Consider the following 91,154-nt stretch of genomic DNA (forward strand, 5'->3'; position numbering starts at 1 on the left):
CGATCGCCGTGCAGCAGATCATCAACGGGGTCACTCAGGTGATCCGGGGGAGCTGAGCCGTCGGCGGCTCGGCTCCCCCGGAAAGCTTGAGTGGCGGACAGGCCCGCGTGCGGGTTACGAGGCCGGGGTCTCGGCCGGGCGGATCCACAGGCGCTGCCCGATGGCGGCGGCCTGCTGAACGATCCGGTTGACGGAGGCGGCGTCCACGACGGTGCTGTCCACGGCGGTGCCGTCGACCTCGTCGAGTCGCATGATTTCGAAGCGCATGGCTTCTCCCTTCGTCTGGTCATCCTCCTGCGGAGAACTACTTCGTGTGACGTCTGGTGTATCCGGCGTCGTACGTAGTCAACGCGCTGCTTGTTACAAACATTCCCTACGCTAAAGAAATTTTTCGAACAACTAATTACCGACCGGTAAGCGACATGTCCGGGACCGGAGAGGGACCCACCGGGACCGGTTGTGTTCGCACTGTGACCACCGGGACAATGAAGGTGATGAACGACGACCTGGCCGCCCTCGGCGCCCGTATCGACCGCACGAACGAGCTGCTGGAACGCATGCTCGCCGAGGTGGCCAAGACGCCCTCGACCCATGCGATCTTCGTCGACGCGGGCTACCTGTACGCGGCCGTCGGCCGGCTGGTCGCCGGGACCGAGGACCGCCGCGCCTTCGACCTGGACGCCGAGGGCCTGATCGACGCCCTCATCGACAAGGCGCGGACCATCTTCGCGGACAGCCGGCTGCTGCGCGTCTACTGGTACGACGGCGCCCGGCGCCGCATCCACACCGCCGAGCAGCAGGTCATCGCCGAACTGCCCGACGTCAAGGTCCGCCTCGGCAACCTCAACGCCAACAACCAGCAGAAGGGCGTCGACTCGCTGATCCGGACCGACCTGGAGTCACTGGCGCGGCACCGCGCGATCAGCGACGCGGCCCTCCTCGGCGGCGACGAGGACCTGGTCTCGGCGGTCGAGGCGGCCCAGGGCTACGGCGCCCGCGTCCACCTCTGGGGCATCGAGGCGCCCGAAGGCCGCAACCAGGCCGAGCCGTTGCTCTGGGAGGTCGACAGCCAGCGCACCTTCGACCTGGAGTTCTTCAAGCCGTACGTCTCCCGGCGCACGGCCGCCGCGTTCGAGCCCGCCGGCGGAGCCCGCCCCAGCCGCGAGGACGTGCGCTTCGTCGGCGCCCAGATCGCGGCGCGATGGCTCGCCTCCCGGGGCCGCGAGGCGATGGTCGAACTGTTCCCGGGCCACCCCTACCTGCCCGGCTCCGTCGACCAGGACCTGCTGGTCGAGGCCGAGGAGCTGCTCCAGTACTCCCTGCGCGGCCAGGCGGATCTGCGGCGGTCGCTCAGGGACGGGTTCTGGGAGCATCTCCAGTCGCAGTACTAGGCGTTCGTCCTACCGCGCGGTGCCCGGGGCGTCGTCCCAGAAGCCGGCGAGCGCGCGGGCCGTCTCCAGCGGGCGGTCGGTGTTGGGGGAGTGCTCGGCGCCCTCGACGACCGTCCGACGCGCCTTGAGCCGCACCGCCATGTCGTCGAGCAGCGGCAGCGGCCAGGTGTCGTCCCGTGCGCCCGACAGCACGTGGAACGGCAGCGGTACGGCCGCCAGTTCGGCGACGCGGTCCGGCTCCTCACACAACTGGCGGCCGGTGGCGAGGAGTTGCGCGGGCTTGGTGCCCAGCCAGCGGCGCCGCAGGTCGTCCCGGTCGTCCAGGCCCGCGTCGAGCGTCGGCGTCTCCGTCTCCTCCGGCGGCTCCATCGCCTGGATCGTCTCCCACACCTCCGCCATGCTCAGCACCGCGAGCGCGTCCCGGAGCAGCTTCACGCGCTCCTGCTGGGGCGTCGAGATCTGCGCCGGGCCCGAGGCCATCAGGGTGAACGACAGGAAGGGTGTGTGGTCGAGCAGCACGGCCGCGCGCGCGATCTGACCGCCGAGGGAGTGCCCCAGCAGATGCACCGGGCCGCCGATCGCCTCCACCTGCGCGAGCACGTCCCGCGCCAACTCCTCCTGCGCGTAGGTGGACTCGTCCGTCGCCGGTCCGTCCGACTCGAACTGGCCCCGCCCGTCCACGGCGACGGTCCGGTATCCGCGCCGGGCGAGCGGCACGTGCAGCGGATTGAAGTCCTCCTTGCTGCCGGTGAACCCCGGCAGCAGCAGCGCGACGCCCTTCGGCTCGACACCGGCGGCCACGGGCGCGTCGACCACGGCGAATTCACCGCGCGCCGTTCGAAGGCGGTACGCGCGGGCGCCGGGGGGCGCGACGAAGGTGGGGGGCCTGCTCATGGGGAGAGGTTATCGGGAGGTGGCGGGGCCGGCTGATCGGGAGTGGACGGGTGAGGGGGTGGATGGTGGGGCGGGGTGAGGTGGGAGCGTGTGGCGGGGTGGGGGTGGGAGCGTGGGACCGGGGGCACGGGGTGGGGTGGTGGCGCGGGTGGGCGCCAAGTGCCTCCGGAAACGGCGATGGCCGGGTCCACTGTCGTGAACCCGGCCATCGGACCGGCACTTACGCTGCCGCACACGCGGGGTGCGGTCAGGCCTCCGGAGCCTCCACGGCCGCCGTGGCCTTACGGGTCCGGCGCGGCTTGGGCGTCGTCTCGACGCTCTCACCGGCCGCCTCGGCAGCGGACGCCGCGGTCTTGCGGGTCCGGCGCGGCTTGGCCTCCGGCTCCTCGGTGGCCTGTGCCGGAATCTCCGGAACAGCCGCCTCGGCAACGGCCTTACGGGTCCGTCGTGCCTTCGGAGCGGTGACCGCCTCGCCGTCGACCGCGTCCACGGCCGCGGTGGCCGTCTTCCGCGTCCGGCGCGGCTTGGCCTCGGCCTCGGGGGCTTCCGGCGCGGCTGCGGCGGTCTTGCGGGTCCGGCGCGGCTTGGCCTCGGTGGCCTCCGTGGTGTCCACGGCGGCTGCGGTCGCCTTCCGCGTACGGCGCGGCTTGGCTTCCGTGCCCTCGGCGGTGTCCACGGCGGCCTCGGCGGCAGCGGCCGTCTTCCGCGTCCGCCGCGGCTTGGCCTCGGCCTCCGTTTCGGTGGCCTCGGGTGCCGTGGCGGCGGTCTTGCGGGTCCGCCGCGGCTTGGCCTCGGTCGCTTCCGCGGTGTCCACGGCGGCCTCGGCGGCGGCAGTGGTCTTGCGGGTGCGGCGGGGCTTGGCCTCGGTCTCGGCCGCCTCGGGCTCGGCGGCGGCAGTGGTCTTCCGGGTGCGGCGGGGCTTGGCCTCGGCCTCGACCGTCTCCGGCTCGGCGACCGTGGCCTTGCGGGTCCGGCGGGGCTTGGTTTCCGTGGCCTCGGCGGTGTCCACGGCGGCCTCGGCGGCAGCCGCGGTCTTCCGGGTGCGGCGGGGCTTGGCCTCGGCCTCGACCGTCTCCGGCTCGGCAGCCGCTGCCTTGCGGGTCCGGCGCGGCTTCGCCTCGGTGGTCTCGCCCGTGTCGGGTGCCGTCTCCGCCGGGGCGGCGGTCTCGGCCGTGTCCAGCGCCGTCTCCGCCGGGGTGGCGGCCTCGGCCGTCTTGCGAGTGCGGCGGCGCGGCTTGGTCTCCGCGGCCGGGGTGGCCTCGGCGGCGGGCTCCGCCACCGGGGGCTCGGCCTGAGCCGGGGCCACGGCGGACTCGGTCACCGGGGCCTCGGTCACCGGGGCCTCGGTCGCGGCCGGCCGGCGGGTGCGGCGGTGGCGCGGCTTCTCCGGGGCGTCGAGAGCAGCGGGGCCCTCGGCCGTGGTCACCGTCTCGACGGCGGACTCGGGGGCCGTCGTCTGCGTGGCGGCGGCCGTCACCGGCTCCGCCGACGCTCCGCCGCGCGTACGGCGACGGCGGCGCGGGGTGCGGGTCGCGGCCGGCGTCTCCTCGGTACCGGAGGTCTCCGGGGCCGGCGCGGCAGGGGAGGCGTCCAGCGGGGTGCCACCGCGCGTGCGGCGACGGCGGCGCGGCGTACGGGCCGGACGCTCACGCTCGGCCGGGGCCGACTCGGCACGGCCACCGCGGCCACCACGGCCGCGACCGCCCCGTCCGCCGGTCTCGCCCAGGTCCTCCAGCTCCTCCGCGTCCAGCCCGGCGCGGGTCCGCGCGGAGCGGGGCAGGGTGCCCTTGGTGCCCTCGGGGATGCCGAGGTCGGAGAACAGGTGCGGGGAGCTCGAATACGTCTCCACCGGGTCGTTGAAGTCCAGCTCCAGCGCCTTGTTGATCAGCTGCCAGCGCGGGATGTCGTCCCAGTCGACGAACGTGATCGCCGTACCCTTGGCGCCCGCGCGGCCGGTGCGGCCGATGCGGTGCAGGTACGTCTTCTCGTCCTCGGGGGACTGGTAGTTGATGACGTGGGTCACGCCCTCGACGTCGATGCCGCGCGCGGCGACGTCGGTGCAGACGAGGACGTCGACCTTGCCGTTGCGGAAGGCCCGCAGGGCCTGCTCGCGGGCGCCCTGGCCGAGGTCGCCGTGGACCGCGCCGGAGGCGAACCCACGGCGCTGGAGCTGCTCGGCGATGTCGGCGGCGGTGCGCTTGGTACGGCAGAAGATCATCGCCAGCCCGCGGCCCTCGGCCTGAAGGATGCGGGCGGCCATCTCCGGCTTGTCCATGTTGTGCGCGCGGTAGACGAACTGCTTGATGTTCGCGACCGTGGCGCCCTCGTCGTCCGGCGCGGTGGCGCGGATGTGCGTGGGCCGGGACATGTAGCGGCGGGCGAGGCCGATGACCGCGCCCGGCATCGTGGCCGAGAACAGCATCGTCTGGCGCTTGGCCGGCAGCATGTTGACGATCTTCTCGACGTCGGGCAGGAAGCCCAGGTCGAGCATCTCGTCGGCCTCGTCGAGGACCAGGCACTTGACGTGCTTCAGGTCGAGCTTCTTCTGGCCCGCGAGGTCGAGCAGGCGGCCCGGGGTGCCGACGACCACGTCGACGCCCTTCTTCAGGGCTTCCACCTGGGGCTCGTAGGCCCGGCCGCCGTAGATCGCGACCACGCGCACGTTACGGACCTTGCCGGCCGTCAGCAGGTCGTTGGTGACCTGGGTGCACAGCTCACGCGTGGGGACGACGACGAGCGCCTGCGGGGCGTCCGTGAGGTCCTCGGGGGCGGCGCGTCCGGCCTCCACGTCGGCGGGGACGGTGACGCGCTCCAGGAGCGGAAGACCGAAGCCCAGCGTCTTGCCGGTGCCGGTCTTGGCCTGGCCGATGACATCCGTGCCGGAGAGGGCGACGGGGAGTGTCATCTCCTGGATGGGGAAGGGGGTGGTGATGCCGACGGCCTCCAGGGCCTCGGCGGTCTCGGGGAGGATTCCGAGTTCTCGAAACGTCGTAGTCAGGGTGCTGCCTCTTCTGTGTGCGCGGTGCGAGGCGAGCGAGCGGGGGTCATGTCTGACCGTGCCGGGGACGTCGGCTGCCGTACGGACGAACCACTCGGGCAAGCCGTATGACACGGGACCTCTGCCGACGCTCTAGCGCTCGTACCGCTGAGGGTTCCCTCCTGTCGTCGTACGATCACTGCCGTACGGCCTTGGAGGGCTGTCGGGTCGGAGCCGATCGGGCCACCGACCGGGCATCCTCATGCGTGCGGCCTGTCGTGACACGTCGAGCATCGTCGACGCACTCTGGCAGGCGCATTACCACCATACCCCGGAATCGCGCACATGCGACGGCCGATTCGGTCACGTAGTCGTGGTCACACTCGTTGACCAGGGCTTGAGCGGGGCGTGGAGCGGACTATTGTGCGCCTCATGACTAGCTCTGACAAGCCTGAGAACGCGTCCACCGAACCCGCCGAACCCACCGGTGTCGCCGCCCAGGACTGGGCGCAGGCGTCCGCCGACCCGCAGTACCGCGCGGCGGTCGTGGATCTGCTCGGCGCTCTCGCGTACGGGGAGCTGGCGGCGTTCGAGCGGCTCGCGGAGGACGCCAAGCTGGCGCCGACCCTCGCGGACAAGGCGGAGCTGGCGAAGATGGCCTCGGCCGAGTTCCACCACTTCGAACGGCTGCGGGACCGGCTGACGGAGATCGGCGAGGAGCCCACGGCCGCGATGGACCCGTTCGTCGCCGCGCTCGACGGCTTCCACCGGCAGACCGCACCCTCGGACTGGCTGGAGGGCCTGGTCAAGGCGTACGTCGGCGACTCGATCGCGAGCGACTTCTACCGTGAGGTCGCGGCCCGGCTCGACTCCGACACGCGGGAGCTGGTGCTCGCAGTCCTCGACGACACCGGGCACGCCGGGTTCGCGGTGGAGAAGGTGCGGGCCGCCATCGACGCCGACCCGCGCGTGGGCGGCCGGCTGGCGCTGTGGGCGCGGCGGCTGATGGGGGAGGCGCTGTCGCAGTCCCAGCGGGTGGTCGCCGACCGGGACGCGCTGTCCACGATGCTCGTGGGCGGGGTGGCCGACGGGTTCGACCTCGCCGAGGTCGGCAGGATGTTCTCGCGGATCACCGAGGCGCACACGAAGCGGATGGCCGCGCTGGGCCTGGCGGCGTAGCGCTTCGTCGGGGGCGGTTGCGGGGTGTTGCGCGGCTGCGGGTGCGTCGTGGTTGACCGCGCAGCTCCCCGCGCCCCTTGGGGGCGCGGCCCCTACGCCGTCGCTGATCGGCGGCGGAGGCGGCCCGCGGGGCGGAGGAGCAGGGACAGGGACGCGACCGAGATGACCGCGGCGCCCAGGAGGCTGAGCAGGGCCGTGCCGGGGCCCAGGGCGGTGTGGGTGACGAAGTCGCCGAAGAGGGCTCCGGCGATGCCCGTGCAGTACACCAGCGGGCGGGCCGGCAGCCGGTGGGCGAGGCGCTGGGCCGCCGCCCACGCGAGGATCAGACCGAGCACGGCGGAGCCGAGTGCTTCGAGGATCATGTCGGGGGTCCCTCCCACGGCCGGTCTGGCTCGACGGTCGTAGCCCGTCATACCCGTGACCTGCGGATTGCAATCCTGCCCTGTGAAGGACCTGTGCTCCATCCGTGCGCACGTCACGCGGAAGGGCCCGGCGGCACACGGCCGCCGGGCCCTTCTCACGACTGCGGCCTACAGCGTGCCGAAACCGACCTTGCGCACGGTCGGCTCGCCGATGTCCACGTACGCCAGACGGTCCGTCGGCACGAGGACCTTGCGGCCCTTCTCGTCCTGGAGGCTGAGCAGCCCCGTCTTGCCGGCCAGCGCCTCGGCCACCACGCGCTCGACCTCCTCGACGCTCTGACCGCTCTCCAGAACGATCTCGCGGGGCGCGTGCTGCACGCCGATCTTGACCTCCACGGCTATGTCCCTCCGACGGTCAGTGATGTGCGCGATCTTCCGCGCCCTACGCTGCACACATTAGCCCGGTGAGGGGGCGTACACGCTCCGGGCCCGAACGCCAGGAGCGAACACCGCGCGGGAACAAACGGCCGTCAGTGGTGCTCGCTGCCGTGCAGCGGGAAACCGGCGATGCCGCGCCAGGCCAGCGAGGTCAGCAGCTGCACCGCCTGGTCGCGCGGCACGCTGCGGTCGCTGTGCAGCCAGGAGCGGGCGACCACCTGGGCGAGCCCGCCGAGCCCGGAGGCGAGCAGCATCGACTCCGCGCGCGAGAGGCCGGTGTCCTCGGCGATGACGTCGCAGATCGCCTCGGCGCACTCGGTGGTGACCTTGTCCACGCGCTCGCGCACCGCGGGCTCGTTCGTCAGGTCCGACTCGAAGACCAGGCGGAAGGCACCGCCGTCGTCCTCCACGTAGGCGAAGTAGGCGTCCATCGTCGCCCGGACGCGCTGCTTGTTGTCGGTCGTCGACGCCAGCGCGCCGCGCACCGCCTGGATCAGCGACTCGCAGTGCTGGTCCAGCAGGGCGAGGTAGAGGTCGAGCTTGCCGGGGAAGTGCTGGTAGAGCACCGGCTTGCTCACGCCGGCCCGCTCGGCGATGTCGTCCATCGCCGCCGCGTGGTAGCCCTGCGCGACGAACACCTCCTGAGCGGCGCCCAGCAACTGGTTCCGCCGGGCTCGGCGCGGCAGCCGGGTGCCCCGTGGGCGCGCCGCCTCAGTTTGCTCGATGGCTGTCACGCCGCCTCCCAAAGTCGTCCACATGCGGTGTCGGCCGCGCGGCCATCGTACTTTTCGGTAACCGTGGTGTGCGCGGTGCGAGCGCAGAATTTCACGTACCGGACGGGTGGCGAAAGCCGTACGGCCCGCCGACCAGGGCCGGGCGGGGTCCGTGCGGTCCTGCGAGGTCAGGCGTGAGCGCCCCGCGTCGGCACGAAGGATCGCCCTCCGTCGGCGCGGTGGCGGCCGTCCGCGGCGCGGCTAGCGGTAGTCGTCCTCGTCGAGCGAGACCACGCGCGCCTGTTCCAGGAGATCGGCCTCGTTGCCCCGGTACGGGTCCACACTCGTCAGGGGGTCGTCGCGGTCCGGCGCGATGTCCGCGTGCTGCTCGGCGGCGTCCACCTCGGGCGCCTCGACGTCCCTCTCCGCTGCCGCGTCGGCCTCCAGGTCCTCGATGTCCTCGATCGCGTCGGGCTCGGTGGGGTCATAGGCCATGGTGGGCTCCCTTCCTACGAACGTCCCTGGAAGCGGCAGGGGCCACACGCGGGTGCCCTCTGTACGAGCCTAGGAGACGGCAGATCCGGACGCCATGCCGTCAGGCCCGTTCGGTGCCCGGTTCTCCGGATCCGCGCGGTTCAGTCTGTGACGGCGAACACACCAACCCTGGCGTGATCACCTCGTAACATTGCCGCATGTCTTCGACCGAGTCGCCCTCCGTGCCGGCCGCCAGTGTGCTCCCCAGGGTGGCGCCCGTCCAGGCCGGCGAGGGCGAGCGGCTGCGGTCCGTGGGCCTGCCCGGCGTCACCCTGACGGTCCGTTCCCGGCCCCCCGCGCGCGAGGACCTGCCGCCCGCGCTGTACGTCCACGGGCTCGGCGGCTCCTCGCAGAACTGGTCGGCGCTCATGGCCGAGCTGGACGGCGTCGTCGGCAGCGAGGCGCTCGACCTCCCGGGCTTCGGTGACTCCCCGCCCCCGGACGACGGCGACTACTCCGTCACCGGGCACGCGCGCGCGGTGATCCGCCACCTCGACGCGGCCGGCCGCGGCCCGGTCCACCTCTTCGGCAACTCGCTCGGCGGCGCGGTCGCCACGCGCGTCGCCGCCGTACGCCCCGACCTGGTCCGCACGCTCACGCTCGTCTCACCCGCCCTGCCCGAGCTGCGGGTGCAGCGCAGCGCGGTGCCGACCGCCCTGCTCGGCGTACCGGGCATCGCCACGCTCTTCACCCGGTTCACCAGGGAGTGGACGGCCGAGCAGCGCGTACGCGGCGTCATGGCGCTCTGCTACGGCGACCCGGGGCGGGTCTCGCCGGAGGCGTTCCGGTACGCCGTGGAGGAACTGGAGCGGCGGCAGCGGCTGCCGTACTTCTGGGACGCGATGACCCGCTCCGCGCGCGGGATCGTCAACGCCTACACGCTCGGCGGGCAGCACGGGCTGTGGCGCCAGGCCGAGCGGGTGCTGGCCCCCACGCTGCTGATCTACGGCGGCCGGGACCAGCTCGTCGGCTTCCGCATGGCCCGCAAGGCCGCCCGCGCCTTCCGTGACTCCCGGCTGCTGTCCCTGCCGGACGCCGGGCACGTGGCGATGATGGAGTACCCCGACGTGGTGGCGGGCGCGTTCCGGGAACTGCTGGCGCAGACGGCCGGCTCCGGCGAGGGCGCCCACGTGGCCGCCCCGGGCGCGAGGAGCTGAGGTCCGGGGTGGGACGCCATAGCCGCCGCGGACCGGCCCCGAAGGGCGATGCCGCGGACATAGCCGCACGGCGGGGGGAGCGGCGCGGCGCGCGCGCCGAGGACGGACGCGGTGCGCGCCCGGAGGGTGACCGGGGCGACAGGAGCGGCGCGGCCCGGCTGCCGGGAGGCGGCCCCGAGGGTGCGCCTCGTCCGTCCGACGGCACTCCGGCGCGCGGTGTGCCGAGGTTCGCGGACGGGACCCCGGCGCAGGGTGGGCCGAGGTTCGCGGACGGCACCCCGGCCCACGGTGTGCCGGGGTTTCCCGGTGGCGCGTCGGCGCAGGGTGCGCGGGGTGGGCATCCCGAGCAGCATGAAGCGGGCGGAGGCTGGGGGGAGTTCGCCGGGCGTCGGGCCGGCACCGGCGGGCCCGGTGTCGTGTTGCCCCGGCAGCGGCAGGCCGAGCCGGGTGCTCCGGGCCCGGGTGGGACGCGGCGCCGCCAAGGGCCCCGGCAGGAGTACCTGGAAGCCTTCGACGGCTCCGGGGACGGCCCACGGGACACCGGGAACGCCGGGGCCTCCGCGCCGGACGCAGGTGTCCCCGGGCAGCGCGGCGGGACCAAGAGGTGGGCGTTCACCGGCATCGCGGCGGCTGCCGTCACCACCGTGCTCGCGGTGGTCGTCGCCGGACAGGTGACCAAGGGGCGCGACGGCGCCGGCGCGCGGTCGGGGTCGGCCGCCGACCAGACCGGCCAGGCGCGTCTCCCGGGTGACGTCTCGGGCGCGCCGACGCCCTCCGTCGCACCGAGCGCGGTGACGCTCACGTACGACCAGAAGATGGGCAAGAAGTATCCGCTCGCCGCCACGTTGAAAGGCTCGGGGAAGTTCGACGCCGTGCCCGGGGTCGACAAGGCCCCCGGCGCCGGGCAGAAGTACCGGTACCGCGTCGACGTCGAGCAGGGGCTCGGCCTGGACGGCGCGCTGTTCGCCGAGGCCGTGCAGCAGACCCTGAACGACAAGCGCAGCTGGGCCCACGGCGGCGCCCGTACCTTCGAACGGGTGTCCTCCGGCAAGCCTGACTTCGTGATCACGCTGGCCAGCCCCGGCACCACGGCGACGTGGTGCGCCAAGTCCGGCCTGGACACCACGGAGGACAACGTTTCCTGCGACTCGGCCGCGACCGAACGCGTCATGATCAATGCGTACCGGTGGGCTCAAGGAAGCAAGACGTACGGTGACCGGATCCATGCGTACCGGCAAATGTTGATCAACCATGAGGTCGGTCACCGGCTCGGTCACGGACACGTCAGCTGCCAGAAGGACGGCGAGCTCGCGCCCGTCATGCAGCAGCAGACCAAGTTCCTGGACCACGACGGGATCCACTGTCGGCCCAACCCCTGGCCCTACCCCGCTAGTTGACAGGCGCCGCTTGCGTCACATTGACATCAGCCGCATGGTCGTCCATATTTCTGCCCATGTGGTCTAGTCATGCCGTCCGGAGCAGCGCCGCCATCGAGCTGGCGCTCATCGGCGTGACCGCGCTCTGCGTGGCCGACATCCACTGTCGCTGACGCCGCCTCCCCGGCGTTCGCGTCGCGACCCTTTTCTCCCTTCTGTCCGTGACCGCGTCACGGATTTTTTCGACGACCCGACGCCGGGGCCGACGTCTGTCCGCAGGTGTCTCACTCCTCGTCCACATGTCTCATCAGTCGAGAAACCCTCGACCAGCCCCGCCACGTCACCCCGAGAGGTCGTCATTCCGATGCGTCAACCGTCCGTCATAGCGCGCCGCGTGGCAGCGGCATCCGTCAGCCTGGTCGTGGCAGCGGGCGCCGCCGCCTGCGGCCCGGAGGACAACGATGCCAAGGGCTCCGGTGGCGACTCCACGCCCCACAAGGGCGGCACGCTCACGGTCCTGAACTCGCAGCCGCAGTCCGACTTCGACCCCGCGCGCCTGTACACCTCGGGGGGTGGAAACGTTCCCTCGCTGGTCTTCCGCACCCTCACCACGCGCAACCGCGAGAACGGCGCGGCCGGCACCAAGGTCGTCCCCGACCTCGCCACCGACACCGGGCGCCCCAACAAGGACGCGACCGTGTGGACGTACACCCTGAAGAAGGGCCTGAAGTACGAGGACGGCTCGCCGATCACGTCGGCCGACATCAAGTACGGCATCGAGCGCTCCTTCGCCCCCGAACTCTCCGGCGGCGCCCCCTACCTGCGGGACTGGCTGGTCGGCGCTGCCGACTACCAGGGGCCGTACAAGGACAAGAAGGGCCTGTCCGCGATCGAGACGCCGGACTCCCGGACGATCGTCTTCCACCTGAACAAGCCCGAGGGCGAGTTCCCGTACCTCGCCACCCAGACGCAGTTCACCCCGGTCCCCCGGAGCAAGGACACGGGCACCAAGTACGAGTCGCACCCGGTCTCGTCCGGCCCGTACAAGGTCGTCAAGAACGAGAACGACGGCGAGCACCTCGTCCTGGAGCGCAACACGCAGTGGTCGGCGGCGACCGACGAGGAGCGCAAGGCGTACCCGGACCGGATCGACGTGCGCTCCGGCCTGGACTCCTCGGTGATCAACCAGCGGCTGTCCGCGTCCCAGGGTGCGGACGCCGCCGCCGTCACCACGGACACCAACCTCGGCCCGGCCGAACTCGCCAAGGTGACCGGCGACAAGCAGCTGGCCGCGCGCGTGGGCACCGGCCACTTCGGCTACACGGACTACCTCGCCTTCAACCCGAAGGTGAAGCCGTTCGACAACCCCAAGGTGCGCCAGGCGGTGGCCTACGCCATCGACCGGTCCTCCGTGGTCAACGCGGCCGGCGGCAGCGCCCTCGCCGAGCCCGCCACCACCTTCCTGCCGAACCAGAAGTCCTTCGGCTACACGCCGTACGACCCGTTCCCGGCGGGCAAGTCCGGCAACCCGGCGAAGGCCAAGGAACTGCTGAAGCAGGCCGGCTACTCGGGCGGCCTCACCATCACGCTCACCCACTCCAACAGCAAGGACTTCGAGACCAGCCCGGAGATCGCCACCGCCGTCCAGGACGCGCTCAAGAAGGCGGGCATCGCGGTCAAGCTCCAGGGGCTGGAGGACAACGACTACCGGGACAAGATCCACAGCGTGAAGACCGAGCCCGGTCTCTTCCTCGCCCACTGGGGTGCCGACTGGCCCTCCGGCGGTCCCTTCCTCGCCCCCATCTTCGACGGCCGGCAGATCGTCAAGGATGGAGCGAACTTCAACACGGGCCAGCTCAACGACAAGTCGGTCAATGACGAGATTGACGCGATCAACAAGTTGACCGACCTTGACGCCGCCGCCCAGCGCTGGGGTGCGCTGGACAAGAAGATCGGCGACGAGGCCCTGGTCGTGCCGCTGTTCCACCCGGTCTACAAGCGCCTGTACGGCAAGGACGTCAAGAACATCGTCATCAGTGACTGGACCGGCGTCCTGGACATCTCCCAGGTCTCGGTGAAGTAGCGCCGTGAGCGAGGCACTTGCCGTCGTCGAGACCGCCGGGACGGGCACCCCCGTCCCGGCGGTCTCGGGGGCACGTCAGTTCTGGCGGCGGCTGCGGGCGCAGCGCGCCGCCCTGGTCGCCGCGGCAGTCGTCGCGCTGCTCGTCCTGGTCGCGCTCGCCGCGCCGCTGCTCACCGCGCTGGAGGGCCAGGACCCCACCACCTACCACCCGACCCTGATCGACTCCGCGCGCGGGGGCGTGCCCATCGGCTCCTTCGGTGGCGTCAGCGCCGACCACTGGCTGGGCGTCGAACCGCAGACCGGACGGGACATGTTCGCCCGGCTCGTCTACGGAGCCCGGGTGTCGCTGGGCGTGGCGCTGGCGGCGACGGTGGTCCAGATCGCCATCGGGGTCACGGTCGGCGTGGCCGCCGCGCTCGGCAACCGATGGGTTGATCAACTGTTGAGCCGGGCCACGGACATCATCGTCTCGATGCCCTTGATGATCATGTCGTTGGCACTGCTGGCCATCGTGCCCGCCAGCTTCCCCCGGCCGGTCCTGGTCACCCTGGTGATCGGCCTGATCGCCTGGGGCAGCATCGCGAAGATCGTGCGGGCCCAGACCCTCTCCCTGAAGGGCCTCGACTACGTCTCCGCCGCCCGGCTGAGCGGCTGGGGCACCTGGCGGATCGCGCGCCGCGAACTCCTGCCCGGCCTCGCCGCGCCCGTCATCACGTACGCCGCGCTGCTGGTGCCCGCGAACATCTCCGTCGAGGCGGCGCTGTCCTTCCTCGGCGTCGGCGTCAAGCCGCCCACCCCGTCCTGGGGCCAGATGCTGACCGCCGCGGACGTCTGGTACCAGGCGGCGCCCCAGTACCTGCTGCTGCCGGCCGGCGCCCTGTTCGTCACCGTTCTCGCCCTCACCGTCCTCGGCGACGGCGTGCGCACCGCCCTCGACCCGCGCGCCGCCTCCCGCCTGCGCGTCGGCACCGGCCGCAAGGACACCACCGGGACCGAGAACGCGACCGGGAAGACGCCCGAGAACGCGGCCGACGGCGCGGCCCGCGGGGCGGCCGGGAGCGCGAACGAGAAGGAGGCCTCCGCATGAGCGGCTTCGGTGGATTCCTGCTGCGCCGTGCCGTCGGCGCGGTCGTCACCCTGCTCGCCATCTCGGTGATCGTCTACGTCGTCTTCTACGTCACCCCCGGCAACGTCGCCCAGATCACCTGCGGCCCGCGCTGCTCTCCGGAACAGGTGCACCAGGTCGCCGAGCAGCTCAAGCTGGGCGACCCCCTCTACCTGCGCTACTGGCACTTCCTCCAGGGACTGTTCGTCGGCCAGGACTTCTCCACGGGCACCTCCGTCGAGCACTGCGCCGCGCCCTGCCTGGGGCAGTCGTACCAGACCGACCAGCAGGTCCTGGACATCATCCTGACGAAGCTGCCGGTCAGTGTGTCGCTGGTCCTCGGCGCCATGGTGCTGTGGCTCCTCCTCGGCATCGGCACCGGTGTGCTGTCCGCCTGGCGGCGCGGCCGGGTCTCCGAGCGCGTGCTGACCGCCGTCACCCTCGCGGGCACGGCCACGCCCGTCTTCGTCATCGGCCTCGTGCTGATGATCGTCGTCTGCGGGGAACTGCAACTGCTGCCCTTCCCGCAGTACGTGAACTTCTCGGACGACCCCGAGCAATGGGCGTGGAACCTCCTGCTGCCCTGGTTCTCGCTCGCCCTGATCGAGGCGGCGGCCTTCGCCCGCCTCACCCGCGCGGCCATGCTGGAGACCCTCGCCGAGGACCACATCCGCACCTTCCGCGCGTACGGCGTCGCGGAGCGCTCCGTCGTCGGCCGGCACGCCCTGCGCGGCGCCCTCGCGCCCGTGATCGCGCTGAACGCCAACAACGTGGGCTCCGCGGTCGGCGGCGCCGTCCTCACCGAGACCCTCTTCGGCCTCCCCGGCATCGGCCAGGAGCTGGTGCACGCGGTGAAGGTCGTCGACCTGCCGGTGGTCGTCGGCATGGTCCTGGTGACCGGCTTCTTCGTGGTCCTCGCCAACGCCGTCGCGGACGTCCTGTACGCGGTGGCCGACCGACGGGTGGTACTCGCATGAGCCTGGTGGAAGCGGCGGACACGAGCGTGGACGCGGCGGACGGCAGCCTGGTGGACGTGACGGACCTGACCGTCGAGTTCGGCGCCCTGCGCGCCGTCGACGGGCTCTCCTTCCGTCTGGCGAAGGGCGCCGCCCTGGCCCTGGTCGGCGAGTCCGGCTCCGGCAAGTCCACGGTCGCGGGCGCCCTGCTGGGCCTGCACCGGGGCACCGGAGCCCGGGTCGGCGGCTCGGTGCGGGTGGTCGGCACCGACGTACAGGCGGCCACCGACGAGGAACTGCGCCGGCTGCGCGGCGCCAAGGCCGCCATGGTCTTCCAGGACCCGCTGTCCTCGCTCGACCCGTACTACGCCATCGGCGACCAGATCGCCGAGGTCCACCGCGTCCACACGCGCGTGTCGCGTCGCGCCGCACGCGCGCGTGCCGTCGAGGTGCTGGAGCGGGTGGGGATCCCGGACGCGGCACGGCGGTCCCGGTCCCGGCCGCACGAGTTCAGCGGCGGCATGCGCCAGCGCGCCCTCATCGCCATGGCCCTCGCCTGCGAACCAGACCTGCTCATCGCCGACGAGCCGACCACCGCCCTCGACGTCACCGTCCAGGCACAGATCCTCGACCTGCTGCACGGGCTGCGCGAGGAGACCGGCATGGGCCTGCTGCTCGTGACCCACGACGTGGGTGTGGCCGCCGAGAGCGTGGACGACGTCCTCGTCATGCGGTACGGCCGGGCCGTCGAGCGCGGACAGATCGGCGCGATCCTCGCCGCACCCGCCGAGCCCTACACCCGGGAACTCCTCGACGCCGTCCCGCGCGTGGACGCCCGCCGCACCGGCTCCCCGGCCGGCGACGAGGTCGTGCTGGAGGCCACTGGCGTACGGCGCGAGTTCGGGCGCGGCAAGCGGGCGTTCGCTGCCGTGGACGACGTCTCGGTGACCGTCCGGCGCGGGGAGACCCTCGGCGTGGTCGGCGAGAGCGGCAGCGGCAAGACCACGCTCGGCCGCATGCTCGTCGGGCTGCTGGAGCCGACCGCCGGGGAGATCCGCTACGAAGGTCGCCCGCACACCGGAGTGAACCCGTCCGTCCAGATGGTCTTCCAGGACCCCGTCTCCTCCCTCAACCCGCGCCGCAGCGTGGGCGAGTCCATCGCCGACCCGCTCCGCGCGCGCGGCGAAGGGGACGAGGCACGCATCCGGAGGCGCGTGACCGGACTGCTGGAGCGCGTGGGGCTCGAAGGGGCGCACTACGACCGGTACCCGCACGAGTTCAGCGGCGGACAGCGCCAGCGGATCGGCATCGCGCGGGCGCTCGCCGCGGAGCCGCGCGCCATCGTCTGTGACGAGCCCGTCTCCGCGCTGGACGTCACCACGCAGGCGCAGGTGGTCGCCCTGCTCGGCGAACTCCAGCGGGAGCTCGGTCTCGCGCTGGTGTTCATCGCGCACGACCTCGCCGTCGTCCGCCAGGTCAGCGACCGGGTCGCGGTGATGCGGCGCGGCCGGCTCGTCGAGTACGGGCCCGCCGACGAGGTGTACGACAGCCCGCGCGAGCCGTACACCAAGCAGCTCCTGGCCGCCGTACCCGCGCTCGACCCGGAACTGGCGGCCCGGCGGCGCGCCGCCCGGCGCGAACCGGCAGCGGTGTAGCGCTGCGGCGTCACGTCCACGCTCGCGTGATCACTGTCTGATTCCTTAGCGCGACGGAACGCGACCCGCACGCGAAAGTTACGACCGTTCACCCCTTTTGGTGGTGCGGCGGACAACCGTCCGTCGCACCACCGCCTTGTCCCCTTACGTTCGTCCCGCTGCGAGCCGCCAGGACAACGGCGGCTCCCCAGACGGGAGATCGGGGGTGCACACGTGCGCATAGGACTGGTTACCGAGGGTGGCTATCCCTATGTGGGCGGTGACGCCAGGCTCTGGTGCGACCGGCTCGTGCACGGGCTCGACCAGCACGAGTTCGACGTCTACGCGCTCAGCCGCGGCCGGCACCAGGAGGCCGAGAGCTTGGTTCCGCTCCCACCGCAGGTCGGCCGGGTGCGTACAGCGCCGCTGTGGACGGCCGCGGACGACGGGGTCGTGTACGGGCGACGCGCCCGCCGGCGCTTCGCAGAGTGCTACGGGGAGCTGGTGGCGGCGGTGTCCGCGGGGGCCGGGACTGAGCACACAGGGAGCGCCCGGGCCGGGGTCGGATCCGCGCACGCGTCGGACATCCGGTCGCAGGACGCTCCCGCCGATCTGGCGGACCGTTTCGGCAGCGCCCTGTACGCGCTCGCCGAACTCGCCCGCGAGGAGGGCGGACTCGTCGGAGCCCTGCGTTCCGACGCGGCCGTGCGCACACTGGAAAGCGCCTGCCGTGCCCCTCGCGCGCTGCGCACGGCGCGCGAGGCGCGCGTCCCCGATCTGCTCACCGTCGCCGCGCACCTCGAACGCGCCCTGCGCCCCCTCTCCCTCGACTGGTACGGCGACGACGGTCTCGGCGGGGCCGACCTGTGCCACGCCACCTCGGGCGGCCCGGCCGCCCTCTGCGGCCTCCTCGCCCGGCACTTCTCCGGCGTACCGCTGCTGGTCACCGAATACGGCGTGCACCTCCGTTCGCACTACCTGACCCTCGGCCCCGACGCCGCCCCCCCCGCCGTACGCGCCCTCCTCGGCGCCTTCCACGGCCTCCTCGCCGCCGAGGTCTACCAGGGAGCCGAGATCCTCACCCCGGGCAACGCCCACGCCCGCCGCTGGCAGGAACGGTGCGGCGCCGACCGCACCCGGATCCGCACGGTGTACCCGGGCATGGCGGCCGACCGATTCACGGAGGTCGGCGAGTCCCCGGACCGTGCCGACCCGCGCACCCTGGTCTGGGTGGGGCGCGTGGACCCCGCCAAGGACCTGGTGTCGCTGCTGCACGCCTTCGCGGAGGTACGCAAGGAGGAGCCCGAGGCCCGTCTGCGGATCGTCGGCGCGCCCTCCGGTGCCGAGGGCGAGGCGTACCTGGGGCACTGCCGGGCGCTCGCCGCGCAACTGTTCCCGGACGAGGCGGAGGGCGCGCACGCCGTGGGCGACAACCCCGTCTCCTTCGAGGAGATCGGCGCCCCCGACGCCCCGACGCTGCCCGACGCGTACGCCGCCGGAGCGGTCGTCGTCCTCTCCAGCGTCGTGGAGGGCTTCCCGGTCAGCCTCGTCGAGGCGATGTTCTGCGGCCGGGCCACCGTGTCCACGGACGTGGGCGCGGTGGTGGAGGTCATCGGCGGCACGGGACTGGTCGTGCCCCCGCGCAACCCCAGGGCGTTCGCCGAGGCGTGCGTGGCGCTGCTGCGCGACCCCGAGCGCCGTGAGCGCCTCGGTGCCGCCGCGCGCGCCCGGGCGCTCGAACTGTTCACCGTCGAGCAGAACATCGCGGCATTTCACGGCATTTACCTGGAGATCGTTTCGCATTGCCCGGTCCGCCGGGTGATCCTGGACGACTCCGGTGAACCCCTGCCGTTCGCCGCCCCCGCCGAGTCCCACGTCCCCGGCCACTGGACCGGCCCCACACCCCGCGTCCTTCCCCGCTCCATCCCCACCTGGGCCACGGACACCCCGGTCCGAGCGACCCCGCTGGCGACGGAGGGCGCCCGATGAGCGAGCTGGATGCTCGTCCGACGGAGGGGCCGGTCTCCGGCCCGGCGGGTGAGCCGGGTGGTGCCGACTCAGTCAGTCACGGCGACACACCGGTCCGGACCGAGCCGACCGGAGCGGACCGGCCAGGGATGCCGAGCGGAGCCGATCCGTGGGACACGCGGTCGGGGGAGTTGTTGACGGGCGTGCCCGACGAGCGTTCCGCACAACCCGACGAGCGTTCCGTACAAGCCGTGGTGTCGTCGTGCGTCCCTGATGGGCAGCCCTTTGCATCACCGGCCACCTCCGCCGGGCAGCTCTCCGCGCAAGGCCCAGCCACTCCGCTCGCCCTGGGGGAGGGTGCCCGACCGCGGTGGGCCCCCGCGCCCCGCCGAGGGTCCGTCGACCCGGTGAAATCCCTGCTGTACCGGCACCGCGAACTGTGCGAGCGGGCCGTGGACCCGTTGGAGGTCGCCGCAGGGCTGGAGGCGCACGGGCTCACCGACCGCGCCGCCGCCCGCTTCCGGCACCGTGACGTCTTCTCGCTCGCCGAAGAGCTGTACGCGCGCGTGCCGCCCACCGCCGAGCCACGCCCGGAACCCGAGCCCGTGCCGGTGCCCCGCGTCCGCGCCGGCTGGGCCCTGCTCGCCCTCCTGCCCGGAGTGCTCGGAGCTGCCACGGTGACCGGACTGCGCCTCACCCAGGGACACCCCCGCCAGTCGGTGGCACTCGGCGGCCTCCTCGCCGTCGCCCTCGCCACGCGCGCGGCCCTGCGCAGCGGCCCGCTCGCCGGCCCGCCCGGCACGCGCGCGTGGGGCACCACGGTCGGCACGCGCGCGGGGACGCTCTGGCTGCTCGGGTACGCCCTCCTCGGCGACGGCCTCCTCCACTCCGTCCTGACGGGCGGCCCCGACACCCCGCCCACCATGGCCCCGGACGGCCCCTGGCCCACGGCCAACGCGCCCGTCCTGACCCTCGTGCTGGCCCTCGCCCCGGCGGCCTGGTCCGCCCACCTCCTCACCGCCGGCGCCCGCCGCGGGCTCGCCCGCAGCCGGGACCTGGAGGACTTCACGGCAGCCGCGAGACCCCTGCTGCTCGGCGTGCTCGCCGTGTTCCTGGGCGCCCTCGCCGCACTGCTCGCGCTCTGCGGCACCCTCCTGCACGCGCCCGCGGCCTACCCGCAGGCCCTCACCCTGGGCGCCCTGCTCCTGCTCGCCCGTCTGCTCACCGTGCACCGCCACCGGCACGCCCCCGCCCTCGCGCTGGGCGCCGCCGTGGCCACGGAGGCGGGGGCCCTGGCGCTGCCCCTGGCCGGCCGGCTGCCCGGCTGCGCCTTCCTGGCAGCCCCCGTGGAGACCCTCGTCGGCGCCTGGGGTGAGACCGCCGTACCGGCCCTCGCCTGTGGCACCGCGGCCCTCGCCCTGCTCTGGCACGCCGGCCGCACCCTCACCCAGGCATCGGCCCACGCGCCGACGGGAGCACCCGACTGAACCTTCCGCCACCGGCCCGACGCACCGCCGGAGGCAACCGCATCACCCCCCTGAAGGAGAACACCAGATGACCACCTCCCGACCCGGAGCGTCCGGCACCCCCGGAACCACCGGAGCGCCCGGCACAGCCGAAGGAGCCGTCGAGACGGCCGGTACCACCGGCGCGCACACCCCGGGAGCCGCCCGATGAGGGTCCTGCTGATCGGAGCCAACGGATTCATCGGCCGCTTCGTCGCCGACCGCCTGCTCGCCGACCCGGCCGTCCAGCTCACCGCGCTCGGCCGCGGCGACGACGCCGACGTCCGCTTCGACCTCGCCACCGGCAGCCCGGGCGCGCTCACCCGCTTCCTCGACGCGGTCCACCCCGGAGTCGTCATCAACTGCGCCGGCGCCACGCGCGGGGGCGCCCGCGACCTCACCCGGCACAACACGGTCGCCGTGGCCACCGTCTGCGAGGCCCTGCGCCGCAGCGGCTGCGGCGCCCGCCTCGTGCAGATCGGCTGCGGTTCCGAGTACGGCCCCAGCCAGGCCGGCTCCTCCACGGCAGAGGACGCCGTGCCGCGCCCCGGCGGCCCGTACGGCGTCAGCAAGCTCGCCGCGACCGAACTGGTCCTCGGCTCCGGCCTGGACGCCGTCGTGCTGCGGGTCTTCTCACCGGCCGGCCCCGGCACCCCGGCCGGCTCCCCGCTCGGCCGGCTCGCCGAGGCCATGCGCCGCGCCATGCAGTCCCACGACGGCGAACTCAAGCTCGGCGGCCTCGGCGTCCAGCGCGACTTCGTCGACGTCCGCGATGTGGCCCGGGCCGTGCACGCCGCCTCGCTCTCCGCCGCGCAGGGCGTGATCAACATCGGCTCCGGCCGCGCCGTCCGGCTCAGAGACGCCGCCGCCGTCCTCGCGCGCGTGGCCGGATACGGCGGCGCCCTCCACGAACTGGACGCCCCGCCCGGGCCGCTGCGCAGCGCCATCGGGCACCCCCGCGCCGACGCCGAGCACGCGGTCCCGGTGGCGTACCCGTACCCGGACGGCTGCGGCAGCTGGCAGCAGGCCGATGTGCGCACCGCCCGCGACCGGCTCGGCTGGCGGCCCCGGATCAACCTCGAAGAATCCCTGGCCGACATCTGGATGGAGGCGGCATGCCGCATCTGACCAGCACCGCGGCGGGCGCCACCAGCACGGGCGTCCGCACCGCCCTCGGTATACCCGGCTACGCCCACCCGCTCGTCGCCCCGGCCCAGTGGGCGGAGCTCGCCCGCCCCGGCACCCCGCTGGACTGGGTGGTCCTCGACGTCGCCGCCGGCCCCGGCACCCGCCCCGACCCACACTGCCTGGAAGCCGCGGGCCGGCTCCGCGCCGCCGGCGTCCGCGTCCTCGGTCACCTGGACCTCACCTATGGCGCCCGTGCCTTCGCCGACCTGCTTTCCGACGCCCACCGCCACCTCGACTGGTACGGCGTCGACGGCTTCCTGCTGGACCGCTGCCCCACCGAGCGCACCGCGCTCCCCGAGGTGCGCCGCGCGATCACCACGCTCCGCGCGATCAGTGACACCGCCCACATCGTCCTCGGCCACGGCCGCCACCCGCACCCCGGCTACGCCGAGAACGCCGACCAGCTGGTGACCTTCTCCGGCCCCTGGTCCGACTACCGCTGGTCGCAGGCGGCCGAGTGGACCGCCGACTACCCGCCCGACCGCTTCTGCCACTTCGTGCACGGCGTGCCCCGCGGTCACCTGGACGAGGCACTGCGGATCGCCCGCTGGCAGGGGGCGGGCACGATCTACTTCACGGACCGTACGGACAGGGACGGTCGCGTGGACCCCTGGGAGACCATGCCCGGCTACTGGGACGACATCGTCTCGCGGGTCGGAACAGGTGTCTCGGAATGAAGAAGGCCGTGGCAGTGTTACGAGGAGAACAACTGTAGTGATCGACCGACCAACGGAGTCCCCGTGTCGCTGCCACCCCTGGTCGAGCCAGCTCCTGAGCTCACCGTAGACGAGGTCCGCAGGTACTCCCGCCACCTGATCATCCCCGACGTGGGCATGGACGGGCAGAAGCGGCTGAAGAACGCCAAGGTGCTCTGTGTGGGCGCAGGCGGCCTGGGCTCGCCGGCGCTGATGTACCTGGCCGCCGCGGGCGTGGGCACCCTTGGCATCGTGGAGTTCGACGAGGTCGACGAGTCGAACCTGCAGCGCCAGATCATCCACAGCCAGTCCGACATCGGCCGTTCCAAGGCCGAGTCCGCGCGCGACAGCGTCAAGGGCATCAACCCGTACGTGAACGTGATCCTTCACGAGGAGCGGCTCGAAGCCGACAACGTGATGGATATCTTCAGCCAGTACGACCTGATCGTCGACGGCACCGACAACTTCGCGACCCGCTACCTGGTCAACGACGCGTGCGTGCTGCTCAACAAGCCGTACGTGTGGGGCTCGATCTACCGCTTCGACGGCCAGGCCTCGGTGTTCTGGTCCGAGCACGGCCCCTGCTACCGCTGCCTCTACCCGGAGCCCCCGCCCCCCGGCATGGTCCCCTCCTGCGCCGAGGGCGGCGTCCTGGGCGTGCTGTGCGCGTCCATCGGCTCCATCCAGGTCACCGAGGCGATCAAGGTCCTCACCGGCACCGGCGAGCCGCTGGTCGGCCGACTGATGATCTACGACGCCCTGGAGATGCAGTACCGCCAGGTCAAGGTCCGCAAGGACCCCGACTGCGCGGTCTGCGGCGAGAACCCGACGGTCACCGAGCTCATCGACTACGAGGCCTTCTGCGGCGTTGTCTCCGAGGAGGCCCAGGCGGCGGCGGCCGACTCCACGATCACTCCGAAGCAGCTCAAGGAGTGGATCGACGACGGCGAGAACATCGAGATCATCGACGTCCGCGAGCAGAACGAGTACGAGATCGTCTCCATCCCGGGCGCCAAGCTGATCCCCAAGAACGAGTTCCTCATGGGCACCGCCCTGGAGAGCCTCCCGCAGGACAAGAAGATCGTCCTGCACTGCAAGACGGGTGTCCGCAGTGCGGAAGTCCTCGCGGTGCTGAAGTCCGCGGGCTTCTCCGACGCGGTCCACGTCGGCGGCGGCGTCATCGGCTGGGTCAACCAGATCGAGCCGGAGAAGCCGGTCTACTGAGCCGGTGACCCGGTGTGCGTGGCGGGGGCTTCGGGTGCGTACGGCGCCCGAAGTCCCCGTTCGCGTCAGGAGCAGACCTTGCCGTCCTTCGGCACCGTTCCGTTCAGCAGGTAGGCGTCCACCGTCGAGTCGACGCAGTCGCTCCCATTGCCGTACGCCCCATGTCCCTCGCCCTTCCAGGTGAGTTCGACGCCCACGCCCCGGCCCAGTTCGTCGGCCATCCTGCGGGCGCCCTCGTACGGGGTGGCCGGGTCGCCGGTGTTGCCGACCAGCAGGACCGGCGCCGCGCCCGGTGCGCTGACCTCCGGGGTGTCGTACTGGCCCGGCACCGGCCAGTCGTGGCACCAGCCCGCCGTGTCCCAGCCGAGGAAGTCCCCGAACACCGGCGATATCCGCTGGAACTCCGCCAGTCGCCGCTTCGTCTCGGCGAGCGTGGGCCGCTGTTTGTCGTCCAGGCACGATATGACCCGCTGGGAGTGGGTCGTCGTGCCGTAGCGGCCCGAGGCGTCCCGGTCGTTGTACTCGTCGGCGAGCGCCAGAAGCCCCGAACCGTCGCCCCGCTGCGCCGACTTGAGGGCGTCGGTCAGGCGCGGCCACAGCGACTCGCTGTACAGCGGCAGGATGATCCCGGTGACCGCGAGCGTCTGGGTGAGCTTCCGGCCGGATGACGTCGGCAGCGGTTCGGCGTCGATCCGTGTCAGCAGGCCGGCCACTTTCCGGGAGCCCTGTTCGGGGTCCTGGCCGGTGGACTTCAGGTAGTCGTCCAGGGCCCGCTGGAAGCCGCGTGCCTGGTTCTCGGCGTGGCCCACCGTGTCCGCGGTCGGGTCGACCACCGCGTCGAGGACCAGTCTGCCCACCCGCTTCGGGAACAGGTGGGCGTAGACACCGCCGAGTTCGGTGCCGTAGGAGATGCCGAAGTAGTGCAGCTTGTCGTCGCCGAGGACCTGGCGCATCAGGTCCATGTCGCGGGCGGTGTCGGTGGTGGACACATGGGCCAGCAGCGGGCCGGCGGCCTTCTGGCAGCCCTTGCCGAAGTCGGTGGCGTCCTGGAGGTACGCCTTCTCCTCGGCCGGGGTGTCCGGTGTGGCGTCCACGGACTCGGCGGCCTGGATCTCCCGGTCGCCGCGGCAGCGGACACCCCCGCTCGCGCCGACGCCTCGGGGATCCCAGCTCACCAGGTCGTAGCGCTCGTGGAGGGACGAGACGGAGGCTTCGAAGTACGGCATCGTCGACACGCCCGAGCCGCCCGGGCCGCCGAAGTTGAACAGCAGCGAGCCGATGCGGTCACCCCCGGTCGCCCGCGCGCGGACGAGGGCGAGCCCGATCGTCCTGCCGTCCGGCCGGGACCAGTCCAGCGGCACCTTGAGCGTCGCGCACCGCCAGGCGTCGCCCGGTGGGGACGAGGTCCCGGTGGCCTCGCAGCGGTGCCAGTCGAGGCGCTGGGAGGCGAGGGAGGCCGGAAGGCCGGCCGGCGTCGACGCGGTCGTGGAGCGTGACGCCGACGGGGGAGCCGAGCCCGTTCCCTTGCCCTCGTCCCTGCTCCCGCCCCCGTCGGACGAGCCCCCGCATCCGGCCAGCAGCAGCCCCGCCGCCAGCGCGGCCGTCCACCGCAGGAATCGCATCATGCGCACCCCCCTGACAGGCCCGCCGCATCGTGCCGCGCCGGGCGTTCAGGCCATCGTAGGCGTCCCGGGCTCGGCCTGCGGGGACCTGTGGATAACCCTCTGACCTGCGGTTTCGCCTACTTTGAGGTGCTGCTGTTGTCGGGGGTCGGTCAGGCGCAGACCGTGTTGGCCTTCGGTGGCCTGCCGTCCAGCAGGTAGCCGTTCACCGCGTTCTGCACGCACTTGTTCTTGCTGTCGTACGCGCCGTGCCCCTGGCCCTTGTACGTCAGCTCGATGCCGACTCCCTTGCCGAGTGCCTTCACCATCTTCCGCGCGCCCTCGTACGGGGTGGCCGGGTCGCCGGTGTTGCCGACGACGAGGATGGGCGCCGCCCCCGGGGCGCTGACGTCGGGGTGGTCGGCCGCGCCCGGCACCGCCCAGTCCGTGCAGCTGACCATGCCCCAGGCCAGGAAGTCGCCGAACAGCGGGGAGGCGGCGCGGAACTCGGGCAGCTTCCGCTGGACGTAGTCCGCGGTGTACCGGGGCTTCTCGTCGGAGCAGTTGATGGCGGTGTTCGCCGCGGTGAGGTTGCTGTACTCGCCGTTCTCGTTGCGACCGTTCATCGAGTCGGAGAGCAGCATGAGGATCTTGCCGTCGCCGTCGTAGGCCTGCTCAAGGCCCTCGGTGAGGTACTCCCAGAAGTCCTTCGAGTACAGGGACTGCGCGATGCCGTTGGTGGCGGCGGTCTGCGTCAGCTGGCGCGGGAAGATGCCCGGGATCGGCTTCTTCTCCAGGTCGGCGAGGAGATGCGCGATGCGGTCCTTCACCTCCTGCTCGGTGCTGCCGATCGGGCACTCCTCGGCCTTCGAGGTGCAGTCCCTGGCGAAGTTGTCGAGCGCGAGCTGGAAGCCCCTGGCCTGTCCGAGAGCGCCCTCCTCCGGGGTCTGCGTGGGGTCCACGACCGCGTCCAGAACGGCCCGGCCGACGTGCTTCGGGAACAGGTGGGCGTAGACACCGCCGAGTTCGGTGCCGTAGGAGATGCCGAAGTAGTGCAGCTTGTCGTCGCCGAGGACCTGGCGCATCAGGTCCATGTCGCGGGCCGCGTCCGTGGTGCGCACATGCGGCAGGATCTTCTTGGAGTTCTTCTCACAGGCCGCGTTGAACTGCTTGGTGCGGTCCAGGAGCTGGACCTGCTCGGCGTGGTCGTCCGGGGTCGCGTCCTGCTGGAAGTACTCGTCCAGCTGGGCGTCGCTCTCGCACTCCACCGGTGCGCTGCGGCCGACTCCGCGCGGGTCGAAGCTGACCAGGTCGTAGCGGGTGCGCAGGGCCGCGTAGTCCGCGCCGAACGCGGGCAGCGTGGTCACACCGCTGCCGCCCGGGCCGCCGAAGTTGAACACGAGCGAGCCGATCCGCCTGCTCGCGGGCCCGCTGGCCTGGGCGCGGATCAGGGCGATGCCGATGGTGTCGCCCTTCGGCCTGCTCCAGTCCAGCGGCGCCTTCATGGTCGCGCACTGCCACTCCCCGCCGTTGGGCAGCGGCGAGGGAGGGCTGCCGCCGCCTTCCGCCTCGGAGGGGGCCGGGCAGGACTTCCAGTCCAGCTTCTGCGCCGTGAGATCCCCGTCCCTGCCGCCGTCGCCGCATCCGGCCAGTACAGCGGAGAGCAGCACAGCGGTGGTGGTCAGCGCGGCGGCGCGCAGCCGGAACGGGTTCGCCATACTCCCATCGTGGGGGCGCGCACGCCGGGGCGCGCGGGACGCGGGCCGTAAGAGGTACACACCGGCGAGGCCGGGACCGCACCGGGCAGGTCCGCTTACAGGGCTCCCTTGCGGCTGAGGTGGTTGAAGGCCAGCCAGCCCGGCAGCACCGGCAGCCACAAGGTCAGCAGCCGGAACAGCAGGACGGCCGGCGCGGCGACCTCCTTGGGCAGGCCCACGGCGATCAGGCCGACGGTGAGGGTCGCCTCGACCGCGCCCACACCGCCGGGGGTGGGCGCCGCGGAGCCGAGCGCGTTGCCGGCGAGGAAGACGACGGCGACGCTGGCGATGCTCAACGACACCGATCCGTCGCCGAAGGCCCGGATGGAGGCGTCCAGGCACATCACGAAGCAGGCGGTCAGCAGCAGCATGCCGCCGATGCCGGTGATGAGCTTCTGGGGCCGTTGCAGCACGTCGAGCATCCGCGGCACGACACCGGCGAACAGCGACCTCACGCGCGTGACGACGAATTTCCGCAGGAACGGCACCGAGGTGACCACGAGGACCAGGACGGCCACGGTCAGCAGACCCGCGATGACCGTGCGGGACGGCGACAGCGACGGTGTCTTCTCGGTGCCGGTCAGATAGCCGAAGGACAGCAGCATCAGGATGTGACAGCCGAGCCCGAACAGTTGCGAGGCGCCCACGCTCGCCACCGCCAGCCCCGGACGTACGCCGGCGCGCTGGAGGAAGCGCGTGTTGAGGGCCACACCGCCGACCGCGGCCGGCGCCACGATCTTCACGAACGACCCGGCGACCTGCGCCGCCACGGTCCGCGGGAACGGCACCCGCTCCGGTACGAAGCCCAGCAGGGCCATCGCGGCGGCGACGTAGCTCAGCGCGGAGAACAGCACCGCGGCGACCACCCAGCCCCACTGGGCCCGCGCGAACAGCGTGCCGAACTCGATGTGGGTGAGCTGCGTCAGCAGGTAGTACGCGCCGATCGCACCGGCGATGAAGCTGATCAGGGTGCGTGGCCGGACCCGCTCCAGGCGGGCCGGCTCCACGGGAGCCTGGGGCCTGATCCGCAGCACCTGGTGCCGGATCTGGGTGAGCAGATCCTCCTCGCGGGCCTCTTCGAGGGCTTCGTCGATGGCCCGCTTCTCCGCGCGCTGCTCGGCGCGGACCGCCTTCTTGTCGAGCTTTTCGAGCCCGGGAGGGGCCGTCTCGGACGCCTCCTCCGCACGGGCCAGCTTGGCCTGCCGGGAGGCTTCGAGCACCGCTTCCCGTTCGCGCTGGGCCCGCTCCCTGGCCAGTCGGCGCAGCGTCGCGCGCGTGGAGCGCGTCAGCGCGATCGGCTGGAGCATCGGCAGGCAGTCGGCGACCGCGTCCGGGCCGAGGACCTTGACTGCCGAGGTCACCGCCCGTTCGGCACCCACCCGTAGGCCGAGCGTGGTGACCAGCTGGGCGATGTCCATGCGCAGCAGCAGATCGCCGGCCGCGATCTCCCCACCGCGCAGTTCGGTGAGGATCACCCTGCCGGAACGATCCACCAGGATCGCGTCTCCGGCCAGCCTGCGGTGCGCGATGCGCCGGGACTGCAGGGCCCGCACCTGGTGCCAGGTGTTGCGCAGCAGTTCGTCGGTGATGTCCTCGTCGGCCAGCGAGTCCAGGGTGCGCCCGCCGGTGTGCTCGTAGACGAGCATGACCGCGTCCGGGCCGAGTTCGGAGGTGGCGATGAGCTTGGGCGCGTTGGCGCCCGCCGCGATCGCCGCGTACGCCAGCAGCGCCTCCTGCTCCAGTGCCTGGCGCAGCGACTGGAGGCTGGAGCGGGTCGCGAAGCCGCGCAGGGTGAGATTGCGCCAGGCGCGGTAGAAGAAGCCCTGGGCCTGCTGTTCCCGGTCGACGACCGTGACGTCCAGCGGCGGGCCGTCCTCCAGGGAGACGAAGTAGCGCCGGCCCCGGTCGCCGTTCTCCGTCTCCACCGCTTCCTCGCGGGCCGCGCCGACGGGATGGAAGCCGACGTGCCTCAGGCCCGCCATCAGCGTGTGGCCGGTCGGGCGGACATTGGGGGAGCCGACCGCGTACAGGGTGCCGTAGGCGATGGTCCAGCCGATCAGCACGGTCAGGATGATCGAGAAGGGGGTCGTGTAGCCGGTGACCAGCATCGAGAACGCGTCGAGCAGCAGCACGATCCACAGCACCGCGCGCCATCTGGGTCTGCGGGACATGCCGACGGCCGTCATGTAGGCGATCACGGGGGCCAGATAGCCGTGCACCGGGTCGGTCAGGGCGTGGATGTCGCCCGGGGAGGGCTGGGTGAGCGCCTCCTGGATCGAGTCCGGGGCGGCGCGGGCGACCCACAGGTCGGTGGCGAGCGTCACTCCGTGCGCCAGGACGGCCGCGAGGACGCCGTCGGCGATGCGCAGCCCGTCCCGTTTGATCAGCCGTTCGATCGCGAACGCGACCGGCACCAGCAGGATCGCGATGCTGGACGCCAGCCCCGCGATCTTGATCAGCAGGTCCGGGGCCTGCCCGGTGCCCTTGTTGATGTCCTGTTCGAGGCCCGAGGTGGTGCCGTGCGCGAACGCGGCGATCGCGAGGAGCACCACGATGCCGAGCAGGCCGACCAGGAGCCGCATCAGGTCGGAGGGGCGGTGCACGCGCGCGGGGAGCAGTGGTTCGTCGCGCTCCACCTGCTCGGCGTGGGGGTCGTCGCCGGAGCCCGGACGGTGGTCCGAGGGCGTGGTCCCGGGGACGTGCGCCGCCTCGGGGACGGGCGGCCCCCCGGCGGCGTCCGCTCCACCGTCGCCACGCGCGCGCGTGCCGTCGTCCCTGTGCTGACCAGCGTCTTCCTGGTGGTGCCGGCCGGTGTCTTCCTGCTGCGCGCCGGTGCCGCCGTCGTCCGCGCGGGCGGGGTCGGGGCGCGCGGAGGCGTCAGGGGTGCCCGCCGCTCCTTCGGGGTGCACGCCCTGCTCCTTCATGGTCTCTTCGTGGTCTCGTATCACCAGTCACCGCCCGCACGATGGTGGCATGCCCCACCGACACTCACGGGCATCAGGGTGCGGATGCGCGGGCGCACAGTCTGCCCCAAGGACCGCGCGGGGGCGAGAGGACCGTTCCCCACGGTCCCCGCCGGAACGTCGGTGGGGTGCGGCAGGATGGGGTGGATGAGCGAGCAGAGTCCTCCCGAAGACGCCCGCGCGGAGTACGCGGACGCGCTGCCGGGGTACGCGGACGCGCTGCCGGAGTACGCCGAGCGGGTCCTGGACGTCGCCGAGCGGATTCCGCCGGGCCGGGTCATGACCTATGGCGATGTCGCGGAGTGGCTGGAGGAGGGCGGGCCGCGCCAGGTCGGCCGGGTGATGGCCCTCTACGGCGGCACGGTCCCGTGGTGGCGTGTCGTACGTGCCGACGGCGTGCTGCTGCCCGGACACGAGCTGCGCGCGCTCGCCCACTACCGTACGGAGGGCACCCCGCTGAAGCAGGCGGGCAGCAGCACCGAGGGCCATCTGCCGCGGCTCGACATGCGTCGGGCCCGATGGGACGGCGGCGCGGGTGCGGAGGGTCACACCTGACAGCTTCCGCCATCGGATGTCGCCGCGGGGGGCCTGTGGCCCGTTCGAGGGACATGGGGGACGTCCGTGGCATGCCGTACGTTCGTGAGATGTGGGACACGCGTGACCCGAGCGCCGCGAGGGAAGAAGCGGAAGCTCTGCTTCCATCCGGAGCGGCGGCGTAGCGTCGGCAGCACGTGTCCCCCTCATCCCGCGGCCACCGCCTCGCGCGCGTGACCGCCTGCCCGCCAGCACGACCACCAGGACCGGCACATCACGTGAGCTCCTCTTCCTCCACCAGGCGCCCGCCGCACCCACCGGTGCGGCAGGGGAGCCGTGGCGCTTACCGATTGGTCCGTACCCCTCCGGCCGTCGTGGACCCCCCTCGTCTGGACGCGGCACAGCGTGCCGTGGTTGACCACCGGACCGGACCACTCCTCGTCCTTGCCGGTCCCGGCACCGGCAAGACCACCACGCTGGTCGAGTCCGTGGCCGCCCGGATCGCCCGGGGCGGCGACCCCGAGCGCATCCTGGTGCTCACGTTCAGCCGCAAGGCCGCCGTCGACCTGCGTGACCGCATGGCTCTGCGCATGGGCGCCGCCCGCGCCCCCAGGGCGACCACCTTCCATTCGTACTGCTACGCGCTGGTCCGCGCCCACCAGGACAGCGGCCGGTTCACCGAGCCGCTGCGCCTGCTCTCCGGCCCGGAGCAGGACGTCACCGTCCGGGAGCTGCTCGCCGGCCAGCCGGAGCTGGAGCGGCTCGGCCTGACCCACGTGCGCTGGCCGGACGAACTGCGCGCCTGCCTGACCACGCGTGGCTTCGCCGACGAGGTCCGAGCCGTCCTCGCCCGCAGCCGGGAGCTGGGCCTCGGCCCGGAGGCCCTGGACGCCTTCGCCCGCCGCATCGGCCGCCCCGACTGGCGGGCGGCGGCCGCGTTCCTCGCCGAGTACCTCGACACCCTCGACCTCCAGGGCGTGCTGGACTACGCGGAACTGGTCCACCGCGCGGTCCTGTTCGCCCGCCGCCCGGAGACCGCCGCAGGGCTGGCGGCCCAGTACGACGCCGTGTACGTCGACGAGTACCAGGACACCGACCCCGCCCAGGTCCGGCTGCTGCACGCCCTAGCGGGCGGGGGGCGCACCCTGGTCGCCTTCGGCGACCCCGACCAGTCGATCTACGCCTTCCGGGGTGCCGACGTGAACGGCATCCTCGACTTCCCGGCCGCCTTCCGGCGCGCGGACGGCCGTCCCGCCCCCGTCGCGGTGCTGCGGACCTCGCGCCGCTCGGGCGCCGCCCTGCTGGCCGCGACCCGCCTGATCACCCAGCGCATGCCACTGTCCCGGCTGCCCGCCGAGAAGGTCCGCGCCCACCGGGAGCCGGCCGCCGTACGGGACGGCGGCCGGGTCGAGGTCCACACGTACCCGACGCCCGGCGCGGAAGTGGACAACATCGCGGACGTCCTGCGCCGCGCGCACCTGGAGGACGGCGTCCCTTGGAGCGACATGGCCGTCCTGGTACGCGCGGGCTCTCGTCTCCCGACCCTCCGCCGGGCCCTCACCGCGGCCGGCGTCCCCCTGGACATCGACGGTGACGAACTGCCCCTGCGGCACGAGCCCGCGGTCGCACCCCTGCTCACGGCCCTCCGCGCGGTGGCCACGGCGGAGGCACGACACCGCGACGAGGAGTCGGCCGGGAGTCCGGAGAAGCGCGAACCGGCTGGTGAAGGAGCCGGCGGGGCAGGTACGGAAGCCGTCTCAGGGCGCACTGAAGCCGGTGCGGCAGCTAGGGAAGCCGTCGGAGAGCGCACTGAAGCCGGTGCGGCAGCTACGGAAGCCGTCGGAGAGCGCACCGAAGTGGGCGGGGAAGGCACGGAAGCCGCCGGGGTACGCACTCATGCCGTCGGAGAACGCACCGAAGCCGACGCGGCACGCACGGAAGCCGCCAGGGCAGGCACCGAATCCGGCGGGGAAGGCACCGATGCTGCCGGTGGACCCGGCCTTGCCGCTGAAGAAGGCGCCGAAGCCCCCGCGGAACCGGCTCCGGACGCCTCCTGGCTGGACACCGAGACCGCTCTCACCCTGCTCACCTCACCGCTCGCCGGCATGGACGCCGCCGACCTGCGCCGCCTCGGGCGTGCCCTGCGCGAGGAGGAACGGACCGCCGGGAATCCCCTGCCGCCCCCGTCCGACGAGCTCCTCGCGCGGGCACTCGCCGAACCGGAGCGCCTGGCCGTGCACGACCCGGCGTACGCGCGCGGGGCGCAGCGGCTCGGAGCGCTGCTCCGCAAGGCACGTGAGCGCCTCGCCGGCGGCGGTACGGCCGAGGAGGCACTGTGGGACCTGTGGCAGGGCACACCGTGGCCCGGGCGCCTGGAGCGGGCCGCCCGGCGCGGTGGCGCGGCCGGCCGGAACGCCGACCGGGACCTGGACGCCGTGTGCGCGCTGTTCGCCACGGCCGCGCGCGCGGAGGAGCGCTTCGGAGGCCGAGGCGCCCTGAACTTCCTGGAGCAGATCGAGGCCGAGGACATAGCCGCCGACACGCTCGCCCGCCGCGCGGTACGCCCGGACGCCGTCCGCGTGATGACCGCGCACCGCGCCAAGGGCCTGGAGTGGCGGCTGGTCGTCGTCGCCGGTGTCCAGGAGGGACTCTGGCCCGACCTGCGGCGCCGCGGCTCGCTGCTGGAGGCCGACCGCATCGGCCGCGACGGACTCGCCGAGCCGCTCACGCCGGGCGCGCTGCTCGCCGAGGAGCGCCGCCTGTTCTACGTCGCCGCCACGCGCGCGCGTGACTGCCTCGTCGTCACCGCGGTGAAGGCACCGGCCGACGACGGTGACCAGCCGTCCCGGTTCCTCACCGAACTGGGCGTTGAGCCGAGGGACGTCGCCGGGCGCCCGCGCCGGCCGCTGTCCGTCGCCGCGCTCGTCGCCGAACTGCGCGCGACCACGGTCGACCCGCGCGTGTCGGCCGCGCTGCGGGAGGCCGCCGCCCGCCGGCTGGCCCGGCTCGCCGCGCTCGCCGACGAGGACGGCCGCCCGCTGGCGCCGTCCGCGCACCCCTACCGCTGGTGGGGCATGTTCGATCCGACCGAGAGCAAGGTGCCGCTGCGCCACCGGGACCAGCCCGTGGTGCTCTCCGGCAGCGCCCTCGACCAGCTGGCCAACACCTGCGCGTTGCAGTGGTTCCTGGGCCGCGAGGTGAAGGCGGACGCCCCCGCCACCACCGCGCAGGGCTTCGGCAACGTCGTCCACGTCCTCGCCGACGAGGTCGCCTCCGGCCGCACCCCCGCCGACCTCGACGTCCTCATGGAACGCCTGGACTCCGTGTGGAACGCGCTGGCCTTCGACGCGCCGTGGAAGTCGCGGCAGGAGAAGGACAACGCGCGCGTGGCGCTCGAACGCTTCCTGAACTGGCACGTGCTGGCCCGGGCGGGCCGGACCCCGGTGGCGAGCGAGCACGACTTCGACGTCACCCTCGAAGCGGGCGACTACCAGGTCCGCGTCCGTGGCCAGATGGACCGCGTGGAGACGGACGCCGAGGGCCGTGCCTACGTGGTCGACTTCAAGACGGGCAAGCAGGCGCCCACCGCGGGCGAGGTGGAGCGCCACCCCCAGCTCGCCGTCTACCAGCTCGCCGTCCGCGAAGGCGCCGTCGACACGGCCTTCGACGGCGTACGCCCCGAGCCGGGCGGCGCGGAGCTGGTCCACCTCAGACAGGGCGCCGCCAAGCGGGACGGGGGCGACAGCCTGCCCAAGGTGCAGACCCAGGAGCCGTTGACGGGGGAGTGGGTCGGCGAGCTGCTGGCCACCGCCGCCGGAAAGGTCCTCGACGAGCGGTTCACGCCGAGCGCCGGCCAGCACTGCGCGCACTGCGCGTTCCGGGCGTCGTGCAGTGCGCGCCCGGAGGGGCGGCATGTGGTCGAGTGACGTGACCGCGACATGGGTGACGTACGGCACCACAAGGGCTGACCTGCGCTTCTTCCGCCCCGGCCGACCGACCCGGTCTCGCTTGTCAGTCCCCGCCGCTAGCCTCTTTCGACATGCCCGCCCGTATCACCGACCCCGAGCAGCTCAAGGAGCTCCTCGGCATCCCGTTCACCCCGGAGCAGACGGCCTGCATCATCGCGCCGCCCGCCCCGCAGGTGATCGTGGCCGGTGCCGGGTCGGGCAAGACCACCGTGATGGCGGCCCGCGTGGTCTGGCTGGTCGGCACCGGGCAGGTGGCTCCCGAACAGGTCCTCGGCCTGACCTTCACCAACAAGGCCGCCGGTGAGCTGGCCGAACGCGTCCGCAAGGCCCTGATCAAGGCCGGCGTCACCGACCCCGACGTCATCGACCCCGACAACCCCCCGGGCGAGCCGGTCATCTCGACGTACCACTCCTTCGCCGGCCGCCTGCTCACCGACCACGGTCTGCGGCTCGGCCTGGAGCCCAGCTCGCGCCTCCTGGCCGACGCCACCCGCTACCAGCTCGCCGCGCGCGTGCTGCGCGAGGCCCCGGGCCCGTACCCGGCACTGACCCGCTCGTTCGCCGATCTCGTCAGCGACCTGCTCGCGCTCGACTCCGAACTCGCCGAACACCTCGTCGACCCCGAGGAACTGCGCGCCTGGGACACGGGCCTGCTGCGCACCCTGGAAGGGGCCAAGCTCACCAACGCCGACCTGCGCAAGGTCCCCGAGACCGCCGCGGCCCGCCGGGAACTCGCCGAGCTCGTCCAGCGCTACCGGGCCGCCAAGCGCGCGCGGGACCTGCTCGACTTCGGCGACCAGATCGCCCTGTCGGCCCGCCTCGCCCGCATCCCCGAGGTGGGCCGCCTGCTGCGCGAGGAGTTCCGCGTGGTGCTCCTGGACGAGTACCAGGACACCTCCGTGGCCCAGCGCGTCCTGCTCGCCGGCCTCTTCGGCGGCGGCACCGGTCACCCGGTGACCGCCGTCGGCGACCCCTGCCAGGCCATCTACGGCTGGCGCGGCGCCTCCGTCGCCAACCTGGACGACTTCCCCGACCACTTCGCCCACGCCGACGGCAGGCCCGCCACCCGGCAGGCGCTCAGCGAGAACCGCCGCAGCGGCGGGCGCCTGCTCGACCTCGCCAACGGCCTCGCCGCCCCCCTGCGCGCTCTGCACGCGGGCGTGGAGGCCCTCCGTCCGGCCCCGGGCGCCGAGTACGACGGCACGGTCCGCTGCGCCCTGCTGCCCACCCACGCCGAGGAGATCGACTGGATCGCCGACTCCCTCGCCCACCTCGTGCGCACCGGCACCCCGCCCGGCGAGATCGCCGTACTGTGCCGGACCGCGACCGACTTCGCCGAGATCCAGGGGGCCCTCGTCGCCCGCGACGTCCCCGTCGAGGTCGTCGGCCTCTCCGGGCTGCTCCACCTGCCCGAGATCGCCGACCTCGTCGCCGTCTGCGAGGTCCTCCAGGACCCCGGAGCCAACGCCGCCCTGGTGCGCCTGCTGACCGGACCGCGCTGGCGCATCGGCCCCCGCGACCTCGCCCTGCTGGGCCGCCGCGCCCGGCTGCTGGTCGCCCACGCGCGCGTGGACGGCACCGACGACCCGGACCGCCGGCTCGCCCAGGCCGTGGAGGGCGTCGACCCGTTCGAGGTGATCTCGCTCGCGGACGCCCTGGACACCTTCCTGGAAGCGCCCATGGCGGAGGGTGACGACGACGGGCTGCCGTTCTCCCCGGACGCGCGCGTGCGCTTCGCCCGGCTCGCCGCCGAGCTGCGCGATCTGCGCCGCTCGCTGTCCGATCCGCTGATGGACGTCCTGCACCGCGTCCTCGCCGTCACCGGCCTGGAGGTGGAGCTGTCGGCGTCCCCGCACGCGCTCGCCGCCCGCCGCCGCGAGACCCTGTCCAACTTCCTGGACGTCGCCGCCTCCTTCGCCGCGAGCGACAGCGAGGCCACCCTGCTGGCCTTCCTCGGGTTCCTGCGCACCGCCGCCCAGTACGAGAAGGGCCTCGACAACGCCCTGCCCGGCGGCGAGAACACCGTCAAGGTGCTCACCGCGCACAAGTCCAAGGGCCTGGAGTGGGACGTCGTGGCCGTCCCCGGACTCGTGACCGGCACGTTCCCCAGCGCCCAGGGCCGCGAGAAGTGGACCGCGCAGGCCAAGGTGCTGCCGCACGCCCTGCGCGGTGACACCGACACCCTGCCCGACGTGCACTCCTGGGACTCGCGCGGCATGAAGGCCTTCCACGAGGCCATGAAGGAGCACCAGCACACCGAGGAGCTCCGCCTCGGCTACGTCACCTTCACCCGGCCGCGCTCACTCCTGCTCGGCTCCGGCCACTGGTGGGGGCCCAGCCAGAAGAAGCCGCGCGGTCCGTCGGACTTCCTCACGGCCCTGTACGACCACTGCGCCGCCGGGTACGGCGAGATCGAGGTGTGGGCGGACCCGCCCGCCGAGGACGAGGAGAACCCGGCCCTGCACGCGGCCACCGCCGACCAGGTGTGGCCGCTCCCGCTGGACGACGCCGCCCTGGCCCGCCGCCGCGCCGCCGCGGAGACCGTCTTCGCCCATCTGGACGCCCTCGCCGCCGGGCCTGCCGACGGGCGCCGGACGGCCCTGCACGACCCCGCCGGCGCGGAGGACCCGGACTGGCCCGCCCCACCGGACGACGAGCCGTACGGTGACGACCCGTACGACGAGGAGCCGTACGACGAGGAGCCGTACGCGGACCTGCCCCATGAAGAGGATCTTCCGCACGACGATCCGTTCGGCGGCGATCCCACGCACGCCGAGCCCCTCGACGACGACCCGTTCGACCAGGACGCCTGGAACGCCGAACGGCCCACGGTCCCGCACCAGGCGCCCGCCCCGCAGGACGGTCCCCGTGCCGCCGGACCGCGGCACGCCGCCGCCCTCACCCCGGAGGAAGCCCGCACCATCGCCTCCTGGGACCGTGACCTGGACGCGCTCACCGGAGAGCTGCTGCGCGCCCGGCAGACCGTCACCGAGGTCCCCCTGCCCACCACGCTCACCGCCACCCAGCTGTTGCGGCTCGCCGAGGACCCGGACGGGCTCGCGCAGGAACTCGCGCGCCCCATGCCGCGCCCCCCGCAACCGGCCGCACGCCGGGGCACTCGCTTCCACGCCTGGGTGGAAACCCGCTTCGAGGAGCTGACCCTGCCCCTGCTGGAACCGGACGAGCTGCCCGGCGGCGACGCCGAGATCGCCGACGAACGCGACCTGGAAGCCCTGAAAGACGCCTTCGAACGCACCGAGTACGCCCGGCGCACCCCGTACCGGGTCGAGGCCCCCTTCCAGCTCACCCTCGCCGGCCGTGTCGTCCGGGGCCGCATCGACGCCGTCTACCGGCACGGCGACGGCGACGGGGCGACGTACGAGATCGTCGACTGGAAGACCGGCCGCACCGGCACCGCCGACCCGCTCCAGCTCGCCGTGTACCGGCTGGCCTGGGCCGAGCAGCAGGGCATACCGCCCGAGTCCGTCACCGCCACGTTCCTGTACGTACGCAGCGGCGAGGTCGTACGCCCCGAGGACCTGCCGGACCGGGCCGCGCTGGAGCGGCTGCTCACGGGTGAGACGGAGGGCACACCGGAGGCAAGCTGAGTGTGACGAACCGCCCGCCGAGGATGCCGGCGCGGGCCTATAGGCTCGGGAGCATGAGCCAGACCCCGGACAGCGCTGTCCGCACGTACATCGAGCAGCACCGCGCCGCCTTCCTCGACGACCTCGCCGCATGGCTGCGCATCCCCTCCGTGTCGGCCCAGCCCGACCACGCTCCCGACGTACGGCACAGCGCGGACTGGCTCGCCGCGAAGCTGTTCGAGACCGGCTTCCCGACCGCCGAGGTCTGGCAGACCCCCGGTGCCCCCGCCGTCTTCGCCGAGTGGCCGTCCGGCGATCCCGAGGCACCCACGATCCTGGTCTACGGTCACCACGACGTACAGCCCGCCGCCCGCGAGGACGGCTGGGACAGCGACCCCTTCGAGCCGGTCGTCCGCGAGAACCGCCTCCACGCGCGCGGGGCGGCCGACGACAAGGGCCAGGTGTTCTTCCACACACTCGGTGTCCGCGCCCACCTCGCCGCGACCGGCCGCACCGCGCCCGCCGTCAACCTCAAGCTGCTGATCGAGGGCGAGGAGGAGTCCGGCTCCCCGCACTTCCGGGCCCTGGTGGAACAGCGCGCCGGGCGCCTCGCCGCCGACGCCGTGATCGTCTCCGACACCGGCATGTGGTCCGAGGACACCCCGACCGTGTGCACCGGCATGCGCGGTCTCGCCGAGTGCGAGATCCGGCTGTACGGCCCGGACCAGGACATCCACTCCGGCTCCTTCGGCGGCGCCGTGCCCAACCCGGCCACCGCCGCAGCCCGCCTGGTCGCCGCCCTCCACGACGAGCACGCGCACGTGGCGATCCCCGGCTTCTACGACGGCATCGTCGAGCTCACCGACCGCGAGCGCGAACTCTTCGCCGAGCTGCCCTTCGACGAGGAGCGCTGGCTGCGCACCGCCAAGTCCTCCGCCCTCCACGGCGAGGCCGGTTACTCGACCCTGGAGCGCATCTGGGCCCGCCCCACCGCCGAGGTCAACGGCATGGGCGGCGGCTACCAGGGCCCCGGCAGCAAGACGATCATCCCCGCCACGGCCATGGTGAAGCTGTCCTTCCGGCTGGTCGCCGGCCAGGACCCCGACCACATCGAGAAGGCCGTCCGCGCCTGGGCCGCCGAGCAGGTGCCCGCCGGGATCCGGTACGAGATCGACTTCGGCTCGGCCACGCGCCCGTGCCTGACCCCGCTCGACCACCCCGCGCTCCAGTCCGTGGCCCGCGCCATGGGCCGCGCCTTCCAGGAGCCGGTCCGCTTCACCCGGGAGGGAGGCTCCGGACCCGCCGCCGACCTCCAGGAAGTCCTCGGCGTCCCCGTGCTCTTCCTGGGCATCTCCGTCCCGTCCGACGGCTGGCACGCACCCAACGAGAAGGTCGAGCTGGACCTCCTCCTCAAGGGCGTCGAGACCAGCGCCTACCTGTGGGGTGACCTGGCCCGGAACTGGCGTACCGCATCCTGACCGGCCGGCGCCGTACGGCGGGACACCGTGCGCGGGGCACACTGGAGGGACCGCCCCGACCGTCCCGCCGCCCCGGCCGCACCCGGCCCGGTGCCCTCCCGCCCTACGTCCCGCCGAACCGCCCGCCGAAAGAACCGCCGCACTGGGGGAGTTGGAAGCACCCGTGACCATCTGGACCGACCACACAGCCGACCGACCCATCTCACTGACCGCCCCGAGCGGCATCGACCGCGCCGCCCACCACCGGCTGGACGAGGCCTGGCTCGCGGCGGCGTGGAGCCACCCCACGACCCGCTGTTTCGTGGTCTCCGGCGGCCAGGTGCTGATCGACGAGACCCCGGACGGCCGGACCGAACTCGTCATGACGCCGTCCTTCGAGGCCCCGCTCACCGAGGCGCACCGCTACTTCCTCGGCATCGACGAGGACGGTGTCAGCTACTTCGCGCTCCAGAAGGACGCGCTGCCCGGCCGCATCGACCAGTCCGCGCGCCCGGCGGGGCTGCGGGAGGCCGGCCTGCTGCTGTCGCCGCGGGACGTCGGGCTGATGGTGCACGCGGTCGGCCTGGAGAACTGGCAGCGCACCCATCGCTTCTGCTCCCGCTGCGGCGAGCGCACGGTCATCGCGGCGGCCGGCCACATCCGCCGCTGCCCGGCCTGCGGCGCCGAGCACTACCCGCGCACCGACCCCGCCGTGATCATGGCGGTGACCGATGAGGACGACCGCATCCTGCTCGGCCGCCAGGTCCACTGGCCCGAAGGCCGCTTCTCCACGCTCGCCGGGTTCGTGGAGCCCGGCGAGTCCATCGAGCAGGCGGTGCGCCGCGAGGTGTGCGAGGAGGTCGGCGTCACCGTCGGCCCGGTCGAGTACGTCGCCAGCCAGCCCTGGCCCTTCCCGTCCAGCCTGATGCTCGGCTTCATGGCCCGCGCCACCTCCACCGAGATCGACGTCGACGGGGACGAGATCCACGAGGCCCGCTGGTTCTCCCGCGAGGAACTGCGCGCGGCCTTCGAGGCCGGCGAGGTGCTGCCTCCCTACGGCATCTCCATCGCGGCCCGCCTGATCGAGATGTGGTACGGCAAGCCCCTGCCGACCCGCAGCTTCGTCTGAGACGGCGAACGGCGGCTCCCGAGCCGGTTCCGGACTCGGGAGCCGCCGTTCGGTGCGGCTCGCGCTTACGCGGCGAGCTTCTGCTTGACCTGGGCCAGCGACGGGTTCGTCAGCGTGGAGCCGTCCGCGAAGAGCACGGTCGGGACGGTCTGGTTTCCACCGTTCGCCTTCTCCACGAAGGCCGCGGAGTCGGGGTCCTGCTCGATGTTGATCTCGGTGTAGGCGATGCCCTCCCGGTCCATCTGGCTCTTCAGCCGCCGGCAGTAGCCGCACCAAGTCGTGCTGTACATCGTCACAGTGCCCTGCATGTCTCTCGCGCTCCTCAGGCAGCTCGGAAAATGTCGTCCAGGAAGAGAACGTAAGCGACCGGCCCGCCATTCCCGCGCGACCGGCCCGCCATTCCCGCGCGACGGGCCCGCTGGTCAACGGCGCCGGGCCCGCCAGCCAAGGGCGCCAGGGCCGCCAGCCCCGGACGGCCGGTCCGCGCCATTCCCGGACGGCCGGTCCACCATTCCGGCCGACCGGTGCGCCATTCCGGGCGATCGGCCCGCCGGTCCCGGCATGCGCTCCCGCCTGTGACGCCTGCCGCATTAGTACGACTGCGAGCCCCGGCCTGTGGACAACCGGCACAGCCGTCCCGGGCGACCTGGCAGCATGGCGGTGTGACAGCAGCAACGCATTCCACCCTTTTCCCGCAGGGCACCGGTGGCTCCCCCTACACGGCTCCGCCGAGCGGGGCCGACGCGGTGCTCGAAGGGCTCGACCCCGAGCAGCGCGAGGTGGCCACCTCCCTGCACGGTCCGGTGTGCGTGCTGGCCGGAGCGGGCACCGGCAAGACCCGGGCGATCACCCACCGCATCGCCTACGGGGTGCGCGCCGGCATCCTCCAGCCGTCCAGCGTGCTCGCCGTCACCTTCACCAACCGCGCCGCCGGAGAGATGCGCGGCCGGCTGCGCCAGCTCGGCGCCCAAGGTGTCCAGGCCCGCACCTTCCACTCCGCCGCCCTGCGCCAGCTCCAGTACTTCTGGCCCAAGGCGATCGGGGGGTCCATCCCCCGGCTCGTCGACCGCAAGATCCAGCTCGTCGCCGACGCGGCCGCCGCCCTCGGCACCCGGCTCGACCGCAACGAGCTGCGGGACGTGACCGCGGAGATCGAATGGTCCAAGGTCACCCAGACCGTTCCCGGCGACTACCCGTACGCGGCTGCGAAGGCCGGCCGGGAGGCCCCCCGCGACCCGGCCGAGATCGCCCACCTCTACGCCGCCTACGAGGACCTCAAGCGCGACCGCGCGGTCATCGACTTCGAGGACGTCCTGCTGCTCACCGTCGCCATCCTCCAGGACCGGCACGACATCGCCGACCAGGTCCGCGCCCAGTACCAGCACTTCGTCGTGGACGAATACCAGGACGTCAGCCCCCTCCAGCAGCGGCTGCTGGACCTGTGGCTCGGCGACCGCGACAACCTGTGCGTCGTCGGGGACGCCAGCCAGACCATCTACTCGTTCACGGGAGCAACACCCGACCACCTGCTCGACTTCCGCGCCCGCCACCCCGGCGCCACCGTCGTCAAACTGGTCCGCGACTACCGCTCCAGCCCCCAGATCGTCCACCTCGCCAACGGCCTGCTCGCCCAGGCCCGGGGCCGCGCCGCCGGCCACCGGCTGGAACTCGTCTCCCAGCGCCCCTCGGGGCCCGAGCCCGTCCACACCGAGTACACCGACGAGCCCGCCGAGGCCGAGGGCGCCGCCCGCCGCATCCGCGAACTGATCGACGCGGGCGTCCCGGCCGCCGAGATCGCCGTCCTGTTCCGCACCAATTCCCAGTCCGAGACCTACGAGCAGGCGCTCGCCGACGCCGGGGTGCCCTACCAGCTCCGCGGCGCCGAGCGCTTCTTCGACCGGCCCGAGGTCCGCAAGGCCGGCATCGCCCTGCGCGGCGCGGCCCGCTTCGGCGGCAACGACTCCCTCCTCGACGACGTCGTGGACCTGCCCTCCCAGGTGCGGGCCGTCCTCTCCGGCGAGGGCTGGACCAGCGAACCCCCGGCCGGCTCCGGCGCCGTCAGGGAGCGCTGGGAATCCCTGGCCGCCCTGGTCAACCTCGCCCACGACCTCGCCGCGGCCAGACCCGGAGTCACCCTCGGCGACTTCGTGGCCGAACTGGACGAACGGGCGAACGCCCAGCACGCCCCCACCGTCCAGGGCGTCACGCTGGCCTCCCTGCACGCCGCCAAGGGCCTGGAGTGGGACGTCGTCTTCCTGGTCGGCATCGCCGAGGGCATGCTGCCCATCACCTACGCCCGCACCGACGAGCAGATCGAGGAGGAACGCCGACTGCTCTACGTCGGCGTGACCCGCGCCCGGGAACGCCTCCATCTGTCCTGGGCCCTGTCCCGCTCACCCGGCGGGCGCCCCAACCGACGGCCGAGCCGCTTCCTCGACGGGCTGCGCCCCGGCACCACCCCCACCGTCGGCCGCACCGGCGCCGGCGCGGGCGCGGGCGTCGAACGCGGCACCCCGGCGAGCGCCGCCGTCACCCCCCGGCGCACCCAGCGCACCCCCGCCCGCTGCCGGGTCTGCGGTCGCACGCTCACCGACGCGGGCGAGATGAAGCTGATGCGCTGCGCGGACTGCCCCTCGGACATGGACGAAGGGCTCTACGAGCGGCTCCGGGAATGGCGGGCGGTACAGGCCGAGCGGAGCGGCCAGCCGGACTTCTGCGTCTTCACCGACCGGACGCTGATGGCCATCGCGGAGACATGCCCGGAGAGTCCCGCCGAACTCGCCCGCATCCCCGGTGTCCTCAATCGCAAGCTGCGCAGCTACGGAGCCGACGTTCTGGCCATATGCGCAGGTCAAGAACCTGGTGGAGACGACGGCAGCGACTGATGCCAACTCGTCGAAAAAATAGTTTGCGCATGCCCCGCGAATCCCCATAGGTTCTAGGCACGGAAGCAGCGGCCTTCTCCAAGGCGCGGGTTCCGTGATGTACTTGCATATCCGAACGGGACCGGTTCACCCCGGTCCCTTGAGACGCCGAGAGGAGGCGAGTCCAGTGATCAGCATCACCACCAGCACCACCGTCAGCACGGCCAAACTGACCGATCGCTCGACCGTCTCCACGTGCATGCTCGGCGCCTCGAACCAGGGCACCGGTCTGTCCGGCATCCGTGCCGTGCGTCCGGCGTCCTCCCCTGCCCTCGCGGTTCTTCCCATCCGTGAGCGCAATGAGCGACCGACCAAGGCACTGGAAGCGGTAGCGGCACAGGCGCACGCCTATGCCTTTGCGGCGGCCGGTGCCGGATTCCGGAAGCAGACGACGCAGCACCACCTGATGTGGGCCTTCCGTGGGCCAGAACCCTGGAGTGATCCAGCCTGATCGCCGATCAGGCCGGCGCCTTCAGGGCCGCGGAACCCCATCCGGGATCCGCGGCCCTTCTGTTTTCCCCGAACGGGGACGACGGAGCGAAGGGGCCTCGGGACAGGAAGAGAACCCGGTACCCAGCCGACACCCGGTCAACCGGCCGGACCGACCAGACGAGGAAGACCACCCGTGCAACTCGAAGCGCACGCCCCGTCCGTACCGCCTTCGCAAACCATGCCCCCGCCCGGCCTCACGGAGGACTCCACCTTGACCCCCCTCACCGCGCTCACCGCGCTCGACGACGCCATCGAGAACCTCGGCGTACCCGTCCCCTGCCGCTCCTACGACCCGGAGGTCTTCTTCGCCGAGTCGCCGGCGGACGTGGAGTACGCCAAGTCCCTCTGCCGCACCTGCCCGCTGATGGAGGCCTGCCTCACCGGCGCCAAGGAGCGGCGTGAGCCCTGGGGCGTCTGGGGTGGCGAGCTGTTCGTCCAGGGCGTCGTCGTCGCCCGGAAGCGGCCCCGTGGCCGCCCGCGGAAGAACCCGGTCACGGCATGAACACCGCAGGAACGATCGATCGCCCCCTCACGCACGACCCCAAGAAGCAGGCCCCGATGAAGCCGTCCACCAGCGAGCCCGCCGGCTCCGCGACCACAGACTTCACCACCACCGGCGCGACCGAAGCGCGCCAGAACAGGAACCGTGAGATGCAACTCATGCAAGAAGCCCTGGCTCGTGCGCATATGCACGAGCGACTCCATGACGCCGCGCGCGAACGCCGGGCCGTGCGCCTGGCGGTCGCCCAGCGGATGCAGCGGCGAGCCGAGCGCGCCTCGCTGCGCGCCCGCCGCGCGCTCGCCATGGCCGTCATGCAGTAAGGCACACACCTGAGCAGCGGTGGCCTCCCGGAGCAGGGAGGCGAAGCCTCCCCGCGGGGGCCGGTCCGGCCGAACGGACCGGCCCCCGCAGTGCGTTGCGCCCGCCGAACCGCCGGTCACGGGGTTATCGTCACCGGGTGACGAGTCTTCCCGGCGGAAGTGACCAGGGCGGCTCCACCGCGGAGCGCCGCCCGGTGTGCGCCCGCTGCGGCACCCCCGCCGACGGCCCCCAGCCGGCCACCTGGACCTGCTCCGTGGAGAACGGCGTCCGCCAGTACTTCTGCGACGCCTGCTCCCGGGAGAACCTCCGGGCGATCGAGGGACGGCTGGACTCGGCCTGGTGGTGAGATCCCTTCTCCGGGGGCCTCCCCCCGCCCCCTCCCCCCACCCCCCAAAGAACTCAGGGCACGCCGATCACGCCCCCTCCGCCGACTCCTCCTCGTCGGTGCCGGTGTCCTCGGGCGCGTCGGCGGCGAAGCCCGGGAGCCATTCCTCCAGTTCGTCGCGGAGGCGTACGTCGGCGCCCAGTTGGCACAGGACCCCGATCGTGCTGAGGGTCACCCGGTGTATCAGCAGGTAGGCCGGCGGCAGGTTGAGCTGCTTGCCGAGCTGGTAGGCGGGGGAGCGGGGGTCGGCGATGCGGGCGGCCTGGCTGCGCATCCAGGAGCGGGTGAAGGTGAACGCCTCCACGCGGGCCGGCTCGATGATCGGCAGCAGGTAGTCGAGGACCGCGTCCGGGTCCAGTTCGACGGTCTCCTTCACGAAGCCCTCGGCGCACAGCAGCTCGTAGACCGTCTCCGCCTCCCCGTCCAGTGTCATCCGCAACGAGATGCCGATCGGGGTCGGCAGGCCGCCGGGGAGCCGGTCGACGGTGCCGAAGTCCAGCACGCCCAGGCGCCAGTCGTCCGGACCGTCCGGGCCGCCGGGCAGCAGACGGAAGTTGCCCGGATGGGGGTCGGCGTGCAGCAGGCCGGTGCGGGCCGGGCCGGAGAAGAGGAAGCGGGCCAGGAGCTGGCCGGCCCGGTCGCGCTGCTCCTGGGTGCCGTCCGCGATGACCTCGGACAGCGGGATGCCGTCGATCCACTCGGTCACCAGCACCTGGTCGCACTGGTGCACCACCGCCGGGACGACCACGTCCGGGTCGTCCGCGAACTCCTCCGCGTGGACGCTCTGCGCCTGGGCCTCCAGCCCGTAGTCCAGTTCCTCCGAGACGCGGTCCCTCAGCTCGGCGATCAGCGGCTTGATGTCCATACCCGGGATGAGCGGACCCAACAGCCGGGCGAACCGGCTCAGTTGACCGAGGTCGGAGAGCAGTGCCTCACCCGCGCCCGGGTACTGCACCTTGACCGCGACCTCACGGCCGTCGTGCCACACCGCCCGGTGCACCTGGCCGATCGAGGCCGCGGCGGCCGGCTTGTCCTCGAACTCCTCGAAGAGGTCGCGCCAGTCCGGCCCGAGCCGTTCCTGGAGCACCGTGTGCACGGTGCGGGTCGGCATCGGCGGGGCGGCCTCCTGGAGCTTGGTCAGGGCCGCGCGGTAGGGGCCGGCGATCTCCTCCGGCAGCGCCGACTCGAAGACGGACAGCGCCTGCCCGAACTTCATCGCGCCGCCCTTGAGCTCGCCGAGCACCTTGAACAGTTGCTCCGCCGTGCGCTGTTGCAGCTCGCGGCCGACGATCTCCGCGGACTCGCCCACGATCCGCTTGCCCAGCCCCCAGGTCGCCCGGCCGGCGAAGCCGAGCGGGAGCGCGGCGAGCTTGGCGGTACGGGTGACCGCCTTCCGGGGAAGATCAGACATGCGCCCTCCAGGTCCCAGTCGGCCGTGCCGCGCCTGCTTCGCGTCGCCGCTTCGTCGACGGCCGTTGCACCGCCATTGTCGCGCGTGTCCCGCCATCGGTTGCCGAGTGCTCTCGTTTCTCTCTCCCGGCCGCCCCGCAGGCGCATTCCGGATGCGGCCGGACCGGCCGGGCCCGCCAGTCCAGACCGGGCAGGGACACCTCCCAGCGAGTACCGGCGGCGGACGGCGACCCCCCGTCGAGGAAGGCCAGGGCGTGCGCCGCGGCGAGACCGGCCACCGCCGTGGCCAGGGTCAGGTCGCAGGCGCCGACGCGGCGGGACCTTCCGGACCGCCACTGGGTGACCAGACGGGGCCAGGCCGGGTCCCGGTCCGTGCGTTCCCGGTCCAGGCAGCCGGCGCAGCCCGTCTCGCCGGGCAGGACGAGCGGGCCGACGACACCCGTGCCCTCCACGACCCCGGCGTAGAGATGAGGGGTGCCGGTGGTCATCAGCGGTTCGGCGGTGAACGGGTCCGGGGCGTGCACGGCGACATCGTCGCGGGGCGCGAAGATCACCAGGGAGAGGCCGGGCTCCTCGGCGCCGGAACCCGGGGCGTGGGCGTGGCGCGGTGGACGGTCCGGTGCGGCGCGGCGGACGGCGGACCGGGCCGCCGCGTCCCGGCGGTCGCCCAGCGACTCGGTGGCCAGCCCGCCCGGCGCCACGTCCCACGGCTCCACCCGGCCCACGTCGCACACGTCGACCTCGCCGACGCCGGCGCCCGACAGCACCGACGCGAGCAGGGCGCCGACCCGGCCCGCGCCGCGCACCCGGACGCGCAGCGCGCGCCGGGCCGCGAGCCGCGCCAGCGCGCCGCCCGGTTCGGGTGTGAGGAGGGACAGTGAGGCGAGGTCGGGGCGCAGCCGTTCGAGGACGGCCGTCTTCTCCCGCAGCGCGTCCGCGGCCGGTCCGCCGCCGCGCGTGTCGTCGAGGAGGCCCGCGCGGGCCAGCCGCTCCACCAGCGCGTCGACGTGGTCGGCCGGCACGTCCGCCCGGCGGCCCTCCTCGCGCAGCAGCGGCAGTCCGCGCGTGCCGTCGAGCAGGTCCAGGAAGCTGCCGGTCGCCGTGGCGACCGGACCCAGGGTCAGGGCGTGCGCCGGGGTCATCCCGAACTGCACGGTGTTGCGGTCGCGCCAGCCGCGCCGCAGCGCGGGTTTCACCACCGGATGCATGACAGGTCCCCCGTGTCCGTGAATGCGTGTCTGCGCCAGCATGCCCGTGTCGTGGTCCGGGCACCGGGAGTTATCCACAGGCTGGGGGTGTTCTTCGTATCAACGAGACGGGATGAAGTGGTGCAAAAGGGGTGAGTGGATCGGTCGTACGAATCAAACACATGGTGGGGGATCCGGAGTGAACCGTCCCCGGGCCGGGACTTTGCCCCCGTCCAGCGGGTAACGTCGGGGCGTGCCCGCCGACCCACTGCACCGTGCCGGTGAACCACAGCGCAGCACGACGAGCCAGCCGCCCCGCGGCTCCGGGGCGAGCGCGATCGAGGTCCGCAGGAGCGCCCGGCGCCGCCGGACGGTCTCCGCGTACCGCGAGGGCGACCGCACCGTCGTACTGATCCCCGCCCGGATGTCGAAGGCGGAGGAGCAGCGCTGGGTCACCCTCATGCTCGACAAGCTCGCCGCCCAGGAGAGCAAGCGGGTGCTGGGCGACGCCGCGCTGGCCGAGCGTGCCGAGCGGCTGTCCGCCCAGTACTTCGACGGCCGGGCCCGGCCCGCCTCCGTGCGCTGGGTCACCAACCAGAACACCCGCTGGGGTTCGTGCACCCCGGCCGAGGGCAGCATCAGGCTGTCGCACCGGTTGCAGGGGATGCCGGAGTACGTCGTCGACTACGTGCTCTGCCACGAGCTGGCGCATCTGCTCGTCCCGGGCCACGGTCCCGACTTCTGGCGGCTGCTGGATGCCTACCCGCGCACCGAGCGGGCCCGCGGCTACCTCGAAGGAGTGGTCGCCGCCGCCCGGCTGCCGCATGTGCCGGGCGCGCGCGATGAGCAGGAGACCTGAGCGGACTGCGGGTCTCCGGCGTCTTCCCGGGGTGACCGGGAGCCGTCCCGTGCGCCGAGCGCCTTCCGTGTGAGCGGCCGGGTGCGGTTGTGTACCGGGTCTGTACCGACCAGCACCCTCGGGGGTCGCTGTCGGTCTTTGCCGTTAGCCTGGCGCGACGCACTCACATTCGGGATGGGGGACGGTCGTAACGCATGGCCAGGGAATTCCAACGCGGCCACAAGGCCAGGATCAGTGACCTCACCGCGGGCACGGATCTGTACGTAGGCGTGCAGATCTCCGGCCCCGGACTGACCTTCGACATCAGCTGCTTCGGTCTGGACGCCGACGAGCGTCTCTCGGACGACCGGTACTTCGTCTTCTTCAACCAGCCGAAGTCCCCGGAGGAGTCCATCCAGCTGCTGGGCGCCCAGGCGGGCGACACGGAGTCGTTCCGGGTCACGCTCGACCGGATCCCCTCGCACATCCGCAAGCTGTCCTTCACGGCGACCATCGACGGCGCCGGACAGATGTCCCAGATCGCTCCCGGATACCTGCGCGTCGTGGCGGGCGGCGAGGAGGTCGCGCGGTACTCCTTCAGCGGCGCGGAGTTCTCCACCGAGCGGGCCGTGATGCTCGGTGACTTCTACTTCAAGGACGGGTGGCGGTTCGCCGCCGTCGGACAGGGCTTCGACGGCGGTCTGGAGGCGCTGCTGAGGAACTTCGGCGGCGAGGTGCTGGAGGAGGAGGCGCCCGCCGCCCCGCAGCAGCCCCAGTCCGGCGCGGCAGCACCCGGCTTCGCCCCGCCCGCCCAGACCACGCCCCCACCCGCGTTCGGCGCCCCGGCCCCCGCACCAGTCCCCGCACCAGCCCCGGCCCCCGCACCCGCTCCGGCGCCCGCCCCGCAGGGCTTCGCCCCGCCGCCCGGCCACACCCCGCCCCCGGCCCCGGCGCCCGGCCCGAACGTGCACGCCGCGCCGACGGTCGTCGCACCCCTCACCCCGCCCGGGGCCGGCACCGTCCCGCCGCCGGCCCCCGCACCCGCGCCCTACGGCCAGCCGCCGCAGCAGCCGTCGTACGGCGGCCGGCCCGGCGCGCCGACGCCTCCCGGATATGGTCAGCAGCCCGCCCCCTACGGCGGTCAGCCGACCGCGCCCATGCCCCCGGGCTACGGACAGGTCCCCGGCCATCAGCCCGCCGCGTACGGAGTGCCGCAGGGCGCGCCCCAGGGCGGTGTCGGGGTGACGGCCGCGCTCCAGGCGTTCAAGGAGACGCCGACCGGACAGCGCTGGACGCAGCAGAACAAGAAGCTGATCCGCGTCGACCTCGGCATCGGCGGCCAGCCCGTGCTGGCCAAGCAGGGCAGCATGGTGCTCTACCAGGGCAAGGTCGACTTCAGCTACAAGGGCGCCGGGCTCGCCGGGCGGATCGTCGGCAACGCCACCGGCCAGGAGATGCAGCTGATGCGCTGCACCGGCCAGGGCCAGGTGTTCCTCGCCGAGAACTCCACCCATCTGCACCCCGTCGAGCTCCAGGGCGACGCCATCTGCGTGTCCGCGGAGAACGTCCTCGCGTTCGACGAGAGCCTCCAGTACGAGGTCCGCCGCATCGAGGGCCACGGCATCCCCGGCGGCGCGCTGTTCACCATGCAGTTCCAGGGCACCGGCACGATCGTCGTCAAGACGCACGGCACCCCCGTGGTACTGCCGGTCACGCCGACCACCTTCGCCGACTGCAACGCCGTCGTCGCCTGGTCGGCCGCCTCCCAGGTCATCGTCTCCAGCCAGGTCCGCATGCGCCGCAACGCCTATCCGGGCGACACCGGGGAGAGCGTCAACCTCCAGTTCCGGGGCGCCCCCGGCAACTTCATCGTCGTCCAGCCCTACGAGGTCTAGAGGGAGCCCGTCATGAACCAGCCGCTCGCGGGCTTCGCCCCCGCACCCGTCACCGCCCGCATGGAGAACCACGGCAACCACATGCTGAAGGTCGCCCTCCAGACCGGGAACGACCTCCTCGCGCGCGTGGGGTCGATGGTCGCCTACGAAGGCTTCATCCAGTACGAGCCCAACCCGCCCGCCGTCCGCCAGATCGCCCGCGACTGGGTCACCGGCGAGGGCGCGCCGCTGATGAAGTGCTCCGGCGACGGCCTGCTCTACCTCGCCGACTACGGCGCCGACGTCGTCGTGATCAACCTCGACGGCGACGGCATCTCCGTCAACGCCACCAACCTGCTCGCCTTCGACGCGCACCTCACCTGGGGCGTGGAGCGCGTGAAGGGGCTCGCGAAGTTCGCCGGCCAGGGCCTGTGGAACACGAAGATCTCCGGGCAGGGCTGGGTCGCGCTGACCTCCCGGGGAAAGCCGATCGTCGTGGACTGCGGCGGCGGCGAGGACGAGACGTACGTCGACCCCGACGCGCTCGTCGCCTGGTCGCCGAACCTGAAGGTGAAGGGCAAGCGCAGCTTCAAGGCCCAGTCGCTGATCGGCCGGGGCAGCGGAGAGGCCTACCAGATGGCCTTCTCCGGCCAGGGCATCGTCGTCGTCCAGCCCAGCGAGGACAGCACCGACCGCCTCCGGGTCCGGGGCTGAGGGGGAGCCAGAACACCATGCAGAGCCCGCTTTTCGCGCACAACGACATCCAGACGCAGGAACGCTGGAGTTCGCAGAACGCGCAGATGCTCCGGGTCACCCTGGAGGGCCACGACGACCTGCTCGCCCGCAAGGGCACCATGGTCGCCTACCAGGGCCTGGTCGAGTTCGACGCCGAGTACCGCAGCAACGGCCAGGCACGCGCGCGTGCGCACACCGGCGAGGGCCTGGACCTGATGCGCTGTCACGGACAGGGCACCGTCTACCTCGCGAACCTCGCCCAGTACGTGCACATCATGGACGTCGAGCAGGACGGGCTGACCGTCGACAGCTCCTACGTCCTCGCCATGGACTCCTCGCTGCACCACGAGGTCATCGCCGTCGACAGCCTCTACGGCATCTCCGGCTCCGGGAAGTACCAGCTCAACATCACCGGGCGCGGCCGGGTCGCCCTCATGACCTCCGGGGCGCCGCTGCTGATGCAGGTCACGCCCGACCGGTACGTCAACTGCGACGCCGACGCGATCGTGGCCTGGTCCACCGGGCTGCGTGTGCAGATGCAGGCCCAGACGCACTCCTCCGGCGTGTGGCGCCGGCGCGGCAACACCGGTGAGGGCTGGGAGCTGAGCTTCATGGGCACCGGCTTCGCACTGGTGCAGCCCAGCGAGCTGCTGCCACCGCAGAACGCGGTGATCGGGCAGGGCCTCGCCGCCCAGTTCGGCATGGGGCAGCAGGGCGCGCGCGGACAGAACCAGGGGAACGTCTGGAGCTGAGCCGCGAGCGACGAGGGGTGACCGCCGGTGCGGCCACCCCTCGCAGGCTCAGAGCCGGGCGCGCGTGGCGTCCAGCAGGCGTACCACCGACGCGTCGGCCACGCCCGCCACCTCGTCGTAGGCGTACCAGCGCAGGTCGAGCGACTCGTCGCTGATCTCGTGCACCGCGCCGGGCGGGGCCAGGACCGCGTACTGGACGTCGAAGTGCCAGTGGCACGGCGGCGGGATCGGATGCCGGTCCAGCCGCACCGGGCCACCGGGAAGCAGCGTCAGCCCGGTGATTCCGGACTCCTCGGTCGCCTCCCGCAGGGCCGCCGCCTCAAGCGTGGGGTCGCCCGGCTCGCAGTGGCCGCCCATCTGGAGCCACATCCGCAGCTTCCGGTGCAGCGTGAGCAGCACCCGGCCGCGCTCGGGGTCGACCACCAGGGCGCTGGCCGTGAGATGACCCGCGTGGCAGGCCTTCCAGAGGCCGTCCGGGTGTGCCGCCAGATGGTCCAGGTAGGCCTGGCGCAGCTCTTCCTGGCCCTCGTACCCCTTCAGGACGAGGACCGCGTCGTCGTACAGGCTCACTCGGCGTCGTCGCCCTTGCCGTCGTCGCCCTTCTCGCCTTCGCCTTCCCTCTTGGTCAGGTCGGGCTTGCCCGCGGAGCCGCCCGCCGCCTCGCCGAGCATCCTGTCCAGCTCGGAGAAGTCCAGCTGCTCGCGGTGGACGAAGCCGTCCGGGTCGTCCAGGTCGGTCGCGGTCGGCAGCATGTCCGGGTGGGCCCACAGACCGTCCCGGCCGTCGACCCCGCGCGCGTCCGTGAGCGAGGCCCACAGACGGGAGGCGTCGCGCAGCCGGCGCGGACGCAGCTCCAGGCCGATCAGCGTGGCGAACGTCTGCTCCGCCGGGCCACCGGTCGCACGGCGGCGGCGCAGCGTCTCGCGCAGGGCGTCGGCGGACGACAGGCGCGGCTTCGCGGCGGCGTGGACCACCGCGTCCACCCAGCCCTCCACGAGGGCCAGAGCGGTCTCCAGACGGGCCAGGGCGGCCTTCTGCTCGGGCGTGTCCTCCGGCTGGAACATGCCCTGCTGGAGCGCGTCCTGCAACTGCTCGGGGTTCTGCGGATCGAACTGGCCGACCACGTCCTCCAGCTTGGCCGTGTCGACCTTGATGCCGCGCGCGTAGCCGTCGACCGCGCCGAACAGGTGCGAGCGCAGCCACGGCACGTGCGCGAACAGCCGCTGGTGCGCGGCCTCGCGCAGCGCCAGGTACAGCCGCACCTCCTCCTGCGGAACGCCCAGGTCCTTGCCGAACGCCTCCACGTTGGCCGGGAGCAGCGCGGCCTTGCCGGCCGGGCCCAGCGGCAGGCCGATGTCGGTCGAGCCGACGACCTCGCCCGCGAGCACGCCCACGGCCTGCCCGATCTGGGTGCCGAACATGGCGCCGCCCATCGAACGCATCATGCCGATCAGCGGGCCCGCCATGGCCTGCATCTCCTCCGGCAGCACGTCGCCCATGGCCGCGCCGACCCGCTCGGCGACCGGGTCGACCAGCTCCTGCCAGGCGGGCAGGGTCTCCTCGACCCACTCCGCGCGCGACCAGGCCACCGCCGAGCCGGAGCCCGACGGCAGGGACGTCGCGTCGTCCAGCCACAGGTCGGCGAGGCGGACCGCCTCCTCCACCGCCTTGCGCTCGGCGGGGCCGACGCTCGCGTCCTTCGTGCCGTCCGACGTGCCCTGGGCGACCGTCTGGCGGGCGATCTGCTTGGCCATGTCCCAGTTCACCGGGCCGCCCTCGTACGAGAGCATCTGGCCGAGCTGCTGGAACGCGGCGCCCAGGTCGGTGGGGTTCAGGGAACCGAACATGGCAGCGAGCGGGTTGTCGGCGCCGGGGCCGCCAAAGCCGCCGGCTCCGGGCAGGCCGCCGAAACCGAACGGATTGGCCGGTCCCTGCCCACCACCGCTCTGCTGGTCCTTCTTCTTGCCCTCGTCGCCGTCTTCCGGCTCCTCCGGCGGAAGGCCGAAACCGAATGGGGTGTCACTCACGGGATTCCTCGGCTGGTAAGGCCACCGGTTTCGCTCCGGCGGCGCGGCTGCCCGACAACACCACCCAGCGTAGACACCTCGACCCGATCGGGCCTCGGTGCTTCGCCCACGGAACGCCTGCGGCAGGATGGATGCACCTGGTACGTACGCGTCACTCGCGCCCGTACTGAAGACAACCGCTGGAGACGCCCGGTGAGTTCCCCAGATCCGCAGGTTCGCGCAGCGCGAAACCTCTCAACCTCTCCCGCCGTGCGCGGGCCCGTCGTCGCGGTGACCGGCGCCGCCACCGGGGTCGGCGCCCTGCTCACCGAGCGACTCGCCGCGTCGGACGAGATCAGACAGGTACTCGCCATCGACGAACGGCGCGGCGAGTGCGCCGAGGCGCAGTGGCACATCCTCGACGTCCGCGACCCCGCCATCGCGGACAAGCTGCGGGGCGCCGACGTCGTCGTCCACCTCGCGCTCGACCTCGACCTGGAGACCGATCCGGCGGCGCGCACCGCTTACAACGTCCGGGGGACCCAGACCGTCCTGACCGCCGCCGCGGCGGCCGGCGTGCACCGGGTGGTGCTGTGCACCTCCGCGATGGTCTACGGCGCGCTGCCCGACAACGAGCTGCCGCTGTCGGAGGACGCCGAGCTGCGCGCCACCGCCGAGGCGACCGGCGTCGGGGACCTGCTGGAGATCGAACGCCTGGCGCGGCGGGCCCCGCGCGCGCATCCCGGCCTGAACGTCACCGTGGTGCGGCCGGCCGTCCTGGTCGGCGGCACGGACACCGCGCTGACCAGGTACTTCGAGTCGCCGCGGCTGCTGGTCGTGGCCGGGTCGCGGCCCGCGTGGCAGTTCTGCCACGTCGAGGATCTGTGCAGCGCCCTGGAGTACGCCGTGCTGGAGAAGGTCGACGGGGAGCTGGCCGTCGGCTGCGACGGGTGGCTGGAGCAGGAGGAGGTCGAGGAGCTGAGCGGCATCCGGCGGATGGAGCTGCCCTCTGCGGTCGCCCTCGGCGCGGCGGCCCGGCTGCACCGGATCGGGCTCACCCCCTCCCCGGCGGGGGACCTCGCCTACACGATGTACCCCTGGGTGGTCAGCGGAAGCCGGCTGCACGATGCGGGGTGGCGGCCGAAGTGGACCAACGAGGAGGTGCTCGCCGAGCTGCTGGAGGAGGTGTCCGGCCGGCACACGGTGGCCGGGCGGCGGCTGGGGCGGAAGGACGCGACGGCCGCCGGTGCGGCGGGGGCGACGGTGGCCCTGCTGGGCGCGGCGGCTGTCGTACGGCGCGCCCGGAAGGCCCGGCGACGCGTCTGACGTGCGGGAGCGGCCGATACGGAGGCCGCGCTGTAGGAGCCTCCAAGCGTCCCCCGCGCGTGCCTGCGGAAACTCGTATTCCTCGTTGTCACACCCGTGGGGCACGATGGGGGCATGGCGCATACGAACGATCACCCCGGTGAGCAGGCGGCTCAGGACCCCATCAAGCTGATCGGCATCCGGGAGACCCCGCTCTCCGTGGACGAGGTGTTCCAGGCCGTCGGGGACGACGCGGCCGGGGGTGTCGCCCTGTTCGTGGGGACCGTGCGGAACCACGACGGGGGTGCCGACGTGGACGCGCTCGGGTACTCCTGTCACCCGAGTGCCGAGGCCGAGATGCGGCGGATCGCCGAGAAGGTCGTCGCGGACCACCCCGTGCGGGCGCTGGCCGCCGTCCACCGGGTGGGGGACCTCCGGGTCGGGGATCTGGCCGTCGTCGTCGCCGTGGCCTGCCCGCACCGCGCGGAGGCCTTCGACGCCTGCCGCAAGCTGATCGACGACCTCAAGCACGAGGTGCCCATATGGAAGCACCAGAAGTTCTCGGACGGCACGGAGGAGTGGGTCGGCGCCTGCTGACTGGGGCCGGCGCCTGCTGACTCGGGCCGGCGCCTGGTGACGGGGCCCGTGCCTGCTGGCTGGGGGCGACGCCTGCTGCCTCCCCCGACCGCGGCCCGCATCCTGGCGCGGGCGCCCGCTCTTCCCGCCGGAGGCCGCTGTTGCCGGCCGACCGCCTGCTGATCCGGCCGGAACTCCGATGGCCGCCTGTCGGTACCGGGCCGACGCCCGCACACCCCGCCCCCGTCCGCTGATCCGTCTGGTCTTCGGGGATCCCCCGAAGGCGTCACAGCGGGCACACGCTTCCCTCCGGTTGCGTAACCGGCACCCTAGCGTGAGCGTTGTCCGTGCAGACCGTTAATCTGCTGATCAGTCATTTGCGGACGCTCATGGCGTATGGGAGGTCGGCATGGGGGTGCTTGTCTGGCTGCTGATCCCGCTGGTGGCCGCGATCGGCGGTGGGCTGTGGGGGACGTGGGCCAATCGGACCCGCAAGACGCGGGGTGACGGCCCTGAGCTGGACGGATACGCCCGGTTCCGCGAGGCCATGGAGAAGTCCCACACGGGTGCACGCGGCGCCTGACGGGGGTGCCCTGACGGTGCGCTGACAGAGGCGTCCCGTACTGTCGTGGCATGCCACGCCGCACCGCGACGATGCTCGCCTCGACCCTGATGCTGATCGCGCTCCTGTGCGCGGGAGTCCTCATCCCCGTGCCGTACGCGGAGATGTCTCCCGGCCCGACCGTGAACACGCTCGGGGAGCACGATGGCGAGCCGGTGTTGCAGATCTCGGGGCACAAGACCTATCCGACGGACGGCCATCTGAACATGACCACCGTCCGGGTCACCAGCGCCGACTACCGGATGAACCTGGTGGAGGCCGTCTACGGCTGGCTCGCCCACGACAGCAAGATCGTCCCGCACGACACGCTGTACCCGGACGGCAAGACGGAGGAGCAGTCCACCCAGGAGAACGCCGAGGAGTTCAGTCAGTCCCAGGAAAGCGCCAAGGTCGCCGCCCTGAAGGAACTGGGCGTCCCGGTGAGGTCCTGGGTGATCGTCTCCACGGTCGTCAAGGGTTCCCCGGCCGAGGGCAGGCTGCACGCCGGTGACGTGATCAAGGCCGTCGACGGCACGGCGATCAAGCAGCCGTCCGACGTCGCCAAGCTGGTCACCAAGCACAAGCCGGGGCAGAAGGTCGTCTTCACCGTCGTGCCCGCCAAGGAGCAGGCCGCCGCCGAGAAGGCGAACACGGCGGCGACCAGGACGCAGGACGTCACGATCACGACGGCGACCTCCCACGACACCGGGGCCCAGCGGGCCGTCGTCGGCATCTCCGCCGGGACCGACCACACCTTCCCGTTCACCATCGACATCAAGCTCGCCGACGTCGGCGGTCCCAGCGCCGGCCTGATGTTCGCCCTCGGCATCTACGACAAGCTCACCCCGGGCAGCCTCACCGGCGGGAAGTTCGTCGCCGGCACCGGCACCATCGACGACAACGGCACGGTCGGCCCGATCGGCGGCGTCGAGATGAAGACCGTCGGCGCGCGCGACCGCGGCGCCCGGTACTTCCTGACCCCCGCCGACAACTGCGCGGCGGCTGCCAAGGACACCCCGGGCGGGCTCACCCTGGTCAGGGTCAAGACCATCGACGACGCGCTCGACGCGCTGAAGGACATCCGCAGCGGAGACACCGCCGCCCTGCCGACGTGCACGACCAAGGGCTGAACGGGCCAGCCCTGCCGAAGTGCACCACCAGGGCTGACTGGCCGTGACACGGCTGGGGGCGCCCCTGACCATCAGGGGCGCCCCCAGCGCCGTCCCCCCGCGGGAAGGGATCAGTCCGCGAACGTCGCCGCCAGGGCGTCCGCCAGGCCCGGCACCAGGTCGGGGCCGGTCAGGACCTCCGTCGAGGAGTCCTTCTCCCGCAGCCGCAGCGCCGACTCGCGGCTGCCGTCGCGCAGCACGGCCACCGTCATCCGGACCTCCTGGCGCTCGGGGTGCTCGGCCACCCACCTGGCCAGCCCGGCCTCGTCGAGACCGGAGGGGACCTGGGCCTCGGCGGACGGCGGCAGCATCAGGCGCTCCACCACGAGGGCGCAGCCGGTCACCGCGTCGGGCCACGCGATGGTGCCGAGGAACTCGTCGAGGGGCTTGCCGGACGGGAGCTCCTCCTGCTCGATCGGGGTGAGACCGACGGTCTCGGACTCGTCCTCCAGGCCGAGCTGGGCCGCGAGCGAAGGTTCCTGAGCCCGCAGCCGTGCGGTGTCTACGAGGGCGAAGAGGCGAGCGGGCTGGTCCCAGCCGAGGCCGGAGACGTACTCGTCGATCTCGAGTACGGCCCGGGTGAGCGGGCTCGCTGCCATGGGAGTGTTGGACATGGTCACAATCCTGCCTCGTTCCCGGCCGGAATCGGGAACCGAGTAAACCGTGAGTAAGTTGCATAGGTGTGGGCCCGCGATCACGGGGGGCCACGGCGGGCCCGCGAACCCGAGGGTCTGACGGATCGACAGCGAACTTCGAGGTGCGCACCTTGGCTTTCCAGATGCCGGACCGCGGCGGAGGCCCGACGGGGCCACGGATCAGAGCGGGCCGCCCGTCCCGGAGGGTGAGGGCCCTGCTCGTGACACTGGGCGTCCTCGCCGTGCTCGGCATGGCGTTCACCATGTTCGCGGGCTTCTGGACGGACTGGCTGTGGTACCGGTCGGTGCACTACTCGTCCGTGTTCACCACCACCCTGTCGACCAAGATCGGGCTCTTCTTCGTCTTCGGTCTGCTGATGGCGGTCGCGGTCGGTCTCAACATCTGGCTCGCGCACCGGCTGCGGCCCCCGCTCAGCGCCATGTCCATGGAGCAGCAGAGCCTCGACCGCTACCGCATGGCCATCGCGCCGTACAAGAAATGGCTGCTGCTCGCCGTCACCGCCCTGGTCGGGCTGATCGCGGGCGCCTCCGCGTCGAGCCAGTGGCGGACCTGGCTGATGTGGGTGAACGGCGTGCCCTTCCACCAGAAGGACCCGCAGTTCCACCTCGACGTCTCCTTCTACGCCTTCGACCTGCCCTGGTACCGCTTCCTGCTGGGCTTCGGCTTCGCCGCCGCCATCCTGTGCCTGATCGCCGCCGCGCTCACGCACTACCTGTACGGCGGGCTGCGCGTCACCAGCCCGGGCGCGCGCGCCACCGCCGCCGCGACCGGACACCTGTCGGTGCTGCTCGGCATCTTCGTCGCCCTCAAGGCGGTCGCCTACTGGCTCGACCGGTACGGCCTCGCGGTCAAGTCCAGCGACTTCAAGGCGACCGGCAACTGGACCGGCCTGCGCTACGTCGACGCCAACGCCTATCTGCCGGCCAAGACGATCCTGTTCTGCATCGCCGTCATCTGCGCGCTGCTGTTCTTCGCCACGCTGTGGCGGCGCACCTGGCAGCTGCCGGTCATCGGCTTCGGCCTGATGGTGCTGTCCGCGATCCTGATCGGCGGCCTGTACCCGGCCATCGTGCAGAAGTTCCAGGTCCAGCCGAACGAGCAGGCCAAGGAGGCGCCGTACGTCCAGAAGAACCTGAAGGCGACCCGCGAGGCGTACGGCATCGACCAGGCCAAGGTGACCGAGTACCCGGGCAAGTCCACGACTTCGGACAAGACCAGGCTGCGCGACCAGCTCGACGCCACGGCCAGCATCCGCATCATGGACCCGAACGTCGTCTCGCCGACGTTCCAGCAGCTCCAGCAGATCAAGGCCTACTACGGATTCCCGACCAACCTCGACGTCGACCGGTATCCCAAGGACGGCAAGGAGCAGGACACCGTCATCGGTCTGCGCGAACTGAACCTGGACGGCATCCCGAAGAACAACTGGATCAACGACCACTTCCGCTACACGCACGGCTTCGGAGTGGTGGCCGCCAAGGGCACCGAGGCCGACTCCGAGGGCCGGCCGGTCTTCACCGAGAAGAACCTGCCGTCCCAGGGCGACCTCGGGACGTACGAACAGCGGATCTACTACGGCGAGAAGACCACCACGTACTCGATCGTCGGAGGCCCCCAGAAGGAGGTCGACTACTCCGACAACGAGCGGGAGATGACCACCAGCTACCAGGGCAAGAGCGGGGTCAACCTCGACAACCCGGTCAACCGGGCCGCGTACGCGGTGGCGTTCAACGAGCCGCAGATCCTCTACTCGGGCGCGATCGGCAAGGGCTCCCGGATCCTGTACAACCGCACGCCCAAGGAGCGCGTGGAGGCGGTCGCCCCCTGGCTGACCATCGACGGCGACGCGTACCCGGCGGTCGTGAACGGCCGCATCCAGTGGATCGTCGACGCGTACACGACGTCGAACGGCTACCCGTACGCCTCCCGTACGACCCTCGGTGACACGACGGCCGACTCGCTGACCGCGACGAACAACTCGCGCGCGGTGGTGGCCCAGCAGAACCAGGTCAACTACATCCGCAACTCGGTGAAGGCGACCGTCGACGCGTACACCGGCGAGGTCAAGCTGTACCAGTGGGACACCCAGGACCCGGTGCTGAAGACCTGGATGAAGGCATTCCCCGACACGGTGGAGCCGCGCAGCGCGATCTCCCCGCAGCTGATGGACCACCTGCGCTATCCGCAGGACCTGTTCAAGGTGCAGCGCGAGCTGCTCACCCGCTACCACGTGACGGACGCGCAGACCTTCCTCACCGGCAGCGAGGTGTGGGAGGTCCCGGACGACCCGACGAACAACTCGGGCAGCGCGGTGCCGCCGTACTACCTGAGCATGAAGATGCCGGGCCAGAGCGCGCAGGCGTTCTCGCTGACGACGACGTTCACGCCCAACGGCCGGGACAACCTCAGCGCCTTCATGGCCGTCGACTCCGATCCGCGCACCAGCGACTACGGCAAGATCAGAGTCCTGAAGCTGCCGACGAACACGACCGTCGACGGCCCCAAGCAGGTCCAGAGCCAGTTCAACTCCGAATCGGCCATCGCCGAGACCATCAGCCTCCTCAGCCGCGGGCACTCGAAGGTCGAGTACGGCAATCTGCTGACCGTGCCGCTGGACGGGGGCCTGCTGTACGCGGAGCCCGTCTACGTCCGCGGTGGCTCGCTCAAGTACCCGTTGCTGAGGAAGGTTCTGGTCACCTACGAGGGCAGGACCGCCTTCAAGGACACCCTGGACGAGGCCCTCGACGAGGTGTTCGGGGTGAAGGGTTCGACCAGACCGCCGGAGACCGGCGGCACCACCCCGCCCAGCACCGGCAATCCGACGGTCAAGCAGGCGCTGGAAGACGCGCAGAAGGCGTTCGACGCCGGGCAGCAGGCGCTGAAGAACGGACCGGACTGGGACGCGTACGCCAAGGCGCAGAAGGACCTTCAGGACGCGCTGAAGCGGGCCGACGCGGCCCAGTCCAAGACGGACGGCACCGGCGGCAAGAACGGCGGCAAGAACGGCGCCGGGAACAGCGACAAGAGCGCCGGCGGGAACAGCGACGAGAACCAGAGTTGATCAAGACCCCCTCGCGCCGTGGTACGGTTGACACACAACGGCGCGGGGTGGAGCAGCTCGGTAGCTCGCTGGGCTCATAACCCAGAGGTCGCAGGTTCAAATCCTGTCCCCGCTACTGAAGTCGAAGGCCCGGATCCAAACGGATCCGGGCCTTCGTGGTGTGCGAACTCATGTACTGAGGGGAGGGACCGGCCGCGCCGCCGTGGGGAGTTGGGCGGTGTGTGTTTGACTTGTCTCTCTGTGGGCATGTCGACAAAACGCTCAAGTGACCTCACGGGCTGCGGTATACCGGGTGTACCCAGGTTGCAGGTGGTGCGACGATGGACGTTATGGGGGACAAGGCAACTCTGTTCGAGTCAGGGCGATTTGTGCAGCCTTACGACGCGGAGTCGGCCCGCGACGAGTTGGCGGACATGGGGGAAGCCGGCGAGGAGACGCGCCTCGCGCTCGCCGCGCAGAGCGGTGACGCCGAGGCGGCGAGCGTCCTCGGGGCCATGCTGCTGCGCCGCGGCGACCTCGACGGAGCCGAACCCCACCTGCGCGCGGCCACCGCGGCCGGTGACCGGGCCGCCGCCAACAACCTGGGCGTCCTGCTGCACCAGCGGGGCTACCCCGAGGAGGCGGCCGGCTGGTGGCGGATCGCCGCCGTCGCCGGTTCCGCCGCCGCCGCGCACGCGCTCGGCCGCCACCACCGGGAGCGCGGGGACGAGCCGGCCGCCGAGTACTGGCTGCGCCAGTCCGCCGAGCAGGGCCATGTCCTCGGCGCCTACGTGCTCGCCGACCTGCTGGAGCACCGCGGGGACGTCGGCGCCGAGCACTGGATGCGGGCCGCCGCCGAGCGCGGGCACCGCGAGGCCGCCTACCGGCTGGCGCGCGCGCTCGACCGCGCGGCCGGACACGGGGACGAGACCGGGGGGGACGACGGTGCCGCCGAGGCCGAGCAGTGGTACCGGCAGGCCGCCGCGCGCGGGCACCGGCGGGCCGCGCTTCAGCTCGGGGCGATCCTGGAGAAGCGGGGCGAGCTGAAGGAGGCCGGGCGCTGGTACCTGACCTCCGCCAAGGACGGCGAGCCGCGGGCCGCCTGCGCGCTCGGCTTCCTGCTGCGCGACGCCGGCGACAGCGAGAGCGCGGCCGTGTGGTGGCTGCGCGCCGCCCAGGACGGCGACGGCAACGCGGCCAACGCGCTGGGCGCGCTGCACGCCGAGCGCGGCGAGCCCCAGACCGCCGAGCGGTGGTACCGGGCCGCGCTGGACGCCGGTGACGACAACGGCGCCTACAACCTCGGGCTGCTCTGCGCCGAGCAGGGCCGCACCGCGCAGGCCGAGCAGTGGTACCGGCGGGCCGCGTACGCCGGGCACCGCGAGGCCGCGAACGCGCTGGCCATCCTGCTGCTCCAGAACGGCGACACGAGCGGGGCCGAGCCGTGGTTCTCCAAGGCCGCCGAGGTCGGAAGCGTGGACGCCGCGTTCAACCTCGGCATCCTCTACGCCGGGCGCGGCGAGGACGAGATGGCGCTGCGCTGGTACGAGCGGGCGGCGGCGGCCGGGCACGCCGAGGCCGCGCTCCAGGTCGGGATCGCCCGGCTGCGCGAGGGCGACGAGCAGGAGGCCGAACGGCATCTGCGCTGTGCGGCGGGCGGCGGCAGCGCGGAGGGCGCGTACCGGCTGGCCACCCTGCTCGACGCGCGCCGGCCGCCGGAGCCCGCGCACGAGCTGGGGGAGATCGTGCAGGAGAAGACCGAGTGCGAGGAGTGGTACGAGCGTGCCGCCTCGCAGGGGCACCGGCGGGCGCAGGTGCGGGTCGGCATGCTCGCGGCGGCGCGGGGCGATGTGGTGGAGGCGGCGCGGTGGTACCGGGCGGCGGCCGAGGCCGGGTCGCGCAACGGCGCCTTCAACCTGGGGCTGCTGCTCGCCCGCGAGGGGAGCGAGCCCGAGGCGGCGGTGTGGTGGGCCCGGGCCGCCGATGCCGGGCACGGGCGGGCGGCGCTGCGGCTGGCCCTCGTCTACGCGCGTCGCGGCGAGCTGGCCGAGGGGCAGCGGTGGGCCGACAGGGCGGTCGCGCTGGGGCCGGCGGAGGTGTCCGAGCGGGCGGGACGGCTGCGGGACGCGCTGCGGGAGGAGCTCTCGGCGTGACGCCGGACACCCCGGCCCCCACTGATTTGCTTCTCGACGCTTCCCTCACGTAGTGTCGTGTTCACCGACGCGGGGTGGAGCAGCTCGGTAGCTCGCTGGGCTCATAACCCAGAGGTCGCAGGTTCAAATCCTGTCCCCGCTACTGAAGGCCGAGGGCCGGAATCCAGAGATGGGTTCCGGCCCTCGGTGTTTTCGTGCATGTTGTCGTACACGGCAACGGTCATACGCGAAGAGCCCCGGCGGATGCCGGGGCTCCAGGGAAGCGGGTGTGTCCTACGCGCCCGCGCAGTTCGGGCACAGCCCCCGGTACGTCACCTCGACGTCCGACACCGTGAAGCCGAAGCGCTCGGTGTCGGGGAGGTCGGCGAGGGGGTTGCCGGTCGGGTGCACGTCGCGGATCGCGCCGCACCGGGCGCAGACCAGGTGATGGTGCGGCTGGTGCGCGTTCGGGTCGTACCGCTTGGCGCGCTTGTCCGTCGTGACTTCCAGCACCTCGCCGAGCGAGACCAGTTCGCCCAGTGTGTTGTAGACGGTCGCCCGGGAGATCTCGGGCAGCCGGGCGACAGCCCGTGCGTGGACCTCGTCGGCCGTCAGATGGACGTGCTCGCCGTTCAGGACCTCGGCCACCACGCGTCGCTGCGCGGTCATCCGCCATCCGCGTCCACGCAGCCGTTCCAGAAGGTCGCTCATGGCCACCAGCCTAGCAGGAGGAGCCCCCAGATCGGGAACAGGTGTGATTTTGGATCGCCAGTTGACTTAGACAATGTCCATTGTAGGATCGGGACCGGCTTTGGCCACAGGACAGGACTAGTCAGTGATGACGCAGGAGGCGTACGTGACGCAGGGACCGCTCACCACGGAGGCCGGTGCCCCGGTCGCCGACAACCAGAACAGCGAGACGGCGGGCGTCGGCGGGCCGGTCCTCGTCCAGGACCAGCTCCTGCTGGAGAAGCTGGCGCACTTCAACCGCGAGCGCATCCCGGAGCGCGTGGTGCACGCCCGTGGCGCCGGCGCGTACGGCACCTTCACCGTGACCGCCGATGTCACGCCGTACACCCGCGCCGCGTTCCTCTCCGAGGCCGGCAAGCAGACCGAGGTCTTCCTGCGCTTCTCGACCGTGGCCGGCAACCTCGGCGCCGCGGACGCCGTCCGCGACCCGCGCGGCTTCGCGCTGAAGTTCTACACCGAGGAGGGCAACTACGACCTCGTCGGCAACAACACCCCGGTCTTCTTCATCCGGGACGCGATCAAGTTCCCGGACTTCATCCACACCCAGAAGCGCGACCCGTACACCGGCTCCACGGAAGCCGACAACGTGTGGGACTTCTGGTCGCTCTCGCCGGAGTCGACCCACCAGGTGACCTGGCTGTTCGGCGACCGCGGCATCCCGGCGTCGTACCGGCACATGGACGGCTTCGGCTCGCACACCTACCAGTGGAACAACGCGGCCGGCGAGGTCTTCTGGGTCAAGTACCACTTCAAGACCGACCAGGGGATCAAGAACCTCACCGCCGAGGAGGCGGAGGTCCTCGCGGGCAAGGACCCCGACTCGCACCAGCGCGACCTGCGTGAGGCGATCGAGCGCGGGGAGTTCCCGAGCTGGACCGTGGGCGTGCAGATCATGCCGGCGGCGGACGCGGCGACGTACCGCTTCAACCCGTTCGACCTGACCAAGGTGTGGCCGCACGCGGACTACCCGGTCATCGAGATCGGCAAGCTGGAGCTGAACCGCAACCCGCAGAACGTCTTCGCCGAGGTCGAGCAGTCGATCTTCTCCCCGGCGCACTTCGTGCCCGGTATCGGCCCCTCGCCCGACAAGATGCTCCAGGGCCGGCTCTTCGCCTACGGCGACGCCCACCGCTACCGCGTCGGCATCAACGCCGACCACCTGCCGGTGAACCGCCCGCACGCCACCGAGGCGCGCACCCACTCCCGTGACGGCTTCCTCTACGACGGCCGGCACGGCGGTGCGAAGAACTACGAGCCGAACAGCTTCGGCGGGCCGCAGCAGACCGGCCGTCCGCTCTGGCAGCCGTTCGACGGCTTCACGGCCGGCACCGGCAGCCACCCGACCCCCGTGCACGCCGAGGACGACGACTTCGTGCAGGCGGGCAACCTCTACCGGCTGATGTCGGAGGCGGAGAAGGAGCGGCTGATCGCCAACCTCGCGGGCGCGATCTCGCAGGTCTCGCGCGAGGACATCGCCGAGCGGGCGATCGGCAACTTCGCGGGCGCCGACGCCGACTTCGGCAAGCGGCTCGAGGCGGCGGTGCAGGCGCTGCGCGGCTGAGCCGGCCGCCCTCGCGGCTGGGCGGGCCGGACCCCACGGTGCTCGGGGTCCGGCCCGCTTCGCATGTCACAGTGCGGGCGTGGGCTCGCGGGCCGGGAGCCAGCGGCGGACGATGTCGCGGACCGAGACGATCCCGGCCACATCGCCGTGGTCGAGGACGACGAGGTGCCGGAAGCCGCCGTGCGCCATGGCGCGGGCCGCCTCCTCCAGGGTCCAGGTGGGGGCGGCGAAGACGACGTCGGTGGTGGTGTGGGCGTGGGTGCGCTCCGCGTCCGGGTTCTGCCCGAGGCCGACGGAGTTGAGGATGTCGCGTTCGGTCAGGATGCCGATGCCGCCGGCGTCCGGGTCGAGGACCACGGCGGCGCCGACGCGGCGGGCGGACATCAGGGCGGCTGCCTGGCGCAGGGTGTGGGCGGGGCCGAGGGTGAGAATCACCGTGCTCATGGCGTCACGGACGAGCATGGACGGACCACCTCCTAGGAATCCCCGGGAACGTTCGGGGATTCACAAGTTCACAAGTGGGGGTGGGCTCAGGGTGCCAGGTAAAGGGAGGGTCAACAAGGGGGCGCGCGGCGCCAGTTGAGGGCGTAGCGGGAGTACTCCCGGTCCCCTCCCCGTTCCTCACGAGCGCGGGTTGAGGTACCCCAGCAGCTCGTCGTGGAGGAGGCCGTTGGACGCCGCCGCGTCGCCGCTGTGCGGACCCGGGCGGCCGTCGAGGCCGGTGAAGGTGCCGCCCGCCTCCGTCACGATGATCGCGTTGGCCGCCATGTCCCACAGCGACAGCTCCGGCTCGGCGCAGATGTCCACGGAGCCCTCGGCGACCATCATGTACGGCCAGAAGTCGCCGTACGCGCGCGTGCGCCACACCTGGCGGGACAGATCCAGGAAGCCGTCCAGGCGGTCGCGCTCCTCCCAGCCGGAGAGCGAGGAGTACGCGAAGGAGGCGTCCGCGAGCTCGCCGACGCGCGAGACGTGGATGCGGGTCGCGGAGGTGAGGTTGCGGCCGGTGAAGGCGCCGTGGCCCTTCGCGGCCCACCAGCGGCGGCCGAGCGCGGGGGCGGAGACCACGCCGACGACGGGCTGGTAGCCGCCCTCACCTGCCTCCATCAGGGAGATCAGGGTGGCCCAGACCGGGACGCCCCGCACGTAGTTCTTCGTCCCGTCGATCGGGTCGATCACCCAGCGGCGGGGGCCCGTGCCCTCGATGCCGTACTCCTCGCCGAGGACGGCGTCCCGCGGGCGGGCGCGCTGGAGCCGGCCGCGGATGAGTTCCTCCGCGGCCTTGTCCGCTTCGCTCACCGGGGTCATGTCCGGCTTCGTCTCCACCTTGAGGTCGAGGGCCTTGAAGCGGGCCGTGGTGGCGGCGTCGGCCGCGTCCGCGAGGACGTGGGCGAGGCGGAGGTCGTCGAGGTAGTCGGGCATGTGAGGAACGGTATCCGGCGGGGTCGGCACGCGGCCACCGGGGGCGGTGGGAGTGTCCCGGAGGGACGCGGCGCACCGCGCGACCGCCGGGGCGGGCCCGTGGCGGGAGAACGGCCGGACGCACCCCGTGCTCCCTCCCAAACCCTTGACAGTGCATACAAGCGCGTCAAATCTGGGCGCAGAGTCGGTGTGGTCCAGGGAGGCGAGGATGCCTGCTGCCCGGGAGTCGCTGTTGGACGCCGCGTACACGGCGCTCGCGCGCCGGCCGTGGTCCGCCGTGCGGATGGTCGACGTGGCCGCGTCGGCAGGGGTGTCCCGGCAGACCCTGTACAACGAGTTCGGCGGCAAGGACGGCCTCGCGCGGGCGCTGGTGCGGCGGGAGGCCGACGGTTACCTCGCCGGCGTGGAGCGGGCCCTGGCCGGCCCCACCGGGGCGCGGGACCGGCTCACCGCCACCGCCGAGTGGACGGCCACCGCCGCCCGGGACAACGTGCTGGTGCGGGCCATGCTCACGGGCTGCTGGACCGAGCGGCTGCCGAGCCCGCCGCTCACCGCCGTGCCCTCCACCAGCGCGGTACCGGCGCAGCGCCGGGCGGACGGGCCGCTGCCCGCGCCCCGCGACTTCGTGCGGATCGTCCGGGACCGCGCGGCGACCGCGCTGGCCGGTCCGGGCGCCGACCCGGCCGACACCGCGGAACTGCTCCGCTCCTGTGAGCTGGTCGTACGCCTCGCCCTGTCCTGCGTGGCGGCGCCGCCGGGGGAGGGCGGGATGGCGGAGCTGGTACGGGCGGTGCTGCCACGGCACCTGGTGTGAAGGCCGGCGCCTCCCGAGCCCGGTGGGCCGACGGCGCTCGGTGGGCCGACGACGCCCGGCGGGCCGACGACGCCCGGTGGACCGGCAGCGCGTGGTGGGCCGGGCCCGACAGCCCCTAGTGGGCCGAGCCCGAGAGCTGGAGTCCGATCACCCCGATGATGACCAGGCTGATCGACACGATCTTCAGGGTGGAGACCAGGTCGCCGAGGAAGACCATGCCGTAGATGGCGGTGCCCGCCGCGCCGATGCCGGTCCACACGGCGTAGGCGGGGCCGACGTCCAGCTTCCTCAGGGACAGGGTGAGCAGACCGAAGCTGCCCAGGGCGAACGACGCGAAGGCGATCGTCGGCCACAGGCGCGTGAACCCGTGCGAGAGCTTCAGGCACACGGCGAAGCCGGTCTCCAGTATCCCGGCCACTATGACCAGCAGCCACGCCATGTGCGGTCCTCCCGTTGATCCGGATCTCCGGCTCGGTGCGATTATGCACTTACCGGCCTCGCACCCCGGCAAACAACGCGAGGCTCAGTCGCCTTCCTTGCGCTCCCTGGTGGCCAGCAGCCGGCGCAGCGAGTACAGCCGTGCCGGGTCCGCGTGTCCCTCCGCCACCCACGCGTCCAGCGCGCAGTCCGGCTCGTCGTGGCTGCACGCGCGCGGGCAGCCCGCCGTACCGGGTTCGAGGTCGGGGAAGGCGTGGATCACCCGGGACGGGTCGACGTGCGCGAGTCCGAAGGAGCGGACCCCCGGGGTGTCGACGACCCAGCCTCCCCCGTCGGCCAGCGGCAGGGCGAGGGCGGAGGTGGTGGTGTGCCGGCCCCGGCCGGTCACCGCGTTGACGTGTCCCGTCAAACGCCGGCGCTCCTGCGGCACCAGCGCGTTGACCAGCGTCGTCTTGCCGACGCCCGAGTGACCCACGAACGCGGTGATCTTGCCGTCGAGGTGCTCGCGGACCCGGTCCGACGCGTCCCCGTTCTCCAGTTCCCCGCGGCTGGTGACGACGTACGGGATGTCGAGGGCGCCGTACAGCTCCAGCAGCTTGTCCGGCGGGGCCAGGTCCGACTTGGTCATCACCAGCAGCGGCTCCAGACCGCCGTCGAAGGCCGCGACGAGGCAGCGGTCGATCAGCCGGGGGCGGGGCTCGGGATCGGCCAGGGCCGTCACGATCGCCAGCTGGTCGGCGTTGGCGACGACCACCCGCTCGTACGGATCGTCGTCGTCGGCCGTGCGGCGCAGCACCGACGTCCGCTCCTCGATGCGGACGATCCGCGCGAGCGTGTCCTTCATGCCGGACAGGTCACCGACCAGGGCCACCCGGTCGCCCACCACGGCCGCCTTGCGGCCCAGCTCACGCGCCTTCATCGCCATTACGACCCGGTCCTCGACCAGGCAGGTCAGCCGTCCCCGGTCGACGGTGAGGACCATGCCCTCGGCCGCGTCCTCGTGCTTGGGCCGGATGTTCGTCCGCGGCCGGTTTCCCTTGCGGTTGGGACGGCTGCGGATGTCGTCCTCGTCGGTGTGCTTGCCGTAGCGGCGCATGGCGTACGTCCCTACTGCCCGAGCATCCCGGTCCACAGCTCGGGGAAGTCCGGCAGGGTCTTCGCCGTCGTCGCCACGTCCTCGATCCGCACGCCCGGCACGGCCAGGCCGATGATCGCACCGGCAGTCGCCATGCGGTGGTCCTCATAGGTGTGGAAGGTCCCGCCGTGCAGCGCGCGCGGGCGGATGTGCAGGCCGTCGGCCGTCTCCGTGACGTCACCACCCAGCTCGTTGATCTCCTTGGTGAGCGCGGCCAGCCGGTCCGTCTCGTGCAGCCGCAGATGGGCCACGCCCCGCAGGGTGGACGGCGAGTCGGCGAGCGCGGCCACCGCCGCGATGCCCGGGGTCAGCTCGCCCACGTCACCGAGGTCCACGTCGATGCCGTGGATCGCCCCCGAACCGGTGAACTCAAGGCCGTACTCGGTGAGTTCGCAGGAACCACCCATCTCGGTGAAGATCTCCCGCAGCCGGTCACCCGGCTGGGTGGTACGGGCCGGCCAGTCCGGGATCACCACCTTGCCGCCGGTGACCAGGGCCGCCGCCAGGAACGGCTGCGCGTTGGACAGATCCGGCTCGATCGTCAGGTCCCGCCCGAGCAGCGCGCCCGGCGTCACCCGCCACACGTTCGGCTCGCCGCCCGACTCCGGGGTGTCCACCTGGGCGCCGACCGCGCGCAGCATGTCCACCGTCATCCGGATGTGCGGCATCGAGGGCAGGCTGGCACCGGTGTGGCGGACCTCCACGCCCTGGTTGAAACGGGGGCCCGACAGCAGCAGCGCCGACACGAACTGCGAGGACGAGGAGGCGTCGATCGACACCGGGCCGCCGTCCAGGGCCCCGCCGCCCTGCACGGTCAGCGGCAGCGTGCCCCGGCCGTCGTCGTCGATCCGGGCGCCGAGCACCCGCAGGGCGTCGATCACGCCGTTCAGGGGACGCTCGTACGACCGCGGGTCACCGTCGAACCGGACAGGGCCGTCGGCCAGCGCGGCCACCGGCGGCAGGAACCGCATCACCGTGCCCGCGTTGCCGACGTCGACCGTGGCCGGGCCGGACAGGCCCGTGGGCAGCACCCGCCAGGCCTCGCCGGTGCCGTCCGGGCCCACCCCCTCCTCGATCTCCACGCCCATGGCTCTGAGGGCACCGGCCATCAGCAGGGTGTCCCGGGACCGCAGCGGGCGGCGCAGCCAGCCGGGCTCGGAGGCCAGGGCCGCGAGGACGAGGGCGCGGTTGGTGACCGACTTGGACCCCGGCACGTGGACCGTCGCGTCGACGGCTCCGCTCGCGTGCGGGGCGGGCCAGAGGGCGGTGGAGGAGGTGTTCGGGGCCATGGGGCCACTTTATAAGGAGGCCGCGCCGTCAACCCTCCAGCAGCCAGCGGCCCCCGCCGATCAGCGAGCACAGCGACACCGCGTGGAACAGGAACAGCCACAGGCCCGCCGGCACGTGCGTCAGCCGCGACAACTGGTCCGCGTCCGAGTCCCCCGCCCCCGACCGGGACCGCTTGGCCTGGAGCTCGAACGGCGGCCGTACCCCGCCGGACAGCAGGAACCACACCACCGCGTACGCGAACGCGGCCTGCACCTGCGGCCCCGCCAGCCAGGACACCAGCAGGAAGGCCCCGCCCGCGAGGACCACGGTCAGCACGCCGTACGCGTTGCGGATCATCACCAGCATCGCCACCAGCAGGGCCGTGGCCGCCCACAGCAGGAGGGTGATGCGCCCGGCGGCCAGCAGCGCGGCCCCGCCGAGGCCGAGCAGCGAGGGGGCCGTGTAGCCCGCGGCGGCCGTCAGGATCATGCCCAGCCCGTACGGCTTGCCCCGGCTCACGGTGAGCCCGCTGGTGTCCGAGTGCAGCCGGATCCCGGTGAGCTGCCGGCCGGTGACCAGCGCGACCAGACCGTGACCGCCCTCGTGCGCGATGGTGATCGCGTTGCGGGATATCCGCCACACCGGGTGCGGGACGACCACGGCGAGCGCGGCGGCCAGCGTGGCCAGCACCACCCACAGGTCGGGATCGGGCTGGGTGCCGGTGAGCCGGTCCCAGAGGTCGGGCAGCGCGGTGGCGGCGAGGCTGTCCATCGGTCGGAGTGGCTCCCTGTACTGGTACGGAATCTGGCAGTGTGGCACGTATGTGCGGACGGTATGCATCGAGTCGTAGGCCCGAGGATCTCGCGGGAGTCTTCGAAGTCGAGATGAGGGAGCCCGAGGAGAGCCTGGGGCCCGACTACAACGTGGCGCCGACCAAGGAGGTCTACGCCGTCCTGGACCGCCCCCTGAAAGACGCGGACTCCCCGCGCCCGGTTCGCCAGCTGCGCACGCTGAAGTGGGGCCTGGTCCCGTCCTGGGCCAAGACCCCGGAGGGCGGCGCCCGGATGATCAACGCCCGCGCGGAGACCGTCCACGAGAAGCCCGCCTACCGGCGCGCCTTCGCCACCCGCCGCTGCATCCTGCCGGCCGACGGCTACTACGAGTGGGTCACCGGCGCGCAGGAGCGCGACCTGGAGGTGGAGGGGAAGAAGAAGAGGCCGCGCAAGCAGCCGTACTTCGTGCTGCCCGCCGACGGCTCGGTGTTCGCGATAGCCGGCCTGTACGAGTTCTGGCGCGACCGGACCCTGCCCGACGACCACCCGCGGGCCTGGTGGGTCACCTGTTCGGTGATCACCACCGAGGCCGAGCAGACCCCGCTGGCCGTGGCCCCGGCCGAGGGCCCGCGCTCCCTCGCCGAGATCCACCCCCGGATGCCGCTGATGCTCACCCCGGACCGCTGGGACGCCTGGCTCGACCCCTCCCGCACCGACCCCGACGACCTGCGCGAGCTGCTCGCCCCGCCCCCGGCCGGCCTGATGCGCGCCTACCCGGTCTCCACCGCCGTCAGCAACGTCCGCAACAACGGCCCGGAGCTGCTGAAGGAGCTGGAGGGTCCGGAAGAGGGCACACTCTTCTGACGTGACGGATGTGACCGACATGACTGATGTGACCGATGTTACTTCCCAGACGGTCGGTACGGAGGCCGGGGACGCCCGGATCACCTGGCACACGGCGAAGAAGGAACGGCTGGTGCTGGCCGTGAGCCACGGCGCCGGCGGCGGCATCGAGGCACGCGACCTCCGGGCGCTCGCGGCCACGCTGCCCGCCGACGGCGTGACGGTCGCCCTCGTCGAGCAGCCCTGGCGGGTCGCCGGCAAGAAGGTCGCTCCCGCGCCGAAGACGCTGGACACCGGGTGGCGGGGCGTATGGCCCGCGCTCACCGGGCCGGGCCTGCCGGTGATCTCCGGGGGCCGCAGCGCCGGCGCCCGGGTCGCCTGCCGCACGGCGGCCGAGCTGGGCGCGCACGCCGTGCTCGCGCTGGGCTTCCCGCTGCACCCGCCGGGCAAGCCGGAGAAGTCCCGGGCGGACGAGCTGCTGGGGGCCGGGGTGCCCACGCTGGTCGTCCAGGGCGGCAACGACCCCTTCGGGAAGCCGGCGGAGTTCCCGGAGGGTGATTTCCGGCTCATCGAGGTGCCGTACGGCGATCACGGGTTCGCCGTTCCCCGGCGCGCGGAGCTCACCCAGGAGCGGGCGCTGGAGATCATCACCGGCGCGGTACGGGAGTGGACCGCGTCACTCGGGTGACCCGGGAATGTTGTGCGGTGGGCCGCTGTTGAGCGGGACGGAAGTGCCGACGGGTTCGGCACCGACGTCGAGGGAGAGGAAGTCCGCCGCATGGGTTCGACCATCTGCCCGGCTCGCAGCAGCCGCACTGACCTGGACTGGTCCGTGCTGCACGCGGCCAAGATCGCTCCTATTCGAGCGGCGGCAGGCACGGGTCGTGTTCTATCCTCCGAATCGAGTGGGATCGGTTTCGGTTCCACCCGGGATCTTGAGGAGGTGGGTCCGGTCACCGGTACCGACGCAGGGACCGACAACGGCCAGGCGGAGCTGCCCGAGGGCCAGGGCGTCAGCGCGGACGCGTCCGACGAGTCGACCGCGGAGCGCAGCGCGCGCTTCGAGCGGGACGCACTCGAATTCCTCGACCAGATGTACTCGGCCGCGCTGCGCATGACGCGCAACCCGGCCGACGCCGAGGACCTGGTGCAGGAGACGTACGCCAAGGCGTACGCGTCCTTCCACCAGTTCCGCGAGGGCACCAACCTCAAGGCGTGGCTGTACCGCATCCTCACGAACACCTTCATCAACTCCTACCGCAAGAAGCAGCGCGAGCCCCAGCGCTCCGCCGCGGAGGAGATCGAGGACTGGCAGCTCGCCCGTGCCGAGTCGCACATGTCGACGGGTCTGCGCTCCGCCGAGTCGCAGGCGCTCGACCACCTGCCCGACTCGGACGTGAAGGCCGCGCTCCAGGCGATCCCCGAGGAGTTCCGCATCGCCGTCTACCTCGCGGACGTCGAGGGGTTTGCCTACAAGGAGATCGCGGACATCATGGGGACACCCATCGGTACGGTGATGTCCCGGCTGCACCGGGGCCGCCGTCAGCTGCGCGGCATGCTGGAGGACTACGCCCGTGAGCGCGGGCTGGTCCCGGCCGGCGCCGGAGAGTCGAACGAAGCGAAAGGCTCGGGCTCATGAGCTGCGGAGAGCCGCACGAGACGGACTGCAGTGAGGTCCTGGACCACCTGTACGAGTTCCTCGACAGCGAGATGCCGGACGTCGACCGCGACAAGTTCCAGCACCACTTCGAGGAATGCTCGCCGTGCCTGGAGAAGTACGGCCTGGAGCAGGCCGTGAAGAAGCTGGTGAAGCGGTGCTGCGGGCATGACGACGTGCCCGCCGACCTGCGGGCCAAGGTCATGGGGCGGATCGACCTGATCCGCTCCGGGCAGACGGTCCCGGAGCACGATGTGACCAAGGCCCCGGCGGCACCGCAGGAGTCCTGACACGCCGGGGCATATCACCCGAACGTGCTAATCCTCAGGTCATAGGTCCCGCACCCCCGATCCCCGCCCTAGGCTCCGAGCCTCAAGGAGGCACGGTCGGGGAGGGGCGTGATGGACGCGGTACCGGCAAGGGCACGCGGCTATGTCGCCGTCGTCGCCCTGTCGGCCGTCCTCTGCCTGCTGCCCCTGCCGGCGACACACACTCCCTGGGGGGCGTCGGCCCTGCTCGCCGCGCTCTACGCGGCCTGCGAGCACGCCGTACGCCGCCGCTTCGGCGGCACCTTCCACCCCGTGCTGCTCGCCGGTGCGTTCCTGCTGCCTCCGGCCGCCGCCGCGCTCGTCCCGGTGCCCGCCGCGCTGCTCTCCCCGGTCGAGCACCGGCCCGTCCTGCTCCGGCGGGTGTGGCGGGCCGCGCAGCCCGCGCTCGCCGTGTGGGCCGCCGCCCGGACGCACTGCGCGCTCGGCGGCGAGGACGCCGTCGTCGGCTCCGACTTCCCCTCCGTGCTGCTGCCCGCGGGCGCGGCCGTCCTCGCCTTCTGCCTGGTGCTCACCGCGCTCGACGGCGGCCTGCGCGCGGCGGCCGGGCTGCTGCCGCTGCGGCGGGCCTGGCGCGAGCAACTGGCGCGCACGCCGGCCCCGGTCGCGGTGCACGGACTCGCCGGGCTGATGATGGCCGTCCTCTGGCGCAGCCCCTACGGCCCGGTCGCCGCGCTGCTCGTGCTGCTGCCGATGGGCGTCTCCTGGTGGGTCTTCGCCCTGTACCACCGCGAACGCGCCGCCCACCAGGCCACCATCCGCGCCCTGGTCCAGGCCGTCGACATCAAGGACGGCTACACCCGCGGCCACAGCGAACGTGTCGGACACGCCTCCGTGCTGATCGCCCGCGAACTCGGCATGGACGACGACCGCGTCGAGGTGCTGCGCTTCGCCGGCATCCTGCACGACGTCGGCAAACTGGGCGTGCCCACCCGGCTGCTGCGCAAGGAGGGCCCGCTCACCCCGCAGGAGCGGCGGATCATCGAGCTGCACCCCGAGTACGGCCACGAGATGGTCCGCGGGATCTCCTTCCTCGGCGAGGCCCGCGCGGCCATCCTCCACCACCACGAACGGCTCGACGGCAGCGGCTACCCGTACGGCCTGGCGGGCGGCCAGATCCCCGAGTGCGCCCGGATCGTCGCCGTCGCGGACGCCTTCGACGCCATGACCTCCACCCGCTGCTACAGCAGGGCCCGCCCGGTCGAGGCCGCCGTCGCCGAGCTGGAGCGCTGCGCCGGGGCGCACTTCGACCCCCGGATGGTCGGCGCGCTGGTCCGCGCCCTGCGCCGCTCCGGCTGGCATCCGGCGGTCACCGCCGACGAACCGGCGTACGGCACCCCGCCCGCCGAGCGGACCCCCAGCACCGGGGCGCCCCGATGACCGTCCTGCGGCTGATCCACGGCGCCGCCGCCCTCGTCGCGGCCGGCTCCCTCGCCGTCACCCTCTGGACCGGCCTGCACGACCGGGGCGTCGCGCTCGCCTTCGGCGTGCTCATAGCCGTCGGCGAACTCACCCGGTGGAGCGACGAGCAGGGACAGCGGCAGGCCGCGCCCCTCGGCGCCGCCGGGGCCCTGGCGTACGCCCTGCTGGGCGCCGACGCCGGACGGCCCGGCCAGCACGGAGCCGCCCAGGTCGTCACCGTCGTCCTCGTCGCCACCGTGCTCGGCGCCGTCCCGCACGTCTGGTCCGGCCGCAGCTCCACCGTCGACCACCTGACCCGCCGGACCCTCACCGTCGGCTTCGCCGCCGTCTGCTTCCAACCCCTCTACAGCCAGGGCGTCTTCGCCCACTGGGTCGGTCCCGCCTACGCCCTTCTGCTGCTCACCCTGCTCGCCCTCACCTCCCTGTGCGGGGCGGTTCTGGCCGCCGCGCTCGCCCACTGCCGCACCCGCTGGCCGTTCGGCCCGCTGCTGCGCGAGGAACTGCGCGGACTGCTGGGCATCGGCTCGGCCATCTGCGCGACCGGCGCCGTGATGGCACTCGCGGTCGCCGTCGTCGGCCTGTGGGCGCTGCCCGTGTTCTGCCCGCCCATGCTGCTCGTCCAGCTCTCCCTGCGCCGGTACGCGGCCGTCCGCGCCACCTACCGGCAGACCATCGCCTCCCTCGCCCGCGCCACCGAGATCGCCGGCTGCACCCCCGCCGGGCACGCCCACCGCGTCGCCGCGCTCAGCCTCGCCGTCGGCCGGGACCTCGGCCTGACCGGGCCCGGCCTGACCGTCCTGGAGTACGCGGCCCTGATGCACGACATCGGCCAGCTCAGCCTGGTCGACCCGGTCCCGGCCGGCGCCACCGCCGCTCTGCCCGCCGCGGAGCAGCGGCGCATCGCCCTGCTCGGCGGTGCCGTCGTCCGGCAGACCGGCGTGGACGCGGCCGTCGCCGTCGTCGTGGAACGGCAGGCCGACCCCTACCGGGAACAGCCGCTCGCCGCCCGGATCGTCCGGGCCGTGAACGCCTACGAGGAGAAGACCCGGGACGCCGGTCCCGAAGGCCCGCTGCGGGCACTGGAGGAGCTGCGGCTCGGCACCGCCGGGGACTACGCTCCCGAGGTCGTGGAGTCGCTCGCCCGGGTACTGGCCAGGCCACCCGGGGTGCGGGAGCGGGTGCCGGTGCGACGAACCGGGCTGTCTGACCCCGCGCCCGGCTGGGTAACCCATGGGTAATGAGCGCCTTTCCCGCGGCACGTGGTTGGATGCGAGGGAGAGGGTGTCCGGGGGCACAAGCCAGCCCACAGCGGGAAATGGAACTGGCAGGCGGGAATCGTGAGGATCTTCGGCAAGGGACGGCACCGGCCCTCCGCCTCCTGGCGGCAGGCCACCGACCGGGCGTTCACGCTCATCGGCGACGGCCGGTACGAGGACGCGGGCGAGCTGCTGACACGCGCCGCCGATCTGGAACCCTGGCTGTCGGAGTCCTGGTTCAACCTCGCGCTGCTGCACAAGTTCCGGCACGACTGGGAACAGGCGCGCGCGGCCGGACTGCGCGCGGTCGCCCTGCTCGACCGGGAGACCGGGGCGCCCGACTGGTGGAACGTCGGCATCGCCGCGACCGCCCTTCAGGACTGGCCGCTGGCCCGCCGCGCCTGGCAGGCGTACGGGCTGAAGGTGCCAGGGGGTGCCGCGGCCTCCGCGGAGCCCGTCGGCATGGAGCTGGGCAGCGCGGCCGTACGGCTCTCCCCGGAGGGGGAGGCCGAGGTGGTCTGGGGCCGCCGGCTGGACCCCGCGCGGATCGAGGTGCTGTCGATCCCGCTGCCCTCCTCCGGGCGGCGCTGGGGCGAGGTCGTGCTGCACGACGGCGTCCCGCACGGTGAGCGCACCACGTCGGCCGGGCACTCCTACCCGGTCTTCGACGAGATCGAGCTGTGGGCGCCGTCGCCCGTACCCACCTGGGTGGTCCTGCTGGAGGCGGCCACCGAGGCCGACCGGGACGCGCTGGAGCAACTGGCCGCGGACGCGGGGTTCGCGGCGGAGGACTGGTCGTCGTCGGTACGGCTGCTGTGCCGGATGTGCAGCGAGTCCCGCATGCCGTCCGACGAGGGCGAGGGGGTGCACCTGGACCCGCACGACCACAGCGAGCCGGGTCACCCCGGGCCGCTCGGACACCGGACGGACGGACAGCTCTGGGTGCCGGAGCGGGAGTGCGGCGTCGCGGCCCCGGCATCGCTCGTGCGGGGGCTTCTCGACGGGTGGGTCGCGGACAGCCCGGATTCGCGGGACTGGCGCGATCTGGAAGAGGTCTGCTGAGCAGGCGCCGTACCCTGTATCAGCAACATCTCTCCCCTGTTCTTTGAGGAAGGCGTACGTCGGTCATGGCGCAGCAGGACACCGATCAGCAGCACGCGGGCGTGCTCCCCGTCGACGACGAGGGCTACGTCGTCGACACGGAGGACTGCGAGGAGCGCGAGAGGGCCTGGCGTGAGCGCGGCACCTCCCGGCCGATCACGGTCGTCGGCAACCCGGTGCTGCACAAGGAGTGCAAGGACGTCACCGAGTTCGGCGAGGAGCTCCAGCAGCTCGTCGCCGACATGTTCGCCAGCCAGCGCACCGCCGAGGGCGTGGGCCTGGCCGCGAACCAGATCGGTGTCGACCTGAAGGTCTTCGTCTACGACTGCCAGGACGACGGGGGCGTCCGGCACGTCGGTGTGGTCTGCAACCCGAAGCTGGTCGACCTGCCCGCCGATAAGCGCCGGCTGGACGACAGCAACGAGGGCTGCCTGTCCGTGCCCACGGCGTACGCGTCGCTCGCCCGTCCCGACTACGCCGAGGTGACCGGCCAGGACGAGCAGGGCAACCCGATCAAGGTCCGTGGCACCGGCTACTTCGCACGCTGTTTGCAGCACGAGACCGACCACCTCTACGGCTACCTGTACATCGACCGGCTGTCGAAGCGGGACCGCAAGGACGCGCTGCGGCAGATGGCGGAGAACGAGCCGCGCTACCCCGTGGTCGCCAACGACTGAGCGACACCGCGCACTTGGGCGCCCCGTCCGGGATCCTTCCTGGGCGGGGCGCCTTCGTGTCGGCGTACTTCGCTCGTGCGTGCGTCGTACGACCGGTCCCTTCTTCGCCCCTCGTGATCCTTAACCAGTCACACAGGGGGAGATTCGCGGCACCTTGGGGTGGCGAATGAAGCAAATCCGTTCCCACGGGGGTCAGTTGTGGTGCTGAATGGAAGTGCGGGATACGCAACGGCGCACGCCCGGCACAACGGGAGGGGCGTGCGCTCCTGGCGGCTGAGAGGGGTTTGTTCGTGCAAGCTTTCCCACACAGCACCACAGCGACGCAGACGGCGGTCGTAGTCCCACCCTCACTGGCACTCCCGGTGATCGAGTCCGCCTTTCCCCGGCAACTGCATCCGTATTGGCCACGACTCCAGGAGAAGACCCGGCTCTGGCTCCTGGAAAATCGGCTCATGCCGCCGGCCAAGGTCCGGGAATATGCCGATGGCCTGTGCTACACCGACCTCATGGCGGGCTACTACACCAGTGCCCCCGACGAGGTCCTCCAGGCCATAGCCGACTACAGCGCCTGGTTCTTCGTCTGGGACGACCGCCACGACCGCGACATCGTGCACGGCCGGGCGGGCGACTGGCGGCGGCTGCGGCACCGGCTGCACGCGGCTCTGGACGCACCCAGACACCACCAGCACCACCCCGACCCCCTGGTGGCGGGCTTCGCGGACAGCGTGCTACGGCTGTCCGGCTTCCTGTCGCCCACCTGGAACCAGCGGTTCGCCCGGCACTTCCACGCGGTCGTCGAGGCCTACGACCGTGAGTTCCGCAACCGCACCGAGGGATACATACCCGGCGTCGCGGAATACCTCGCGCTGCGCCGGCTCACCTTCGCGCACTGGATATGGACGGACCTGCTCGAACCCAGCGCCGGATGTGAACTCCCGGACGCCGTGCGGAAAAACCCGGCGTACCGCCGGGCGGCCCTCCTCAGTCAGGAATTCGCCGCCTGGTACAACGACCTCTGCTCGCTTCCGAAGGAAATAGCGGGCGACGAGGTGCACAATCTCGGAATCAGCCTCATCACCCACCGGGGGATGACCCTCGAAGAAGCGGTGGACGACGTCCGGCGGCGCGTCGAGGAATGCGTCACTGAATTCCTCGGAGCCGAGCAGGACGCCCTGAGGTTCGCCCGCGAGATCGACGATGGAACGGTCCGCGGAAAAGAGCTGAGTACCGCAGTCCGGACCTGTGTCGGCCATATGCGCAACTGGTTCAGCTCCGTCTACTGGTTCCACCACGAGTCCGGCCGGTACATGGTCGACAGCTGGGACGACCGCTCCACCCCCCCGTACGTCACGAACGAAGCGGCAGGTGAGAAATGACCGTCGAGTCGGTACAGCCCGCGAACCCCGGGACGCCCGAGACGCCCGCGAACCCTGGGACGCCCGACCTGCGTGAGCCGCCCCTGGCCGGAGGTGCCGTACCGGTTCTCGGCCACGGCCTGAAACTGGTCCGCGACCCGCTCGCCTTCATGTCCGGGCTGCGCGACCACGGAGACGTCGTCCGTCTGAAGCTCGGCCCCAAGACGGTCTACGCCGTCACCGCCCCGGCGCTCACCGGAGCACTGGCCCTGAACCCCGACTTCAAGATCGACGGTCCGCTGTGGGAGTCCCTCGAAGGACTGCTCGGCAAGGAGGGCGTGGCCACCGCGAACGGCCCCCGGCACCGCCGGCAGCGGCGCACCATACAGCCCGCGTTCCGGCTCGACGCGATACCCGGCTACGGCCCGATCATGGAGGAGGAGGCGCACGCGCTGACCGACCGCTGGAAACCCGGCGGCACCATCGACTGCACCTCCGAGTCCTTCCGGGTCGCCGTCCGCATCGCGGCCCGCTGCCTGCTGCGCGGCGACTACATGGACGAGCGCGCGGAACGGCTCAGCCTCGATCTCGCCACCGTCTTCCGTGGCATGTACCGCCGGATGGTGGTCCCGCTCGGCCCGCTCTACCGGCTGCCGTTCCCGGCCAACCGCGAATTCAACCGGGCGCTGGCCGATCTGCATCTGCTGGTGGACGAGATCGTCGCCGAGCGGAGGGCATCTGGTCAAAAGCCGGACGATTTGCTGACGGCATTGCTGGAGGCGAAGGACGACAATGGCGACCCCATCGGGGAACAGGAGATCCACGACCAGGTCGTCGCCATACTCACCCCCGGCAGCGAAACAGTCGCCTCCACGATCATGTGGCTGCTCCAGGTGCTCGCCGCCCACCCGGAACACGCCGAGAAGGTACGGACCGAGGTCGAATCCGTGACCGGTGGTCGACCGGTCGGATTCGAGCACGTCCGCGCACTCACGCACACCAACAATGTCGTCGTCGAGGCCATGCGACTCCGGCCCGCCGTATGGATATTGACGCGGCGCGCGGTGACCGACACCGTGCTCGGCGGCTATCGCATTCCGGCCGGGGCGGACATCGTCTACAGCCCGTACGCCATCCAGCGCGACGCCCGCTCCTACGCCCGCCACCTCGACTTCGAGCCCGACCGCTGGCTGCCCGAGCGGGCCAAGGAAGTGCCGAAGTACGCGATGAGCCCGTTCAGCGTGGGCAACCGCAAGTGCCCCAGCGACCACTTCTCCATGACCCAGCTGAGCCTGATCACCGCGGCGATCTCCGCGAAGTACCGCTTCGAGCAGGTCAGCGGGTCCGACGACACCACCCGCGTGGGCATCACGCTCCGCCCGCAGAACCTGCTGCTACGGGCGATGCCCTGGTAGGCCGCCTGGTACCGGCGCGCGCTCAGGCGGCCTCCGGGCCCCGGAACGCGCGCCGGTAGGCGTTCGGGGTCGTACCCAGCGCCCGGACGAACTGGTGGCGCAGCGCGGCGGCCGTACCGAACCCGGTGCGCCAGGCGATGGCGTCCATGGTCTCGTCCGTGCCCTCCAGCAACTGCTGTGCCAGCAGCACCCGTTGGCGGAGGATCCAGCGGTACGGCGTGGTCCCGGTCTCCTGCTGGAAGCGCCGGGCGAAGGTGCGCGGCGCCATGTGGGCGCGGGCGGCGAGCTGCTCGACGGTCACCTCCTGGTCGAGGTGGGCCTCCATCCAGGCGAGCACCTCACCGACCGTGTCGCAGGGCGCCTTCGGCAGGGGCCGCTCGATGAACTGCGCCTGCCCGCCGTCCCGGTGCGGCGGCACCACCATCCGACGGGCGATCTTGTTGGCCACCTCCGGCCCCTGCTCCTTGCGCACGATGTGCAGACAGGCGTCGATCCCGGCGGCGGTGCCGGCCGAAGTGATCACCGGGTCCTCGTCCACGTACAGCACGTCCGGCTCGACCGTGAGCCGCGGATAGCGCCGGGACAGCTGCTCGGCGTTGTGCCAGTGCGCCGCGCACCGCCGCCCGTCCAGCAGCCCCGCCGCGGCCAGCACGAACACCCCGGAGCAGACGCTGAGCACCCGGGTGCCCCGGTCCACGGCCCGCCGCAGCGCCGTCAGCAGCTCCTCCGGATACTCGCGCTCCGCATAGGTCTCACCCGCCGGTACGGCGATCAGATCGGCCTCTTCCAGCCGCTCCAGGCCGTACGGCGTGGACACGGTGAACCCGCAGTGGGTGCCCAGCTCGGGACCCTCCGCCGACACCACGGCGAAGTCGTACACGGGCAGCCCGTCGTCGCTGCGGTCGATGCCGAACACCTCGCACACGACACCCAGCTCGAAGGGATGCACTCCGTCCAGCAGCACGGCGGCCACGTTCTTCAGCATGCTGCCAGTGTGCCTCGACAGTGGCAGTAATTCGAGGCTCTACGGCAGTCCTGCCACTCCCGGTAAGGGGCGTCCGGCGCGACAGTGGTGTCCATGAACGGAAACCAGATCGAAGGACTGATCGGAATGCTCGCCACCCTCGGGATCCTGGTCCTCCTGGTCCTCCCGTCCGTGCTCGGCATCGTGCGCGACCGGCGCATCGACCGCCGGCTCAGGGCGGCCGAGCGGCCGGGGACCCCCAGGCCCACCGAGCCGGCGGAAGAGCCCGAGCCCCGCAGGCGGCACCACGGCGCGGCCCGCCCCGCCTGACAGCTCCGCTGCTTCAGCGGACAGGTGGTCCCCGGAGTGTTCCGGGGACCCCCTGTGCCGTTGTGCGGCTGCGGTCAGAAGTCTTCGTCGAGGTCGACGGTGCCTTCGACGGCGACTTGGTAGGCGGAGGGTCGGCGTTCGAAGAAGTTGGTGAGTTCTTGGACGCCTTGGAGTTCCATGAAGGAGAAGGGGTTCTGGGAGCCGTAGCGGGGGGTGAAGCCGAGGCGGGTGAGGCGTTGGTCGGCGACGCATTGGAGGTATTGGCGCATGGAGTCGGTGTTCATGCCGGGCAGGCCGTCGCCGCACAGGTCGTGGGCGAACTGGAGCTCGGCTTCGACGGCTTCGTGGAGCATGTCGGTGACCTCTTGTTCGAGTTGGTCGTCGAAGAGGTCGGGTTCTTCTTTGCGGACGGTGTCGACGACGTCGAAGGCGAAGCTCATGTGCATGGTTTCGTCGCGGAAGACCCAGTTGGTGCCGGTGGCCAGGCCGTGCAGGAGGCCGCGGCTGCGGAACCAGTAGACGTAGGCGAAGGCGCCGTAGAAGAAGAGTCCTTCGATGCAGGCGGCGAAGCAGATGAGGTTGAGCAGGAAGCGGCGGCGGTCGGCTTTGCTGTCGAGGCGGTCGAGTTTTTCGACCTCGTTGATCCACTTGAAGCAGAATTCGGCTTTTTCGCGGATGGAGGGGATGTTCTCCACGGCGGCGAAGGCGGCGGCGCGGTCGTCGGGGTCGGGGAGGTAGGTGTCCAGGAGGGTCAGGTAGAACTGGACGTGGACGGCCTCCTCGAACAGCTGCCGGCTCAGGTAGAGCCGGGCTTCGGGGGAGTTGATGTGCTTGTAGAGGGTCAGCACCAGGTTGTTCGCGACGATCGAGTCGCCGGTGGCGAAGAACGCGACCAGCCGGCCGATGAGGTGCTGTTCTTCGGGGGTGAGTTTGGCGAGGTCGGCGACGTCGGAGTGGAGGTCGACCTCTTCGACGGTCCAGGTGTTCTTGATGGCGTCCCGGTAGCGTTCGTAGAAGTCGGGGTAGCGCATCGGGCGGAGAGTCAACTCGAAGCCGGGGTCGAGCAGGTTGGCGTTACGGGTGGTCATTACTGGCAGGCCTCGCAGGACTCGGGGTTTTCCAGGGAGCAGGCGACCGCGTCGGGGTCGGTGGTCTGTGGTGCGGGGACGGTGGCCTGGGCGGCGCGGGCGATGCGGGTCGCGGGGCGGGAGCGCAGGTAGTAGGTGGTCTTGAGTCCGGATTTCCAGGCGTAGGCGTACATGGAGGAGAGCTTGCCGATGGTGGGTGTCTCCATGAAGAGGTTCAGGGACTGGCCCTGGTCGAGGTAGGGGGTGCGGGCGGCGGCCATGTCGATGAGGCCGCGCTGGGGGATCTCCCAGGCCGTGCGGTACAGGGCGCGGGTTTCTTCGGGGATCCAGGGGAAGTCCTGGATCGAGCCGTTCGAGTCGCGCAGGGCTTCGCGGGTGCGGGCGTCCCAGACGCCGAGGTTCTTCAGGTCCTGTACGAGGTAGGAGTTGACCTGGAGGAACTCGCCCGAGAGGGTCTCGCGTTTGAACAGGTTGGAGACCTGGGGCTCGATGCACTCGTACACCCCCGCGATCGACGCGATCGTGGCCGTCGGCGCGATCGCGAGGAGCAGCGCGTTACGCATGCCCGTCTTTGCGATCCGCTCGCGGAGAGCGTTCCAGCGCTCGGGCCAGGTGAAGTCGACGTCGTAGTGGTCGGGGTGGAGGACGCCCCGGGCGGCGCGGGTCTGGTCCCAGGCGGGCAGGGGGCCGTTGCGCTCGGCGAGGTCGGCGGAGGTCTCGTAGGCGGCGAGCATGATCCGCTCGGCGATCCGCGTCGACAGGGCCTTGGCCTCCGCCGAGTCGAAGGGCAGGCGGAGTTTGAAGAAGACGTCCTGCAGGCCCATCGCGCCCAGGCCGACCGGGCGCCACCTGGCGTTGGAGCGGCCTGCCTGCTCGGTGGGGTAGAAGTTGATGTCGACCACGCGGTCCAGGAAGGTGACGGCGGTGCGGACGGTTTCGTCGAGCCGTTCCCAGTCGATGTCCCCGCTCGTGGTGTCCACGAAGGCGCCGAGGTTGATGGAGCCGAGGTTGCAGACGGCGGTTTCGCCGTCGTTGGTGACCTCCAGGATCTCGGTGCACAGGTTGGAGGAGTGGACGACGTTGCCGGGTTCGGCGGTCTGGTTGGCGGTGCGGTTGGCGGCGTCCTTGAAGGTCATCCAGCCGTTGCCGGTCTGGGCCAGGGTGCGCATCATCCGGCCGTACAGGTCACGGGCGGCGATGGTCTTCTTCGCCAGGCCCGCCGCTTCGGCCTTGCGGTAGGCGGTGTCGAAGTCCTCGCCCCACAGGTCGACCAGCTCGGGCACGTCGGCCGGGGAGAACAGCGACCACTGCCCGTCGGCGTTGACCCGGCGCATGAACTCGTCCGGGATCCAGTGCGCGAGGTTGAGGTTGTGGGTGCGGCGGGCGTCCTCACCGGTGTTGTCCCGCAGCTCCAGGAACTCCTCGATGTCCGAGTGCCAGGTCTCCAGGTAGACCGCTGCCGCGCCCTTGCGCCGTCCGCCCTGGTTCACCGCCGCCACGGAGGCGTCCAGCGTCTTCAGGAACGGCACGATCCCGTTGGAGTGCCCGTTCGTGCCCCGGATCAGCGAACCACGCGAGCGGATACGGGAGTACGACAGACCGATGCCACCGGCGTGCTTCGACAGCCTCGCCACCTGGTGGTAGCGGTCGTAGATGGAGTCCAGCTCGTCCAGGGGCGAGTCGAGCAGGTAGCAGGACGACATCTGCGGGTGCCGTGTACCGGAGTTGAAGAGCGTGGGGGAGGACGGCAGGTAGTCCAGACGGCTCATCAGGCCGTACAGGGCCGCGACTTCGTCCACGGAACGGGTCGTGTCGTCCTCCGCCAGGCCGCTCGCCACCCGCAGCAGGAAGTGCTGGGGCGTCTCCACCACCTTGCGGGTGACCGGGTGGCGCAGCAGGTAGCGGCTGTAGAGGGTGCGCAGGCCGAAGTAACCGAACCGGTCGTCGGCCGTACGGTCGACCAGCGCGTCGAGGCGCTCGGCGTGCAGCCGTACGAACTCGGCGGTGCGGTCGGCGATCAGGCCCTCGCGGTGGCCTACCGCGATGGACTCGGTGAAGGACGTCACGCCCTGCGAGGCGGCCTCGTCCCGGATGGCGAGGGTCAGCAGCCGGGCGGCCAGCTTGGAGTACGCGGGATCCTCGGAGATGAGCCCGGCGGCGGCCTCCGTGGCCAGCTCCCGCAGCTCCGCCTCGTCGGCTCGGGCGGACCGTCCGCGCAGCGCGGCGGCGGCGACCCGCCCCGGGTCGGCGTCGGGCAGCAGCTCGGTCAGGGTCCGCAGCAGCGCGGCACCGGGACCGTCGGTCTCCAGTTCGCTGACTGAAGCCGGGTCGGCTGGCGCGATGGTCACGTGGGGCTCTCCCTCGCTCGGCACGGGGCCTGGCGGAAGGCAGGGGCAGCCACGAGCGCGCACGGCGTCGCGTCCACCGGCCCACTCCACGAGGCCCGGACGTCAGAACCACCCGGGCCTGGACGGCCGGGTGCACCGCCGGCAGGTCTTCGGACTCGACAGGCGTGCGGAGGCACGCGAGTACACCGTTGCGGGACAGTTCCGGATTCGCACCGGATTCCCCTGCGACGACAGCGAGGACGAGCATACATCTAGTGCCGGGCTGCCATGTCACCCCCAGATGTAGTGTCGACCCGGCCTCAGAGGGTCAACTCGTACGCGAGGAGCGTGATGTCGTCCCGGCCCGGGAGGGGATTCCAGTCCCGCTCGGGGGCGCGGACGAAACCGAGGCGGGTGTAGATGCGGTGGGCGGTGCGCATGGTCCGCTGGGTGGAGAGGACCACGTGCACGCAGCCCTCGGTGGCCCGCGCTCGCTCGACGCAGGCCCGCACCAGCGCCTCGCCGGCCCCCTGGCCCCGGGCCGCGGGGGCGACCGCGAGCATCCGGATCTCCGCCTCTCCCGGGCCCGCGATGTCGGTCATGGGTCCGCCGGAGCGGACGAAGGTGACCCCGCCGAGGAGGACGCCGTCACGAACGGCCACGAGGACGTCCGCGGCGGCGGCCCGCTTGGCCACGTCCCTCAGCTCACCGAGGTACCAGTCGCTCTCGTCGAAGGCGAGGAGGCCGTCATCGAGGTAGGCCTCGGCGGTGATCTCGCCCAGGTCGTCGTACTCGGCGGGAGCGGCCCGCCGGATCACGAAGTCCATGACACCGAGTCTGCCCGAGGGACCCGGCGAGGCTCCCCGGGAATCCCGAGGGGCGCTTGCCGGGTTGCGGGGCGGAATGCCCATGTTTTCATGGAAGTAGGTGCTTTGTGGGGTCCTCCGTGCCGAAAGCTGGTCTCGGAAGGAGAACGCACGATGACGAGAATCGTCCGTCACCCACCAGGCAAGGAGCGGCCCCCCAACGCGCCGATGGCGACGCTGTACGAGAGACGGGCGTGGCGCCGGGTCAGACGGTTCTTCCTGTCCTACTGGCACCATCTGACCATCAGGCTGGAGGCCCGCCTCGACACCACCCGCCCCCGGAAGTGGCGCAGATGGGCCTCGTACACCAATGTGAACCGGGTCGTCTGGGCCCTTGCCGCGCTCGCCGTCCTCGCGTGGGTCAGCGAGGGCGTGTACATCCTCATCTCGCACCACACGACGGGGTTCGAGTCGTGGCGGAAGGACAACCCGGGCTTCGACACCCTTCTCCGCTTCGTCGGGCCGGTCCTCTCCGCATCGATCGCCGCCGCCCTCTTCCTGTTCTTCTGGTACTGGTGGACCAAGCGGCGCTACCTCGTGAAGGCGCGTAAGCATCCCCGCAAACTGGTGCCCACCGCCGGCCCCGACATCGCAGAGATCGTGGGCCGCGAGGAGATCGTCCGGGTCATCGCCCAACGGCTGCGGCAGCGCGAGACCCGCAGGCCGTATCTGCTCGTCGGCGGTGTGGGCACGGGCAAGACGGCCGTCCTGGTGCGGCTCACCGAACTGCTCGCCCGGCAGCACGCCGTTCCCGTGCCGATCCGGCTGCGGGATGCCACCGGCGCCGATCTGAACTTCGAGCGCATGGCCAGGGAACGGTTCGCCGAGGAAGCGCCCCGCGGCATCCTGGCACGCACCAAGAACGACCGGGTCTGGCAGCAACTGCTCGCCGACGACAAGGTGGTCGTCCTCGCCGACGGCCTGGAAGAGGCGGTCCTCGACGAGCGCCTCCAGGAGGACAGGGACAACATCATCCGCAGGGCCATCGAGCGCGCCCACGCGGAGAAACTGCCGCTCGTCATCGCGTCCCGGCCGCACAGTCCGCTGGAGAGCACCCCCGCCGCGATCGTGGAGCTGGAACCGCTCAGCGAGGAGGAGGCGTTGTGCTTCGTCGAGGCCCGGATCCCGGAGACGGACGAGCGCCGCGTGGACTGGATCGTGGAGACCGCGGAGGTCACCGAGTCGCCCATCTACCTCCAGATCGCCCGCGAACTGCACCACCACGGCGACCTGGAACGTGACCGTCCGCGCGACGACAAGGACCGGCTGGACACCCGTAGCTGGGACCGCGGCACGCTGCGGCTGTGGCTGCTGGAGACATGGGATCTCGCCGTGCGGGAGGGCCGGCTGCGCGGGGACGTCGAGCTGAACCCGCAGGAGCGCCGCGACACGCTGGAGGTGATTTCCGCGCTCGCCTGCGTAGGACTGCTCCAGGACAAGCTGGAGGTCGGTTTCGCCGAGCTGCTGGACGACGACGTACACCCCGGTCCGGCACGGCGGACGTGGGCCCGGGCGGAGCACCTGTGGGCCAGGAGACCCGGTTTCGAGCAGTGCGACAAGCGAGGAGGCAACGCCTTCTCGGAGTGGCACCGGGAGCGGATCTGGGACACGCTCCGCGACCATCTGAGCCAGGAATACAAAGAGCGTCTGACCAAGGGCGACATGGGCCAGTGCCAGACCGCGCTCGCCCACCTGGCGGCCAACGCGAACAAGCTCCAGCTGGTGGAGAGCTTCGAGAAGAGGGTGCGCTTCCCCCACAGCATCATCCAGGCCTACCTCGGCTTCCGTCTGCTGCGGCACCTCGACGAGCGCGACGCCGGCGAGCTGATCGAGCAGGCGCTGCGCCCGCCGGGCCCCAGCCGTGAGCTGCTCATCGCCGCGGTGATGCTCTCCCGTCACAGGGCGGCGAAGCTGTCGGCCAAGGGAGGCAGTATCGGGGCGGAGTGGCAGAAGGCGCGGGCCGAGCTGGTACGGCGCACCCCCTTGTACGGCCACCCCCTGGCCGAGCGGCTCTTCGTGGCCGCGAACCACCGTGCGAACGATCCCAAGGCCCTCGACCTGTACGCGGCGGCCCTGGAGGTCGACAGCGTGGAACGCCGGTCACGGCTGCTGTGCGACATCGTCGAGCGGGTGCACAACCGCTGGCCCGACATCCAGGGCGACCGCCGCACCGTCGAGGACGCGAAGCTGGCCCTGCTCAAGCAGCTCGGCACGGCACTGCGCGCGGCCTCGGAGAAGACCGACACCATGCCGCTGTACGACCGCCTCTTCCACATCGGCAAGGCGGAGCCCTCGCACTCCGTACGCCTGGCGGTCGCCCAGGAGTTCGGCAGCGGCGGCAACGACGCGTTCGCCTTCATCCGGGAGAAGATCGGCCTGGACACCGACCCCATCAGGGAGTACGACAAGGCGGTCGCCAAGCTGAGAGCCGGCAAGAGGGACCGGTACCAGGGCTGGACGGAGAGGATGCGGAAGGCGTCGGCCTCCCGTGCCTCCTCGCGGGACGAGTCGTCGGCGGAGGTCGATCGGCTCCAGGAGGAGCGGAAGGAGATCAAGCAGCAGTACCGCAAGGCCCGTGTCGAGCTGTCCAGAGAGTTCATGATGCGGGCCTGGATGCTCCCCATGCTCCTGGGCTCCGTCGACGACGCCCACCGTGACGAAGCCCGGGGCCGTCTCACCAAGTGGCTGCGTCATCTCGATCCGAAAGACACCCAGGGCACCCCCGACCTGCCCCTCCCCTTGGAGGCCGCGCTGGCCCAGGGCTTCAAGTTCGCGGCCAACCGGCGCAAACGCCACCCCTCCTCGTACCCGGGCAGCCGGGCCGATCTGATCCGGCAGGCGGAGACCGTGCTTCAGCAGTCACGCTGCTGGTACACCCAGGTGACGCTGCTTCAGGCGCTGTGCCTGTGGGAGCTCCCGGACAGCGTCGGCCGCCATGAGCGGGACGCGGACAGCGCGGTATGGCGGGAGGACGACGTCGACGGTTCCTGCGAGCCGTCCGGGACGATCGGTGGGAGCAACGCGGTGCAGACGGTGCAGCGCTGGCTGTCGATGGCGGGCACGGTGAACGCCGCACCCGGATGGCCCGGCGGCGACGGTGACGCGCCCCGGCGGGTCCTGCATCCGTTCGTCGCCGAGGCGGGCGACCTGGTGGCCATGGCACTGGAGACCGGGCGGCCCGAACGCTTCCTCTGGATCGACGAGAAGACCGTCACCGACAACGTGGGCTCGCGCACCGCAAACAACCGTGGCTACCGCAAGCACAACCTGTGGATCCCGCCCTCCGCCGGCTGGAGCACCCTCGACGGGCGTGCCCAGCGTCTCGTCGCCGACGTGCTGATCATGCTGAACCTGATCGAGCGGGACGGATATCCGGGCGAGGTCGAGGAGCGCATGCTCCGCGCCGAGCGGCCCGGCATGCCGCTCCCGCCGTGCATCGCCACGAATCGCGAGCCGCTACGGCCCGATCTGCGGCCCGGCACCTCCGCCCCGCCCCCGCCGGGCAGCGCCTGTCTGCCCGACTGCAAGTTCCAGCTCTGCCCGTACCCGCCCCGGGGCGGTGTCCCCCGGGGCGAGATCCGCGAGCCCTTCTGCCGTCAGCAGCAGGTCCTTCTGCCCGGCCCGATACGCCGGAAGCTGCCCAGGACCGTGCACAGGAAGACACCCCCCTGGGTGAGCATGCGGGTCCGCGAACTGGACGGCTTCTGGGACGCGATGGCCGGGCGCACGCGCGACTGAGCGCCCGGCCGAGGCATGGGCTAGTGAGCGCTTCCCGTGGTGGCCGGGGGGAGTTCCACCTGGACGCCGGGGTCGCCGGCGTCCGCGGTGTAGTCCTCCGGCCGGGTCTCGTCCACGCCCTCGGGGGCCTTGACGGCCTTCAGGACGAGGGTGAGGACCACGGTCACCGCCACGTTCAGGACGAACGCGGTGAGGCCGATGTAGCCGATCTCCCCGATGCCGGGGATCTCCTTCGCGGAGCCGCCGAAGTGCTTCTGCGTCGGCGAGGCCACGCCGTACGCCGCGGCCGTGCCGTAGATCATGCCGACCGCCCAGCCGGCGAGCAGTGCCCAGCGGTGGAACCAGC

The 91,154-nt window shown here is 72.1% G+C and carries 77 protein-coding genes, 2 tRNA genes, 1 pseudogene and 1 riboswitch (1 of these 81 cut by a window edge); of the genes and pseudogenes, 52 read left to right on the forward strand and 28 right to left on the reverse strand.

What is annotated here, in order from left to right; genetic code table 11:
- Positions 1 to 56, forward strand: the final stretch of a protein-coding gene (locus IE273_RS29150) for a MarC family protein (RefSeq protein ID WP_014674825.1). Its footprint begins 550 nt before the window's first position; the window shows 56 of its 606 coding nt (coding positions 551–606); its start codon lies beyond the left edge, outside the window; it ends in the stop codon at positions 54 to 56.
- 58 nt (positions 57 to 114) lie between these two features.
- Here the strand turns inward: IE273_RS29150 and IE273_RS29155 are convergent, their stop codons facing one another.
- On the reverse strand, positions 115 to 267 hold the full coding sequence (locus IE273_RS29155) for a DUF8834 family protein (protein ID WP_014674826.1): 153 nt from the start codon (positions 265 to 267) through the stop codon (positions 115 to 117).
- A 218-nt stretch (positions 268 to 485) separates the two neighbouring features.
- Between IE273_RS29155 and IE273_RS29160 the strand changes: the two genes are divergently transcribed.
- Positions 486 to 1,391 carry an NYN domain-containing protein gene (locus IE273_RS29160; RefSeq protein WP_189818224.1) on the forward strand — a complete coding sequence of 302 codons (906 nt, stop codon included), beginning with the start codon at positions 486 to 488 and terminating at the stop codon, positions 1,389 to 1,391.
- Positions 1,392 to 1,400: 9 nt separating this feature from the next.
- Here the strand turns inward: IE273_RS29160 and IE273_RS29165 are convergent, their stop codons facing one another.
- Both IE273_RS29165 and IE273_RS29170 read right to left on the reverse strand, forming a co-directional pair.
- Entirely contained in the window at positions 1,401 to 2,285 is an 885-nt protein-coding gene (locus IE273_RS29165) for an alpha/beta fold hydrolase (RefSeq protein WP_189818154.1), read from the reverse strand.
- Between the two features lie 247 nt (positions 2,286 to 2,532).
- The gene (locus tag IE273_RS29170) at positions 2,533 to 5,190 is read right to left on the reverse strand and encodes a DEAD/DEAH box helicase (RefSeq protein ID WP_189818225.1); all 2,658 of its coding nucleotides are present in this window, start codon (positions 5,188 to 5,190) and stop codon (positions 2,533 to 2,535) included.
- Positions 5,191 to 5,694: 504 nt separating this feature from the next.
- Between IE273_RS29170 and IE273_RS29175 the strand changes: the two genes are divergently transcribed.
- Positions 5,695 to 6,441 (forward strand): ferritin-like fold-containing protein, encoded by a 747-nt coding sequence (locus tag IE273_RS29175; RefSeq protein ID WP_373309407.1) that lies wholly within the window; start codon positions 5,695 to 5,697, stop codon positions 6,439 to 6,441.
- A gap of 92 nt (positions 6,442 to 6,533) precedes the next feature.
- On the opposite strand, the gene IE273_RS29180 is transcribed toward IE273_RS29175, so the two are convergent.
- The 4 genes from IE273_RS29180 to IE273_RS29195 form a co-directional block, all read right to left on the reverse strand.
- A complete protein-coding gene (locus IE273_RS29180) occupies positions 6,534 to 6,803 on the reverse strand; it encodes a hypothetical protein (RefSeq protein ID WP_014674831.1) in 270 nt (89 codons plus the stop codon).
- Positions 6,804 to 6,971: 168 nt separating this feature from the next.
- A complete protein-coding gene (locus IE273_RS29185; protein WP_014674832.1) occupies positions 6,972 to 7,199 on the reverse strand; it encodes a DUF3107 domain-containing protein in 228 nt (75 codons plus the stop codon).
- Between the two features lie 134 nt (positions 7,200 to 7,333).
- On the reverse strand, positions 7,334 to 7,975 hold the full coding sequence (locus IE273_RS29190) for a TetR/AcrR family transcriptional regulator (RefSeq protein WP_189818156.1): 642 nt from the start codon (positions 7,973 to 7,975) through the stop codon (positions 7,334 to 7,336).
- Positions 7,976 to 8,215: 240 nt separating this feature from the next.
- Entirely contained in the window at positions 8,216 to 8,449 is a 234-nt protein-coding gene (locus IE273_RS29195) for an Rv3202a family protein (protein WP_189818157.1), read from the reverse strand.
- A gap of 197 nt (positions 8,450 to 8,646) precedes the next feature.
- Here IE273_RS29195 and IE273_RS29200 point away from each other — a divergent pair, with 197 nt between their 5' ends.
- The 13 genes from IE273_RS29200 to moeZ all read left to right on the forward strand — a co-directional run bounded on the left by IE273_RS29200 (position 8,647) and on the right by moeZ (position 23,379).
- Positions 8,647 to 9,645, forward strand: coding sequence for an alpha/beta fold hydrolase (locus IE273_RS29200; protein ID WP_189818158.1), 999 nt, complete (start codon positions 8,647 to 8,649; stop codon positions 9,643 to 9,645).
- 8 nt (positions 9,646 to 9,653) lie between these two features.
- Positions 9,654 to 11,042, forward strand: coding sequence for a DUF3152 domain-containing protein (locus IE273_RS29205; RefSeq protein ID WP_189818159.1), 1,389 nt, complete (start codon positions 9,654 to 9,656; stop codon positions 11,040 to 11,042).
- Positions 11,043 to 11,098: 56 nt separating this feature from the next.
- On the forward strand, positions 11,099 to 11,194 hold the full coding sequence (locus IE273_RS45270; protein WP_359834347.1) for an Ms4533A family Cys-rich leader peptide: 96 nt from the start codon (positions 11,099 to 11,101) through the stop codon (positions 11,192 to 11,194).
- A 191-nt stretch (positions 11,195 to 11,385) separates the two neighbouring features.
- Positions 11,386 to 13,104 carry an ABC transporter substrate-binding protein gene (locus IE273_RS29210; RefSeq protein WP_189818160.1) on the forward strand — a complete coding sequence of 573 codons (1,719 nt, stop codon included), beginning with the start codon at positions 11,386 to 11,388 and terminating at the stop codon, positions 13,102 to 13,104.
- Positions 13,105 to 13,108: 4 nt separating this feature from the next.
- Positions 13,109 to 14,191, forward strand: coding sequence for an ABC transporter permease (locus tag IE273_RS29215; RefSeq protein ID WP_189818161.1), 1,083 nt, complete (start codon positions 13,109 to 13,111; stop codon positions 14,189 to 14,191).
- A complete protein-coding gene (locus IE273_RS29220) occupies positions 14,188 to 15,186 on the forward strand; it encodes an ABC transporter permease (RefSeq protein WP_189818162.1) in 999 nt (332 codons plus the stop codon). The genes IE273_RS29215 and IE273_RS29220 overlap by 4 nt, the downstream gene beginning before the upstream one ends.
- Complete coding sequence (locus IE273_RS29225; RefSeq protein WP_189818163.1) at positions 15,183 to 16,820, forward strand: dipeptide ABC transporter ATP-binding protein; 1,638 nt, start codon at positions 15,183 to 15,185, stop codon at positions 16,818 to 16,820. Before IE273_RS29220 ends, IE273_RS29225 begins: the two co-directional genes overlap by 4 nt.
- Positions 16,821 to 17,033: 213 nt before the next feature.
- Complete coding sequence (locus IE273_RS29230) at positions 17,034 to 18,788, forward strand: DUF3492 domain-containing protein (RefSeq protein ID WP_189818164.1); 1,755 nt, start codon at positions 17,034 to 17,036, stop codon at positions 18,786 to 18,788.
- A gap of 128 nt (positions 18,789 to 18,916) precedes the next feature.
- Positions 18,917 to 20,254, forward strand: coding sequence for a hypothetical protein (locus tag IE273_RS29235; RefSeq protein ID WP_229887659.1), 1,338 nt, complete (start codon positions 18,917 to 18,919; stop codon positions 20,252 to 20,254).
- A 67-nt stretch (positions 20,255 to 20,321) separates the two neighbouring features.
- Positions 20,322 to 20,444 (forward strand): hypothetical protein, encoded by a 123-nt coding sequence (locus IE273_RS44755; protein ID WP_268252815.1) that lies wholly within the window; start codon positions 20,322 to 20,324, stop codon positions 20,442 to 20,444.
- Positions 20,441 to 21,400, forward strand: coding sequence for an NAD-dependent epimerase/dehydratase family protein (locus IE273_RS29240; protein WP_189818166.1), 960 nt, complete (start codon positions 20,441 to 20,443; stop codon positions 21,398 to 21,400). Before IE273_RS44755 ends, IE273_RS29240 begins: the two co-directional genes overlap by 4 nt.
- Entirely contained in the window at positions 21,388 to 22,137 is a 750-nt protein-coding gene (locus IE273_RS29245; protein WP_189818167.1) for a spherulation-specific family 4 protein, read from the forward strand. The genes IE273_RS29240 and IE273_RS29245 overlap by 13 nt, the downstream gene beginning before the upstream one ends.
- 63 nt (positions 22,138 to 22,200) lie before the next feature.
- On the forward strand, positions 22,201 to 23,379 hold the full coding sequence (gene moeZ / locus IE273_RS29250; RefSeq protein ID WP_014674845.1) for an adenylyltransferase/sulfurtransferase MoeZ: 1,179 nt from the start codon (positions 22,201 to 22,203) through the stop codon (positions 23,377 to 23,379).
- A gap of 65 nt (positions 23,380 to 23,444) precedes the next feature.
- Here moeZ and IE273_RS29255 read toward each other — a convergent pair whose 3' ends face one another.
- From IE273_RS29255 to IE273_RS29265, 3 genes are all read right to left on the reverse strand, one after another.
- Positions 23,445 to 25,004 carry an alpha/beta hydrolase gene (locus IE273_RS29255; protein WP_189818168.1) on the reverse strand — a complete coding sequence of 520 codons (1,560 nt, stop codon included), beginning with the start codon at positions 25,002 to 25,004 and terminating at the stop codon, positions 23,445 to 23,447.
- Between the two features lie 149 nt (positions 25,005 to 25,153).
- Positions 25,154 to 26,698: an alpha/beta hydrolase gene (locus IE273_RS29260; protein ID WP_189818169.1), complete on the reverse strand. Its 1,545-nt coding sequence runs from the start codon at positions 26,696 to 26,698 to the stop codon at positions 25,154 to 25,156.
- Between the two features lie 95 nt (positions 26,699 to 26,793).
- Positions 26,794 to 29,661: a lysylphosphatidylglycerol synthase domain-containing protein gene (locus tag IE273_RS29265; RefSeq protein ID WP_189818171.1), complete on the reverse strand. Its 2,868-nt coding sequence runs from the start codon at positions 29,659 to 29,661 to the stop codon at positions 26,794 to 26,796.
- Between the two features lie 186 nt (positions 29,662 to 29,847).
- Here IE273_RS29265 and IE273_RS29270 point away from each other — a divergent pair, with 186 nt between their 5' ends.
- The 5 genes from IE273_RS29270 to nudC all read left to right on the forward strand — a co-directional run bounded on the left by IE273_RS29270 (position 29,848) and on the right by nudC (position 40,375).
- Positions 29,848 to 30,255 carry an MGMT family protein gene (locus IE273_RS29270; RefSeq protein ID WP_229887660.1) on the forward strand — a complete coding sequence of 136 codons (408 nt, stop codon included), beginning with the start codon at positions 29,848 to 29,850 and terminating at the stop codon, positions 30,253 to 30,255.
- Positions 30,256 to 30,512: 257 nt separating this feature from the next.
- On the forward strand, positions 30,513 to 34,160 hold the full coding sequence (locus tag IE273_RS29275) for an ATP-dependent helicase (RefSeq protein ID WP_373309408.1): 3,648 nt from the start codon (positions 30,513 to 30,515) through the stop codon (positions 34,158 to 34,160).
- 113 nt (positions 34,161 to 34,273) lie between these two features.
- Complete coding sequence (locus tag IE273_RS29280; protein ID WP_189818173.1) at positions 34,274 to 37,810, forward strand: ATP-dependent helicase; 3,537 nt, start codon at positions 34,274 to 34,276, stop codon at positions 37,808 to 37,810.
- A gap of 53 nt (positions 37,811 to 37,863) precedes the next feature.
- Positions 37,864 to 39,267: a dipeptidase gene (locus IE273_RS29285; protein WP_189818174.1), complete on the forward strand. Its 1,404-nt coding sequence runs from the start codon at positions 37,864 to 37,866 to the stop codon at positions 39,265 to 39,267.
- Between the two features lie 163 nt (positions 39,268 to 39,430).
- On the forward strand, positions 39,431 to 40,375 hold the full coding sequence (nudC, locus tag IE273_RS29290) for an NAD(+) diphosphatase (RefSeq protein ID WP_014674854.1): 945 nt from the start codon (positions 39,431 to 39,433) through the stop codon (positions 40,373 to 40,375).
- A gap of 65 nt (positions 40,376 to 40,440) precedes the next feature.
- On the opposite strand, the gene IE273_RS29295 is transcribed toward nudC, so the two are convergent.
- Positions 40,441 to 40,683 (reverse strand): mycoredoxin, encoded by a 243-nt coding sequence (locus IE273_RS29295; protein ID WP_189818175.1) that lies wholly within the window; start codon positions 40,681 to 40,683, stop codon positions 40,441 to 40,443.
- A 267-nt stretch (positions 40,684 to 40,950) separates the two neighbouring features.
- On the opposite strand from IE273_RS29295, the gene IE273_RS29300 reads away from it, so the two are divergent.
- The 5 genes from IE273_RS29300 to IE273_RS29320 all read left to right on the forward strand — a co-directional run bounded on the left by IE273_RS29300 (position 40,951) and on the right by IE273_RS29320 (position 44,960).
- Positions 40,951 to 43,260, forward strand: a complete 2,310-nt coding sequence (locus IE273_RS29300; protein WP_308437067.1) for an ATP-dependent DNA helicase UvrD2 — start codon at positions 40,951 to 40,953, stop codon at positions 43,258 to 43,260.
- A gap of 166 nt (positions 43,261 to 43,426) precedes the next feature.
- On the forward strand, positions 43,427 to 43,750 hold the full coding sequence (locus IE273_RS29305; protein ID WP_189818176.1) for a hypothetical protein: 324 nt from the start codon (positions 43,427 to 43,429) through the stop codon (positions 43,748 to 43,750).
- Positions 43,751 to 43,924: 174 nt separating this feature from the next.
- Entirely contained in the window at positions 43,925 to 44,293 is a 369-nt protein-coding gene (locus tag IE273_RS29310; protein WP_189818177.1) for a WhiB family transcriptional regulator, read from the forward strand.
- Positions 44,290 to 44,613 carry a putative WhiB-interacting protein gene (locus IE273_RS29315; protein ID WP_014674859.1) on the forward strand — a complete coding sequence of 108 codons (324 nt, stop codon included), beginning with the start codon at positions 44,290 to 44,292 and terminating at the stop codon, positions 44,611 to 44,613. The genes IE273_RS29310 and IE273_RS29315 overlap by 4 nt, the downstream gene beginning before the upstream one ends.
- 137 nt (positions 44,614 to 44,750) lie before the next feature.
- A complete protein-coding gene (locus IE273_RS29320) occupies positions 44,751 to 44,960 on the forward strand; it encodes a hypothetical protein (RefSeq protein ID WP_189818229.1) in 210 nt (69 codons plus the stop codon).
- Between the two features lie 67 nt (positions 44,961 to 45,027).
- On the opposite strand, the gene IE273_RS29325 is transcribed toward IE273_RS29320, so the two are convergent.
- Positions 45,028 to 46,410: an ABC1 kinase family protein gene (locus tag IE273_RS29325; RefSeq protein ID WP_189818178.1), complete on the reverse strand. Its 1,383-nt coding sequence runs from the start codon at positions 46,408 to 46,410 to the stop codon at positions 45,028 to 45,030.
- Positions 46,403 to 47,617, reverse strand: a complete 1,215-nt coding sequence (locus tag IE273_RS29330) for a TOMM precursor leader peptide-binding protein (protein ID WP_189818179.1) — start codon at positions 47,615 to 47,617, stop codon at positions 46,403 to 46,405. Before IE273_RS29330 ends, IE273_RS29325 begins: the two co-directional genes overlap by 8 nt.
- Positions 47,618 to 47,849: 232 nt before the next feature.
- Between IE273_RS29330 and IE273_RS29335 the strand changes: the two genes are divergently transcribed.
- From IE273_RS29335 to IE273_RS29350, 4 genes are all read left to right on the forward strand, one after another.
- On the forward strand, positions 47,850 to 48,455 hold the full coding sequence (locus IE273_RS29335) for a M48 metallopeptidase family protein (protein WP_189818180.1): 606 nt from the start codon (positions 47,850 to 47,852) through the stop codon (positions 48,453 to 48,455).
- Between the two features lie 194 nt (positions 48,456 to 48,649).
- Positions 48,650 to 50,329, forward strand: a complete 1,680-nt coding sequence (locus IE273_RS29340) for a TerD family protein (RefSeq protein ID WP_189818181.1) — start codon at positions 48,650 to 48,652, stop codon at positions 50,327 to 50,329.
- A 12-nt stretch (positions 50,330 to 50,341) separates the two neighbouring features.
- On the forward strand, positions 50,342 to 51,022 hold the full coding sequence (locus IE273_RS29345; protein WP_189818182.1) for an AIM24 family protein: 681 nt from the start codon (positions 50,342 to 50,344) through the stop codon (positions 51,020 to 51,022).
- Positions 51,023 to 51,039: 17 nt separating this feature from the next.
- The gene (locus tag IE273_RS29350; protein WP_189818183.1) at positions 51,040 to 51,795 is read left to right on the forward strand and encodes an AIM24 family protein; all 756 of its coding nucleotides are present in this window, start codon (positions 51,040 to 51,042) and stop codon (positions 51,793 to 51,795) included.
- A gap of 48 nt (positions 51,796 to 51,843) precedes the next feature.
- Here IE273_RS29350 and IE273_RS29355 read toward each other — a convergent pair whose 3' ends face one another.
- Positions 51,844 to 52,365 carry an NUDIX hydrolase gene (locus tag IE273_RS29355; protein WP_189818184.1) on the reverse strand — a complete coding sequence of 174 codons (522 nt, stop codon included), beginning with the start codon at positions 52,363 to 52,365 and terminating at the stop codon, positions 51,844 to 51,846.
- On the reverse strand, positions 52,362 to 53,822 hold the full coding sequence (locus tag IE273_RS29360; RefSeq protein ID WP_189818185.1) for a zinc-dependent metalloprotease: 1,461 nt from the start codon (positions 53,820 to 53,822) through the stop codon (positions 52,362 to 52,364). Before IE273_RS29360 ends, IE273_RS29355 begins: the two co-directional genes overlap by 4 nt.
- A 192-nt stretch (positions 53,823 to 54,014) precedes the next feature.
- Here IE273_RS29360 and IE273_RS29365 point away from each other — a divergent pair, with 192 nt between their 5' ends.
- From IE273_RS29365 to IE273_RS29380, 4 genes are all read left to right on the forward strand, one after another.
- Positions 54,015 to 55,127, forward strand: coding sequence for an SDR family oxidoreductase (locus IE273_RS29365; RefSeq protein ID WP_189818186.1), 1,113 nt, complete (start codon positions 54,015 to 54,017; stop codon positions 55,125 to 55,127).
- A gap of 114 nt (positions 55,128 to 55,241) precedes the next feature.
- On the forward strand, positions 55,242 to 55,703 hold the full coding sequence (locus IE273_RS29370) for a molybdenum cofactor biosynthesis protein MoaE (RefSeq protein ID WP_014674870.1): 462 nt from the start codon (positions 55,242 to 55,244) through the stop codon (positions 55,701 to 55,703).
- Positions 55,704 to 56,091: 388 nt separating this feature from the next.
- Entirely contained in the window at positions 56,092 to 56,265 is a 174-nt protein-coding gene (locus IE273_RS29375; RefSeq protein ID WP_014674871.1) for a hypothetical protein, read from the forward strand.
- A gap of 50 nt (positions 56,266 to 56,315) precedes the next feature.
- Positions 56,316 to 57,413, forward strand: a complete 1,098-nt coding sequence (locus IE273_RS29380) for a YlbL family protein (protein ID WP_189818187.1) — start codon at positions 56,316 to 56,318, stop codon at positions 57,411 to 57,413.
- 110 nt (positions 57,414 to 57,523) lie between these two features.
- Here IE273_RS29380 and IE273_RS29385 read toward each other — a convergent pair whose 3' ends face one another.
- Positions 57,524 to 58,066 carry a PPA1309 family protein gene (locus IE273_RS29385; RefSeq protein ID WP_229887661.1) on the reverse strand — a complete coding sequence of 181 codons (543 nt, stop codon included), beginning with the start codon at positions 58,064 to 58,066 and terminating at the stop codon, positions 57,524 to 57,526.
- A gap of 164 nt (positions 58,067 to 58,230) precedes the next feature.
- Between IE273_RS29385 and IE273_RS29390 the strand changes: the two genes are divergently transcribed.
- From IE273_RS29390 to IE273_RS29405, 4 genes are all read left to right on the forward strand, one after another.
- Complete coding sequence (locus IE273_RS29390) at positions 58,231 to 61,170, forward strand: UPF0182 family membrane protein (protein ID WP_189818228.1); 2,940 nt, start codon at positions 58,231 to 58,233, stop codon at positions 61,168 to 61,170.
- Between the two features lie 41 nt (positions 61,171 to 61,211).
- Positions 61,212 to 61,285: transfer RNA gene (locus IE273_RS29395), tRNA-Met, on the forward strand.
- Positions 61,286 to 61,490: 205 nt separating this feature from the next.
- On the forward strand, positions 61,491 to 63,302 hold the full coding sequence (locus tag IE273_RS29400) for a tetratricopeptide repeat protein (RefSeq protein WP_189818189.1): 1,812 nt from the start codon (positions 61,491 to 61,493) through the stop codon (positions 63,300 to 63,302).
- A 68-nt stretch (positions 63,303 to 63,370) separates the two neighbouring features.
- Positions 63,371 to 63,444: transfer RNA gene (locus IE273_RS29405), tRNA-Met, on the forward strand.
- Positions 63,445 to 63,575: 131 nt separating this feature from the next.
- On the opposite strand, the gene IE273_RS29410 is transcribed toward IE273_RS29405, so the two are convergent.
- Positions 63,576 to 63,992 carry a Fur family transcriptional regulator gene (locus IE273_RS29410; RefSeq protein WP_189818190.1) on the reverse strand — a complete coding sequence of 139 codons (417 nt, stop codon included), beginning with the start codon at positions 63,990 to 63,992 and terminating at the stop codon, positions 63,576 to 63,578.
- A gap of 145 nt (positions 63,993 to 64,137) precedes the next feature.
- Here IE273_RS29410 and IE273_RS29415 point away from each other — a divergent pair, with 145 nt between their 5' ends.
- Positions 64,138 to 65,592: a catalase gene (locus IE273_RS29415; protein WP_189818191.1), complete on the forward strand. Its 1,455-nt coding sequence runs from the start codon at positions 64,138 to 64,140 to the stop codon at positions 65,590 to 65,592.
- 66 nt (positions 65,593 to 65,658) lie between these two features.
- On the opposite strand, the gene IE273_RS29420 is transcribed toward IE273_RS29415, so the two are convergent.
- Positions 65,659 to 66,054, reverse strand: coding sequence for a CBS domain-containing protein (locus IE273_RS29420; RefSeq protein WP_189818192.1), 396 nt, complete (start codon positions 66,052 to 66,054; stop codon positions 65,659 to 65,661).
- A 159-nt stretch (positions 66,055 to 66,213) separates the two neighbouring features.
- A complete protein-coding gene (gene hisN, locus IE273_RS29425) occupies positions 66,214 to 67,014 on the reverse strand; it encodes a histidinol-phosphatase (protein WP_189818193.1) in 801 nt (266 codons plus the stop codon).
- A 208-nt stretch (positions 67,015 to 67,222) separates the two neighbouring features.
- On the opposite strand from hisN, the gene IE273_RS29430 reads away from it, so the two are divergent.
- Complete coding sequence (locus tag IE273_RS29430; RefSeq protein WP_189818194.1) at positions 67,223 to 67,828, forward strand: TetR/AcrR family transcriptional regulator; 606 nt, start codon at positions 67,223 to 67,225, stop codon at positions 67,826 to 67,828.
- A 115-nt stretch (positions 67,829 to 67,943) separates the two neighbouring features.
- Here IE273_RS29430 and IE273_RS29435 read toward each other — a convergent pair whose 3' ends face one another.
- The 4 genes from IE273_RS29435 to IE273_RS29450 form a co-directional block, all read right to left on the reverse strand.
- A complete protein-coding gene (locus IE273_RS29435) occupies positions 67,944 to 68,267 on the reverse strand; it encodes a DMT family transporter (protein WP_103812495.1) in 324 nt (107 codons plus the stop codon).
- Positions 68,268 to 68,351: 84 nt separating this feature from the next.
- Positions 68,352 to 69,362, reverse strand: a complete 1,011-nt coding sequence (gene rsgA, locus IE273_RS29440; RefSeq protein WP_189818195.1) for a ribosome small subunit-dependent GTPase A — start codon at positions 69,360 to 69,362, stop codon at positions 68,352 to 68,354.
- A gap of 11 nt (positions 69,363 to 69,373) precedes the next feature.
- Positions 69,374 to 70,690, reverse strand: a complete 1,317-nt coding sequence (aroA, locus tag IE273_RS29445; RefSeq protein WP_189818196.1) for a 3-phosphoshikimate 1-carboxyvinyltransferase — start codon at positions 70,688 to 70,690, stop codon at positions 69,374 to 69,376.
- A 28-nt stretch (positions 70,691 to 70,718) separates the two neighbouring features.
- Positions 70,719 to 71,441 carry a M50 family metallopeptidase gene (locus IE273_RS29450; RefSeq protein ID WP_189818197.1) on the reverse strand — a complete coding sequence of 241 codons (723 nt, stop codon included), beginning with the start codon at positions 71,439 to 71,441 and terminating at the stop codon, positions 70,719 to 70,721.
- Positions 71,442 to 71,491: 50 nt separating this feature from the next.
- Here IE273_RS29450 and IE273_RS29455 point away from each other — a divergent pair, with 50 nt between their 5' ends.
- The 10 genes from IE273_RS29455 (at position 71,492) to IE273_RS29500 (ending at position 81,495) form a co-directional block, all read left to right on the forward strand.
- Positions 71,492 to 72,307 (forward strand): SOS response-associated peptidase, encoded by an 816-nt coding sequence (locus tag IE273_RS29455; protein ID WP_189818198.1) that lies wholly within the window; start codon positions 71,492 to 71,494, stop codon positions 72,305 to 72,307.
- A gap of 19 nt (positions 72,308 to 72,326) precedes the next feature.
- Positions 72,327 to 72,974 carry an alpha/beta hydrolase family protein gene (locus IE273_RS29460; RefSeq protein WP_189818199.1) on the forward strand — a complete coding sequence of 216 codons (648 nt, stop codon included), beginning with the start codon at positions 72,327 to 72,329 and terminating at the stop codon, positions 72,972 to 72,974.
- A 255-nt stretch (positions 72,975 to 73,229) separates the two neighbouring features.
- Complete coding sequence (sigR, locus tag IE273_RS29465; RefSeq protein ID WP_014674890.1) at positions 73,230 to 73,925, forward strand: RNA polymerase sigma factor SigR; 696 nt, start codon at positions 73,230 to 73,232, stop codon at positions 73,923 to 73,925.
- Complete coding sequence (gene rsrA, locus IE273_RS29470) at positions 73,922 to 74,233, forward strand: mycothiol system anti-sigma-R factor (protein ID WP_030657159.1); 312 nt, start codon at positions 73,922 to 73,924, stop codon at positions 74,231 to 74,233. Before sigR ends, rsrA begins: the two co-directional genes overlap by 4 nt.
- Before the next feature lie 111 nt (positions 74,234 to 74,344).
- Positions 74,345 to 75,649: an HD-GYP domain-containing protein gene (locus IE273_RS29475; RefSeq protein WP_189818200.1), complete on the forward strand. Its 1,305-nt coding sequence runs from the start codon at positions 74,345 to 74,347 to the stop codon at positions 75,647 to 75,649.
- Positions 75,646 to 76,929: an HD-GYP domain-containing protein gene (locus tag IE273_RS29480; protein ID WP_189818201.1), complete on the forward strand. Its 1,284-nt coding sequence runs from the start codon at positions 75,646 to 75,648 to the stop codon at positions 76,927 to 76,929. Before IE273_RS29475 ends, IE273_RS29480 begins: the two co-directional genes overlap by 4 nt.
- A gap of 99 nt (positions 76,930 to 77,028) precedes the next feature.
- Positions 77,029 to 78,009 (forward strand): hypothetical protein, encoded by a 981-nt coding sequence (locus tag IE273_RS29485; protein ID WP_189818202.1) that lies wholly within the window; start codon positions 77,029 to 77,031, stop codon positions 78,007 to 78,009.
- A gap of 65 nt (positions 78,010 to 78,074) precedes the next feature.
- Positions 78,075 to 78,725, forward strand: coding sequence for a peptide deformylase (gene def, locus IE273_RS29490; protein WP_189818203.1), 651 nt, complete (start codon positions 78,075 to 78,077; stop codon positions 78,723 to 78,725).
- A 290-nt stretch (positions 78,726 to 79,015) separates the two neighbouring features.
- Positions 79,016 to 80,101: an epi-isozizaene synthase gene (gene cyc1, locus IE273_RS29495; RefSeq protein ID WP_189818204.1), complete on the forward strand. Its 1,086-nt coding sequence runs from the start codon at positions 79,016 to 79,018 to the stop codon at positions 80,099 to 80,101.
- Entirely contained in the window at positions 80,098 to 81,495 is a 1,398-nt protein-coding gene (locus tag IE273_RS29500; protein ID WP_189818205.1) for a bifunctional albaflavenone monooxygenase/terpene synthase, read from the forward strand. The genes cyc1 and IE273_RS29500 overlap by 4 nt, the downstream gene beginning before the upstream one ends.
- Before the next feature lie 22 nt (positions 81,496 to 81,517).
- On the opposite strand, the gene IE273_RS29505 is transcribed toward IE273_RS29500, so the two are convergent.
- The gene (locus tag IE273_RS29505; protein ID WP_189818206.1) at positions 81,518 to 82,480 is read right to left on the reverse strand and encodes a GlxA family transcriptional regulator; all 963 of its coding nucleotides are present in this window, start codon (positions 82,478 to 82,480) and stop codon (positions 81,518 to 81,520) included.
- 93 nt (positions 82,481 to 82,573) lie between these two features.
- Between IE273_RS29505 and IE273_RS29510 the strand changes: the two genes are divergently transcribed.
- Positions 82,574 to 82,789: a hypothetical protein gene (locus IE273_RS29510; RefSeq protein ID WP_373309409.1), complete on the forward strand. Its 216-nt coding sequence runs from the start codon at positions 82,574 to 82,576 to the stop codon at positions 82,787 to 82,789.
- A 74-nt stretch (positions 82,790 to 82,863) separates the two neighbouring features.
- Here the strand turns inward: IE273_RS29510 and IE273_RS29515 are convergent, their stop codons facing one another.
- The 3 genes from IE273_RS29515 to IE273_RS29525 form a co-directional block, all read right to left on the reverse strand.
- Positions 82,864 to 83,877: a ribonucleotide-diphosphate reductase subunit beta gene (locus IE273_RS29515; protein WP_189818208.1), complete on the reverse strand. Its 1,014-nt coding sequence runs from the start codon at positions 83,875 to 83,877 to the stop codon at positions 82,864 to 82,866.
- Complete coding sequence (locus tag IE273_RS29520; RefSeq protein ID WP_189818209.1) at positions 83,877 to 86,225, reverse strand: ribonucleoside-diphosphate reductase subunit alpha; 2,349 nt, start codon at positions 86,223 to 86,225, stop codon at positions 83,877 to 83,879. The genes IE273_RS29515 and IE273_RS29520 overlap by 1 nt, the downstream gene beginning before the upstream one ends.
- Before the next feature lie 123 nt (positions 86,226 to 86,348).
- A riboswitch (cobalamin riboswitch) is annotated at positions 86,349 to 86,507 on the reverse strand.
- Positions 86,508 to 86,524: 17 nt separating this feature from the next.
- Positions 86,525 to 87,031, reverse strand: a complete 507-nt coding sequence (locus tag IE273_RS29525) for a GNAT family N-acetyltransferase (RefSeq protein ID WP_189818210.1) — start codon at positions 87,029 to 87,031, stop codon at positions 86,525 to 86,527.
- A gap of 153 nt (positions 87,032 to 87,184) precedes the next feature.
- On the opposite strand from IE273_RS29525, the gene IE273_RS29530 reads away from it, so the two are divergent.
- A complete protein-coding gene (locus tag IE273_RS29530; protein WP_189818211.1) occupies positions 87,185 to 90,808 on the forward strand; it encodes an NACHT domain-containing protein in 3,624 nt (1,207 codons plus the stop codon).
- A gap of 20 nt (positions 90,809 to 90,828) precedes the next feature.
- On the opposite strand, the pseudogene IE273_RS29535 reads toward IE273_RS29530, so the two are convergent.
- Positions 90,829 to 91,154, reverse strand: a pseudogene (locus tag IE273_RS29535) (sodium:solute symporter); the annotation flags it as partial.

It is taken from the genome of Streptomyces olivaceoviridis, assembly GCF_014650115.1.
Classification (GTDB): domain Bacteria; phylum Actinomycetota; class Actinomycetes; order Streptomycetales; family Streptomycetaceae; genus Streptomyces; species Streptomyces olivaceoviridis.

Coding starts and splice junctions, on each gene's coding strand:
- IE273_RS29155 (WP_014674826.1), bottom strand. CDS start 267: ATGCGCTTCGAAATCATGCGACTCGACGAGGTCGACGGCACCGCCGTG.
- IE273_RS29160 (WP_189818224.1), top strand. CDS start 486: ATGAAGGTGATGAACGACGACCTGGCCGCCCTCGGCGCCCGTATCGAC.
- IE273_RS29165 (WP_189818154.1), bottom strand. CDS start 2,285: ATGAGCAGGCCCCCCACCTTCGTCGCGCCCCCCGGCGCCCGCGCGTAC.
- IE273_RS29170 (WP_189818225.1), bottom strand. CDS start 5,190: ATGACACTCCCCGTCGCCCTCTCCGGCACGGATGTCATCGGCCAGGCC.
- IE273_RS29175 (WP_373309407.1), top strand. CDS start 5,695: ATGACTAGCTCTGACAAGCCTGAGAACGCGTCCACCGAACCCGCCGAA.
- IE273_RS29180 (WP_014674831.1), bottom strand. CDS start 6,803: ATGATCCTCGAAGCACTCGGCTCCGCCGTGCTCGGTCTGATCCTCGCG.
- IE273_RS29195 (WP_189818157.1), bottom strand. CDS start 8,449: ATGGCCTATGACCCCACCGAGCCCGACGCGATCGAGGACATCGAGGAC.
- IE273_RS29200 (WP_189818158.1), top strand. CDS start 8,647: ATGTCTTCGACCGAGTCGCCCTCCGTGCCGGCCGCCAGTGTGCTCCCC.
- IE273_RS45270 (WP_359834347.1), top strand. CDS start 11,099: ATGTGGTCTAGTCATGCCGTCCGGAGCAGCGCCGCCATCGAGCTGGCG.
- IE273_RS29210 (WP_189818160.1), top strand. CDS start 11,386: ATGCGTCAACCGTCCGTCATAGCGCGCCGCGTGGCAGCGGCATCCGTC.
- IE273_RS29220 (WP_189818162.1), top strand. CDS start 14,188: ATGAGCGGCTTCGGTGGATTCCTGCTGCGCCGTGCCGTCGGCGCGGTC.
- IE273_RS29225 (WP_189818163.1), top strand. CDS start 15,183: ATGAGCCTGGTGGAAGCGGCGGACACGAGCGTGGACGCGGCGGACGGC.
- IE273_RS29235 (WP_229887659.1), top strand. CDS start 18,917: ATGCCGAGCGGAGCCGATCCGTGGGACACGCGGTCGGGGGAGTTGTTG.
- IE273_RS44755 (WP_268252815.1), top strand. CDS start 20,322: ATGACCACCTCCCGACCCGGAGCGTCCGGCACCCCCGGAACCACCGGA.
- IE273_RS29240 (WP_189818166.1), top strand. CDS start 20,441: ATGAGGGTCCTGCTGATCGGAGCCAACGGATTCATCGGCCGCTTCGTC.
- IE273_RS29245 (WP_189818167.1), top strand. CDS start 21,388: ATGCCGCATCTGACCAGCACCGCGGCGGGCGCCACCAGCACGGGCGTC.
- IE273_RS29255 (WP_189818168.1), bottom strand. CDS start 25,004: ATGATGCGATTCCTGCGGTGGACGGCCGCGCTGGCGGCGGGGCTGCTG.
- IE273_RS29260 (WP_189818169.1), bottom strand. CDS start 26,698: ATGGCGAACCCGTTCCGGCTGCGCGCCGCCGCGCTGACCACCACCGCT.
- IE273_RS29265 (WP_189818171.1), bottom strand. CDS start 29,661: ATGAAGGAGCAGGGCGTGCACCCCGAAGGAGCGGCGGGCACCCCTGAC.
- IE273_RS29270 (WP_229887660.1), top strand. CDS start 29,848: ATGAGCGAGCAGAGTCCTCCCGAAGACGCCCGCGCGGAGTACGCGGAC.
- IE273_RS29280 (WP_189818173.1), top strand. CDS start 34,274: ATGCCCGCCCGTATCACCGACCCCGAGCAGCTCAAGGAGCTCCTCGGC.
- IE273_RS29285 (WP_189818174.1), top strand. CDS start 37,864: ATGAGCCAGACCCCGGACAGCGCTGTCCGCACGTACATCGAGCAGCAC.
- IE273_RS29295 (WP_189818175.1), bottom strand. CDS start 40,683: ATGCAGGGCACTGTGACGATGTACAGCACGACTTGGTGCGGCTACTGC.
- IE273_RS29315 (WP_014674859.1), top strand. CDS start 44,290: ATGAACACCGCAGGAACGATCGATCGCCCCCTCACGCACGACCCCAAG.
- IE273_RS29325 (WP_189818178.1), bottom strand. CDS start 46,410: ATGTCTGATCTTCCCCGGAAGGCGGTCACCCGTACCGCCAAGCTCGCC.
- IE273_RS29330 (WP_189818179.1), bottom strand. CDS start 47,617: ATGCATCCGGTGGTGAAACCCGCGCTGCGGCGCGGCTGGCGCGACCGC.
- IE273_RS29340 (WP_189818181.1), top strand. CDS start 48,650: ATGGCCAGGGAATTCCAACGCGGCCACAAGGCCAGGATCAGTGACCTC.
- IE273_RS29345 (WP_189818182.1), top strand. CDS start 50,342: ATGAACCAGCCGCTCGCGGGCTTCGCCCCCGCACCCGTCACCGCCCGC.
- IE273_RS29350 (WP_189818183.1), top strand. CDS start 51,040: ATGCAGAGCCCGCTTTTCGCGCACAACGACATCCAGACGCAGGAACGC.
- IE273_RS29370 (WP_014674870.1), top strand. CDS start 55,242: ATGGCGCATACGAACGATCACCCCGGTGAGCAGGCGGCTCAGGACCCC.
- IE273_RS29375 (WP_014674871.1), top strand. CDS start 56,092: ATGGGGGTGCTTGTCTGGCTGCTGATCCCGCTGGTGGCCGCGATCGGC.
- IE273_RS29380 (WP_189818187.1), top strand. CDS start 56,316: ATGCCACGCCGCACCGCGACGATGCTCGCCTCGACCCTGATGCTGATC.
- IE273_RS29385 (WP_229887661.1), bottom strand. CDS start 58,066: ATGTCCAACACTCCCATGGCAGCGAGCCCGCTCACCCGGGCCGTACTC.
- IE273_RS29390 (WP_189818228.1), top strand. CDS start 58,231: ATGCCGGACCGCGGCGGAGGCCCGACGGGGCCACGGATCAGAGCGGGC.
- IE273_RS29400 (WP_189818189.1), top strand. CDS start 61,491: ATGGACGTTATGGGGGACAAGGCAACTCTGTTCGAGTCAGGGCGATTT.
- IE273_RS29410 (WP_189818190.1), bottom strand. CDS start 63,992: ATGAGCGACCTTCTGGAACGGCTGCGTGGACGCGGATGGCGGATGACC.
- IE273_RS29420 (WP_189818192.1), bottom strand. CDS start 66,054: ATGCTCGTCCGTGACGCCATGAGCACGGTGATTCTCACCCTCGGCCCC.
- hisN (WP_189818193.1), bottom strand. CDS start 67,014: ATGCCCGACTACCTCGACGACCTCCGCCTCGCCCACGTCCTCGCGGAC.
- IE273_RS29430 (WP_189818194.1), top strand. CDS start 67,223: ATGCCTGCTGCCCGGGAGTCGCTGTTGGACGCCGCGTACACGGCGCTC.
- IE273_RS29435 (WP_103812495.1), bottom strand. CDS start 68,267: ATGGCGTGGCTGCTGGTCATAGTGGCCGGGATACTGGAGACCGGCTTC.
- rsgA (WP_189818195.1), bottom strand. CDS start 69,362: ATGCGCCGCTACGGCAAGCACACCGACGAGGACGACATCCGCAGCCGT.
- aroA (WP_189818196.1), bottom strand. CDS start 70,690: ATGGCCCCGAACACCTCCTCCACCGCCCTCTGGCCCGCCCCGCACGCG.
- IE273_RS29450 (WP_189818197.1), bottom strand. CDS start 71,441: ATGGACAGCCTCGCCGCCACCGCGCTGCCCGACCTCTGGGACCGGCTC.
- IE273_RS29455 (WP_189818198.1), top strand. CDS start 71,492: ATGTGCGGACGGTATGCATCGAGTCGTAGGCCCGAGGATCTCGCGGGA.
- IE273_RS29460 (WP_189818199.1), top strand. CDS start 72,327: ATGACTGATGTGACCGATGTTACTTCCCAGACGGTCGGTACGGAGGCC.
- rsrA (WP_030657159.1), top strand. CDS start 73,922: ATGAGCTGCGGAGAGCCGCACGAGACGGACTGCAGTGAGGTCCTGGAC.
- IE273_RS29475 (WP_189818200.1), top strand. CDS start 74,345: ATGGACGCGGTACCGGCAAGGGCACGCGGCTATGTCGCCGTCGTCGCC.
- IE273_RS29480 (WP_189818201.1), top strand. CDS start 75,646: ATGACCGTCCTGCGGCTGATCCACGGCGCCGCCGCCCTCGTCGCGGCC.
- def (WP_189818203.1), top strand. CDS start 78,075: ATGGCGCAGCAGGACACCGATCAGCAGCACGCGGGCGTGCTCCCCGTC.
- IE273_RS29500 (WP_189818205.1), top strand. CDS start 80,098: ATGACCGTCGAGTCGGTACAGCCCGCGAACCCCGGGACGCCCGAGACG.
- IE273_RS29505 (WP_189818206.1), bottom strand. CDS start 82,480: ATGCTGAAGAACGTGGCCGCCGTGCTGCTGGACGGAGTGCATCCCTTC.
- IE273_RS29510 (WP_373309409.1), top strand. CDS start 82,574: ATGAACGGAAACCAGATCGAAGGACTGATCGGAATGCTCGCCACCCTC.
- IE273_RS29515 (WP_189818208.1), bottom strand. CDS start 83,877: ATGACCACCCGTAACGCCAACCTGCTCGACCCCGGCTTCGAGTTGACT.
- IE273_RS29525 (WP_189818210.1), bottom strand. CDS start 87,031: ATGGACTTCGTGATCCGGCGGGCCGCTCCCGCCGAGTACGACGACCTG.
- IE273_RS29530 (WP_189818211.1), top strand. CDS start 87,185: ATGACGAGAATCGTCCGTCACCCACCAGGCAAGGAGCGGCCCCCCAAC.